The organism is Streptacidiphilus sp. MAP12-20, assembly GCF_041262525.1.
GTDB lineage: Bacteria > Actinomycetota > Actinomycetes > Streptomycetales > Streptomycetaceae > Streptacidiphilus.
The window spans coordinates 57,672-170,966 of the sequence record NZ_JBGCCK010000001.1; the positions used below are offsets into that span (position 1 = coordinate 57,672).

Below are 113,295 nucleotides of genomic sequence, written 5' to 3' on the forward strand. Positions count from 1 at the left end.
CCGGCAGTCTGAGCGTGATCCCGCTCGCCGAAGCGCTCGGCTGCGCCGCCGACGCGGCCTCGGCACACCAGGGCATGCCAGCGACGAGCCCCGCCGCGACGACGACCCCGGTTGCCCTGGCACCCCTCGCAGCGCCTGCCCGTAGACCCGACAAAGCGCTCATATGACGCAATTAGGACACCAAAGATCGCACTCGGCAAGCGTGATTACGCCGTTCAGGGCTGCTGCGGCGCGGGTTGGCCCGCCCGAGGGAATGACGGTCCATCAGGATTCGGCGGCGCGCACTCCGGCCGATGTATTTCCCGGTCTGCGAGCTCTCCGGCCTCGTCCTGACCGCCCGGCGCCTGCGCCGCCGATCCGGGCCTCGGGCCTCGGAACCGTCAGGACTGGGTGTCCGCGCCGGTCATGGAGGTGACGGCGTCCGCGACCGTGCTGCGGTAGAGGCCCAGCTTCGGCTTCAGCACGAGGGCCCCCGAGCCGAGCTGGAAGTTCCGGGTCTCGGCGTTCGGCATGTGGTCGCCGTCGGCCAGGACGTTCAGCTCGTCGATTCCGGAGACGGTGCCCGTGGTCGCACCGCTGGGGTCGAGGTCGATGACCGCGTAGGCCGTCTGCCCGGCGTGGACCGGGTAGGCGGGGGCTCCGCCGAGGCCGCTGGGGATCATCGGCTTGACGATCCGACCGCCAGAGGCGTGCGCGTTGTCCAGGTAGACCTGCGGGAAGTAGCTCAGGCCGCAGGCGTGGGCGCCGATGTTCCGCACGACGATCACCCGCTGGCTGGGCGCACCGTCCCGACGGGTCACGTGCAGCGAGACCTGCCGGCCCGAGCACGGGTGGGTGTAGGCGTAGCTGTCGCTGTCCGCGCTGCCGCCGGAACCAGATGTACCGGCGCTGGTGCCGGACCCCACCGAGGAGCCCTTCCCCGTCGACGGCGCGGAGACGGGCGCCGCACCGCCCGAGGCCGGATCGGTCGAAGAAGTGCCGGCGACGGAGCTCGACTGCGACGGCGTCGCGCCGGCCGACGCGGTGGTCGAGCCCGGCTGGCAGGCGGTGAGGGCGAGCGAGCCGAGCAGGATGGCGGCGGACGAGAGCGTGGTCTTCATGACCGGCCGGTTGAGCAGCATGGTGGTGATCCTTCGGTGTGATCGACTGGGATGCCACAACCGTGCGTCCTGATTCGTCCCGGATGCCACAGTCCTGCCACAAAGAGGGACGTTGGAACGGTTCCTACCCCCCTGAGCTGCGATGATGGCCTCTCCTGGAACGCCGCTCCGGGACGAGGGGGAGGGGTGGAATGCCGACCGGCATCGAAGATTTCGCAGCCCAGCTGCGCGAGCTCAAGGAGCGTTCGGGCCGGAGCTACGGCATGCTCGCCACGCGGCTGCACGTCAGCACCTCGACGCTGCACCGTTACTGCAACGGCGTGGCGGTCCCCGGCGACTACGCCCCGGTGGAGCGCTTCGCCCGCGCCTGCGGCGCGACGCCGGAGGAACTGCTGACGCTCCATCGCCGCTGGCTCCTGGCCGACGCCGAACGCCGCCGCGAGCCCAGCCGCGCCGCGCAGGCGGCCGAGACTGCTGCGGCCGCCGACGCCGAGCCCGTGCAGCCTCCACAGCCCGAGCCCACCGAGGTCACCGCCGCCGTCAGCGCCGAACCGCAGCCACAGCCGCGTCCTCGCCCGCGCCGGACGAAGATCGTGCTGGCGGCGGGCGCCGCGATCGCCGTCCTGCTCCCGCTCGCCATCCACACGGCGCACAACGGCTCCCACGACACGCCTGTCTCGGCATCCCGCCCCGGCAGTTCCACGGCCTCCGCCGCAGCCTCCGCGCCGGCGTCGCCCTCCGCGTCGGCCCCCGCGTCCTCCTCCGCCGCCCCGGCCTCCTCTTCCCCCTCGGCGTCGGCTCAGCAGAACGCTGAAAGCGCGCCGCCGCCGTTCCAGGTCAGCGTGCTGTCGGACAACTGGGACAGCCAGTGCGGGCAGTGGTTCCTGCTCAACCAGCCGCCAGGAAAGGTCCCCCCGCCGCCGTCCCTCCAGCAGACCAACGCCTGGGCTGCCGCCCTGGGCGGAATCCCGGCCGGAGATCTGCGCCTGCAGCTGACGGCGCAAGGCGTGCCCGGTCAACCGGTCGTGCTCCACACCCTGTACGTACGGATCGTCAGCAGCAGCCCGGCCCCGAAGCGGATCGGCTACACACCCGCGTCCGGCTGCGGCGCCGGGCTCGACCCCGCCTCCTTCGCGATCAATCTCGACGCCGCCGTGCCGCGCGCGAAGGCCGTGGCCGGCCTCGTGGGCGACGGCCTGACCGCGACGATCGCCAACTTCCCCTTCCAGATCTCCGCCACCGACACCCAGGTCCTCGACGTCGACGCCCACACCACGGACCAGGACGTCAGCTGGTACCTCGACCTCGTCTGGAGCTCCGGCAACCGCCAGGGCACCCTCCGCATCGACGACCACGGCAAGCCCTTCCGCACCGCCGGCCTGAAGGGCGCGCCCGCCTACTTCTATGACGGCACCACCTGGTCGCCCACCTCACCTCCGACCTAGCGAGGACCTAGGCTTGCGGCCGACTGATCGAGCGGGGGGTGGTGCGGGTGCTGGTCGCCCAGTGGATACCGCGCAACGGGCAACACGTCGGACCCATTTCGACCGGGCCCGCCGTGGCCCTGCTCTGGGTCGGCGGCGTGGTCCTCCTCGCCGCCGTCGCGGCGGCCCTGCAGTCGCGGGGGCAGCGGAGGCAACGGAGTTCAGGAGCCTTTCCCGGCTGGCTGGCAGGGCTCGGCCTGAGCCTGTGCGCCTTGGGCGGGTTCGCGCTGCTGGTCCGTCACTCCGAGGACCAACAGGTCAGCGACGGGCTGCACACCGCCGCTCAGCAGGTCATCAGCACCGCAGTGGACTCAGCCAGGAACTGCGCCACCGCCGCGCCGGAACCGGTCGTCACCTACCCGAGTGGACTGGTACCCGGCGGCGCGACCACCTTCACTCCTCCGCCGTGCAGCACCTCGCCGCGCAGCGCGTCGATCGACTCGACCGTGCTGACCTACCTGGGCGGGTACCGGGCCCAGCAGTCCGCCGCCTTCGACACGAACGGGCACGTGACCGTCACCGACCCCACCACCGGCAAGCAGGTCTGCGCCACCGTCCCGGACAGTGCCGACAGCGCGGGTACGGTCGTCGACGGCGCGTGTGCCGGGTAGTGGAAGCGTCAGATCTGGAGCAGGATCTTGCCGATGTGCGTGCTGGACTCCATCAGCCGGTGCGCCTCGGCCGCCTCCGCGAGCGGGAAGACGCGGTCGATCACCGGCTTGACGACGCCCGACTCGATCAGCGGCCAGACGTGCTCGCGTACCGAGGCGACGACAGCGGCCTTCTCCTCCAGCGGGCGCGCCCGCAGCGAGGTCGCCGCCACCGCCGCGCGCTTGGACATCAGCTTGGCGATGTTCAGATCCGCCTGCACCCCGCCCTGCATACCGATGATGACGAGGCGTCCGTTCAGTGCCAGTGCATCGAGGTTGCGGTCCAGGTACTTCGCGCCGATCACGTCCAGGATCACGTCGGCGCCGCCGAGACCGGCGAGCTCGGCGACGAAGTCCTGTTCGCGGTAGTTGATCAGCACGTCCGCGCCCAGCTCCGCGCAGGCGGCCAGCTTCGCCTGTGAACCCGCCGTCACCGCGACCCGCGCGCCGATCGCCTTGCCCAGCTGGATCGCCATCGTGCCGATGCCCGACGAGCCGCCGTGGACGAGCAGCGTCTCGCCCGGACGCAGGTGGCAGACCTGGAAGACGTTGGACCAGACCGTCGAGGTGACCTCTGGCAGGCCCGCCGCCGTCACCAGGTCGACGCCCTTCGGGGCGGGGAGCAACTGGCCCACCGGGACGGCGACCTTCTCGGCGTAGCCGCCGCCGGCGAGCAGCGCGCAGACCTCGTCGCCCACCGACCAGCCGACCACGCCCTCGCCGAGGGCGGCGATGCGGCCGGAGCACTCCAGGCCCGGGTAGAGGGACGCGCCCGGCGGCGGGGCGTAGAAGCCCTGACGCTGCAGCACATCGGCCCTGTTGACCGCCGAGGCCACGACGTCGACGAGTACCTCGCCGGGACCGGGGACGGGATCGGGGACGTCCGCCAGGACCAGCGCTTCGGGGCCGCCCGGCTCTGTGATGGTGATCGCTCGCATGCGGCTGACGCTACTCGCTGTCCGAGCGCGCAGCGCGCAGCGCGCCTGTCCGGGCCTGCGCGTGATCGGCGGGCGGGGACAGGCGGGTGTGCGGGTCGGTCAGGGGGCGAGGTCGACCGCGGCGAAGATCACGCCGATGTTGGTGCCCTCACCCGTCGAGGGGTAGAGGGGTAGTTGATGGTCAGTCCGCTCGTGCCGTTGGTGAGCATTGCCGTCCAGCAGGAAGCGGTGGTTGTCGTAGCCCAGCGTGTTCTGGTAGTTCGGCGTGCGCGCCCACTGGAAGTTGCTGTCGTGCGGGTCGTTGTTGGCGAGCACCGAGTTCTGCACGTCGTCGACCGGGCTCTGCACGTCGCCGAGCTCGAACGCCGCGCCCTTGTTCGGCACGATGTCGACGTGGTCCTTCCAGCCGCGGTCGCCGTCGTAGGTGATCTGCCCGAGCCGCAGGCCCACCGTTCCGGTGTCCGGCGTCTTCAGGCCGGTCAGCGAGACGGCGACGGTCGTGTGCTGCGCTGCATGAAGACCTCTCAGACCTCTCTGTGGAATCCACCGGAGCATTGAGGCCATCCGATCATGACGGTGTGTAGCCAGCTCATCACGGTGCGCCATACGAGAGCCCCTGACGAGGGGAACCGGCGTACGCTTGCAGGATTGCGCAAGCATGCAACCGCTCGACTGCCTTCCGGCGTCCACGCCGGTGACATCGCGTCCGCCACCATGGCGGGAGAACGAGGGAACAGGGCATGACCGACGACACGGGCGGTACCGCTGCCGGGGAACCGGCGGACAAGCCGCGCGGACCGCGATCGCGCGGCCGACGGATCGCCAAGATCCTCGCCCTGACGCTGTCGGTCCTCGTGTTGATCACTGCCGGTCTGGGCACCTGGCTGTACAACCACTTCAGCGCCAACCTGCACACGATCCACGTGAACAACAAGAACCTGGGTCAGGAGAAGCCGGACGCCTTCGGGCGGACCCCGATCGACATCCTGGTCATCGGCACCGACGCGCGGAACACCGCCCAGGACTGCAACCTCGGCGGCGACTGCGGCAGCGGCGGCTACGGGAACGCCGACGTCGAGATGCTTGTGCACGTCTCGGCCGACCGCTCGAACGCCACGGTGATGAGCATCCCCCGCGACACCATGGTCGACGTCCCGGCGTGCACGGACCCGAACAACAAGGCCAACACCACCAGCGGCTACCACGGCATGATCAACAGCGCGCTCGCCTACGGCCCGCAGTGCCAGATGGAGACCATCCACCAGCTGACCGGCATCCCGATCAGCCACTTCATGATGACCACCTTCTCCGGCGTGGTCAGCATGTCCGACGCGGTGGGCGGCGTCGACGTCTGCGTCGACAACAACGTCTACGACACCTACTCGCACCTCAAGCTGGCCAAGGGCACCCACAACCTCAAGGGCGTCGCGGCGCTGGCGTTCGTCCGCTCCCGGCACGGCTTCGGCGACGGCGGCGACCTCGGCCGCACCTACGCCCAACACATCTACCTCAGCTCGATGATGCGGACGATGAAGAGCGCCGGCACACTCACAGACCCGGGAAAGCTCTTCGGCCTCGCCGACTCGGCGACCAAGGCGCTCACGGTCGACAGCGGCCTGGGCAGCGCGGGCAGCCTGCTCGGCCTGGCGAGCGACGTGGCCAAGGTGCCGACCAGCAGGATCACCTTCACCACGATGCAGACGAACACCGACCCTGCCAACCAGGACCGGCTGGTCCCGGCGGCGGGCTCGCAGGCGCTCTTCGCGGCGATCGCCAACGACCGGGCCCTGACGGCTCCCGGCGGCGGGGTGGCCACGCCTTCGGCGTCCGCCTCCGCCTCCGCCTCGGCCCCCGCTTCGACCCCCGCCTCCCCGTCCGCGGGCGCGAGCACGGGCGCGAGCACGAGCGCGGCGTCCGTGTCGGCCGCCCAGATCGATGTGCGGGTGGAGAACGCCAGCGGCACCACGGGCAGGGCCACCGAGCTCGCCGACGCGCTGACGGCCAAGGGCTTCGGCTCCGGCACCACCGCGGTGACCTCGCCCAGCACCATCGCCACGACCGAGCTGCGCTACGGCGCGGGCGAGAAGGCCCAGGCGGAGACCGTGGCCGCGGCCCTGGGCCTGCCCGCGACACACCTGAGCGAATCCGGCGCGAGCAGCGGGGTGACCCTGGTCATCGGCTCCGACTGGACCTCCGGCACCACCTTCCCCGGCGGCGGCAGCAAGCCCGCCCCGGTCGACACCCAGCAGGCACTGGCCGACGCGCACTCCCGCACCGCCGCCGACACCAGCGGCTGCGCGCCGGTCAGCCAGTACCAGACGGTCGAGATCAACGGCGTCCCGATGACCCCGTCCGAGGCCTACGCGAAGGCGACCGACGTGCCGGACTCCGCGCCGTGACGGACCCGGCCCGGTGCCCCCTACCCTGGTGAGGCGAGCGAGGCGAGGAGGGGGACAGATGGGCTCAGGCGCCGGGTTCGGAGCGGCGGCGGGCAGGGCTGCCGAGGACGGCGCGCCCGGGGCGGAGCTACTGGAGCAGACCGCGGCCGCGTTCGGGCTGCTCGCCTCACCGACCCGGCTGCAGATCGTCTGGATCCTGGCCGCCGGCGAGTGCGACGTCACCGGCCTCGCCGAGCAGGTCGGCGGCTCGCTCCCTGCGGTCAGCCAGCACCTGGCCAAGCTGCGGCTGGCCGGCCTGGTCCGCTCACGCCGCGAGGGCCGACGTCAGGTCTATCTCGTGGACGACCCCTATCTGGCGGCCGTGGTCCGGCTGATCGTCGGCCGCTTCGCCGAGACCGCGGAGGGCACCGGCGCGCCGTCGGCCTCGGCGCTGTCGGCTGTGGAGGCGCTGACCGCGGTCGAGGGGCTGACCGCGGTGGAGGGGCTGTCCGCGGTGGAGGGGCCGGCCCGTGGCCGGCTCGTCTGAGGCCAGGGCGATGTGCAACGCTGCACCGCCCGAGCGCGGCGCCCTGCGCCTGCGCGCCCTCGGCCTGCTGAGCCGCGCGGTCCCCGCGCTCGCTCTCTACGTCGTGGTCCGGGCGCTGGGCCTGCTGGTCCTCGCGGTCTGGGCCGGCGCGGAGGGCCGCAGCCCGCACCAACTGCTCTCGGCGCGCTGGGACTCGCTCTGGTACACCGACATCGCCGCCCACGGCTACCACTGGCCCGGCTACCAGGCCACGTCCCACACCCGCGGCGCGGGCGACCACTCGCACCTGGCCTTCTTCCCGCTGCTGCCCTGGCTGGAGCGCGGCCTGCACACCCTCACTGGCCTCAGCTACGCGGACGCGGGCCTGCTGGTCAGCGCGGTCGCCTCGCTCGTCGCGGCACTGGGGATCTACGCGGTCGCCGAGCGCGTCTTCGCGCGACAGTCGGGAGCAGACGGCACCGGCCGCCGGGCCGCGACGCTGCTGGTCCTGCTCTGGGCCGCGCTGCCGATCGGCGTGCTGCAGTCGATGGCCTACACCGAGTCGCTCTTCACCGCGCTCGCCGCCTGGTCCCTCTACGCGGTGCTGCGCGGCAACTGGCTGACCGCGGGCCTGCTCGCCGCACTGGCCGGGATCACCCGGCCGAGCGCCGCCGCGATCATCGCGGCGGTCTGGGTCGGCGGGGCAGTCGCGCTGCGGCGTCGTGAGGGAAGCCCGTGGCGAGTGATCGCGGGCGCGCTGCTCGCCCCGGCGGGGCTTCTCGGGTACGCGGCGTGGGTCGGCGGGCTCTCCGCCTATCTGGACGTGCAGGGCCATTGGGGCAACGGCTTCGACTTCGGCGCGGCCTACGGACGCTTCCTCTGGCACCAGCTGACGACGAGCCCCTTCGCGGGCGTCGGCCTGCTGGCCTTCGTCGGGCTGGTGCTCTGGGCCCTGTGGGCGGGCGTCCGGCAGCGGCAGCCGCTGCCGGTCCTGGCCTACTCGGCGGTGATCGTCGTGGTCGCGCTGGGCGCGCAGGCCTACTTCAACTCGAAGCCGCGGCTGCTGATGCCTGGTTTCCCGCTGCTGCTGCCGCTCGCCGCGTGGCTGGCCTGCCTCCGGCCGCGCCGCGCGGCGGTCGCACTCACGGTGCTGACCTGCGCCTCGGCCGCGTACGGCGCAGTCTGGCTGCTCGGCTCGGGCCCGCCGTAGCGCTGAGATCAGCTGTGGTTCAGGCCTCCGCGACCGCGTCGCTGCGGTGGACGTCGCTGCGGTGGATGGCGATGACCCGGTCCTCCGGCCTGAGCACCGCGACCTCCGGATCGCTGTAGGTGAGCCTGCGGCGGCCCCTGACCACGGCGATGACCAGGTCCCCGCAGTCCTGCGGCGAGCGGCCCACCTCGGCCCGGGTCACCGGGCGGTCGATGACGTCGAGACCGTGGCCCACCGTCAGCAGGTCGTCGAGGACCGCGCCCGTGTTCGGGCTCAGCGTCGAGACGCCCAGCAGCCGGCCGACCGAGCTCGCGCTGGTGACGACCACAGTGGCCCCGCTCTGCTGGAGCAGTGGCGCGTTCTCGTCCTCCCGGACGGCCGCGACCACGACCGCGCCCTTGTTCAGCTGGCGCACCGTCAGCGTGACCAGCACCGCCGTGTCGTCCCGTTGTGGTGCGACGACGACCTGGGCCGCGCGCTCCACCCCGGCGCGCCGCAGGACCTCGCTGCGCGTCGCGTCGCCGACCACGCCGGCGACGCCGTCCGCGTTCGCGGCCTCGATCGCGCGGCGCTGTGGGTCGACGACGACGATGGACGTCTTCGGCGTGCCCTTCAGCAGCAGGGTCTCCACCGCGTGGCGGCCCTTGGTGCCGTAGCCGACGACGACGATGTGCCCGTCCAAGTCCTGCCTCCAGCGGTTGATGCGCCACAGCTGGCGGGTGCGGGTGGTGAGCACTTCGAGCGTGGTGCCGACCAGGATGATCAGGAAGACCACGCGCAGCGGCGTGATCACCAGGATGTTGGTGAGCCGGGCGCCGTCGCTGACCGGGGTGATGTCGCCGTAGCCGGTGGTGGAGAGGGTGACCGTGGCGTAGTAGAAGGCGCCCAGCAGGTCCAGGTGCGCGTTCGCGTTGTCGTGGTAGCCGTCGCGGCCGAACCAGACCAGCAGCGCGGTGACCACCAGCACCAACAGCGCCAGCACCAGCCGCCGCCGCACCTGCCGCAGCGGCGGGCCGCCCGCATCGGGGGCGGGGAGCAGCACCTGCCGCAGCTCGGCGGCGTCCTCGCGAGCGGAACCCTCCCCGTGCCCGGCGCGGCTGCGCGGGCTCAGCCGCACGGCACGTCCAGCACCTCGACCAGACCGCCCGCGTCGACACCGCCCGGCGGTACCACGGCCAGTCCCTCGGCGAGCGCGAGTCCGCGCAGCATGGCCGGTCCGTCGAAGCGGAGCGGGAGCGCACCGCGCTCCGGCAGGGTGACCGGCAGCAGCCGGGTGTGACCGGGGTAGCCGGAGAGGTCGGCGGCGGCCGGGACCCGATAGGACTCCGCCTGCGGGCTGCCGGCCAGGCCCCGGAGCAGCGGCTCGGCGAGCGTCGCCGCACCGACGGCGGCGGCGAGCGGATTGCCCGGCAGGCCGACGAGGTGACGCGTCGGGCCCGCGCCGCCCTCGCGGGGCAGCGCGGCGAGCAGCATCGGGTGCCCGGGGCGCACCCGCACGCCGTCCACCAACAGCGTCGCGCCGATCTCGGCGAGCGCCGCGTGCAGGAAGTCGACCGGTCCTGCGGCGGTCGCGCCGGTGCTGACGACGACGTCGGCGCGGGTGCGGCGCAGCGCGGCGACGAGTGCCGCGCGGTCGTCGCCGATCCGGCGCACGGCCTGCACGCGGGCGCCGTAGGCGGCGAGCCAGGCGGGCAGCATCGGGCCCAGCGCGTCCCTGATCCGGCCGTCCCGTGGAGGGCCCTCGGTCAGCAGCTCGTCGCCCAGCACCAGCAGCTCGACGGTCGGCCGCCGATGCACCGTCAGCTCGTCGAGCCCGACGGCGGCGGCCAGGCCGAGCACCGCCGGAGTGACCAGCGTGCCGGCCGCCAGCAGCGGCTCACCGGCCCGGCACTCCTGCCCGCGCGGGCGGATGTCCCGCCCCGGCAGCGGCGACTGCGCGCCTTTGCGGCAGCTGAGCTCGTTCGCGCCGCCGCGCTCGCGGACCTCGCCGTCCTCGTGACGCAGCACGGCGGTGGCACCGCCGGGCACGGATGCGCCGGTCGCGATGCGCACGGCCTCACCGTCCTCCAGCGCGGGCGCGGCGGGACGGCCGGCCAGTCCCTCGCCGTCGGCGGGGGCCCGCAGTCGCCACGGGCCGGGCCCGGCGACGGCCCAACCGTCCATCGCGGAGGTGTCGAAGGGGGGCAGATGGGTGGCGGCGGCGAGCGCCTCTGCGAGGACCGCGCCGAGGGCCTCGGTCAGCGCGCAGCTCTCCGCACCGAGCGGCCGGGCTCCGGCGCGGGCGGCGAGAGCGCGGGCCTGTAGCCAGCTCACCGCATGCGCGCGGGGCGCGGGAGCGGGCGACTGGGCGACGGGGTCGCGTTCAAGATCGCCAAATGCTTCACGTGAAACACTTTGCGATCTTGGTCGGGAGGGGTGGGTCAAGCTGATCGCATCGTCCAGGGCCCGATCGAAGGAGTCCACGGAGTCGAAGGAGCCATCCCTGTCCGACTCCCTGCCCGACTCCCTGTCCGACTCGCTGTCCGACTCCCTGGCACGCTCGCGCCCTGCCTGAGCGGCCTCCGCCGCCTCGTAGTCGAAAGGCCGCTCGGGCTCGGGCTCAACTGCGGGCCCGGCAGCCTGTGGCCGCAGGTAGGGATAGGCCGCGAGCAGGTCCGTCTCGGCGCCGGCGCCACGGCCGGTCGCGGTGCTGCTGCCGGTGTCGGCGAGGCCGCTCACTCGGCGAGCTCCTCGGAGCGTTCCGCGGCCCAGCGCAGCGCGAGCTGCGAGGCCTTGCGGTTCGCCTCGGCCACCGCCTCGGCCCCGCCTCCCGCGCCGGCCGCCGCGTAGCCGACCAGGAACGCGGTCAGCGGGGCGGCCGGGCGGGCGACGCCGTGGGCGACCTCGCGGGTCATGTCGAGCAGTCCGGGCACATCGACGTCGAGGTCGATGCCCAGCTCGGTCTTCGCAGCGGCGATCCAGTCTTCCAGCACGGGTCCATCGTCGCCGATCCGCGCGCCTACGACGCGCAACGGGCGATTTCGGGTGCGTGTCCGACCGCTCACCGCCCCGACGACGGGTCGTGCGGGGTGGCGTGCGGGGCAGCGTGCGGGGGCAGCGCGGAGGCGGCGGCACGGGCGCGGGCGAGGCGGACGTCCTCCCAGGTGTCGACGTCGACGGAGACGCCGCGCGGGTCGGTCAGATGCCGGGTCGCCAGCATGCTGGTCACCGCCCGCAGCCGCGCGCCCTCCGGCGGACCGATCCTGTCCAGCGCGGCGCGCAGCGGCAGAGTGCGGTAGGCGGCGGTGAGCAGCTGGTCCCGGCCCTCGACGTCGACGAGGGTGGCCGCGTCGATGTTGGGCTCGGCCAGCGTCTCGAGCAGGTGGTGCACGCTGGTGGCGTCGAGAAAGGGGAGGTCGGCGGCGAGCAGCAGCGTGACGTCCGCCGTCACCAGGCGCAGACCGGCCGCGAGCGCGGCGACCGGCCCCCCGCCCGGCGGCTCCTCCCGCGTCCAGACGACCTCGCGGGCGGTCGGCCGCTCAGGGCCGACGACGACGGTGGTCCGCGCGTCCGCGCAGGCCGCGAGGACGCGGTCGAGCAGGGTCGCGCCACCGACGAGCAGCCCCGGCTTGTCGGCGCCGTCCAACCGCCGGGCTGCTCCCCCGGCGAGGATCACGGCGTCATAGGCGGCGTCATAGGCAATGTCCATAGGAGCACCATGCAACCACCTCGCCGGGCGCGGAGCGCTGCCGATCCCCGAATCGGAGCACAGGAGAGCGCCGCCCGCCGGAAGCCACGGGCCCGCTCCTGCCCGCTGCACCTGCGACGCCATCGGCTGTGCGCCTAGGCAGCGTGTCCGGCCGATGCGCTGGGTGTCTCCTCGCCGGAGGCGAGCGCACCCTCCTAGAGCTGGTGCTCCGCCAGCAGGTCGCCGAGCTCCTGCTCGAAGGCCGCGGCCGGGCCGAGCAGGAGTTCCAGGTGCTTCGCCCAGGCGTGGTAGCGGTGCAGGGGGTAGTCGAGGTCCGCGCCGATGCCGCCGTGCAGGTGCTGGGCCGTGGCGGCGATCGCGCGGACGCCCTCCGCGGACCAGATCTTCGCCGTCGCCAGGTCCGCGTCCAGCGGCAGCCGGTCGGCGAGCTCGACCCCGGCGACGATCCGCCAGGCCGCCTGCCAGAGCGTCACCTCCATCGACCTGAGGTCGATGTACCGGTCGGCCGACTGCATCGCGACGGCCTGGAAGGTCGCGATCGGGTGCCCGAACTGCTCGCGCTTGGTCGCGTAGTCCGAGGTCAGCCGCAGCGCCGCCTCGCCCAGCCCGAGGCAGAGCGCAGCCACCCCGACGATCAGCCTGCCCCGCACCGCGCGCCAGTTGGCTCCGTCCGCTGCCGCGTCCCCGACCTGCCAGGAAGCCTCGACCACCGCGCCGTCGAAGACCAGCTCGCCCGCGAGCTCGCCGTTGGTCGACACCTGCCGGTTCAGCGTCACGCCCGCACCACGCGGATCGACCAGGAGCAGCAGCGTCCCCTCCGGGCCGCGCGCCGGCACCAGGACGAGGTCCATGACCGGGGCCCAGGAGACGCCGGTCTGCGCGCCGCGCAGCGACCAGCCGCCGGGGACCGGCTCCGCGGTCACCGCCTCGTCGGCCGGCTCGTGCCCGGTCCGGCCCTGGGCGGCGACGCCCACCAGCAGCCGACCTGCCGCGATCTCCGGCAGCAGCCGCTGCCGCAGTTCCTCCGCACCGAACGACGCGATCGCGAGCGCCGCCGCACCCGTCTCCAGCAAGGGGACTCGTGCCAGCACCCGCGCGGACTCGCGCAGCACCAGGCACCAGGCGATCTCGTCGAGCCCACCGCCGCCGTACTGCTCCGGGAGCGCGATGCCGACCAGGTCGGACTTGGCGAGCCGCTGCCATAGGTCCCGGTCGACATCGGTCGACACGGGGTCGATGCCGATGGCCGGGCTCGGCACGCCGCCGTCCGGCGGCACGTCGGCGAAGACGGCCCGCGCCGCCTCTGCCGCGGCCTGCTGCTCCTCGGTGAAGGTGAAATCCACGGCGCACCCCTTTCCCGCCCTGCCCACTCCTGACGATACGTCAGATTAGAACAAGTTCTAGATACACGGAAGGGTCGCGCGCGAGCGCCCATCGTCAGTACCGTGCTCAGGAATCACCGGAGCGGCAAGGCGGGTACCAGTGGCAGACGAGCCGAGCAGCGAGTCCATACCGTCCCTGCCCGCGCCCAGACCGCCCGGGGACGATCAGCCAGGGGCCGAGGCGGGTGACGAACGCCGCTGGTCCGTCCCTTCGCTGCTGGTCCTCGGCGTCGCGGCGGTCGTCCTGATCAGCGCCGTGGTCTACCACCTGGGCACCGTCTTCCTCTCGGTCGCCCCGAGCAACCCCGTCTCGCAGCGCCACGCTGCCACGGTCAACGAGCACGTCCTCCCCGAGTTCGAGCAGAACTGGCAGTTGTTCGCACCCAACCCGCTCCAGGACGACATCGCCGTCGAGGCCCGGGTGCAGACCCTCGACGCGGACGGGCACCGCGTCGAGTCGCCCTGGATCAACCTCACCGCCCACGACATCGCCGCGATCCGCGACAACCCGGCGCCGAGCCACATCGACCAGAACCTGCTGCGCCGCGCCTGGGACTACTACACCGCCTGGCACAGCCAGCAGGACGAGTCCTCGACCGGCTTCGGCGGACCGCTCGCGGTCGAGTACCTCAAGCGCATCGCGCTGCAGCGGATCGGCCGCTCCTACGACGGCCGACGGATCATCCAGATCCAGTTCCGCTCGTCGACCACCCCGCTCACCGGTCCCAGCTGGACCGGCGCACCCGCGACCGCGACGCCGGGCTACCGCCAACTGCCGTGGTGGCCGGCCAACGACGAGGACTACCAGAACCTGGGGATGCCCTCATGACGCTCGCCGCGCTCGCCCAACGCACCTCGGACGCCACGTTCAACGGCTGGACCACCGTCACCGGTCGAACGCTCGGCGCGTACCAGGCGGCGATCGTCAGGATCGGCTTCGCACTGACCTTCGGCGGCTTCCTGCTCCGCGAGTGGCCGCACCGGCGCGTCCTCTACGGCGACCTGTCCCCGTGGAGCCAGGACCTGGCCCGGCAGATGCTCGGCTCCAACCACGCGTTCACCGTGCTGATCTGGTCGGACAACCGGTGGTGGTTCGAGTTCGTCTACGCGGCGGCGATCGTCGTCAGCGGCCTGCTGCTGGTGGGCTGGCGGACGCGGACGATGTCACTGCTCTTCATGGTGCTGGTGCTGTCGGTCCAGAACCGCAGCATCCTGGTCGGCGACGGCGGCGACAACGTCGTCCACCTGATGGCGATCTACCTCGCCTTCACCCGCTGCGGCCAGGTCTGGTCCCTGGACGCCCGCGCGGCGCGGCGCGGGACGCGGGAAGGGTGGGACCCGGTCGGCGTCGCGCTGTGGCTGGGACTGGGCGCGGTGCTGGCGTTCTGCGAGCTGTCGGGCTTCGCGAAGCTGGGGATGCTGGACCTCGGGTTCTACGACTGGGGCACGGTCTTCTGGCTGTTCTGGCTGTTCGCCGGCGTGAAGGCCTGGATGGCCCGACGCCGCCCGGGCGGCGAGGGCGAGCAACTGCTGGACGCGCTCGGCAACCTGCTGCACAACGCCGCCATGCTGGTGATCGCGGTCGAGGTCTGCTTCATCTACGCGACGGCGGGCTGGTACAAGATCCAGGGCTCCCTCTGGCAGGGCGGCACGGCTCTCTACTTCCCGCTGCACCTGGCCTACTTCGACCCCTGGCCGGGGCTGGCCTCACTGCTGGGCGGGAACAGCACAGCGGTCTTTCTGATCACCTACGGCACGGTGATGGTGCAGGTGTCCTTCCCGTTCCTGGTCTTCAACCGCCGGATCAAGAACGTGCTGCTGGTCCTGATGATCACCGAGCACGCCGCGATCGCGGTGGTGTTGGGGCTGCCGTTCTTCTCGCTGGCGATGATCGCCGCGGACGCGGTCTTCCTCCCCACCGGCTTCCTCGTCTGGGCTGGTCAGGGGGTGGCTAGGGGGGTGGCGCAGCATATGCCCCCGCCAGTCTTGCGCCAGTCGATCAAGCGCCCCCCTCGCGCAACCGAGCGCGATCCGGAGGCCGTGTCACCGGTCGGATAAGCGCGTTGATCAGGGCGCAATGTCACCCACCCGAAAGGGCGCGTCATGAACACGCGAATGATGAAGACGAAGTTCCCGGCCACCGGGCAACCGATCCGCGTCATCCTGATCGACGGCGAGCCGTGGTTCGCCATCGTCGACGTCTGCAAGATCCTCGGTCACAGCAACCCGACGAAGGCCGCGAGCGTGCTCGACAAGACCGAGATCCGCCGTGTGAACACCCAAACCATTTACCTAACCTCAAGTGAGGTAAGTGACGTTTCCGCTGGTGGGATTAGTTCCCGCCGCGGCACCCCCCTGCTCACCGTCATCCGCGAGAGCGGCCTCTACCGGCTGATCATGCGCTCCGACAAGCCCGCCGCCCGGCCCTTCCAGGACTGGGTCACCCGCGAGCTCCTCCCCTCCATCCGCCGGGGCGACGCCGACCTCGGCGCCCAGCGCGAGCGCATGGCCGAGACCTTCGCCGAGGCGATGGACTTCACCACGCCCTCCGTCTCGACGCTGCTGGTCGACGACCAGGGGTTCGAGATCCGCACGGACGGCTCCGTGCACTGCCTGCACGGTGCGATGGCGCCGATGCTCCCCGACCCGATCGTGGAGGCCGGGCCGCCGTTCGGCGTCTACTTCACCTGCCGGACCGTCGAGCACGTCGGCATCCGGGGAAGCATCGCCTACCGGCCCTGCCGACGGCTGCACTTCGTGGACATCGTCCGGCACCTCCTGCGCGCGCAGGACGCCGAGCCGCCGGTCGCGACGCCTGCGGCGCCGCAACTCGTGACGTTGGCCGGACCGCCGGCCTACGTCGCCGAGGTACTCCAGCTCATGGGCGTCCGCTCGGCGTCCTGATATCCACAGACCGTGGATAACCGCGTCCCTGCCAATGGAACAGCGCCATGCCGACGCTCGTGGCGAGGTTGAAGCTGGACACGTGAGGGCGCATGGGGATGGCCACAGTTCGGGTGGCCATCCCCTTCACATCATCCGATACCCCGTGCCGTTCTGTCCCGAAAGCCAGCACAGCGTCATCCGGAAAGGCGATGCCGTGGATGTCCTCGCCCTCCGGATCCAGCGCGAAGAGGGGCCCAACGGGCAGCTCCGCCAAGGTAGTCCGGGCCACCGTCGTGGCGAAGTGCAGGCCGGCCGCGCCACGGACGACGGTGGGGTGCCAGGGGTCGACGCTTCCGGTCGTCAGCACGCCCGCCGCGCCGAAGCCGGCGGCCAGGCGGACGACCGCGCCGATGTTGCCGAGGTTGCGCGGGTCCTCCAGCAGGACGAAAGGCGAGGTCCGCGCGTTGTCCACAGGCTGTGGACGAAGCGCCAGCGCCGCGACACCGGTCGGATGCGCACGCGGCACCAGCCGCCGTAGCAGCTCCGCCGGAACCACCACGGCCTCGACCGAGCCCAGATCCGGCGCCAGCTCCGCAACGAGCCGTCGCAGCTCGCCCGCGTCCGTCGTCACCAGCAGCGGCACCGTCGCACCGAAGCGCAGCGCGTGCTTCAGCGCGTGGAAGCCGTCCAGCAGTACCGCTCCGCCAGTAGCGACCAGCGCGGCCCATCGTTCCTCGACGTCGATCATCACCGACTCAGCCTAGAGCTGCCCTGCCCGCGATCAGCGCAGCGCAGGCGAGAACTCCGGCTCGCTCCAGCGCAGCGGCATCGCCCCGGGAAGCTGCACCGCCGACGTCAACTCGAAGGCGACCGACCGTTCCTGCCAGTCCGTCCGGGCCTCACCCGTGAGGAGGAGCAGGTCGCCCGTCTCCCAGTCCGGGAAGACGAGGCCCGCACGCGGGTTCAGTTCGAGGTTACCCAGCGTCATGAACGCCCCGTTGCCCGCGTACTCGCGCCAGCGCAGCGTCGACGGCGAGACCACCTCCACGAAGCCCGGGTACCCACCCCGGTGCGAGGCGTCCGCGCGCCCCTCCGCATCGGCGGTGGCGAGGAAGAAGGTGTCGGCGGTGGAGACGGCCAACTGCTGCGCCGTCGTCAGCTCCGCGCCCCAGCGCGCCGGTCCGGGCACAGCGGTCGGGGTGGACCGGACCGGGCGCCGCTTCTGGATGTACTTGGGGCAGTTGGAGAAGACCTGCTCGGCGTGGACGACGAGCCCGGCGTCGCGCGCCTCAACCAGGCCGTTGACGCGCATCCGCCGCCGGGTCGCCGGCTCCAGGGCGATCGTCCCGATCGGCACTGCGGACGGGGCGGACGCGCCCCCGAGGACGGCCGCGAGTGGATCCCCCGGACCCGGCAGCGCCGCGACCGAGATCGTCCCCTCGTCCGGGACGCCGATGAAGCCGGGTTCGCCCGTCAGCACCGTCGCCCACATCCGCCCGTCCGCGTCCGCCGCGCCGACGACCAGCAGCTGCCGCTCCGCGAGGAAGTTCGCGGCGACGGCCGGGACGACAGCGCGGATGCTGCGTTCCAGGTGCTCAGCCTTCGCCGTCTCCCCGGCGAGCGCCTGAGCGACGCGCTCGCCGGAGTGGTACCCGGCCACAGCGGTCATGGCAGCCATCCCCTTTCGCTCGTTGCCTGCGCGGCTAGAAGAAGCCGCACGTGGGGGCGTCCGCGTGCGGGGCGTGGCCGCCCTCGGCGGCGATGCCGCTGCGGGTGAAGACCTCCAGCCGGGTGCCGTCGGGGTCGACGAAGAAGATGCCGCCCGAGTCCTGGCCCTCGCCGTGCGGGACGACCCCGTCGTACTCGAAGGCGGCGCCCTGCTCCTTGAGCGCCCACTCGGCTTCGCGGACCTCGTCGACTGTGTCGACCTCGAAGGCGAGGTGGTGCAGCCCGGCCCGGTCGCGTTCGTGCCCGCCCACGGCCTGCTGCCAGATGGTGAGCAGCAGCTCGCCCTTCTTGCCGAGCCGCGCCGCGCGGCGCTCGGGCGCGGTGCCGGGCTTGCTCGCGCCGAGCTCCTCCAGCCCAAGGACGTCGCGATAGAAGGCGACCGAGCGGTCCAGGTCGGTGACGTTGATGCCGATGTGGCCGGTGCGCAGCGAAGCGGTCATGACGGGACTCCTCGTCTTGTTCCTTCTAACCTTTCAAGTGAACCGTAACGGTTATATGACTCACCCTGCAACCCCTCAGCAGCATCTGAACGGTTAGACTGGAAACGTGGAGACCTCTGCAGACCCCCGACCGCTGCGCGGCGAACCGATCTCTCTCGACCTGCTCAACACCCGCTGGCACGGCGACCTGCTGTTCCACCAGGAGGACGGCCTCTCCGTCTGGCTCGCCTCGAACGGCCTGGCCGACAGGGTCGACCCGACCGAGCAGGTCCTCGACGCCCTGCTCGAGACCCGCGCCGCGCTCCTCGCGCTGCGCACCGACCCGCAGGACACCGCCGCGCTGAACGCGGTCCTGGCGCACGGCTCGATCCGCCGCCGCCTCGGCGCCGACGGCGTCCCGCACGACGAGCCCGAGGTCGCCGACCCGGTCTGGCTGCCGGCCTGGCTCGCCGCCGACGACTACCTGCGCCTGCTGGCCCGCGGCCCGGAGCGGATCCGCGAGTGCGCGCACGAGCGCTGCCTTCTCACCTTCTTCGACACCTCGCAGAACGGGCGTCGCCGCTGGTGCTCCATGTCCGAGTGCGGCAACCGCGCCAAGGCGGCCCGGCACTACGAGCGGGAAACGCAGCACGCCCTGCCCGGCTGAGAAGCCGAACAGGGCGTGCTGGTGGACTGTCGAGGTACTACCTCCGGGCGGTACGCGCCCGGTTGAGGATCTGCGAGAACGCGATGACCGCCATGGTGCCGAGCAGCATGATCGAACCGATGACGTCGATCTGCGCCGGGTACGAGCGCTGCACGGAGCCCCAGATGAACATCGGGAAGGTCTCCAACTGACCTGCGGTGAACGCCGTGATGATGTAGTCGTCCACCGACAGCGCGAAGGCGAGCAGCGCCGCCGCCGCGATGCCCGGCGCCACCAGCGGCAGGGTCACCTTGCGGAAGGTCTGCAGCGGCGTCGCGTAGAGGTCCTGCGCCGCACGTTCCAGCATCGGGTCCATGCCGGCCAGGCGGGACTTCACCGTGACGACCACATAGCTCAGACAGAACATGATGTGGGCGATGGTGATGGTCCAGAAGCCCAGCGAGCCGGGGCCGATGGTGTTGAAGAACAGCGCGGTCAGCGTCGCACCCATGACCACCTCGGGCGCGGCCATCGGCAGGAACAGCAGCGAGTTGATGCCGGAACGCGCCTTGAAGCGGTGCCGCACCATCGCGAAGGCGATCATCGTCCCGAGGATCGTCGAGATGACGGTGGCGATCGCGCCGATTTGCAGCGACAGCGAGAGGCTGTTGCACATCTCGCTGTTGGCACAGGGGTGCGCCCAGGCGTCGAGCGAGAACTTGTTCCAGGTGTAGTTGTACTTGCCGGCGGGCGAGTTGAACGACATCCACAGGATGACCGCGTTCGGCGCCAGCATGAAGACGAAGACCAGGACGGTCACGGTGAGCAGAATGTGCTCGCGGACCCAGGCGAGTGCCTTGCTCATCAGATCAGGTCCTCCGTGCCGGCCTTGCGGATGTAGATCATCACCAGGATCAGCGTGGCCACCATCATCACCACGGACAGCGCGGACCCGTACGGGTAACCGTCGCTCTTGCGCAGGAAGAGGTTCTCGATGCTCTGCCCGACGACGTTGGTGTTCGGGTTGCCCAGCAGCTGGTTGTTGATGTAGTCGCCGACCGCGGGAATGAAGGTCAGCAGGGTACCGCCGATGACACCGGGCATGGACAGCGGCAGGGTGACCCGGCGCAGCGTCTGGTACGGGCTGCAGTACAGGTCGGCCCCGGCCTCGAGCAGCCTCGGGTCGATCTTCTCCAGCGACGTGTACAGCGGCAGGATCGTGAACGGCAGGAAGTTGTACGTCATGCCGAGGACGACCGCGGCCGGGCTGTAGAGCACCTGGTTGTTGACGGTCCAGCCCAGCGCGTCGGTCAGGCTCAGCACGTGCAGCTGCTGCAGCAGGTGCACCGCGCTGCCGTTGTTGGAGAGGATCGTCTCCCAGGCGATGGTGCGGATCAGGAAGCTGGTGAACGACGGCACGATGACCAGCGCCATCAGCAGCGACTTCCACTTGCCGCCCTTGAAGGCGATGAAGTAGGCCACCGGGTAGCCGAGCGCCAGGCAGAAGACCGTGGTGAGCACCGAGTAGAGCAGCGAGTGCCAGATCTGCGGCCCGTTGTCCGACAGGGACTTGGTGTAGTTACCCCAGGCCCAGGTGAGCTGGAAGCCCACGTCCGAGCTGCCGGTCTGCACCGAGGCGATCACCGAGGTGAAGATCGGCACCAGGAAGAAGACGATCAGCCAGAGCAGGCCGGGCAGCAGCAGCACCCAGGGGGTGAAGTTCCGGCGGCGCTTGCGCGGAGCCGCCCCGCCCTTGACGGGCGGCTTGGCGACGGGCGCCTCCGTCGTGGTGGTCGTCACGCGGCGGCCTCCTCATCGACCTCGGCGCCGGCGGCGATGTCCTGGGAGCCCTCGAGGCCGAAGCCCTGGGTCGGGTCCCAGTAGACGGCCACCTCGGCGCCCGGGCGCTGGATCTCCCTGCCGGTGTTCTGCTCGAAGACCGCGAGCTCCTCGCCGGTGGCGAGCTTGACCAGGTACTGGGTGGAGACGCCGATGAAGCTGGCGTCGACGACCGTGCCGCCGGTGATCACGTTGGAACCGGTCGGCGCGTCCGCCGCGCTCTTCGCGACCTGGACCTTCTCCGGGCGCACGCCCAGGATGATCTCGCCGGAGGTGCTGCGACAGCGCTTGGCGTCGAGCTTGAGCTGCTGGCCATGGGCCGAGACGGTGACCACACCGTCCGTCTCGGAGACGACCGTGGCGGGGATCAGGTTGGACTGGCCCAGGAAGTTCGCGACGAAGGTGGTGGCCGGGTTCTCGTAGAGCTCGGCGGGGGAGCCGAGCTGCTCGATCCGGCCGTGGTTCATCACCGCGATGGTGTCGGCCATGGTCATGGCCTCCTCCTGGTCGTGCGTGACGTGCACGAAGGTGAGGCCGACCTCGGTCTGGATGCGCTTGAGCTCGATCTGCATCTGCCGACGGAGCTTCAGGTCCAGCGCGCCCAGCGGCTCGTCCAGCAACAGCACCTGCGGCTGGTTGATCAGCGCGCGGGCCAGCGCGATGCGCTGCTGCTGACCGCCGGACAGCTCGGTCGGCTTCCGCTTGGCGACGTGGCCCAGCTCGACCAGGTCGAGCATGGCCGTGACGGCCGGCTTGACGTCCTTGACGCCGCGACGGCGGAGGCCGAACGCGACGTTCTCGAAGATGTCCAGGTGCGGGAAGAGCGCGTAGTTCTGGAAGACGGTGTTGACCGGGCGCCGGTAGGGCTTGCGGTTGGTGACGTCGTCCTCGCCCAGGTAGATCCGGCCCGCGGTGGGGTCCTCCAGGCCGGAGACCATGCGCAGGGTCGTGGTCTTGCCGCAGCCGGACGCACCGAGCAGAGCGAAGAAAGAGCCCTGGGGGATCGTGAGATCCAGATTGTCCACAGCCGTGAACGCGCCGAAGCGCTTGGTCAGGCCCTCCAGGCGGAGATCTCCGCCGGTGCTGCCGCCGAGTACGTCGTTCGTGCTCATCAGGGGTCTTCCTTCGCTCTCTTCGAACCTCGAGTGCCTGGTGCCGGGGGTGGGCCGGCAGGGGCGGCTGCTACTGACCGGTGACCTGCTGGAAACGGCTGGTGTAGTCGTCGAGCTGGGCGATGCTCAGCGACATGAAGCCGTGCGCGTTGGCCTGCATCTGCGCGGTGGGGACGATCAGCACGTTCTTCGCGGCGGGCGGGTCGAGCGTCTTCAGCGCGTCGACGGCGCCCTCGACACCCGGGATGTAGTTGATGAAGTCGTCCAGCTGCGCGGAGACCTGCGGGTCCAGGTAGTAGTTGAGCAGCGTCTCGGCGTTCTTCTTGTGCCGGGCGTAGTTCGGGATGACGCAGTTGTCGTTCCAGGAGAGCAGGCCCTCCTTGGGGAGGTCCACGGTGACCAGGTTGGGCTTGGCCAGCTGCGCGACGTCGCCGGAGTAGGCCATGGTGACCGCGGTGTTGCCCTGCTGGAAGGGGCCGAGGTAGTCGTTGCCGGTGAAGTGGCTGACCTGGCCGCTGTCCTTGGCCTTGCGGACGTAGTCCAGCGCCTCGTTGAACTGGGCGTCGGTGAACTGGGTGGGGTTGTGGCCCAGCGCCAGCAGGGACAGCGCCATGGTGTCCTCCATCTCCGCGAAGAGGCTCACCTTGCCCTTGAGGTCGGGGCGGGTGAACACCTCTGCGATGGAGGTGATCGGGGTCTTCACCAGGTTGCTGTTGTAGGCGATGGTGGTGAAGCCGTAGGCCCAGGGGGTGGAGAACTTGCGGCCCGGGTCGACCGGGTCGTTCAGCGTCGACGGCAGCAGCTTGGAGTGGTTCGGGATGTTCGCCAGGTCGAGCGCCTGGATGTAGTTGTACGTCCGGTACTTGGGCACCATGTAGTCGCTGACGACCATAATGTCGTAGCCCGTGTCGACACCCTTGACCAGGCTCGGGTTGACCTTGGTGTACCAGTCGTTGTTGTCGTTGATGACCTCGACGTACTTGACCGTGAGCCCGCTCTGCTTCTGGAACGCGGCGATCGTCGGGTGGAGGCTCTGGTTCTTGGCGTCCACGTCGATGTAGGCGGGCCAGTTGGCGAAGTTGACGATCTTCTCGGTGGCTGAGTAGTCCTGGCCGGCCACGCCGACCTTGGGGCTGCCGGACGGGGTGGCGGTTGCCGCGCCCTTGACGCCGCAGGCGGAGAGCGCGCCGGCTCCGGCGATGGCCAGACCGCCCGCGGTGGCACCGCGCAGGAGCGAGCGCCGACTCATCGCGGCGGCGCGTGAGGCGGCACGGGTGCGGTTCATGAAACGCGAAAGGTCGAAGGAGCCGGAGTCCGTCATGGAGTGGCCTTTCTGCAGAAGCCTGGCGCTGGTCGGGAAACCTCTTCACGCCCAGCGACGTCAGTTCGTATGCCGCAGCGGCAGATGCCGACAGAGGCTAGGGCCAAAAACCTTCGGTTTCCATGCCCCCTAGCGGTTCTGGCACCGGAATCGTTATCTTCAGTCTCGATCCGCGACGTGATCCGCATCACCGCTTACACTGCGTGATGAACAACCCCAAAGACCACCGACACCGTGTAAAAGGCGCAACAGAACCCCTACACCTGTGCCAGTGGATGCAGCAGGGGCTGCCAGGGAGAATCCTCCCGGGCAGCCCCTGTCAGGCTTCCGTCTCGGCTATCCGCCTCAGCTATCCGCCTCAGCTGTTGTGGCGGCGGACCTCCATCACCCGAAATCGACCGGCGACAAAGGCGGCGTCGCAGTACGCCGCGTTCGCTGCGGGATTCGCACCCGTCCCGTGCAGATCGGAAAATGCCGCGGTCTGGTTCACGTAGACCTGACCGGTGAGATTCAGGGAAAGGGAAACTCCCGCGTCGACCGCGGCGCCGACGACCGCGCACTCCACCTCCGGCGAGGTCGTGTACGCCGCCGCCGTCATCGCACCGCGCTCGCGGACGGTCTCACGCAGCAGCTCCACACCGTGGGCCGCGGAGTCCACCGCGATCGCGAAGGCGACCGGCCCGAAGCACTCGCCCGGCAGCGCGTCCACGGCGGCGTCCAGGGTCACCAGCGCGGGCGTGCGGATGACCGCCTCGGGGAACTCGGTGCTGGCCACCGCGCGGGGCGCGAGCGCGAGCGCGCCGTACTCGCCCTTCTCAGCCCGCTCGATCCGCTGCAGCACGCCGGGGTTGACGATCGCGCCCAGCAGCTGGGCCGCGCGCGCGTCGTCGCCGAGCAGCTTGCCGAGCGCGTCGGCCAGGTCCGCGACGACCTCCGCGAAGGTCTTGCTGCCCTGGTCGGTGGCGATGCCGCCGCGCGGAATCAGCAGGTTCTGCGGCGTGGTGCACATCTGGCCGCTGTAGAGGGAGAGGCTGAACGCCAGGTTGGCCAGCGCGTTGGCGTAGTCGTCGGTCGACTCGATCAGGACGGTGTTGACGCCGGCCTTCTCGGTGTAGACGAGCGCCTGGCGCGCGTTCTCCTCCAGCCAGTCACCGAAGGCGGTGGAGCCGGTGTAGTCGATGAGCGCGACCTCGCGCCGGGTGGCGAGCGTCTTGGCGAGGCCCTCACCGGGCTGCTCCGGGGCGAGCTGCACGAGGTCGGCGTCGAAGCCCGCCTCGGTGACCACGTCACGGGCGATCTCGACGGTCAGCGCGAGCGGCAGCACGGCACGCGGGTGCGGCTTGACGACGACCGGGTTGCCGGCGGCGAGGGAGGCGAAGAGGCCCGGGTAGCCGTTCCAGGTCGGGAAGGTGTTGCAGCCGATCAGCAGGGCGACTCCGCGGGGGCGGACGATGAACTCCTTCTCCATCGTCAGCGGCTCGCGCTTGCCCTGCGGCTTGGTCCAGTTGGCCTTCGCGGGCAGCCGGGTCTGCTCGGCGTACGCGCAGGCGACGGCCTCGAGCCCACGGTCCTGCGCGTGCGGCCCACCGGCCTGGAAGGCCATCCCGAAGGCCTGCCCGGTGGTGTGCTGGACGGCGAAGCCGAACTCGACGGACCTGGCGTTGATCCGCGCCAGGATCTCCGCGCAGACCGCGGCGCGCAGCAGCGGACTCGCCTGCGCCCACGCGGGCTGCGCGGCGCTCGCCGCGGCGAGCAGCGCGTCCGCGGAGCGGTAGCCGTAGGCGATGTTCAGCGCCTCCCCGAACGGCGAGACCTCGCCTCCGGCCTCGGCGTCCGGCCCGACGAGGGTGTCGCCCTCGGCGGCGAGCCGCGTCGTGCCCTTCAACGCGGCGAAGGCGGCTGCGCCGACGGCGAGGGCGTCCTCGCCGTAGGCCTTGGGGAACTCGGGGTAGGGCGACCAGTAGTCCCGCGCGGCGAGTGCGCTGACCGCGCGCTCCAGGGTCTCCTGATGACGGTCGATCAGCGGATGGGCCGTGGTTGCGGTCATGGCGACGCACTCCTCATGGGGTCCTGGCGGCGACTCTGCCAAGCACCTACGGTAACCGAATGATCGGTCGGCTGGCCATGCCGAGCGGCTCAGATCACGACGAGGGGCCAGTTGCAACCACCTCCAGGGGCGCGAGGAACTGCGCGAGCAACCACCCACGCGGCCGGCAGGCCGAACGCGCAGGACCATCCGCACAGGGTGGTTGTTCGCGCAGTTCCTCGCGCCCCTCAGAGCTTCCCCAGGATCTTGTCCAACAGGTCCAGATCTTCCGGCGAAAGCCGGGTCAGCTCGGTCGGCGGTGCCGTCAAGATCTCCGTCGCCGTCGCCGCCGCCACACGGCCCGCCTCGGTGAGGGTCACCAGCTTGGCGCGGCGGTCGTCCGGGTCCTGTTCGCGGACCACCAGACCGCGCCGTTCCAGGTCGTCCACCACCACCGTCGTGTACGGCTTGTCCATGACCAGATGCTTGGCCAGCTCACTCATCCTGACCGGCCGCTCCACCAACGCCCGCAGCGCGCGCCCACGGCTGAAGCTCATACCCAGCGCGTCCGCGACGCGCTGCTTGCGGTCGTCCGCCTCCAGCACCAGCCGCCGCATGACCGCATACACCCGCTCCGCGCTCACGCCGCACTCATCTCCCGTCGCTCTCCCTGACCTTCCGTCTGGGCGAAGACCCTAGCCGCGGTACCTCGAGCCCACGCGCCCGTCGTCGCCACGCCCAGCACCACCACCGCGATCGCGCAGCCCAGCACGATCCACCACCCGATGTGGCTCGCCTGCGCGAACCCGATCCGGAAGCTCCCCACCACGGCCGAGGTCACCACCGAGCCGATCACCGCCACCCCCAGCGCCTGGCCGACCTGCCTGCTGGTCGACGCGACCGCCGCGGCCACGCCGGCCTGCGCACGTGGCATCCCGGAGACCGCGGTGTTGGTCACCGGCGCGTTGATCATCCCGAAGCCCATCCCGAAGAGCAGATACGCCAGCAGCAGCACCCACAGCGGGGTGTCCGCCCGCAGCCGCACCAGCAGCAGCGCGCTCGCGCCCATCGCCAGCCCCGCCGCGACGAGCGGCAGGCGGGGGCCGCGCGTGCCCACCAGGCGGCCGCTGAGCGGCGAGAAGACGACAGTCGCCGCCGCCATCGGCAGCGTGCAGAGGCCCGCTCGCAGCGCGCTGAAGTCGCGGACGCTCTGGAGGAAGAGGGTGTTCAGGAAGAGGAACCCGCCCAGTGCGGCGAAGCCGCAGACCGCTATCACCGTCGCGCCCGCGAACGGCACGCTGCGGAAGAAGCGCAGCTCGATCAGCGGCTCCTGCCTCCGCGACTCCACGACGAGCAGCACCACCAGGGCGGTCGCCGCCAGCGCGAAGCAGAGCAGCGACTGCGCCGAGCCCCAGCCCGCCTTGGGCGCCTCGATGATCCCGTAGGTCAGCGAGCCCAGCAGGACGATGACCGCGAGCTGCCCCGCCGGGTCGACCCGGCGGGGCCGCGGGGACCTGGACTCGGGGATGTAGAGCCCGGCCAGGACCAGCGCCGCCAGGCCGACCGGGATGTTGATCCAGAAGATCGAGGGCCACCCGACCGAGCCGACCAGCAGTCCGCCGACCACCGGACCGAGCGCCATGCTGACGCCGACCGTGCCGCCCCAGACGCCGATCGCCCGGGCGCGCTCCTTCGGGTCGGTGAAGGTGTTCGTGATGATCGACATCGCCACCGGGTTGAGCATCGAGCCGCCCACCGCCTGCAGCATGCGGGCGACGATCAGCCAGCCCAGGCTCGGCGCCAGGCTGCAGACCAGCGAGCCGACGATGAAGAGCGCCAAGCCGGTCTGGAAGACCCTGCGGCGCCCGAGCCGGTCGCCGGTCGAGCCGCCCAGCATCAGCAGGCTGGCCAGCACGACGGTGTAGGCGTCCACGACCCACTGGAGGCCCGAGACGCCGGAGTTCAGGTCGCGGCCGATGGACGGCAGCGCGACGTTCACGATCGTGTTGTCCAGGCCCACGATGAACAGGCTCATGCAACAGATGGCCAGGACCAGGAACCGTCGTCGCGGAGTGAGCTCCATACTGCGCCGCCTCACTCCCGCAGCACGGGAGAATTGATTATGTCGTCACAATAGTTATAGCACCACAACTAATGCGCGCCAAAGCCCTACACTGGCCGGGTGACCGTCACCCTCGCTCCCCTGCGGGCCGAGCACGCCGACGCGGTGCTCGCCATCTACCAGCACGGCATCGACACTGGGAACGCCACCTTCGAGACCCACGCCCCCTCCTGGGCGGACTTCGACCGCAGCCGCCTCGCCGCACACCGCCTGGTCGCCGTCACGGACGCGGGGGAGGTCCTCGGCTGGGCCGCCACCAGCGCGGTCTCCTCCCGGCCGGTCTACGTGGGCGTGCTGGAGCACGGCGTCTACGTCCACCCCGACGCGCGCGGCCAGGGCGTCGGCCGGCTGCTGCTGCGCGGGCTGATCGAGTCGACCGAGACCGCGGGCGTGTGGACGCTCCAGGCGGGGATCTTCCCCGAGAACGCCGCCAGCCTGGCCCTGCACGCGGCCTTCGGCTTCCGCGTCGTCGGCACCCGCGAGCGCATCGGCCGCACGCAGGACGGGCGCTGGCGGGACGTGACCATGCTGGAGCGACGCAGCGAGTACGTAATGTGATACTCGACCACATGGTCGAGACCTCCCGCCCCGCGCGCCGTGACAGCTACACGGTGGACACACTGCTCGCCGTCACCGTGCGGGTCTTCAACGAGCGCGGCTACGACGGCACCTCGATGGAGGACCTGTCGCGCGCGGCCGGGATCTCCAAGTCCTCGATCTACCACCACGTCAAGGGCAAGGAGGAGCTGCTCCGCCTCGCCGTAGGCCGGGCCCTGGACGGCCTCTTCGGCACCCTGGACGAACCGGAGGCCCGCGAGGGCACGGCGCTGGCCCGGCTCGAGCACGTGGTCCGCCGGACCACGGCCGTCCTGCTGGCGGAGCTGCCCTACGTGACGCTGCTGCTGCGGGTGCGCGGCAACACCGCGACCGAGCAGTGGGCGCTCCAGCGCCGACGCGAGTTCGATCACCGGGTCGCCGAGCTGCTCGCCGAGGCGGTCGCGGAGGGCCAGCTGCGCGCGGACGTCGAGCCGAGGCTGGCGACCCGACTGCTCTTCGGCATGATCAACTCGCTGGTGGAGTGGTACCGCCAGGACGCCGACGGCAAGTCCGCGGCGCTCGTCGTCGACGCCGTCGCCGAGCTCGCCTTCCACGGCCTGCGCGCGCCCTGAGCTGCGGGGGTCACCCCTGCCCAAGATCGCTAAGTGTTTCACGTGAAGCATTTTGCGATCTTGAAGCTCAGTCCGGCAGGCTGCTCAGTCCGGCAGGACGGGTATCCGATCCGTCTCCTCGAAGACCAGCAGCGTCTGCGTCCCGAGCACGCCGGGGATCGACTGGATCCGGTTCAGCACCAGGTCGCGCAGCGCCCGGTTGTCCACCGTGTGCACCAGCATGAGCACGTCGAACTCGCCGCCCACCAGCGCGATGTGCTCCACCCCCGGCAGCTCCAGCAGCGCGCCGCGCACCGACCGCCAGGAGTTCTGCACCACCTTCAGCGTGATGTACGCCGCGGCGCCCTGGCCTGCGCGTTCGTGGTCGACGCGGGCGGTGAAGCCGCGGATCACCCCGTCGTCCACCAGTCGCGAGATCCGCGCGTACGCATTGGCGCGGGAGACGTGCACGCGCTCCGCGACCGAGCGAATCGAGGCGCGTCCATCCTGCTGCAGAAGGCGCAGGATGGCCTTGTCGATCCGGTCCAGCGAGCGCTGCTCCGCCGCCCCGGCCATCTGTTCAGCGGTCATGGCCCCCTGCCCTCCCATTGTGGACGACCTGCTTCCAGCGAAGCGCCGCCGCAGCCGTTTGTCCACCACTGCGCCGCAAGAGTAGTCAGTTCGATCAATCAACCGAACAATCGGTAGGGAGAGGCACCCCTCTCTGCGGCACTCGCTGCCCACATCCCCTATGCGCCTCATCACCCCCACCCACCCTCCCGGAGGTGCCGAGATGACCCTTCTCGACCAACCCGCGGGCGCTCCGATGGGCTCCGTCTGGCCACCCGACGCCCACGGCCCGCGTCGCGACCCAGCCCCGCTGCTGCCCGACCCCGAGCCGCTGCGCGTGCTCGGCACGCAGGCCGCCGACAAGCTCGACGCCGAACTGCTGCGCGAGCTGTACCGCCGCCTGGTCCTCGGCCGGCGCTACAACCAGCAGGCGACCACCCTCACCAAGCAGGGGCGCCTCGCCGTCTACCCGGCCTCGACCGGGCAGGAGGCCTGCCAGATCGCCGCCGCCATGGCGCTGCGTGAGACCGACTGGCTCTTCCCCAGCTACCGCGACACCCTCGCCGTCGTCTCGCGCGGCGTCCGGCCGGTCGAGGCGCTGACGCTGCTGCGTGGCAACGCGCACCACGGCTGGGACCCGAAGGCCCACCGCGTCGCCCCGCTCTCCACGCCGCTGGCCACCCAGGCCCCGCACGCGGTCGGCCTCGCCCACGCGGCCCGGCTGCGCGGGGACGACGTGGTGGCGCTCGCCCTGGTCGGCGACGGCGGCACCAGCGAAGGCGACTTCCACGAGGCGCTGAACTTCGCGGGAGTGCTGAACGCGCCGGTCGTCTTCCTCGTCCAGAACAACGGCTACGCGATCTCCGTCCCGCTGGCGAAGCAGTCCGCCGCGCCGACGCTCGCGCACAAGGCCGTCGGCTACGGCATCAGCGGCCGCCTGGTCGACGGGAACGACGCGGCGGCGATGCACAGCGTGCTGACCGAGGCCGTCGAGCACGCCCGCTCCGGCCGCGGCCCGGTCCTGGTCGAAGCGGTCACCTACCGCCTCGAGGCGCACACCAACGCCGACGACGCGACCCGCTACCGCACCCCCGAGGAGGTCGCCGCCTGGCAGGCGCGCGACCCGCTGGCGATGCTGGAGACGCATCTGCGCGAGGCCGGCCTGATCGACGACGCGGAGGTCGCGGCCGCGGCCGAGGCGGCGGAAGAGCTGGCCGGGGAGATGCGCGCCGAGTTCCACGCGGAACCGGAGCTCGACCCGCTCTCCCTCTTCACCCACGTCTACGCCGAACCCACCCCCCAACTCCGCGAGCAGGCAGCCCTGCTGGCAGCCGAGCTCGCCGCGGAGGCCGACGCACGATGAGCGGCGAGCTGAGGTGCAGCGCAGGGTGGGGGCCTGCGCAGCGAGGAACGAGCGAAGTAGGCACCGGCCCGAAGCGGAGCCGAAGCGAAGCGCGAAAGGAACAGCGGTGAGTACGGCAACACTGGCCCAGGCCCTGAACACCGCCCTCGGCGACGCGCTGCGGGAGGACCCGGACGTCCACGTCCTGGGCGAGGACGTGGGCACCCTCGGCGGCGTCTTCCGGATCACCGACGGCCTGGCCGCGGAGTTCGGCTCGCAACGCTGCCTGGACACTCCGCTGGCCGAGGCCGGAATCCTCGGCACGGCCGTCGGCATGGCGATGTACGGCCTGCGGCCGGTCGTGGAGATGCAGTTCGACGCGTTCGCGTACCCGGCGTTCGAGCAGCTCGTCTCGCACGTCGCGAAGATGCGCAACCGCACGGCGGGCAAGCTGCCGCTCCCGATCACCATCCGCGTCCCCTACGGCGGCGGCATCGGCGGCGTGGAGCACCACAGCGACTCCAGCGAGGCGTACTACGCGCACACGCCGGGCCTGCACGTGGTCACCCCGGCGACGGTGGCGGACGGCTACGGCCTGCTGCGCGCGGCGATCGCCTCTGACGACCCGGTCGTCTTCCTGGAGCCCAAGCGGCTCTACTGGTCCAAGGACGAGTTCACCCCGGCACCGGTCGAGCCGATCGGCCGCGCGGTCGTCCGCCGTACCGGGTCCTCCGCCACGCTCCTCACCTACGGCCCCTCGCTCCCCGTCTGCCTCGAAGCGGCGGAGGCGGCGAAGGCCGAGGGCTGGGATCTGACGGTCGTGGACCTGCGCTCGCTCGTCCCCTTCGACGACGAGACGGTCTGCGCGGCGGTCCGGGCAACAGGTCGCGCGGTGGTCGTGCACGAAGCCTCCGGCTTCGGCGGCGTCGGCGCGGAGATCGCGGCGCGGGTGACGGAACGCTGCTTCCACCACCTGGCGGCCCCGGTGCTGCGGGTGACCGGCTTCGACATCCCCTACCCGCCGCCGATGCTGGAACGCCACCACCTCCCCGGTGTCGACCGGATCCTCGACGCCGTGGCCCTACTCCAGTGGGAGCAGTGACGCCCATGGCCTCGGTACGCACCTTCACGCTCCCCGACCTCGGCGAGGGCCTGACCTCCGCCGAGATCGTCCGCTGGCTGGTGGCGGTCGGCGATGTCATCGCCGTCGACCAGCCGGTGGCGGAGGTCGAGACGGCCAAGGCGGTCGTCGAAGTCCCCTGCCCCTACGCGGGCGTGGTCACCACTCTGGCCGGCCCCGACGGCACGGAGGTCCCGGTGGGCGCCCCGCTGATCACGGTCGCGGTCAGCGAGCCCGCCTCCGGTTCCGGCTCGGAATCAGGCGGCGGCTCCGGCAACGTCCTCGTCGGCTACGGCACCACCCACTCCACCGGCCCCCGCCGCAGGCGCGTGGCCCACCCGTCCAGCACCACCGCCGGGCCGCAGGCCCTGGCGGGCGGGGGCACGACCGGGCCTGGAGCGGGCCCCGCCGGACGCCAAGCCCAAGCGGGCAGTTCGGGCGCAGGCGGCAATACTGCTCTCGTGGCTCCCGGCTCGTCGCTGGGGCCGCAGGCCGCCGGAGTGCCCAGCATGGGCGGCACCACCGGGCCGCAGGCCCCGGTGGGCTCGGGCGTGACCACGACCAGCCCAGACCAGCACCCCCACAGCTCCGCCGGGCCGGAGGCCCGGGGAGCCGTGGCCGTGATTTCGCCGCTGGTGCGGCGGTTCGCGCGGGAGACCGGGGTGGATCTGGCCGGGGTCGTCGGGACCGGGCGTGACGGGCTGATCATGCGGGCGGATGTCGAGCGCGCGGCGCAGGTCGCGCCGTCGGTCGCGCCGATCAGCCAACCCACGGCCGCCGAGGGCGAGTTCATCCCCCTGCGCGGCGGAGCAAGGATCGCCGCCGAGCGGTTCGCTCGCAGTCGGACCGAGATCCCCGACGCCACCTGCTGGGTCGACGCCGATGCCACCCGTCTGCTGGAGGCCAAGGCCGCCGCCGGGGTCGGCGTGCTGCCGCTCTTCGCGCGCATCTGCGTCGCCGCGCTCGCGCGCTTCCCCGCGCTCAACGCGAGCGTCGAGCTCGGAGAGGACGGGCGTCCGACCGGTGTCCGTCGGCACCGCTCCGTGCATCTCGGCTTCGCCGCGCAGACCGAGCGCGGGCTCGTCGTGCCGGTCGTCCGCGACGCGGACAAGCGGACGACCGAGGGCCTCGCCCAGGAGATCGCCCGGCTGACGGAGGCCGCCCGCGCCGGGACGCTCACCCCTGCCGAACTGACCGGGGGCACCTTCACCCTCAACAACTACGGCGTGTTCGGCGTCGACGGCTCGACGCCGATCATCAACCACCCCGAGGCGGCCATGCTCGGTGTGGGCCGGATCGCCCGCAAACCCTGGGTCGTGGACGAGGAACTGACGATCCGCAGTGTCGTCCAGCTGTCCTTCACCTTCGACCACCGCGTCTGCGACGGCGCCACCGCCGGGGGCTTCCTCCGCTTCGTCGCGGACGCGGTCGAATCCCCGGCAGGGCTGCTCCGCTACCTCTGAGGGATCAAGCGCGGCGCACGAAGCGGAAGAGGTCGCCGTCCTCGCCGTCGCGGGTGAAGCCCGCGCGGTCGAGGACGGCCTGGGAGGGGATGTTCGCCGGCTCGGTGTGGGCGACGACCGTCTCCACGCCAGGCTGCGCCAGCGCGTACCCGGTGACCAGGCCGGCGGCCTCGGTGGCGAAGCCCTGGCCGCGCGCGGAGTCCGCGAGGTCGTAGCCGATCTCGCAGACGCCGCCCAGCGGCGCGCCGTGGAAACCGCAGCCGCCGACGGCACGCCCGTCGGCCCGGCGGATGATCGCCCACGCGCCCCAGGCCTCCTGGTAGACGCCCGCCTCGTAGGCCTTGAGCAGTGCGCCGCAGGCGTCGAGCGTGCCTTGGTACGGGCCGCCGGGGGCCCACTCGAAGCCGCCGTTCCCGCCCGCCCTGAGCTCGGCCGCGGCAGCCGGAGTGATCGGGCGCAGCTCGATGCGGTCGGTGCGGAGCAGGTCTGCGGTGCCGTAGGTCATGGGAGCCCTTCTTCGGTGCCTGGCTGAGGTCGTGGATCACCAGGTCGTGGATCACCAGTCCGAACTCATCATTACTGATCGATCAGCCGTGGGACACCCTGTTTTGGTCGATCAGTTCCGCCCGTCCGTGCTCGGCGAAGAGCGCCGCGAGTGCCGCCGCGTCCGCCGCCTCGAAGGGACGGTACGCCAACTCCCCGGCCACGTCCCGGCCGTAGGGACGCCATAGCACCAGGTCCGCGCCGACCGCGTCCCACCGCTCGGCGCGCAGCCCGGTCTTGGCGGTCTTGTGCGTCGCGGTCACCGGCATCCGCGTGACGAAGCGGACGAAGCGCGGCGGCATCTTGGTGCCCAGATCGGGCTGCCGGGCGAGGAAGTCCCCCAACGAGTCCGCCAGTTCGCCCACGTTCGCCGCAACCGCCACGTCCGCCGCGACCCCCGCCCGCAGTTCCACCGCCGCCATCACCTGGTCACCGGCCACCGGGTCAGGGACCGCGTAGACGGCGACCGCCGCGGCCGGCTCCCAGCGGGCGAGGATGTTCTCGATGTCCGCGACCGCGAGGTTCTCGCTGTCGACGCGCAGCCAGTCCGCGCTGCGGCCGGCGAAGCGGAACCACCCCTCCGCGTCGCGGTGGAAGAGGTCCCCGGTCCAGTACCAGCCGTCGCGCAGCCGGGCCGCGCCCGCCGCGTCGTTGCGCCAGTAGCCCTCGAAGCCCACCCGCGCGGTCCGGTTGACCAGCTCGCCGATCGCCTCCTCCCCGTTGAGCAGCCGGCCCGCCGCGTCGAAGCGTGAACGCGGGCACTCCTTGCCGGTCTCGGGGTCGACGACCGCCAGGTCGTCGTGCGGGCCCGAGCCCTTCCGGCCGACCGCTCCGGGTGGTGCCGCCGGGTCCTGCTTGAGGTTGCAGCCGCCCTCGGAGGAGCCGTAACCCTCGACCAGGCGGCAGCCGAAGCGCTGCTCGAAGCGGGCCGCGTCCACCGCACCCGCCTCGGTGCCGAAGCCGAGCCGCACCGGGTTGTCCGCGTCGTCCGGGCGTGGCTCGGCGGCCAGCACATACGAGATCGCCCGGCCCACATAGGTGAAGTAGCCCACGTCGAACTCCCGCACGTCGTCGAGGAAGCGGGTCGCGGAGAAGCGCCTGCGCAGCGCGATCGTGCCGCCCGCGAGCAGCAGCGGGGCCCAGAGGCCCATCAGCGCGTTGCCGTGGAAGAGCGGCATGCAGCCGTAGCCGGTGTCGGCGGCGGTGAGCCGGAACTGCTCGCGCAGCTTGTCCCCCGCCCGTGCCAGCCGGCCCTGGCTGCACAGCACCGCCTTGGGCGCGCCGGTCGAGCCGGAGGTGAAGGTCAGCAGCAGGCGGGTGTCCGGGCCGGGGAGCACGCCCGGCGGATCCGCGTCGGCGTAGGGGGCCAGCGCTGCCGCGTACTCGGCAGTGTCGACGACGAGTACCGGCAGTCCGGGCGCCAGTCCGTCCAGCAGCGGCAGCAGCCGCGCCTCGGTGACCAGCAGGGCGCAGTCGGTGTGCCGGATGTCCCGCAGCAGGTCGGGCCCGCGCCGGGTCGGGTTGACGCCGACGACGGTGGCCCCGGCCAGGACCGCGCCCTCCAGCCAGGCCACGTACTCCGGAGTGTTCTCCAGCAGCAGCCCGACGTGCGGATGCGCGGCATCGGCCAGCCGCTCCCTGAGCAGCGCGGCCCGCGCGCAGGCCATCCGCAGGGTCGCGTCCCGCGTGTGGCGGAAGCCCTCGCCGACCAGGGCCAAGCGCTCACTGCCGCGCTGGGCGAGGACGGCGTCGACGAGTGCGTTCATGCGGCGACCCCCAGAGTTTCTGACGTTCCGTCAGTTCTCTGTGTTGATACCGCGTGCTCCCTGCGACTTCAAGGGTGCGTCAGAGGACGAACGCCTCGCCGCCCTCGCTGACCAGCCCACGGCCCGCCGCCTCCCAGGCGAACATCCCACCGTCGACGTTCAGCGCCTCCCGGCCCTGCGCGACCAGGTACTGCACGACCTGCGCGGAGCGCCCGCCCACCCGGCAGACCACGTAGAGCGGCTCGGCCTCGGGCAGCTCCCCGATCCGGGCGACGAACTCGCTCATCGGGATGTGGACCGCGTCGGAGGCGTGCCCGGCGTCCCACTCGTCCTGTTCGCGGACGTCCAGCAGGACGCCGTCGGCGGGGACGGAGGCGACGTCGACGGTGGGGACGGACGAGTGGAACATGCGGACACTCCCGGGTTCGGCTGCTGGCCCGTCCATTGTCCCCCAGCCGCCACGCCGATCGCCTACCCCTCCTGTTCCTCTCGCTGTTCCTCCCGCTCCGGCTGCCGCGGCAGCTCGCGCAGGCGGATCACCGGCGAGACCAACAGCCCGGCGACGGCGAGGGCCGACGCGGCCGCGGCCACGCGCAGCGCCGGCTCCGCGCCGATCGCGCCCGACAGCAGCCCGGCGAAGAGTCCGCCCAGCGCGCCGCCGCCGAAGAGCAGCGTGCGGAACACCGCGGTCATCCGGCCCATCATCGACTGCGGAGTGCCGGCCTGGCGCAGGCTGACGATGATCACCCCGGCGACGCCCAGGCCCAGATAGGTGGTGAAGAACGAGAGCACGAACATCGCGATCCGCACCGGCTGCGGACCGGCCGCCAGCACGATCAGCGTCGGCCCGAGCAGCAGTCCCGACTGCGCCACCAGGTAGACGCGACCCAGCGGGAAGCGGGCGATCACCCGCCGGGAGAGCGTCGCGCCGATCAGCCCGCCGACCGAGGCGGTCGCGAAGACGCCGCCGAGCACGGTCGAGGAGAGATGCAGGTCCCGGGTGCCGTGGATCAGGAACATCGTCCAGACCGTGATCATCGAGAAGTTGCAGCAGCAGCCCACCAGCGCCAGCGCCCGCAGCACCGGGCTGCCGAAGACCCAGCGCAGACCGTCGCGCAGCTCGGTCGGCGCGTGCCGGGGCGCTGCCGACCGGTCCGGACGCGGCTCGGGTGTGCGGATCAGCAGCAGCGAGAACAGCGACACCGCGTAGGAGGCGGCGTCGACCAGCAGCGCCACCGGCGCGGTCAGCGCCGAGACGAGCAGCCCGGCGAGCCCGGGGCCGGCCACGTCGGCGGCGGAGGAGCTGATTCCCATCTTGGCGCCGGCCTCGACGTAGTGATCGGGGCTGCGGACCAGGACCGGCACGTACGACATCCAGCTCACGTCGAACACGACGGAGGCGACGCCGACCGCGCAGGCGATGACGAGCAGACCGGCCATGTCGAGCCGGTGCGCCCAGGCGAGCAGCGGCACCAGCCCGATCAGCACCAGCCGCACCGCATTGGCGCCGAGCATCACCGGCCTCCGGCGGCGCCGGTCGGTCCAGACGCCGATCAGCAGAGCGAGTCCGAGGTACGGCACAAGTTGCAGGAAGCGGAGCACACCCACCTGGGCGTCGCTCGCTCCGAAGGCACGGATCGCGGTGAGCGGCAGGGCGAGATTGGTGACCTGCGTCCCCAGCAGCGAGACGGTCTCGCCGAGCCAGAAGCGCAGGAAGTCGCCGTTGCGCCAGAGACTCTCGGCCCGCGCCGCGCCGTCGGCCGACGCGGCGTCGACCGCGGAAGGCGCGGAGGGCGCGGAAGCCGCGGAAGGCGTCCCCGCCATCAGCGCTCACCCCCGGCCGCCTGCTCGCCGGCGGCCGCGAGCTCGCCGACGGAGGCCACGACGGCGTCGACCTCGTCCTCGGTGTTGTAGTAGTGCGGCGACAGCCGCAGGCACCACTCGACGTCCTTGTCGCCGAAGTCGAACTGGGCGAACTCGCGGTAGCTCAGGGCCGAGTTGACTCCGCGCGCGTCCAGCGCGGCCTTGAAGGGACGCGCCGACCAGCCCTCGATCGCGAAGGTGACCAGCGCGGCGGGGTTCCGGCCGCCGTCGAGCAGGCGGGTCCCGGGCAGCCCGCCCAGCCCCGCGCGCAGCCGCGCGGCCAACGCCATGGCCCGACGCCCGGCCGGTGCGACGCCGACGCGCAAGGCGTAGCGCACCGCCTCCGCGCAGCCGAGCACGGTCGCGTAAGGGAACTCCCACTCCTCGAAGCGCGCGGCGGTGTCGACCGCCCGGTACTGGTCGGGTCCGGTCCAGCGAGCCCCGCGCATGTCGATGAACTGCGGCTCGTAGCCGGCCCTGAGCGCCCGCTCGGAGACGAAGAGAAAGCCCGAGCCTCGCGGGCCGCGCAGGAACTTGCGGCAGGTCGCGGTCAGCAGGTCGCAGCCGATCTCCGCCACGTCGACCGGAAGCTGGCCGACGGACTGGCAGGCGTCGACCAGATACAGCAGGTCCAGCTCGCGGGAGTGCCGCCCGATCTCCGCGACCGGCTGCACCAGGCCGGAGTTGGTGGGCACGTGCGTCGCAGCGACCAACCGGGGGCGCCGGGACCGCATCAGCGCGGCCATCGCGGCCACGTCGACGCCGCTGCCGTCCGGGAGGTCGGGGGCGTGCACGATCTCCACCCCGAGGCGGCGGCGCAGCGCGAGGAAGGCGATCTGGTTGGAGATGAAGTCGTTGCGCGTGGTCAGCACCACGTCGCCGGGCGCGAAGTCGATCGCGGAGAGGGCTTTGGCGTAGGCGTGGGTGGCGCTGGCAGCGAAGGCGATGGTGTCGGGGGAGGAGCCGATGAGCTCACCGAGCGAGGTGTAGAAGCCGCGCACCTCCGCCTCGCGGACGGCGGCGGCCTCGTAGCCGCCGATGTGGGCCTCCAGTTCGAGGTGGCCGAGCATCGCGCGCAGGACCGGACGGGCCGTCAGTCCGCAACCCGCGTTGTTGAAGTGGATCACCGAGTCGCAGCCCGGGGTGTCGGCCCGGAGCGCCGCCAGGTCAAGGAGCGGTTCTGCCTCAGTCAGAGAAGCGCTATCCTGTATCTTCATGTCCGACAGTAGCAGTACTGCCGCCCTGGTGACGATCCTCCGCGAGGAGCTCGCCCGGCTCGTCCCCGGCGACCGGCTTCCCAGCAGCCGCGAACTGATCACCCGTCACGGCGTCAGTCCGGTCACCGTCTCGCGCGCGATCGCCCAGCTGGCCGCCGAGGGCGCGGTGGTCACTCGGCCGGGCAGCGGCACCTACGTGGCCCCGCGCCGCAGCCGTCCCGGAGCGGACGCACCGGACACCTCCTGGCAGGCCGTCGCCCTGCCTGGGCGCGATGCCGCGCTCGACCTCGGCGAGCCTCCTGCCCGGCCGCTGCCCGAGGGGATCGTCGACCTGGCCGGCGGCTATCTGCACCCGGACCTGCAACCCGCCCGCCTGCTCGGCGCGGCGCTGGCCCGCGCCGCCAGGCGCCCGGACGCCTGGGACCGCGCCCCGGCCGCCGGCCTCTCCCCGCTGCGGGCCGTCTTCGCCCGCCAGGCCGGCGCCTCGGTCGAGCCGGACGACGTGCTGGTCACCGGCGGCGGCCAGGGCGCACTGTCGATGCTCTTCCGCGCGCTGACGACACCGGGCAGCCCGGTCCTGTTCGAGTCCCCGACCTACCCGGGCGCGTTGGCCGCGGCGCGGGCGGCGGGGCTGCGGCCGGTCCCGGTGCCGATGGACGGGGACGGCCTGCGCCCCGAGCTGCTGGCGGATGCCTTCGCCATGACCGGCGCACGCGTCCTCTACTGCCAGCCGACCTTCCACAACCCGACCGGCGTCGTGCTCGCCCCCGAGCGCCGCCGCCAGATCGTGGACGTGGCGCGCGCGGCGGGCGCGTTCCTGATCGAGGACGACTTCGCCCGCCACCTCGGCCACGGCTTCGGCCCCGTGCCCCGCCCGCTGGTCGCCGACGACCGCGACGGCACGGTCGTCCACGTCACCTCGCTGACCAAGCCCGCCTCCCCCAGCCTTCGCATCGGCGCGGTGATCGCGCGCGGCCCGGTGACGCGGCGGCTGCGCGGCATGCGACGCGTGGACGACTTCTTCGTCTCCCGGCCCCTGCAGGAGGCTGCGCTGGAACTCCTCAGCGGCCCCGGCTGGGACCGCCACGTCCGCGCGCTGACGACGACTCTGCGCGACCGCGCGGCGGTCCTCACCGACGCGCTGGCCCGTGACTGCGCGGACTGGCTCGTCGAGCAGCAGGTCTCGGGCGGCCTGCACCTTTGGCTCCGCCTGCCGGATCGCCTGGATCCCACGGCCACGGTGGACGCGGCGCGTGAACGGGGCGTGGCGATCGACCCCGGCCACCGCTACTTCCCGGCGGAGCCGGACGGGCCCTACGTTCGGGTGGGCTTCGCGGCGGCTGCGTCAGCGGAAGAGTTGCGAGAGGGAGCCAAGCGCCTGGGGGAGGTCGGAGGCTTGAGCTGACGGCGGCGGGGAAGTTGCAGCACGCCAGGGGCGCGGGGCTCTGCCGATTTGCGGCTCCGCCGGATGGGCGCGACAGATCACGACGGAGGGCCGGTTGCAACCACCCAGGGGCGCGGGGAACTGCGCGAGAAACCCCCCTGTACGGATGGCCCTGACCGTTCGGCCCGCCAGCTCCGTGGGAGGGGGCACCTCCCGGCCGAAGGCTGGGGGATTGTCGCGCAGTTCCTCGCGCCCCTGATGGTGCAACTAGCCCTTCAGAGCAACGCTTCCAGCTCTGACTGACGCTCCGCCACGGACGTGAGCAGCTGTTCCGCCAGAACTTCCAGCAGCGCGTCCGGGTCGTCAGGCAGCAGCATCAGCAGCTGGCCCATCGGGCCGCCCTCGAGCTCCGCGCGCGTCGCGCCCAAGCTGCGGAGCCGGCTCTCCAGCCACTCCAGGCGCTGGCGCAGCCAGACCACCCGCTCCGGGGTACCGGCCTCCGGCCGGAACGTGTCGCCGTCGGCCCACTCCTGCGCCAGCGCCTCCAGCGCCAGCACGTCGCCGCGTGCGTACGCCTCGTTGACCCGGGCGATGAACTCGCCGCGGCGGCGGACCTCCTCCGGCTCCTGCGCCAGATCCGGATGCGCCCGGCGCGCCAGCTCGCGAAAGAGACGCTGGGCCTCGCGGTCCGGGCGGATCCGGTCCGGGGCCTGCGGCATCGGGACGGCCTCCTCGGCCGCCGCCGCGTCGCCCTCGAAGAAGGCGGCCAGATCCGGCATCGGCTCCAGCACGCTGCGCGCCTCGTACGCGCGCCGCAGGTCCTCCGCGCTGCCGCTGCGGGCGGCCCGGGCTTCGGCGATCAGGGCGTCGAGCTCGTCCAGCCGGACATACATCGGGCCGAGCCGCTGATGGTGGACGAGGGCGAAGTTGTCCAGCTCGATCCGGAGGGTCTCGACCGCGACCTCGGCGTCGACCCACTCGGCCTCGGCGCGCACGACACGCGCCTCCAGCTCGGGCTCCTCGGGATCCGTCCAGCGGACCGGGGCGGTCGGTTCGTCAAGCTCACCGGGCCCGCGACCACGGTCGGTAGTCATCAGGAACCTCACTAGTCGTTGTTTGGCGCGCGTGCCCGCCCGGTCACCCTACTGTCCCTGTCCCGGGCACGAAGGGCGCACACTAGGGCGTGCGCGCCCGCACGCGCTACGGGACACGGCAAATGTTCTCCAATATCGGGTTAGCCCTGCAGGATTCGTGCTTGCCTGGGGTACTCGACTGTAGGGAGTCATGGAGTCGCTGAGAGAGGGTGAGATGACGGAGGAGACCTTCGCAGCGTCCGAGGCAGGCAGCGAGCCAGGCAAGCGAGGCCCGGCGAACGCGACGCCGCCGCAGGCGGCGGGCGGGTCGGCGGGTCTGCCCGGGGTCGTCGCCCTGGCACGTCTCGCCGCGCTGATGGTCGACTCCGACGGTCGGCTCACCCACTGGAACCTCGGCGCCGAGGAGCTCTTCGGCCACCGCCGCAACGACGTGCTCGACCGCACCACCACCGGGCTGCTGCCGCTCGCCGGCAAGCCCGCGGGCGACGCCCTCGACCACCTCGACGACCTGGTCACCTTCGCGCCCTGCTGGGCCGGCGAACTGGCGGTCACCGACCGTGACGGGCGGCTGGTGGAGATCCACTGCTGGGCCTGGCGCACGGTCGAGCCCAGCGGCCGCGGCATGCTCGTGCTGGCCGCCGACGCCCGCCAGCTGCGCGGTGCCGGGCTGCGGATCGCGATCGGCGACCAGCTGCTCCCCTTCGCCGCCGCCGGTCCGGGTGGGCCCGCCGGGGCGACGGCGCTGCGTGCACAACCGGTGTTCACCCCGTGCGGAAGCCGTGCCGAGCGGGCAGGCGCGCTGCGGCGGCTTGCGCCCATGCTCCCCCGCGCTGCCGACGAACGCCGGCGCACGCTCCTGGCGCAACTGGTCGAGGCGGGCATCCCCGCGCTGCGGCTGGACGGCCTGACCCTGCCGCTCATGCCGGCCCCCGACCAACTGCAGCCCGCCGCCCCTCCGGAGCAGCCGCCGCGCGGCACCGACCTGCGTCTGGTCCGCAGCGGCGAGGACCGCCTCGCGCGCGGTCACGCGAGTGCCCCGGACAGCAGGGAAGGCGACCCCGCCCACGCGGGCGAGGCGGCCGAAGCCCCCGTCCGACCCCGGCCCGGCTCCGTGCCGCCGCAGACCCGGGCCCGGCCCGCGAGCGGAGGCGCGGACGGCAGCGGAAGCGAGCTCCTCGAACCCTCTGCATCTGCCGCGCCTGCTCCGGCCGAGCCCGCCGCGCGCCGGGTGCCCGTCGACGACGGGCCGTTCACCGGGCCGCCGTCCAGGCCGAGCGTCAGCCTGGGCGGGGCCGCCGCCGGCGGCGACGCGGTCGCCGCCGCCTCCGACGACACCGACGCCGAGCAGGTCAACCCGCAGCTGCGCCTGCTCAGCGACATCGGCGCCCGGATCGGCACCACGCTCGACCTCGACCAGACCGTGCGCGAGGTCTGCGACGTCGTCGTCCCCGGCATCGCCGATTTCGCCTGCGTGGAGCTCCGCGACCGGCTCATCACCGACACCGAGCTGCCGCGCGAACGCCCCGACGACGCCACCGCGCTGCGCCGCGTCGCCGTCTCCTTCGGCGCGACGACGCTGCCGTGGAAGCACCTGGTCGGCGAGGGCAGCCTGGTCACCCTCTCCGGCGAGACGCCCTCCGGCTACGCGCTGCAGAACGGCAAGCCGGTGCTGGTCCCGCGTCTGGACGCGGCGACCGCGCAGGCCTGCGCGCTGGGACGCGGCGGCCTCGGGCTGACCGCGCTCTTCGAGGGCCGCTCGATGCTGACCCTGCCGCTGGCCGCGCGCGGCACCGTCCTCGGCGTGCTGACTCTGCTGCGCGACGCGCACCGCCCCGCCTTCGACGAGGCCGACGCCTCCTACCTGCGCGAGCTCGCCGCCCGCGCCGCGCTCTCCATCGACAACGCCAGGCTGCACCGGATGGAGGCGCGCACCGCGCTCACCCTGCAGCGCAGCATGCTGCCGACGAGGCCCCCGCGCATCCCCGGCGTCCAGATCGCGCACCGCTACCTGCCGGGCGACCGCCGCGCAGAGGTCGGCGGCGACTGGTTCGACGCGGTCCAGCTGCCGGGCAGCCGGGTGGCGCTGGTGGTCGGCGACGTGATGGGCCACGGTCTGCACTCGGCCGTCGCCATGGGCAGGTTCCGCACCGCGATGCAGACGCTGGCCGCGCTGGACCTGCCGCCGGGTCAGATCCTGCGCCATCTGGACAACCTCTCCCAGCGCCTGGGCGACGACCACCTGGCCACCTGCCTCTACGCCGTCTACGACCCGATCGCCCGCACCTGCACGCTGGCCAGCGCCGGCCACGTGCCGCCGGTGCTGGTCCACCCGGACGGACGCGGCGAGCTGCTGGAGATCCCGTCCGGTGCACCGATCGGCGTCGGCGGCGTGCCGTTCGCCTCGCGCGAGATCAAGGTCACCGACGGCTCGATGCTGGTGCTCTGCACCGACGGCCTGGTGGAGATGCGCGGCGGGGACATAGGGGACGGCCTGGCGGCTCTCTGCGGCGACATCGTGGACCCGCGCCGCAGCCCCGACGAGGTCTGCGACACCGTGCTGGAGCGCCTCCACACGGAGGACCGCAACGACGACCTGGCCCTGCTGATCGCCCGGTTCGACGGCATCGCGCCGCAGGACGTGATCTCCTGGTCCCTGCACCTGGACGCCAGCGAGGTGCGCCGGGCCCGCAGCCTGGTGCAGGACCAGCTCTCGCGCTGGGGCCTGGACGACCTGTCCGAGGTGACCCAACTGTTGGTCAGCGAGCTGGTGACGAACGCGCTGCGGGTCGCCAAGGGCAGCGTCGAGCTGCAGCTGATGCGGGTCGGTAAATTGCTGGTCGAAGTCAGCGACGACGACCACAACCTGCCCTCGCTGGAGCCGTCCGAGCCGCTGGACGAGGAAGGCAGGGGGCTGGGCCTGGTCAGCCAGCTGTCGGCGCGCTGGGGGACCAGCCGCAAGGCGGTCGGCAAGGTCGTCTGGTTCGAGCTGCCGCTGCCGGTCCCACAGCGGGGCTGAGCGGACGGGGCTGAGCGGACGGGGCTGAGCGGACGGGCCTGAGCAGCTCGGCTCGCGCGGAGCCCAGAGTGGTTGTATAGTGCAACTATGACCCAGACGACTTCCGCGCGCGTCCGCACGGAGAGCATCGACAGCATTCAGCGCGAGCTCACCGCTTTCTCGCGCCGCGCCCGTGCCCTCGCCTCGCAGATCCACCCCGGCATGACCCTGGTCAGCTACGCCATCCTGGACCACCTGCGCGAGTGCGGCGGCTGCCGCGGCACCGACCTGGCCACGCACTTCCTGCTGGACAAGTCCACGGTCAGCCGCCAGGTGGCGACCCTGGAGAAGCTCGGCCTGGTCGAGCGCAGCCCCGACCCCGAGGACCAGCGCGGCCAGATCATCCACCCCTCGGACCGCGGCGCGGAACTGCTGCGCGCGGCCGGCGAACAGCGCCGCCAGGCCTTCCTGTCCCGCCTGGCCCACTGGTCCGACGAGGACATCGACCTCTTCGCCGTCCTGCTCGAGCGCTACAACGCTGAGCCGCGCTGAGCTCCCCCGACCGCACTGCCCTGACCTGCGGTGCTTGACAGCCCCTGACGGACCCCACATCGTAGACGCAACAGTCGCGATGTATCGCGTTTAGTTGGGGGATACATTCACATGAATTACGCCCGGCGGCTTGCCGCCATCCCTGCCGGACGACGTGCCAAATGGGTCATCCTCGCCGTGTGGATCGTGGCGCTCCTCGCGCTCGGACCACTCGCAGGAAAGCTCTCCAGCGCCCTGGACAACCAAACCTCCAGCTGGCTGCCGGGCAATGCCGAGTCCACCAAAGTCCTGAACCTGCAAGGGCAGTTCGCCTCGACGCAGGCGGCCCCGGCGATCGTCGTCTACTCCCGCGAAAGCGGAATCACCCAGGCCGACATCGCCAAGGCCACCGCGGACGCCGCCGCCTTCGCCAAGGTCGACCACGTCGTCGGCCCGATCGCGCCGCCGCATACGTCCGCGGACGGTAAGGCACTGGCCACCTCTGTCATGATCGACATGTCGAACGGCGGCTGGAACAACCTCGGCCCCGCCGTCGACTCGATCCGCGCGACCGCCACCGCGGGCGACCCCGGCCTCACCGCCCACGTCGGCGGGCCCGGCGGCTACGGAGCCGACCAGAGCAAGGCCTTCGCCGGCATCGACGGCACGCTGCTCTACTCCACGCTCGGCGTCGTCATCATCCTGCTGCTGCTCACCTACCGCAGCCCCTCCCTCTGGTTGCTCCCGCTGCTCTCCTCGGGCCTCGCCCTGACGGCCGCCCAGGCGGTCATCTAGCTGCTGGCCAAGCACGCCGGACTGACCGTCAACGGGCAGAGCCAGGGCATCCTCACGGTGCTGGTCATCGGCGCGGGCACGGACTACGCCCTGCTGCTCGTCGCCCGCTATCGCGAGGAGCTCCGCCGCCACGAGGACCGTCACGAGGCCATGGCCGAGGCCCTGCACCGCGCCGGCCCGGCGATCCTGGCGAGCGCGGCCACGGTGGCCGTCTCCATGCTCTGCCTGATGGTCGCCGAGATGAACTCCACCAGCGGCCTCGGCCCGGTCTGCGCGATCGGCGTCGCCGTCGCCCTGCTGGCCATGCTGACGCTGCTGCCCGCACTGCTGGTGATCTGCGGCCGCTGGGTCTTCTGGCCGGTCAAGCCGACCTTCGGCACGGCAGAGCCGACCGAGACGGGCCTCTGGTCCCGCGTCGGCGGCGCGATCGGGCGGCGCCCGCGGATCGTCTGGATCGGCACGACGCTGGCGCTCGGCGCGCTGGCGCTGGGCATGTTCGGCCTCAAGGCCAACGGGCTCTCCACCGACGGCTCCTTCACCAACAAGCCGGACTCGGTCACCGCCCAGGTCGTCATCTCCGACCACTTCCCGGCCGGTACCGGCTCGCCGCTGCGGATCATCTCCGCGGCCGCCGGGGCGGACCAGGTCGTCGCGGCGCTGAACACACTGGACGGCCACGGCCTCACCGGAGTCACCCCGCCGGTGATCCGCGGCGGCTACGCCTACACGACAGCGACGCTGACCAGCGCGCCGGACAGCAAGGCCGCGGAGAACACGGTCGACGCGGCGCGGACCGCGGTGCACGCGGTTCCGGGCGCGCAGGCGTACGTCGGCGGCGACACGGCCGTCCGCCTGGACGTCCAACGGGCGGCGAACCACGACAACATGGTGATCATCCCGCTGGTGCTGATCGTGGTGCTGATCATCCTCGGCCTGCTGCTGCGGGCGATGGTGGCGCCGATCGTGCTGATCCTGACCGTCGTGCTCTCCTTCGCGGCGGCGCTGGGCGTCTCGACGCTGGCCTTCCAGCACCTGTTCCACTTCCAGGGCGAGGACAACGCGTTCCCGCTGTTCGTCTTCGTCTTCCTGGTGGCGCTGGGGATCGACTACAACATCTTCCTGATGACCCGGGTCCGCGAAGAGTCGATCAAGCACGGCACCCGCGCGGGCGCGCTCGCCGGTCTGGCGGCGACGGGCGGCGTGATCACCTCGGCCGGCCTGATCCTGGCGAGCACGTTCGGCGTCCTCGGCACGCTGCCGATCGTGGGCTTCGCGGAGATCGGCTTCGCGGTCTGCGTGGGTGTCCTGCTGGACACGTTCATCGTCCGCAGTGTGCTTGTCACCGCGTTGGCGATGGACCTGGACCACCGCCTGTGGTGGCCCTCCGCGCTCGGCCTCGGCCGCGGCCGGACGCTGACGGCGGCGGGGAGTGTCCCGAGCACGGCACAGGAGTCAGTCGACCGCTGACGGGCAGTTGCACTACCTCAGGGGCGCGCGGCTCTGCTCGATGAACTGCGTGCGCCGACAAGCCACCCTGTGTGGTGAGTCGCGGAACGCGCAGGGCCATCCGCACAGGGTGGTCCTCGCGCAGTTCCCCGCGCCCCTGAGGTAATTGCAACTTATCGTTGTGCAATGGCCGACAAGCTGCCCAAGAAGGCGTACGAACACGAGCTCTTCCGGCTCCAGTCCGAGCTCGTCACCCTCCAGGAATGGGTCAAGGCCACCGGCGCCCGACTCGTCGTCATCTTCGAGGGCCGCGACGCCGCCGGCAAAGGCGGAGCCATCAAGCGGGTGACCGAGTGCCTCAATCCCCGTGTCGCCCGGGTCGCCGCGCTGCCCTCGCCCACCGAGCGTCAGCGTGGGCAGTGGTACTTCCAGCGCTACATCGAGCACCTGCCCGCCGCAGGCGAGATCGTGCTGTTCGACCGCAGTTGGTACAACCGGGCCGGGGTCGAGCGGGTGATGGGCTTCTGCACCCAGGACGAGTACCACCGGTTCCTGCACCAGTGCCCCATCTTCGAGCGGATGCTCGTCGAGGACGGGATCATCCTGCTCAAGTACTGGTTCTCCGTCAGCGACCACGAACAGGAGCGCCGTTTCCGCGCCCGCCGGGACGACCCCATGCGGCGCTGGAAGCTCTCCCCGATGGATCTGGAGTCCATCACCCGTTGGGAGGACTACTCCCGGGCCAAGGACGAGATGTTCGTCCACACCGACATCCCCGAGGCCCGCTGGAACGTCGTCGAGAGCGAGAACAAGAAGCGCGCCCGGCTGAACATGATCGCGCACCTGCTCTCCGCCGTCCCCTACGTGGAGCAGCCCGCGCACCCGATCAAGTTCCCCAAGCGCCCGGCGCCCACCGGCTACATCCGGCCGCCGCGTGACGAACAGCACTACGTGCCCGACCACGCGGCGACCGTCCAGGAGACGGACCGTCACCCGAAGTAGCCGCGCACCTCCCCGTAGACCGGCGAACGCCCCTCAGACGTCGCTGAGGGGCGTTCGCGGTGTGGTTACCGTCAACCGGTCAGCGGCCGGTGAGCAACGACTGCGCCGCCCCGGTTCCCGTGGGCGCGACCACGATCCGGCCGTGGTAGCCCGCGCTCGCCGCGAGGGTCGCGGCCGAGGCCGGCACCCGGTAGTCCAGCGAGTCCGCGAGGACCACCCAGGTCGGCGTCGCCGTGAGGGTCCTCGCCGTGGTCACCGACTGTCCGGTCGCGCCGCTCCCGCCGACCCGCACGACGCGCAGGCCGAGGGCCTGCACCTGTGCGGCCACGTGGGCGGAGAGCACGGAGGTGTTGCCCTCCAGGTAGACCGTCCAGCCCCGGTGCATGACGCGGCGCAGCTCGGCTGCGGCGGCCGGATCCAGCGAGTTGCCGGAGGTCATCAGCAGCGGAGCCTGCTTCTCGCCGGCGAGCTCGACCCCCAGGGCGGCGTCGGTCGCGTCGTACTTGTTCACCAGCACCGCGTTGTAGGCGGTGAGCAGTCCGGGCGTGTACTTGCCCACGGTGTTGAACTGCCACCGTGAGGCGGCCGCGTCATTGCTGACGCCGCCGGTGCCGTAGATGTGGTCGACGTACTGCGAGCGCAGCGGCCGCCAGGACGGATCCGTGCCGTTGGCCAGCTCGGTGGTGGTGCCCGCGGCGATGTTGAGGAGCTTGATGACGTAGCCGCCGTGGCTTCCGTCGTAGGAGCCGTAGACGAGCTGCGTCCCGTCCGGGGACAGGCTCGGCTGAGAGGCTCCGGCCGCGTCGTTGGTCAGCAGGTGCGCGCCGGAGCCATCCGGGTTCGCGGCACCGATCTGCGTCGTGCCGCCCTGTGACGTCAAGAAATACGGTCGCGGATCGTAGCGCCGGGCCCCGCTCGCGGGCCAGAGACAATTCCGTACACACCGCGAACCGCTTCGGGTGACCTCAGTCACGCAGGCAGAGGCGACGGGGAGACAAGCTACGACGCTCGGGAATGACAAAGCCCCCGCAGTGACCAACGTCACTGCGGGGGCCTTTTGTGCGCGAGGGGGGAGTTGAACCCCCACGCCCTTTCGGGCACTGGAACCTGAATCCAGCGCGTCTGCCTATTCCGCCACCCGCGCATCTGGGTGATGTCATCGACTCTACCGAAAATCTCCCGGAGCTTTCAAACCGGTTGTTCCCGGCCCGTTCAGCCCCGCTTTCCTTGCGGTGTCGCCTTCCGACGAGAAGAACAGTAGCACGTCGGAGGGGGTCCACTCACATCTCGCCGAGGCGCGCGCGGAGCGCAACCGGGCCCGGCCGAACGAGTGAGACGCGGATGCCGGATCGCCGCGCCGGGTACCAGTCCACTGGCATCCTGCTGCGGGCCGGACGACCGAGGAACCACACGTCGGTCCCGGGCGTAGATACGATCAGTAAGGCAGACAAGCAGCCGCCGCCCCCGCGCCCGCGCCGGGTGGGACGACGACACCCGACGGAAGGGGGTGCCCCGTGGGAGCCCTGAAGAAGTTCGAGCAGCGGCTGGAGGGCTTTGTCAACGGCGCCTTCGCCAAGGTGTTCAAGTCCGAGGTGCAACCGGTCGAGATCGCCGGCGCGCTGCAGCGCGAGTGCGACAACAACGCCAGCATCTGGAACCGCGACCGCACCGTGGTCCCCAACGACTTCATCGTGGAGCTGAGCCCGCACGACCACGAGCGGCTCAGCCCGTACTCCGGGCAGCTCGGCAGCGAGCTGGCCGGCATGGTGCGCGAATACGCGCAGGCCCAGCGGTACTCGTTCATGGGCCCGCTCAAGGTTCAGCTGGAGCGGGCCGAGGATCTGGACACCGGGCTCTACCGGGTCCGCAGCCGGATCGAGGCCGGTCCCGAGCAGCAGGCGCAGCAGCAGGCCCAGGCCCAGCAGGGGTACCGACCGCAGCCGCCCGCCGCCCCCGCAGCGCCGCCCTACGGCGGCCAGCAGGCGCAGGCCTGGCAGCCGCAGCCCGGCCAGGCGCCACCGCCTCCGGCCACCGCGCCCGCCTTCCCCGCCGTGAACCCGCTCGGCGGCCCCGGCAACGTGGGCCCCGACGGCGGCAACGTCCACCCGTTCCCCGGCGCGCCGGCCCAGCCCCCCGCCGCGGGCGGCGCAGGCGGCGCGGGCCCCGCCACCCGGCGCTGGCTGGAGATGAACGGCGAGCGCCACCAGCTCGACCGGCCGGTCGTCGTGCTGGGCCGCAGCACCGAGGCCGACGTCCGGGTCGACGACCCCGGAGTCTCCCGGCGCCACGCGGAAATCCGGACCGGAAACCCCTCGATGGTGCTCGACCTCGGCTCCACCAACGGCATCGTGGTCGACGGACAGCACACCGGTCGCGCTACGCTCCGCGACGGCTCACGGATCGTCCTGGGCAGTACCACCATCGTCTACCGGCAAGCCGAAGGGTGACGCGGGGCACATGTCAGAGCTGACCCTCACGGTCATGCGGCTCGGTTTCCTGGCCGTTCTGTGGCTGTTCGTCATCGTCGCGGTGCAGGTGATCCGCTCCGACCTGTTCGGCACCAAGGTGACCCAGCGCGCCGCCGCCCCCCGGCGCGGCAGCAGCGGGAACGGCGCGAACCCGAACACCGCACGCCAGGCCACCGCGGCCGCCGCGACCGCGCCGACCCAGCGCCCGCAGGCCCAGCCGCAGGGCGGCCGGCAGCGCCGGGGCGCGCCCACGCATCTGGTGATCACCCAGGGCTCGCTGGCCGGCACCACGGTCGCGCTCCAGGGCCAGACCATCACGCTGGGCCGAGCCCACGACTCGACCATCGTGCTGGACGACGACTACGCCTCCTCGCGGCACGCGCGCATCTACCCGGACCAGTCCGCGGGCGCCTGGGTCGTCGAGGATCTCAACTCCACCAACGGCACCTACCTCGACAGCATGCGGCTGACCAGCCCCACGCCGCTGCAGCCGGGCTCCGCCGTCAGGATCGGCCGCACGGTCATCGAGCTGCGGAAGTGACGCGGCGATGATCCGACGCGCGCAGACTCCGCACGGCCCCCGGCCCGGGCCCGGCCGCTTCGGGCCCGACCTGATGCCCGCGCACGGGGCCGGTGGGTCGTACGATGCAGCAACGCACGCTGCACCGGGGCATCGCGCAGGGGACCGAGGGAAGGGGGCGGACGGCACATGAGCCTGGTGCTGCGATTCGCCGCCGGTTCGCACAAGGGCATGATCCGCGAGGGCAACGAGGACTCCGGCTACGCCGGTCCCCGGCTGCTCGCCGTCGCGGACGGCATGGGCGGACAGGCCGCGGGCGAAGTCGCCTCCTCCGAGGTGCTGTCCAGCATCGTCGATCTCGACGAGGACGTCCCCGGCACCGACCCGATGACGGCCCTGCACGACGCCGCCGAGCGCGCCAACGAGCGACTGCGCGTCCTGGTCGAGGCGGACCCGAGCCTGGAGGGCATGGGCACCACGCTCACCGCCCTGCTCTGGACCGGCCAGCGCGCCGCCCTGATCCACATCGGCGACTCCCGCGCCTACCTGCTCCGCGACGGTGTGCTGACGCAGATCACCACGGACCACACCTGGGTGCAGCGCCTGGTCGACGAGGGCCGGATCACCGAGGAGGAAGCCTCCACCCACCCGCAGCGCTCGCTGATCATGCGCGCGCTGATGGGCACCGGGGAGGTCGAGTCCGATCTGTCGATCCGCGAGGTCCGGGCCGGCGACCGCTACCTGATCTGTTCCGACGGCCTCTCCGGCGTGGTCAGCCACCAGACGCTGGAGGAGACGCTCGGCAGCTACTACTCGCCCGAGCAGACCATCGCCGAGCTGATCCAGCTGGCGCTGCGCGGCGGCGGCCCCGACAACATCACCTGCGTCGTGGCCGACGTCCTGGACGTCACCGACCAGGACACCATGGCGGCCCAGTTCACCGACGCGCCCGTCGTCGTCGGCGCGGTCGCCGACGGCCCGCCCACGCTCGGCCACCCCGTCGTCGCCAACACCCCCGCCTCCCGCGCCGCCTCGCTCGGCCGCAGGAAGCCGGTCCCGGCGGACGACGGCGAGCAGCCCGAGGGCGGCTACCAGGAGTACCAGGAGTTCGAGGGCGGCTTCGACGACGACTACGAGCCGGAGGGACGTCGCAGCCGGCGTCGCCCCAAGGAGCGCAAGCGTCGCGGCTGGGTACTGCCGACCACCCTGGGCGTGACGGTGCTGGCGCTGCTCGGCGGCGGTGCGTACTTCGGCTACCAGTGGACGCAGTCGCAGTACTTCGTCGGGGCCAACGGCGACCACGTCGCCATCTACAAGGGCGTCTCGCAGAACCTGGCCGGGCTCAAGCTCTCCGCGGTCTACCAGGACGAGCCGCAGGTGCCGCTCAAGTACCTGCCGCCGTATCTGCAGACGGGTGTCAAGGACACCATGCCGATGGGAAGCCTCAGCGAGGCCCAGGACAAGATCAACATCCTCAAGCACCAGTCCGACGTCTGCCGCACGGTCGCGGCACAGAAGGCGAAGCCCACGCCGGCACCCACGCCGACGCCGAAGCCCTCGCCGTCCGCCAGCGGCAAGACCGTCCCGCATCCGAGCGGCTCGCCGAGCCCAGGTGCGAGCGGGACCCCGTCCACCGCGCCCGCCGCCGCGCCCTCGCTGAGCGCCGCGGACCAGAGCCTGGCCCAGCAGTGCGTGAGCTCCTGACCGGGGCGCCGACCCCGTCCGGGCGGCCCCCACGGTGAACGCAACGGGGAGCCCGACCGCCACGATCACCCCGCAAGGGGCGCCCAACCGTCGCAACACCGAGCTCTCCCTGCTCGTCTTCGCCGTGCTCGTGCCGGTCCTCGCCTACGCGGAGACCGGCCTCGCCATGGACGACCGGCTGCCCGCCGGCATGCTCGGCTACGGCCTCGGCATGGGCGCCTTCGCCCTCCTCGCGCACGTCGCGGTCCGCCGCTGGGCCCCGCACGCCGACCCGCTGATGCTGCCGATCGCGGCCCTGCTCAACGGCCTCGGCCTGGTCTTCATCTGGCGCCTCGACAAGGCCGCCCAGCTGCACCCCAACTACCCGGCCGCGCAGAACCAGCTGCTCTGGTCAGGACTCGGCATCGCGCTCTTCATCGCCGTGATGGCCCTGGTCAAGGACCACCGGCTGCTCCAGCGCTACACCTACCTCTCCGGCTTCGCCGCACTGGTGCTGCTGGCCCTGCCCGCCTTCTTCCCCACCCGCGCCGCCGACCACGGCGCGAAGATCTGGCTGCACCTGGGCGGCTTCTCGATCCAGCCGGGCGAGTTCGTGAAGATCCTGCTGCCGGTCTTCTTCTCCGGCTTCCTGATGGTCAAGCGGGACGCCCTGGCGCTGGCCAGCCGCCGCTTCCTCGGCCTGTACCTGCCGCGCGGCCGCGACCTCGGACCGATCGTGGTGGTCTGGGCGCTGAGCCTGCTGATCCTGGTGTTCGAGACGGACCTGGGCACCTCGATCCTCTTCTTCGGCATCTTCGTGGTGATGCTCTACGTCGCCACCGAGCGCACCAGTTGGATCCTCTTCGGGCTGCTGATGGCCGGTCTCGGCTTCTGGGCGGTGGCCGCCGGGGAGGGACACGTCAGGTCCCGGATCCAGGACTGGCTGCACCCGCTCGCCACCTCGGGCGGCAGCGGCGTCGGCCAGATCGGGCAGGCCCTGTTCTCCCTCGGCGCGGGCGGCACGATCGGCACCGGGCTGGGGGAGGGCCACTCCTGGCTGATCGGCTTCGCGGCCAAGAGCGACTTCATCCTCGGCACCATCGGCGAGGAGATCGGCCTGGCCGGGGTGATGGCCGTGCTGCTGCTCTACGCGCTGCTGGCCGAACGCGGCCTGCGTACGGCGCTGGCGGCACGCGACCCCTTCGGCAAGCTGCTGGCGGTCGGCCTGGCGGCGGCCTTCGCGCTGCAGGTGTTCATCGTCACAGGAGGAGTGACCGGTACCATCCCGTTGACCGGCATGACGCTGCCGTTCATCGCCCAGGGCGGCTCGTCCGTGATCACCAACTGGGCACTGGTCGCCATCCTGCTGAAGATCAGCGATGTCGCCCGCAGGCCGCCGCCGGGGACGGTCACGCAGCCGGTCGCACTGCCGGGGGCGCTGCAACCGAACGGGGCGGCGTAGGCGTCGTTGTATCGTGCCAGGAGCCCAACCAGGGGCTGATCTGCCCGCCGACCGTTGTCCGCCGACCGGAGTGAGCGCCACATGAACAAGCCGATCCGCAGGGTCTCCGTGTTCTGCCTGCTCCTGGTACTGGCGCTGATGATCCGCGCCAACTGGGTCCAGGGCGTCGACGCGAGCGCGCTGAACGCGAACACGCACAACCAGCGCACTGTCATCGAGGCCTACAGCTACCCGCGCGGCGACATCATCGTCGGCGGCCAGCCGGTCACCAAGAGCCTCCTGGTCAACGGCAACAAGTACAAGTACCGCCGGGCCTACGTGAACGGCCCGATGTACGCGCCGGTCACCGGCTTCTCCTCGCAGGCCTACGGCAGCAACCTGCTGGAGAACGTCGAGCAGCAGGTCCTGGCGGGGACCGACTCGCGGCTCTTCTTCCGCAACACGCTGGACATGCTGACCGGCAAGCAGAAGCAGGGCGGCAACGTCGTCACCACGATCGACCCCAAGGTCCAGCAGGCCGGCTGGGACGGGCTGCAGGGCAAGAAGGGCGCGGCCGTCGCACTCGACCCGACCACCGGCGCGATCCTCGGCCTGGTGAGCTTCCCCTCCTACGACCCGACCAGCATCGCGGGCGTGACGGGCGACTTCCAGAAGAACTGGACGACGCTGAACGCCGACACCAACCAGCCGATGCTCAACCGGGCGCTGCGCCAGACCTACCCGCCGGGCTCGACCTTCAAGCTGATCACCGCGGCGGCGGCGCTGGAGACCGGCCAGGTCACCGACATCAACGCGGCCACCTCGACCCCCGAGACCTACCAGCTGCCGAACACCACGACGCAGCTGACCAACGAGGCCGGGGACGTCGGCTGCCTGAACGCCTCGATCAACGACGCGCTGCGGATCTCCTGCAACACCGTGTTCGGCAAGCTCGGTGCGGAGATCGGCACCAACCGGATGGTCGAGGAGGCGCAGAAGTTCGGCTTCAACAACTCCGGCCTGACCATCCCCGTCGGCGTCGCCGGCAGCAACTACGACACGAAGATGGACCTGGCGCAGACCGCGCTCTCCTCCATCGGCCAGTTCGACACCCGGGCCACGCCGCTGCAGATGGCCATGGTCGCGGCGGCGATCAGCAACGACGGCTCGCTGATGAAGCCCTACCTGGTCGCCCAGGAGCGCTCGGCCAACAACTCGGTGATCTCGCAGGCGCAGCCCCAGCAGCTGTCACAGGCGACCACCCCCGATGTGGCGTCGAAGCTGCAGACCATGATGGTCAACGTGGTCCAGAACGGCACCGGCACCACCGCGCAGATCCCGGGCGTCCAGGTCGGCGGCAAGACCGGCACCGCGCAGCACGGCGTGAACAACAAGGACAACCCGTACGCGTGGTTCGTCTCCTGGGCCAAGGGTCCGAACGGCAAGCAGATCGCCGTGGCGGTCGTGGTCGAGGACAGCGGGACCGTCCGAAGCGACATCTCCGGCATGCACCTGGCGGCGCCGATCGCCAAGGCGATGATGCAGGCGTACCTCGGAAAATGACGTCCGAACGTCGTTCGCGAGCGTGGCGTGACCGATGCCACGTTCGCCGCGTTCGTCCAGCGCAGGCGTATTCCAGTCTTGTATCAGGTAGGTCAGCGAATCCGCTTTGACTCCCCGGCCCGGTAGCGTATCCGCCAGCAGCGGTCTGTCCGACTGCCCCACCGACTGCCGGGCAGACTGAAGAGGGAGAGGGCTCGAACCATGGAAGAACCGCGTCGCCTCGGCGGCCGGTACGAGCTGGGCGGCGTCCTCGGGCGCGGCGGCATGGCCGAGGTCTACATCGGCCACGACACCCGGCTCGGGCGCGCCGTCGCTGTGAAGACGCTGCGGGCCGACATGGCCCGCGACCCGTCGTTCCAGGCGCGTTTCCGCCGCGAGGCCCAGTCTGCGGCGTCGCTGAACCACCCCTCGATCGTGGCGGTCTACGACACGGGCGAGGACTACATCGACGGCATCTCCATCCCGTACATCGTGATGGAGTACGTCGACGGCTCCACGCTGCGCGAGCTGCTGCACAGCGGCCGCAGGCTGCTGCCGGAGCGCGCGATGGAGATGACCATCGGCATCCTCCAGGCGCTGGAGTACTCGCACCGCAACGGCATCGTCCACCGCGACATCAAGCCCGCGAACGTCATGCTGACGCGCACGGGCCAGGTCAAGGTGATGGACTTCGGCATCGCGCGCGCCATGGGCGACGCGGGCATGACCATGACGCAGACCGCCGCGGTGATCGGTACGGCCCAGTACCTCTCCCCCGAGCAGGCCAAGGGCGAGCAGGTCGACGCCCGCACCGACCTGTACTCGACGGGCTGCCTGCTGTACGAGCTGCTGACGCTGCGCCCGCCGTTCATCGGCGACTCGCCGGTCGCGGTGGCGTACCAGCACGTGCGGGAGGAGGCCCAGCCGCCGTCGGCCTACGACCCCGAGGTGCGTCCGGAGTACGACGCGATCGTCATGAAGGCGCTCGCCAAGGACCGGGACTACCGCTACCAGTCGGCCGACGAGATGCGCGCGGACATCGAGCGCGCCCTCGACGGCCTCCCGGTCGCGGCGGCAGCCGCACCGACGGTCGCCTTCGGCATGGGCGGCTACGGCCAGCAGGCTCCGCAGCAGGACCAGTACGGCCGCACCATGGCCATGCCCCAGCAGGGCGGCACCCCCGCCCAGGCCGGCGCGACCAGCATCCTCCCCGGCGTCGGCCAGGGCTACGACGCGGGCGGCGACGGCTACGACCCGTCCGGCGGCGGCTACGACGACGGCGGTTACGGCGGCCGCGGCGACCGCCGCCGCGCGGCGAACGGCGGCGGCAAGAACCGGAACACCTCGGTGATCGTGCTGGTCGTCGCGGCGATCCTGGTTCTGCTGGGCTCGTTCTTCGTGGCGAAGTCCATGTTCAACGGCAAGGCGGACCACGCGCAGACCGTGCCGTCGTTCGCGGGTCAGTCCTGGGCCGACGCGCAGGCGGCGGTCACGAACATGGGCAACAGCATCAAGCTGGTCAAGGGAACGCCGCTGCAGTGCGACACCAACACCGCCCAGAAGGATCAGGTCTGCAAGCAGACCCCGGTCGCGGGCACCACGATCCAGCCTGGCGGCACGATCACGGTCCAGCTGAGCAGCGGCCCGCTGACGAACGGCGTGCCGGACATCAGGGGCATGAACACCACTGATGCCGCGAACGCGCTGTCCGCCAAGGGCTTCCAGCTGGGGCAGCAGACGCAGCAGGCGTCCGACACGGTGCAGTCGGGGAACATCATCAGCTACTCCCCGTCCGGGTCGCAGCCGAAGGGCACCTCGATCGACGTCGTGGTGTCGAGCGGCCAGCAGATGGTGACGGTGCCGACTCTCACCGGGATGTCCTACACCGACGCCCGGAACCTGGCCCAGCAGAACCACCTGAATCTGAGTGTCACTCAGCAGGTGGTGACCCCAGGGCAGCAGGACAACTGGGTGCTGACCCAGGACCAGCCCGCGGGCACCCAGGTCAAGGCCGGGACGGTCATCAACATCACCATGACCCCGTCCAACAACACGGCGCAGACCTCCCAGGGTCAGACCGGCGCCACCGGCACTCCGGCCGGCACAGGTACCCCGGGACCGGGCAACGCCAACGGGAACCCGAACCCGGGCGGCGGCTGACCGAACCCGCTCGCCGACTGACGAATCGCACCCAGGGACCAGCGTCCCTGGGTGCTTTTCGTCGTCCCGGAGGGGATCATGACGACCATGGCCACCCGGATGAACGAGACCCAATGGCGCGCCTTCCTCGGCGCCGGCACCCGCACCGGCAAGCTCGCCACCGTCCGCAAGGACGGGCGGCCGCACGTCGCGCCGGTCTGGTTCGTGCTGGACGGCGACGACCTGCTCTTCAACACCGGCAAGGACACGCTCAAGGGCCGCAACCTCGCCAGGGACGGGCGGGTCGCGATCTGCGTGGACGACGACCGCCCGCCGTTCTCCTTCGTCATCGTCGAAGGGACCGCCACCCTCAGCGAGGACCTGCCGGAGGTCCGCCACTGGGCGACCAGGATCGGCGCCAGGTACATGGGGGAGGACCGGGCCGAGGCCTTCGGCGAGCGCAACGGCGTGCCGGGGGAGCTGCTGGTGCGAGTGCGCGTCGAGAAGGTCGTCGCACAGGCCGACATCGCAGAGTGACAGGGCGCAGAGTGACAGGGCGCGGACTGACAGGGCGCGGACTGACAGGCCGCGAACTGACAGGACGGACGACCCGCCCCTTGTCGGCGGCACACCGGGTCAGCAGACTGGCGCGGTGAGCGTCATCAGTTCCACCGCAGCGGAGTTCATCCGCGCCCGCACCCGTCTCGTCGCCAACCCCTTCGTCCCCGAGGTCCTGCTCCACTCCGCCGACCGAGTCTTCGACCTGTGGTCGGAGACGGATCGCGCCTCCGGCGCGGCCGACGCCCCACCGCCGTTCTGGGCCCAGGCCTGGGCGGGCGGGCTGGCGCTCGCGCGCTACGTCCTCGACCACCCGGAGACCGTCGCCGGCCGCAGCGTCCTCGACCTGGCCTCCGGCTCGGGCCTGGTCGCCATCGCGGCGGCGAAGGCAGGCGCGGCGAGCGTCGCGGTCAGCGAGATCGACCCGCTCGCCCTGGACGCCCTCGCCCTCAACGCGTCGGCCAACGCGGTCACCCTCGGCCCGAGCCTCGGCGACGTGCTGGACGACGATCCCCCGGCTGTGGACGTCGTCCTCGTCGGCGACGCCTTCTACGAACGCACGATGGCCACCCGCGTCCTCGCCTTCCTCCGCCGCGCGCAGGCCGCCGGCGCGACAGCCCTCGTCGGCGACCCCGGCCGCGCCTACCTCCCCCGCACAGAGTTCGACCCGCTGGCAACGTATGCCGTCCCGGTCCAGCGCGAGCTGGAGGACGCCGAGACGAAGCAGACGACGGTGTGGAGACTGGCCTGTGGACAACCCACCCGCGGCGAGTCTGTCCCATCCGAGCGAATCGGATGACCAGTCAGCCGCCGAGTGCCGCAGGCTGCTTGCCCGCGCTCTTCGGCAGGTCCTCAACCAGCGTGCCCCACACGGCCATTCGATACGTCGAGGTGAATTCGGGCGTGCACGTCGTCAGCGTGATGTAGCGGCCCGGCTTCGTGAAGCCGCTCTGCGGCGGGACGGGGGCGATGACGCTGACGTTGCTCGGGGAGGTCTGCGGCAGGGAGCTGGTGACCTGGTAGGTGTACCAGTCGTAGGCCGTCTCCACGACGATCTTGTCTCCCGGCACCAGTCGGGGGATGTAGCGGAACGGCTCACCGTGCGTGTTGCGGTGGCCGGCCAGCGCGAAGTTGCCGGTGCTCGCCCAGGGGAAGGCCGTCTCCTGCCCGCCGGAGTAGTGGCCGACCATGCCGTTGTCGAGGACGGACTCCTTGTCCACGCCCTCCGCGATCGGAGTCTTCACGTCCAGCTTCGGGATGTAGATGATCGCGAACTTCGATCCCACCGGCACCGAGGCCGGATACGCCGGATGGGTCGGCGTCCCGCCCCCGCCGCCCCACTGCTGCTCCAGCGTCGACGCCTGTGAGTTAGCGTAGTCGTTGGCGCGGACGTTGGTCCACCACAGCTGGTAGGCGACGAAGAGGATCATCACCACGCCCAGCGTGATCAGCAGTTCGCCGAAGGCCCGGACCGCCAGGATGCCGGGGCCGTCCTTGCGCCGCTTCGCGGCCCTGCGCCGGGCCGCGCGGCCGCCTGAACGCGTCGGCGGCGAGACGGGCTCAGCGGGCCGGACCGCGCGCAGTTGCAGGGTCTGATCGTCCTGCCAGAAATCCTGCGCCTCGGACTCCGGGCGCAGCGCGGTCACGCGACGGCCGCCCGGCCGATCACCGGGGCCAGCCCCGCCGAGCGGGCCACGGCGTCCGGGTCGCCGCAGTTGCCGAGCCAGTTGGCGAGCATCCGGTGGCCGCCCTCGGTGAGCACCGACTCGGGGTGGAACTGGACGCCCTCGACCGGCAGTTCGCGATGACGCAGGCCCATGATGACGCCGCTCTCGGTCCACGCCGTGATGTGCAGCTCGTCCGGCACGGTGTCCCGCTCGACCGCGAGCGAGTGGTAGCGCGTGGCGGTCAGCGGCGAGTGCAGGCCGGCGAAGACGCCGCCGTCCTCGTGGCTGACCGGCGAGGTCTTGCCGTGCAGCAGCTCGGGCGCGCGCCCGACCACCGCGCCGTACGCGACGGCGATGGACTGCAGGCCGAGGCAGACGCCGAAGACCGGCAGGCCGATGTCGGCGCAGTGGTGCACCATCTCGACGCAGACCCCGGCCTCCTCCGGCGTGCCGGGGCCGGGGGAGAGCAGCACGCCGTCGTAGGCCTCACGCGTCACCGAGGCGACGTCCACCTCGTCGTTGCGCAGCACCTCGCACTCCGCGCCCAGCTGGTAGAGGTACTGGACCAGGTTGAAGACGAAGCTGTCGTAGTTGTCGACGACGAGGATGCGAGCGGCGGGCCGGGCGGTCATCAGGCAGCAACTCCGTGGTTCAGGCTTGGATCTGGGCCCGCGACCGGCAGTCGGTGCGCACCGTTGAGCGTGGACGACGAGGGCCCGGGGGAGGGCGCGGTGGTGGAGCTGGTGCCGCCGCCGGTGCCGTTGACCGTCACGTCGCCGAAGGGGAGCAGCGGCTCCACGCTCGGGAAGACGAACTGGAAGAGCACGAAGACCGCAGCGAGGAAGAGCAGCAGGCACTGCAGGGCGCGCACGGGTGCGCTGCCGGGCAGCTTGCGCCACAGAAAGCCGTACATCGAGCGAGCCTCCTCCGCTCCTCCTGTCCGCACCAGATTAACGGGCGGCGCCCTGCGTCAGGGTCTCATCAGCCCAACCCCGCCGGCGTCCCCGCCGAGACGGGCGTCGTCGAGACGAGATGGCCCCACTCGATCAGCCGGTGACTGTGCCCCCAGGCCGGATCGCAGGTGGTCAGCGTCAGGTACGAGCCGGGCGTGCGGTAGCCGGACTCCGGCGGGAGCGGGGCCAGCACGCCGACGTCCGTCGGCAGCGTGCGCAGCGGCGTCCGGTCCAGGACGTAGACGTACCAGTAGTGCCCGTCGTCGAGGTAGATCCGGTCCCCCGGCCGCAGCAGCGGGAAGTCGTTGAAGGGGTTGCCCCAGGTGCGCCGGTGACCGGCCAGCGCGAAGTTGCCGGGCTGGCCGGGCTCCGCCGTGCCGGTGTAGTGGCCGATGCCCCGCTGCAGGTCCGTCGTCCCGGTGCCCTCGACGACGGGCTTCTTCCAGTCCTTGCCGAACCGCGGGATGTAGAGGACGGCGAAGGCCTCGCCCGGCGGGTAGGCGACCAGCGAGGGGGACGGCGAGGGCGCTGCCGACGGCGCGGCGGAAGGGGAGGCACCGGAAGGCGCGGAAGGACCCGACAGCTGCGGCTGGTCCCACTGCTGCTGGAGCCGGGCCAGCTCCCCCGCCATCGCGTTGTCGGCGGAGATGTTGGTCCAGAACAGCACGTAGACGGTGAGCAGCACGATCAGCGCGCCCACGGTGATGCACAGCTCGACGAGCGTGCGGCCGATCACCCGTCCCACCCCGGGCCCTCCCCCACCAGCGAGTCGTGACTACTGCGCCTTGGCGTACTGGAGGTCCACTGTGCCGGAGTAGCCGGGAAGAGTCATCGCCTTGGACTGGTCGAGTTTCCAGCCGAGCCCGTAGGCCGCGACGTACTGCAGATAGTTCTGGATGTAGCTGTCGCCGTTCAGCGAGGTGATCAGCGATGTCGGCGTTCCGACCGCCTTGACCACGTATGGAGGGGAGTAGACCCGCCCCTGCAGGATCAGCTGGTTGCCGACGCAGCGCACCGCGCTGGTGGAGATCAGCCGCTGGTCCTGCACCTGGATCCCGCGCGCGCCGCCGCGCCACAGCGCGTTGACGACGGCCTGCAGGTCCTGCTGGTGGATGACCAGGTCGTCGGGCTGGGGCTGCGGGACGCCGGGGATCCTGGCGGTGGCGTTCGGCGGGGCGTCGTTGAGGGTGACCGTGACGCCCGCTCCGGCCAGCGGATCGAGGCCGGCCGCCTGCTCCAGTGCCGTGAGCCGGGCGGCGTCGGCCGGGTTGTTGGAGTGCTGCCGGGCGAGCTGGTCGATCTGCGCGCGCAGGGCGGCCACGTTCGCGTCGGCCGTGGCGTTCTGCTGGCTGCGCTGCTGTATCAGGTCGGAGAGACGGAGGAGGGTGTCGTCGTTCCGCAGATTCGTGCCCTGGGAGGTGTGGGCGCTGGTGTAGAAGAGGAAGCCGGCCAGGGCGAAGATCAGGCAAGTCAGGGCGCGACCGACATATCGACCGGGGCGGCGAACCTCGGACGGTCCCTCGTTCGGAGAAATTTCCGCAGTCGGCGGAACTTCTTCGGAATCTGCCACGTACCCTTATCTCCTTCCGACTCCGGGAGCCACTACGCTAACGGACGCTGGCGTAGTGTGCGGTGCCCGGTATCTCGCTCGGGCGCCTGCCGAAGTTGCCGCACCTGCTGTTGGCCCACAGTCCCCGGGAGCCCTTCTCGTGCCGAAGTCACGCATCCGCAAGAAGTCGGACTACACCCCGCCGACCACGACCACCGCGACGCCGGTGAAGCTCAAGTCCGGGCGGGGCTTCATCGCGCCCATCATGCTCGGGCTCTTCCTCGCCGGTCTGGTGTGGATCGTCGTCTACTACGTGACCAGTGCCCAGTGGCCGATCAGCGCGATCGGCAACTGGAACATCGTCATCGGCTTCGGTTTCATCGCCGCCGGCTTCGGTGTATCCACGCAGTGGAAGTGACTTGTCCACAGGCTTGTCCACAGTGGGGAAAACCCTGACTATCTGTGGATAACTTGAACCGGACGATCGCCCGCCAGTTCCTCGGACAGCAGATAATCCGCAGGTGAACACGCGTAGCGAAGCTCACACGGAAGGGGCCCGCACAGCTGTGCGGGCCCCTTCCGTGTACTTGTGGAAAACCTCACCCTGTGAGCGGCCGGACGATCACAGCGTGATCTGCGCCGCCGCGTACAGGCTGACCCCGGCGACCAGTGCCGCGACCAGCACCACCGCGAGCCCCTGCACCGCGTTCCTGCGGGCCGCCGGGGCGTAGGCGTAGCCGGCCGCGATCAGCGTGCCGACCACCAGGCCGCCGATGTGCGCCTGCCAGGCGATGAAGCCGAGGGAGAAGGTCGCCACCAGGTTGACGACCAGCACGGCCATGATCGGCCCGAGCTGGTAGCCGCGGTGGCGGTGGACCACGATCACGGCGCCGAGCAGGCCGAAGATCGCCCCGGAGGCGCCCAACACCATCGCCTTCGAGTCGGTCGCCAGCACCAGCGCAGAGCCGCCCAGGCCGGAGAGCAGGTAGAGGGCCAGGAAGCGAACCCGCCCGAGCACCTTCTCCAGATACGGGCCCAGCACCCAGAGCGACCACATGTTCATCGCGATGTGCAGCAGCTGCTGGTGCAGGAAGACCGAGGTGATCATCCGGTACCACTGGTGGCTCACCGCGACCGCGTCACCCTGCATGATCCAGCGGGCGACGAAGGCGTCACCGCCGGTGAAGGCCAGCAGCCAGACCACCAGATTGGCGGCGATCAGCAGCTTGGTCACCAACGCGCCATCGCGCACCAGCTGACCGCCGTACTCGGTACGCGGCGCGCTCACCCGCGCGGCGGCGCGGCCCTCGTGCACGCAGTCGAGGCACTGGAAGCCGACGGCGGCCTCCACCCGGCATTCGGGGCAGACCGGCTTCTCGCAGCGCGAGCAGCGGACGCCCGTCTCGCGGCCCGGGTGCCGATAGCAGTCCGGCAGCATGATCGCTGGATCCCCCTCTGAGGCGACACGGATGGAGTGACACCGGCAATGAAAGCCGACAGGGCCCAGTCTCCCTCAGCGGAGCCCGGACCCTGCAAGGTCGGGACGGATCAACGGCGGGTGATCTCCACCGACTCGATCACGACGTCCTCCACCGGACGGTCGTTGCGGCCGGTGGCGACGGTCGCGATGGCGTCGACGACCTTCCTGGAGGCCTCGTCGGCGACCTCGCCGAAGATGGTGTGCTTGCGGTTCAGCCAGGTGGTCGGGGCCACCGTGACGAAGAACTGCGAGCCGTTGGTGCCCGGACCGGCATTCGCCATGGCCAGCAGGTAGGGGCGGTCGAAGACCAGCTCGGGGTGGATCTCGTCGCCGAACTCGTAGCCGGGGCCGCCCACGCCGACGCCCAGCGGGTCGCCGCCCTGGATCATGAAGCCCGCGAGGACCCGGTGGAAGATCGTGCCGTCGTACAGCTTGTCGGTCGTCTTCGCGCCGGTGCCCGGGTGGGTCCACTCGCGGGTGCCGTCCGCCAGCTCCACGAAGTTCGCCACGGTCTTGGGGGCGTGGAACGGGAAGAGCTTGAGCTCGATGTCCCCGTGGTTGGTGTGGAGAGTGGCGAACAGTTCCTGGGCCACGATGCGCCTTCCTGGAGTCCTTCGCGCGCCTCGGCGCACGGATGCTGACACCCGGAATCCTCCCACGCCCTGTGCAACGCCTCCCAAAGGAGCAGGATGCGAAGAGAAGGATCCGTTTTCAGCGCGCCTGAGAGGAAAACAGGCGGCATGATCTTTCATTGGGTGGATACGTGACAAACAGGACGCCCGAGGAGGAGGTTTCCGGTGACCCGGATCGACACAGCTCGCGAGGCAGCCAGTCGCACCCGTGAGCAGCTCACGCCTTACGCCGTGAGCGCCAAGGACGCCGCAGCGCACTACGGCGAGGAGGCCTGGCAGAAATGGGCCCCCGCCATCGGCTCGGCGGTGGAGCACGCCCGCCTGGCGGCGCAGAGCCGTGTCCAGGGCCAGGTGGTCCCGCTGTGGGACCAGGCACGCGGCAACGTCCCGCCGGCCGTGGACGAGGCGGTCGTCAAGGCCGGTCGGCAGGCGAAGGTCGCCGCGCGGCAGGCCAGGCAGCAGGCCCTGTTGGCGGCAGCCGTCGCGGCCGAGCAGGCGCGCCAGGCGCGCATCGTCGCGCAGGAACGAGCCCTGCCCGCCGCCCAGCTGGCGGCCCAGCAGCTGCACGACCGCTCGGCTGCCGCCCTGCCGGTGCTGCGCGGTGAGATCTCGTTGGCCGAGATCGAGGCGCTGACCGCCGCCCACGCGCGGGCCGCGTCCCGCAAGGGCCGCTGGGCGCGCCGCAGTCTCACTCTCCTGGCCGTAGGCGCGCTGGCCACCGGCAGCCTGGTGGCCTGGAAGTGGTACCAGCGGCAGAGCAACCCGGACTGGCTGGTCGAGCCGCCGACGACACCGATCCCGCTGCGGGAGACCGCGCCGGGCTCCGGCGGAAGCAGCGCCAGCGCGGCCGTCAACGGCTCCCTCCCGCTCGACCCGGAGGTCGAGGCCAAGGAGGCGAAGGAAGCCGAGGCCAAGGCGAAGGAGAAGAAGCCGGAGAAGTGAGCGTGCGCGCCCCACTCGAAGGGCCCAGCACGAAGGGCCCCACCCGCACGGGTGGGGCCCTTCGTCAGTTCCACGCTGCGTGGAGCCTAGGGGAGTCGAACCCCTGACATCCGCCATGCAAAGACGGCGCTCTACCAACTGAGCTAAGGCCCCGCGAACTGCCGCCGACAAGCGTACCCGCTCGGCGCGGCAGCACGGACCACCTTTTACGCACCAAGATCGCTAAATGTCACACGTGAAACACTTGGCGATCTTGCACAGTGCGATCTTGTGTGCCGCCGCACGGTCAGCGCGAGCCGGCCGGGATCGGGTCGGTGGCCTCGGTCCACAGGTCCTGCTCGGCGCGGTCGGCCTGCACCTGGCGGTAGACGAAGTACCCGCCCAGAACAGCCAGAACAACCAGCAGAAGCTTCTTCACCGCGAGACCTCGACTTCCTCGATGACGTCCTTGCCGCGATGCTACACCCCAGCCGGGGACGCCCAAGCCGCGTCTCCACAACGGCCAGCAAATGAGCGAGCCCCGACCATCTCCGTTTCACCGGAGCCGATCGGGGCTCTGCACGCTGTGGGCCTAACAGGACTTGAACCTGTGGCCTCTTCCTTATCAGGGAAGCGCTCTAACCGTCTGAGCTATAGGCCCGCGCTGCGTTGCGTTGAAAGATTAGCGCACCTGCAGCGGTCTGCCCAAATCCGTTCTCTGAGGTCAGCTGATCAGGGCCTCGGCAGACCCGGTTCAGTCCTCTTCGGCCAGCGTCAGCTCGACGCCTCCGGTCATCCCGGCGGCCGTGTTGTAGATGAACGACCCCAGTGTGCACAGCGCCGTCAGCAGCACCACGTCGATCACCGCGATCAGGCCGGTGAACATGAAGACGTTGCCGAAGGAGAGGTACGACTGGAGGTCGAAGCCGCTGGAGGCGTCCGCACCCGTGGTGGCCTGCTTGAGCGTGCCGCCCAGCGAGCTGAAGACACCGGCCGCGTCCAGGACCATCCACAGCAGCGAGACGCCGACGATGGTCACCACGCCCAGGGCGATGGAGAGCAGGAAGCTGACCTTCATCACCGTCCACGGGTCGGTCCGCACCACGCGCAGCCGCGCGCGCCGGGTCCGGCCGGACGGCGGGGCCGCCGGGCCCGGACGGGCGGCAGGCCGGTTGCCCGCGCCGCCCGGGGCGCGGTCGCCCGCACCGGCGCCCGAACCGCCGGGACCGCCCGCGCCGGGGACCGGCGTGCCGCGCGGCGGCGTGGGCTGGCCCTTGGCGTAGGTCGTGGGCGTCGAGTAGCCGCCGCCCGCCGTCGTGGGCGCGCCCGCGGCCGGGTTGCCGGCCTCGGCGGCGGCCCGGGCCTGCGCCTGCTCGCCGTTGGGGCCGCCCTGACGGCGGCGAGGGGCCTGCGGGCCGCCGTCAGGCCCGACGGCGGGCATCACCGACGTCGAGCCCGCGTCACGCCCGGCACCGCCGGCGCCGCCGGATGTCGCACCGGCGGTGTTCTGCGCCCGCCCCGCGGCACCAGCCGCACCCGTGGGTCCACTCACCCTGGTCCTCCCGCATTCCCCTCCAGGGCCGGGGAGGCCCTGGTGTGTCGTCACGCCCTCACGCTGCACGCGTGATGGTTCAAAGCGCAAGCAGTCAACCTGAAGAGAATCCTGGCACGGGCCCCGGTCGACTGCACCGGGGCCCGTCCACAGTCATCGTCGACTCACTCCGCAACTCACTCCGCGTCGGAGCCGGAGTCGGCGGGCGAGCCCTCGTCCGCCACAGTCGCGTCCGGCACGGTCTCGCCCGTCGGGGTCGCCTCCGCAGCAGCCTCGACCGGTCCGTCCTCGCCGTCCTCCACCTCGTCCTCGGCCACGCCCTCCGCGTTACGGGCGATGCCGACGACCGCGTCCCTCTTGCCCAGGTTGATCAGTTGGACGCCCATCGTGTCACGTCCGGTTTCACGGACCCCGGCAACCCGCGTGCGGATCACTCCGCCGCCGAGGGTGATGGCCAGGATCTCGTCGGCCTCCTCGACGACCAGCGCGCCCACCAGCGAGCCGCGGTCCTCGACGATCTTCGCTGCCTTGATGCCCAGCCCACCGCGGCCCTGGACGCGGTACTCGTCCACGCTGGTCCGCTTGGCGTAACCGCCGTCAGTGGCCGTGAAGACGAAGGTACCGGGCCGGATCACGCTCATGGAGAGCAGTTCGTCGCTCTCACGGAAACTCATGCCCTTCACACCTGAGGTGGCACGGCCCATCGGGCGCAGCGCCTCGTCGGTGGCGGTGAAGCGGATCGCCTGAGCCTTCTTGGAGATCAGCAGCAGGTCGTCCTCGGCGGAGACCAGCTCGGCGCCGATCAACTCGTCGTCCGAGCCCTCCTCGTCCTGACGCAGGTTGATCGCGATCAGGCCGCCGGAGCGGGGCGAGTCGTAGTCCTTGAGCGCCGTCTTCTTCACCAGCCCGGAGCGCGTCGCCAGGATCAGGTAGGGCGCCGCCTCGTAGGTGCGCACCGCCATGACCTGCGCGATCCGCTCGTCCGGCTGGAAGGCCAGCAGGTTGGCCACGTGCTGGCCGCGGGCGTCGCGCCCGGCGTCCGGCAGCTCGTAGCCCTTGGCCCGGTAGACCCGGCCCTTGTTGGTGAAGAAGAGGATCCAGTTGTGCGTGGTGGTCACGAAGAAGTGGTCGACGATGTCGTCCTGCTTCAGCTGCGCGCCGCGCACGCCCTTGCCGCCGCGCTTCTGCGAGCGGTAGAGGTCCGAGCGGGTGCGCTTGACGTAGCCGCCACGGGTGATCGTGACGACGATGTCCTCTTCGGCGATGAGGTCCTCGACGGACATGTCGCCCTCGTAGGGGATCAGCGTCGAACGCCGGTCGTCGCCGTACTTGTCGACGATCGCGGTCAGCTCCTCGGAGACGATCTCCCGTTGCTTCGCCGGCGAGTCCAGGATCGCGTTGTACTCACGGATCTTGGCCATCAGCTCGTCGTACTCGGCCGTGATCTTCTGGCGCTCCAGGGCGGCCAGGCGACGCAGCTGCATCTCCAGGATCGCGTTGGCCTGGATCTCGTCGATCGCCAGCAGCGACATCAGCGCGTGGCGGGCCACGTCGACCGTGTCCGAGCGGCGGATGGTCGCGATGACCTCGTCGATCGCGTCCAGCGCCTTGAGCAGGCCGCGCAGGATGTGCGCGCGCTCCTCGGCCTTGCGCAGCCGGAACCGGGTGCGGCGGACGATGACGTCGACCTGGTGGTTGACCCAGTGCCGGATGAAGGCGTCGATCGAGAGCGTGCGCGGCACTCCGTCGACCAGGGCCAGCATGTTGGCGCCGAAGTTGGTCTGCAGGTCCGTGTGCTTGTAGAGGTTGTTCAGCACGACCTTGGCGACCGCGTCGCGCTTGAGCACGACGACCAGGCGGGTGCCGGTACGGGACGAGGACTCGTCGCGGACGTCCGCGATGCCGCCGATGCGGGCGTCCTTGACCAGGTCGGCGATCTTCAGCGCCAGGTTGTCCGGGTTGACCTGGAACGGCAGCTCGCTGATGACCAGGCACTGACGGCCGTGGATCTCCTCGACCTCGACCACCGCGCGCATCGCGATCGAGCCACGCCCGGTGCGGTAGGCGTCCTCGATGCCGCGACGGCCGACGATCAGCGCGCCGGTCGGGAAGTCCGGGCCCTTGATCCGCTCGATCAGGGCTTCCAGAAGCTCCTCGTTGGAGGCCTCCGGGTTCTCCAGATACCAGAGCGCACCGGAGGCGACCTCGCGCAGGTTGTGCGGCGGGATGTTGGTCGCCATCCCGACCGCGATGCCGGTCGAGCCGTTGACCAGCAGATTGGGGATGCGGGCCGGCAGGACCTGCGGCTCCTGGGAGCGGCCGTCGTAGTTCGGCGAGAAGTTGACGGTCTCCTCGTCGATGTCCCGCATCATCTCCATGGCGAGCGGCATCATCCGGCACTCGGTGTACCGCATCGCGGCGGCCGGGTCGTTGCCCGGGGAACCGAAGTTGCCGTTGCCGTCCACCAGCGGCATCCGCAGCGACCACGGCTGCGCGAGGCGGACCAGCGCGTCGTAGATCGAGCTGTCACCGTGCGGGTGGTAGTTGCCCATCACGTCGCCGACGACGCGGGCGCACTTGTAGTAGCCCTTCTCTGGGCGGTAGCCCCCGTCGTACATCGCGTAGAGCACGCGCCGGTGCACCGGCTTGAGGCCGTCGCGGACCTCGGGCAGGGCACGCGACACGATCACGCTCATCGCGTAGTCGAGGTACGAGCGCTGCATCTCCGTCTCGAGCTCGACCGGCTCGATCCTGGTGTCCAGCAGACCGGCCAGGCCGGTCTCGTCGGGGGTCTCCTCCGGCTGCGCGCCTTCGGGGCGGTTGTCATCGACCACGGGTGGTCATGTTCCTTTCGCTGCGGTTTCGCTGCGCTGCGGCTGCCGGAGCCTCAGACGTCGAGGAAGCGGACGTCCTTGGCGTTGCGCTGGATGAAGGAGCGGCGGGCCTCGACGTCCTCGCCCATGAGGATCGAGAACAGGTCGTCGGCGCGGGCGGCGTCCTCCAGGGTGACCTGGGAGAGCAGGCGGACCTCGCGGTCCATGGTGGTGACCCGCAGCTCCTCGGCGTTCATCTCGCCCAGACCCTTGAAGCGCTGGATGGCGTCGTCCTTGGGCAGCTTGCGGCCGCCCTGGCGGCCGGCCTCCAGGGAGGTCTCCTTCTCGCGCTCGGTGTAGACGTACTCGACGTCGTCCCGGCCCCACTTGATCTTGTACAGCGGCGGGCGGGCGAGGAAGACGTGGCCGCCCTCGATCAGCGGGCGCATGTAGCGGAAGAGCAGGGTCAGCAGCAGCGTGGAGATGTGCTGGCCGTCGACGTCGGCGTCCGCCATCAGGATGATCTTGTGATAGCGGAGCTTCTGCAGGTCGAAGTCCTCGTGCACGCCGGTGCCGAAGGCCGAGATCAGCGCCTGGACCTCAGTGTTCTGCAGCACCTTGTCGATCCGGGCCTTCTCGACGTTGAGGATCTTTCCTCGGATCGGCAGGATCGCCTGCACCCGCGGGTCCCGGCCCTGCTTGGCCGAGCCGCCGGCGGAGTCACCCTCGACGATGAAGATCTCGCACTCGGTCGGGTCCTTGGACTGGCAGTCCGAGAGCTTGCCGGGCAGCGACGCCGACTCCAGCAGACCCTTGCGGCGGGTCAGGTCACGCACCTTGCGGGCCGCGACGCGGGCCGTGGCGGCGGTGATCGCCTTGCGGATGATGTCCGCGCCCTCATTCGGGTTGCGGTCCAGCCAGTCGTTGAAGTGCTCGTGGACGACCTTCTGCACGAAGGTCTTCGCCTCGGTGTTGCCGAGCTTGGTCTTGGTCTGGCCCTCGAACTGCGGCTCGCCGAGCTTGACCGAGATGATCGCGGTCAGACCCTCGCGAATGTCCTCGCCGGTGAGGTTGTCGTCCTTCTCGCGGAGCAGCTTCTTGTCCCGCGCGTAGCGGTTGACCAGACCGGTCAGCGCAGCGCGGAAGCCCTCCTCGTGGGTGCCGCCCTCGTGCGTGTGGATGGTGTTGGCGAAGGAGTAGACGCCCTCGTTGTACGAGGTGTTCCACTGCATGGCGATCTCGACGGAGATCTTCTTGTCCTTGTCCTCCGCCTCGAAGTCGATGACGGTGGGGTGGATCACCTCGCCCTTGCGGGAGTTGAGGTACTTCACGAAGTCGGAGATGCCGCCCTCGTAGTGATACCGCACCGAGTTCGGCTTGCCGTCGTCGTCGGTGTGGTCCGGACGCTCGTCGGTCAGCGAGATGGTCAGGCCCTTGTTGAGGAAGGCCATCTCCTGGAAGCGCCGGGAGAGCGTGTCGAAGGAGTACTCGGTGGTCTCGAAGATGTCCGGGTCGGCCCAGAAGGTGACCGTGGTGCCCGTCTCCGGGGTCTCCTCGTGCTTGGCCAGCGGAGCGACCGGCACGCCGATCTTGTACTCCTGCGACCAGCGGTAGCCGTCGGTCCTGACCTCGACCGCGAGGCGGTGCGAGAGCGCGTTCACGACGGAGACACCGACGCCGTGCAGACCACCGGAGACCGCGTAACCGCCGCCGCCGAACTTGCCGCCGGCGTGCAGCACGGTCAGCACGACCTCGACGGCCGGCTTGCCGGTGGTCTTCTCCACACCCACCGGGATGCCACGGCCGTTGTCGATCACGCGGACGGCGCCGTCGGGCATGATCGTGACGTCGATGGTGTCGGCATGGCCGGCCAGCGCCTCGTCGACGGAGTTGTCGACGATCTCGTACACCAGGTGGTGCAGGCCGCGCTCACCGGTGGAGCCGATGTACATGCCCGGGCGCTTACGGACGGCTTCGAGCCCCTCCAGCACCTGGATGGCACTGGCGTCGTACGACTTCTTGCCGTCGCCGCTCTCGCCGTTCTCTTCGGGAGACTGGTTGGGGTTGCCGGACTCGGCCACGAAACGCCCTCTCTGGCACAACGCGGGCCGCGCCCCGGCCCTGCGGACAGGCTGGAGGCGGCCACGGCGTTCGACTCAATACCGCAAGCGGCAGTGTTTGACTTCCAGTCTACCGGTACGACTGACATAGATGGGGCTTTGCCGCCCTCTGAACGGCCCGTGCCGGACGTCAACCACGCCCGGACATGTCCCCACACCCGGTCGGGGGGCCTACGCCGCCCTGGAGCCCGTTTCTCGGCTCCGTCGCCTACGGCGCGTCACACCCACTCCCGTGCCCGTCAGCCCCAGGTGTCCCCGGGGCCCTTGCTGCCGGGCGCCCGCAGCCTGCCCTTGTAGCGGGCGGGACCCCCGGAGGGGCCCTGAACCTTGATGAAGCGGACCGTGCCGTCACCGAGACCGGTGTTCAGGGTACGCAGCAACTGCGGTGCCATCAGGCGGAGTTGAGTGGCCCAAGCGGTGGAGGAGCAGCGCACGGTGAGCACCCGCTCGTCCTCGTCGAAGTGCTCGGGCTCGCAGTGCGCGGCGATGTCCTTCCCCACGATCTCGGGCCACCGCCCCATCACCCCGCCCACGGCCGCGGGCGCCTCCCAGCCCCGCTCGGCGATCAGCCGCGTGATCGCCGAGCCGAGCGGCTGCGGGTCACGGCCGTCGGCACGCGCCCCGGAGCGGAGCCCGGTCCGGCGAGCCTGCTTCTTCTGGGTCACGGCGTCGCCACGCTTGCGAGCTTGTTCCTTGGCAGCGCGAAGGGCGACCCGGGCCAGATCGACTCCACTGACCTCGGGAGTCTCCTCCGCCATGCTGCGCCTCGCCTTCCCCAGCCTGTGGACAAGCAACCAAGAGTACGCGGGTCAGCTGAGGCAGGCGGGGATCATGCAGCATCCAGGGGCGCGAGGAACTGCGCGAGGAACCACCGGCGTGCGGATGGCCCTGCCCGTTCGGCCTGCCAGCTGCGTGGGAGGGGGCACCTCCCGGCCGAAGGCTGGGGGATTGTCGCGCAGTTCCCCGCGCCCCTGAGCAGGTTGCAACTAAAGCTTGGTGACTTCGCCATCCATCACGGCGAACCTTGCGCCGTGCAGCGCGTCGGGAACGTCCTCCGGGACCGCCGCCGTCACCAGGACCTGCTCGCCCGTGACCACCCGGTGAGCCAGCGCCTCACGCCGCCGCGCATCCAGCTCCGCGAAAACATCGTCAAGAATCAGCACCGGCTCGCCGCCGTCCTCGCGCAGCAGGTCGTACGAGGCCAGGCGCAGCGCCAGCGCGTACGACCAGCACTCGCCATGGGAGGCATAACCCTTGGCAGGAAGCTCACCGAGCCGCAGGCCAAGCTCGTCACGGTGGGGACCCACCAGCGTCAGACCGCGCTCCAGCTCCTGTTTGCGCGCAGCCCCCAACGCCGCCAGCAAAGCAGCATGCAGGGCCTCACGGCCACCGCCAAGCGGCACGCCCTCGCCCATCGAGGAGCGGTACTCCAGCAGCGTCGGACCGCCGCCCGGCGCCAGCTCCTCGTACGCCCGCGCCACCAGCGGCTGCAGGGACGCGACCAGGTCCAGCCGCTGCGCCAGCAGCTCCGCGCCGGTCCGCGCCAGATGGTCGTCCCAGACGTCCAGCGTCGACAGCTCCACCCGCCCCGAGGAGCGCCGAGCCATCGCCGCTGTCTTCAGCAGCGCGTTGCGTTGCTTCAGCACCCGCTCGTAGTCCTGCCGCACGCCGGCCAGCCGCGGGGCGCGCAGCGTCAGCAGCTCGTCCAGGAAGCGGCGGCGCTCGCCGGGGTCGCCCTTGACCAGCGCCAGGTCCTCCGGCGCGAACAACACGGTCCGCAGCAGGCCCAGTACGTCGCGCGGCCGGACGTTGTCGCTGCGGTTGATCCGGGCCCGGTTCGCCTTGCCCGGGTTCAGCTCCAGCTCGATCAGCGTCTGCCGCTCGTCGCGGACCACCATCCCGCGCACGATGGCCCGCTGCGCGCCCGCGCGCACCAGCGGGGCGTCGCCCGCGACGCGGTGGCTGCCGAGGGTCGCCAGATAGCCGACGGCCTCGACCAGGTTGGTCTTCCCCTGGCCGTTGGGACCGGTGAACGCGGTGACGCCCGGGTCGAGCGGAACCTCGACCCGGGCGTAACTGCGGAAGTCGGCCAGCGAGAGATGCGCGACGTGCACAGCTTCCTTCGCAGGTTGTGGATAACTCCGGTGGAACAGCTACCAGTTGGCTACTTCGACTCGACCGCTACTTGCTCTCGACCGCGTGGCCGCCGAACTCGTTGCGCAGCGCGGCGATCATCTTCATCTGCGGGGAGTCGTCCTGGCGCGAGGCGAAGCGCGCGAAGAGCGAGGCGGTGATCGCGGGGAGCGGGACGGCGTGGTCGATCGCGGCCTCGACGGTCCACCGGCCCTCGCCCGAGTCCGCGGCGTAGCCCTTGAGCTTGCCCAGGTGCTCGTCCTTGTCGAGGGCGTCCACGGCCAGGTCGAGCAGCCAGGAGCGGATGACCGTGCCCTCCTTCCAGGAGCGGAAGATCTCGCGGACGTCGGTGACGCTGTCCACGGCCTCCAGCAGCTCCCAGCCCTCGGCGTAGGCCTGCATCATGGCGTACTCGATACCGTTGTGGACCATCTTCGCGAAGTGGCCGGCACCGACCTTGCCCGCGTGGACCGAGCCGTACTCGCCCTCGGGCTTGAGCGCGTCGAAGATCGGCTTCACCTTCGCGACGTCCTCGTCGGAGCCGCCGTACATCAGGGCGTAGCCGTTCTGCAGGCCCCAGACACCGCCTGAGACACCGCAGTCGACGAAGCCGATGCCCTTGGCCGCGAGGTCGGCAGCGTGCTTCTCGTCGTCGGTCCAGCGCGAGTTGCCACCGTCGACGACGACGTCGCCCGGCTCCAGCAGCTCGGCCAGCTCGTCCACGGTCGACTGGGTCGGGCCGCCGGCGGGGACCATCACCCACACGACGCGGGGCGCGGCGAGGGAACCCACCAGCTCCTTGAGGCTCGCGACGTCGGACAGGGCGGGGTCGCGGTCGTACCCGACGACGGTGTGGCCGGCGCGGCGGATGCGCTCGCGCATGTTGCCGCCCATCTTGCCGAGACCGATGAGTCCGAGCTGCATGACTAGTCCTTCGTTCCGTGGTGACTGTCCGCGGCCCCGTTGCCGCACCAGATTGAGCCTATCCCCGACGGCCAGTTGCACTACCTGGGGGCGCGGGGCTCTGGAGGTGCAACCGGGCGTCAGCCGGACAGGCGCACCGGCATGATCAGGTACTTGTACGCCTCGTCCGCCTCGGTCTCCTGCGAAGCCTTGCCGCTCAGCAGCGCCGGCTTCGTCGCCGTCGTGAAGCTCAGCTGGGCCACCGGGGAGTCGATGGCCGACAGGCCGTCCAGCAGGTAGGCCGGGTTGAAGGCGATCGAGATGTCGTCACCCTCCAGGTCCGCGTCCAGGCGCTCGGACGCCTGGGCGTCGTCGCCGGAGCCGGCCTCCAGGGTCAGCACGCCCTGCTCGAAGCTGAGCCGCACCGGGGTGTTCCGCTCGGCGACCAGGGAGACACGCTTGACGGCGTCCACAAAGCTCTGGGTGCCCACTGTGCCGACCGCGGAGAACTCCGTCGGGAACAGGGAGCGGAACTTCGGGAACTCGCCCTCCAGCAGGCGCGTGGTCGTTCGGCGGCCGGCGCCCTCGAAACCGATCAGGCCCTCGCCCTTTCCGCTGCCCGCGAGCGCGATGGAGACGTTGTCGCCCGCGCTCAGCGACTTCGCGGTGTCCAGCAGGGTCTTCGCGGGCACCAGGGCCACGGCCGACAGGCCGGGCTGCTCAGGCTTCCACAGCAGCTCCCGGACGGCGAAGCGGTAGCGGTCGGTGGCGGCCAGGGTGACCCGGTCGTCCTCGATCTCGACGCGGACACCCGTCAGCACCGGGAGCGTGTCGTCGCGACCGGCCGCCACGGCGACCTGGGCGACGGCGGCCGCGAAGGCGTCGCCCGGGACCATGCCGGAGACGGTCGGCATCACCGGCAGGGCCGGGTACTCGTCCACAGGCAGGGTGGGCAGTGTGAATCGCGAGCTGCCGCAGACGACGAGCACGCGCACGCCGTCGGTGGAGATCTCCACCGGCCTGTTGGGAAGCGAGCGTGAGATGTCGGCGAGCAGGCGACCGGAGACCAGGACCGTGCCCGCCTCCTCCACGTCCGCCTCGGCCTCGACGCGCGCGGAGACCTCGTAGTCGAAGCCGGACAGGCTCAGCTTGCCGGTGTCCTCCTGGCTCTCCGCCGTCAGCAGCAGCCCGGCGAGGACCGGCACCGGGGGCCTGGCCGGGAGGCTGCGCGCGGCCCAGGCCACGGCCTCCGCGAGGACGTCACGCTCGACCCGGAACTTCACCGGTAACCGCCTCCTGATGTGGGTAGGACGCTTCTGCGTCCTAGTTGCCGAGGAACAGTCTGACGCATACCACGGACAGCTGAGGCAGATGGGCCGAAGTGGCATCGAACGCATGTCGGGTCAGGCGTTCTCCACAGATTTGGCCCCCACCTCCTTTTGGATCAAGACCGAGCTATCTCTAGTGGGTAGTAGTAGTAGGCCTTGTGGAAACCGTGGATAACCCCATTCCGCGCTGGTCGGAGCCCCTTTTTTGTCCACATTGGCTGGGGACGGCGACGGTGGAAGAACTACACGTCCTGTGGATTCAGCACCCCCTGTGCACAGGGCAGTTGGGTTGTCCCCAGGTTGTCCACCACTTCGTCCCCAGGTTTTCCCCTGGTTACCCACAGCCCCTGTGGCAACATCACGGAGCTCATTTCCCTCGTCCCGGTGAAATGCCTCTTGATGTTGCCATTCTGTGGACGTCCGTGTGGAGAAGTCGGTCAATGCTGGGGATAACCACCCCGAACCTGGGGACAGCGCGTGGATAACTCGGGCGCCCGGTTGACAGGCCCTCAGTTCTCCACAGGCTGTGGACGACTGATTCCCACAAGTCCACAGGGGGTTGAGCTGGGACGATCCTTCCAGAGCGGGCTGGCCTGTGGACCGATTCTGGATAACTCGCTTCTCCCCAGGGTGTGGACGGAGCAAAGGTCCTCCTGACTGTGGAAACACAGGAGGGGCGCCCGATGGGCGCCCCTCCTGAACCGCTGTGCTCGGTCCGGCGTCAGCTCTTGATGCGGTTGGTGAGCTCGGTCACCTGGTTGTAGATGGCCCGCCGCTCGGCCATCATCGTGCGGATCTTGCGGTCGGCGTGCATGACCGTGGTGTGGTCGCGGCCGCCGAAGGCAGCCCCGATCTTCGGCAGCGAGAGGTCGGTCAGCTCCCGGCACAGGTACATGGCGATCTGCCGCGCCGTCACCAGCACCCGGCTGCGCGAGGAGCCGCACAGGTCGTCCACGCTGAGGCCGAAGTAGGCGGCCGTCTGCTGCATGATGACGCCGGCGGTGATCTCGGGCCCGTCGTCCTCGCCGCCGGGGACGAGGTCCTTCAGCACGATCTCGGCCAACTGCAGGTCGACCGGCGCCCGGTTGAGGCTGGCGAAGGCGGTGACCCGGATCAGCGCGCCCTCCAACTCGCGGATGTTCCGCGAGATCCGCGAGGCGATGAACTCCAGCACCTCGGCGGGGGCGTTGAGTTGCTCCTGGATCGCCTTCTTGCGCAGGATCGCGATGCGGGTCTCCAGCTCGGGCGGCTGGACGTCGGTGGTGAGGCCCCACTCGAAGCGGTTGCGGAGCCGGTCCTCCAGGGTGACCAGCTGCTTGGGCGGCCGGTCGGAGGAGATCACGATCTGCTTGTTGGCGTTGTGCAGGGTGTTGAAGGTGTGGAAGAACTCCTCCTGCGTCGACTCCTTGTTCTGCAGGAACTGGATGTCGTCGACGAGCAGGATGTCCATGTCGCGGTAGCGCTGCCGGAAGCCGTCGCCCTTGTCGTCGCGGATCGAGTTGATGAACTCGTTCGTGAACTCCTCCGAGCTCACGTAGCGGACGCGGGTGCCCGGGTAGAGGCTGCGGGCGTAGTGGCCGATGGCGTGCAGCAGGTGCGTCTTGCCGAGGCCGGACTCCCCGTAGATGAAGAGCGGGTTGTACGCCTTGGCGGGGCTCTCGGCGACGGCGACCGCGGCCGCGTGGGCGAAGCGGTTGCTGGAGCCGATGACGAAGGTGTCGAAGAGGTACTTGGGGTTCAGCCGGGCGGCCGGCTCGTCCTTGCCGGGCAGCGCGGGAGAGCTGCCGCTGGAGCCGGTCCCCGGCCGCGGCATCGGCGGAGACGGCGGGGCGGGCACGGCGACGACGCCCTGCTCGCGTTCGGGCTCGCTCGAGTACGCGGGCTGGTGCGGCTGCTGGTGTGACTGCTGGTGCGGCTGGTGCTGCTGGGCGGGCGGCGCGGAGGCATCGGGGAGTGCCGGCAGCTGACGCTGCGGCGGCTCGATCTGCTGGGCCGGCGGCTGGGGCGGCAGTTGGACCGGCAACTGCGGTACGGCCCACTCGTCCTGGTACGCCGACGGCTGCTCCTGAGGAGCCTGATACGGAGCCTGCTCCTGCTCTTGGTACTGGGGCTGGTACTGGGGCTGAGGCTGGGGCTGGGGCAGCTCGGAGTAGTGCCGCTCGGCGGGGTAGTGAGGCTGCTGCTCCTGGTACGGCTGGCTCGGTGGCAGCGCGTGCTGCGGGTAGCCGTACGCCTGCTGCGGCTGGTAGGCGGCGGAGGGCAGCGGCGTGGGCGGCGTGAGCGGCGTGAGCGGCGCGGGCGTGGGCTCAGGGGCGAGCAGGCCGGCGTTGGCGTCGACGACGACCGCGATCAGGATCGAGCGCTGGAACTCCTGCCCCAGCAGCTCGGTGATCTTCTGCACCAGCCGGCCTTCGAGCACGCCCTTGCCGTACTCGTTCGGCGTGGCCAGCAGCGCGGTGTTGTGCATCATCCCCATGGGATGCGTCAGCTGGAGCCAGTGCTTGTCCTTGGCCCCGACCTCCGGATCGCTCGCCAGTCGCTCGACGACTCGCGCCCAAGCGGAAGCGAGATCGTTGGTTGTGTCAGCCACTGGTGCACGCCTTCGTTGGGGCAGGAGATCCATGGGAAGTCTGTCAACGGTAGGCGGCGGGCATGCCCTGGTTCAAGTTGTTGTCCACAGGGTGTGGGCGACGTGTCGCGGCTGGTCCGTGCCCGGACGGTCGTGGTCGCTCACCGGTGAGCAGCGGGCCGGTCGGGGCCGGTTTGACCCGTAGGCTCCGTTCCGCGTACCGTAACGAGGTCGAGTTGTCGATGGCCGCTGCCGCATGCCCGCGGAGTCTCCGCAGCCGAGGCGCGCAGCTACGGGCGTCGTGGATCACCGTACAGAACGGGTTATGGGGATCGCGCGGACGCACGGTGACGGCCAACCGATGTTTCGCCGCCCCTTCGATTGACCCTGGAGTTACCCCGTGAGCAAGCGCACCTTCCAGCCGAACAACCGCCGCCGCGCGAAGACCCATGGCTTCCGCCTGCGGATGCGCACGCGTGCCGGTCGTGCGATCCTCGCGGCGCGCCGCGAAAAGGGCCGCAGCCGTCTGTCCGCCTGATAACCGCCAGATCACCAAGGTCGTCATGTCGTGCTGCCCTCCGAGTATCGGCTGAGGCGGCGCGAGGATTTCGCGACCGCGGTACGGCGGGGCCGCAGAGCCGGCCGCCCGCTGCTCGTCGTGCACCTCTTCCTGCCCGGTTCCGCCGGTCCGGAGGCGGGCACGACGACGGAGCCTGCAAACCCGCACGGCGCCGGGGGGAACTTTCTCCCGGCGCGTGCGGGTTTTGTTGTCAGCAAGGCCGTCGGTGTGGCCATGGTCCGAAATCGCGTCAAGCGTCGGCTACGTCACCTCATGGCCGAGCGAATCGGCGACCTGCCCGCAGGTAGCCTGATAGTGGTACGCGCACTTCCTTCGGCCGCCGAGGCGGAGTACGCGGACCTGGCACGCGATCTGGACTCCGCGCTGCGCAAACTGAGCGCCTCATCGCCGACAGGAGCAGGGCAGTGACCTACCTGCTGTGGGTGATGGTCGGGCTGGCCGGGCTGTTCGCCGGCAAGTACCTGCTGCTGGGGCTGATCAAGCTCTACCAGCTGACCATCAGCCCCATGCTGGGCCCGGTGTGTCGCTACCACCCGTCCTGTTCCCGCTATGGCTTCGAGGCAATCAAGGTCCACGGCGCGATCAAGGGCACCGCTCTGACCGCTTGGCGCATCCTCCGGTGCAATCCCTGGAGTGCCGGCGGCTTCGACTACGTCCCGGAACGAAAGCACCCGGTCTGGTACCGGCGGCTTCGAAAGCCGGTCCCTCCGACCACTGCCCAAGGAGTCTGACCCGTGGGGTTCCTCGACTCAATCCTCAAACCTCTGTACTACGGCGTCTCCTGGATCGTGGTGCAGTTCCACGCCGTGTTCGGGGCGATCTTCGGTAAGGACTCGGGCGCGGCCTGGGGCCTGTCCATCGTCATGCTGACGGTCCTTGTGCGAGCGGCGATGATCCCGCTGTTCGTCAAGCAGATCAAGTCCATGCGGACCATGCAGGCGCTCCAGCCGAAGATGAAGGTCATCCAGGAGCGCTACAAGAACGACCGCCAGAAGCAGTCCGAAGAGATGATGAAGCTCTACAAGGAGGCGGGTACCAACCCGGCTGCGAGCTGTCTTCCTCTTCTGGTGCAGTCGCCCTTCTTCATGTCGCTCTACGGCGTGCTGAAGAACGTCTCGCAGGACAAGGCAGTCGGTGTGATCACCGGCACGCTGCTGGTCAGTGCGAACCACGCGCAGATCTTCGGTGCGGCGATCTCCCAGACCTTCGTCGGTTCGAGCCTGACCAGCGTGAAGGTCGTCACCGCGATCTTCATTCTGACGATGTGCTTCACGCAGTTCCTCACCACGCGCCAGCTCATGACGAAGAACGTCGACCTCACGGTCAAGACGCCGTACATGCAGCAGCAGAAGATGATGATGTACGTCCTCCCCGTCATCTACATCTTCTTCGGCATCAACATGCCGGTCGGTGTCCTGATCTACATGGTCACCTCCAACGCGTGGACCCTGGGCCAGCAGCTGGTCATCATCCGCCGTAACCCGACCCCCGGCTCCATCGCCTTCACGGAGCGCCAGGCGCGCCTCAAGGCGCAGGGCAAGCTGAACCCGGACGGCTCCGAGATCAAGACCTCGATCAGCTCCCTGGTGAAGGGCGGCTCCGCCGCTCCTGAGGACGTCGTTCCCGAGCCGGCTCCGGTGCGGGTGCAGCCGAAGCGGCAGACCAAGGCGAAGCGGTCCGGCGGCGGAGGCGGTGGCGGTGGCGGTCAGCAGAGCGGTGGCGGCGGTGGCGGTAGCGGTACCAAGACCGCTCCGGCGCGTGGCCGGGCTACCGGCGGCAGCACTGGTGGCGGCAACCGCAACCAGGGCAGCTCTGGGCAGTCGCCCAAGAAGAAGTCCTGATCCTCATCTCCCACCCCCTACTGATCATCGAAGGAGTCGATTCGTGACGGACGGCACCGTGGCCCCCGCCGAGGGCGCCGCGTCCAAGAGCGAGCTGCTGGCCAACCTGGAGCAGGAGGGGGAAATCGCCGCCGACTACCTGGAGGCCCTCCTCGACATCGCCGACCTCGACGGCGACATCGACATGGACGTCGAGGGCGACCGCGCCTCCGTCTCGATCGTCGGTGAGGGACCGGGTGCTGCGCGTTCGCTGCAGCGTCTGGTCGGCCAGGACGGCGAGGTGCTGGAGGCCCTGCAGGAGCTGACCCGTCTGGCGGTGCACCGGGAGACCGGGGAGCGCAGCCGGTTGATGCTGGACATTGCGGGGTTCCGTGCGGGCAAGCGCGCTGAGCTGACCGCGCTGGGCGAGCAGGCGGCCAAGGAGGTCAAGGAGAGCGGCGAGCCGGTGCGACTGCGGCCGATGACTCCGTTCGAGCGGAAGGTCGTCCACGACGCCGTGGCCGCGGCCGGTCTGCGCAGCGAGTCGGAGGGCGAGGAGCCCCAGCGTCGCGTGGTCGTGCTGCCGGCCTGACCGGTCTGCCCGAGAGTGGTAGCGGGATTCGTCCGGCCCCGTTCGCAGTTCTGCTGCGGGCGGGGCCGTTGTGAGTAAGAGGAGTGGTGCGGCGTGGTGGAGGCCCAGCCCGAGGAGTTCGACATGGACCTCGGGGAGACCCCGGCGGTTGCTGCGGAGATCTTCGGCGACCGACTGGAGCAGGCCGTGCGCTACGCGGAGCTGCTCGCGGACGCGGGCGTCCGGCGCGGGCTGATCGGTCCGCGCGAGGTGCCCCGGCTCTGGGAGCGGCACATCCTCAACTGCGCTGTGCTGGGTGAGGCGCTGCCGGACAAGCGGTCGCTGTCGCTCTGCGACGTGGGCTCGGGTGCGGGACTGCCGGGCATCCCGGTCGCGCTGGCGCGCCCCGATGTGGAGATCACGTTGCTGGAGCCGCTGCTGCGGCGGACGACCTTCCTGGAGGAGGTGGTCCGGGAGCTGCGTCTCGACAACGTCACCGTGCTGCGCGGGCGCGCCGAGGAGATGGTCGGCAAGATCCAGGTCGACGTGGTGACCGCGCGCGCGGTGGCGCCGCTGGACCGGCTGGCCGGCTGGGGGCTTCCGCTGTTGCGTCCGTACGGCCAGATGCTGGCGCTGAAGGGGGAGTCGGCGGAGCAGGAGGTGGCCGAGCACAAGGCCGCGCTGCAGAAGCTGGGCGCGGAGTCGTGGTCGGTGGAGGTGATCGGGGCGGCCGTCGTCTCGACGCCGACGCACGTGGTGCGGGTGCAGGTGGGCGAGAGCCCTGGCGGGGTGCGGGCGGCGGCGCGGCGCGCCAAGGCTGCGCGGGCTTCTCGTGCTGGGACCCGGCGCCGCCGGTAGTGGTTCGACGGCGCGCCTGCTGACCAAGATCGCTAAGTATTTCACGTGAAACACCTGGAGATCTTGGTCTGGCCCTTCGGTCGAGCCGACCAAGATCACTAAATGTTTCACGTGAAACACTTAGCGATCTTGGTCGACGTTTGACCCGGTCAGAAGCACCGGAGTGTCGAACCGTCAGATTTGACTTAAAACGGGCATGGTGTTGCTCGTGAAACGTCGCTCCCTGCTCTCCGGCATCCTCAGCCGAAGCCGCGAGGCCGCCCAGCGCACCCGTCCCGCCCGTCCTTCGAGTGAAGTTCTGGTACCCAGGGGGCTGGAACGTCCCCAACTTCCCCCCGTGCCCCGCGAGCTGCGCGATGATTCTGACGACAGCCCGGAGTGTGAGGGGGGCGGACCCATGTCCGAACAGCATCCTGCCGTCGTCGTAGAGCCGGTCGTTGGGGAACCGCTGCCGGGGCCCCGGACGCAATCTCCGTTTGTCGACCCTGGTCGCAGTGTCCATCCAGCACCGTCGCATGAAACACTGACGGACATGCAGGACTCCGACACTCCGCCGCTCGCGGACGACACCCCTATCGCGCGCGCCGCGCAGGCCGCTGTCACCGCGATGTCGCGGGTCGGCGAGCCGCTGCCGCGCCCCGCACAGACGCGGGTGATGGTGGTCGCCAACCAGAAGGGCGGGGTGGGCAAGACCACCACCACAGTCAACCTGGCCGCCTCGCTGGCACTGCATGGCGCCCGCGTCCTGGTCATCGACCTTGACCCGCAGGGCAACGCCTCCACCGCGCTGGGCATCGACCACCACGCCGAGGTGCCGTCCATCTACGACGTCCTGGTCGAGGGGAAGCCCCTGGCCGACGTCGTCCAGCCGGTCGTGGACGTCGAGGGGCTGTTCTGCTGCCCGGCCACGATCGACCTGGCCGGCGCGGAGATCGAGCTGGTCTCGCTGGTGGCCCGCGAGAGCCGGCTGCAGCGTGCCATCGCCGCCTACGAGCAGCCCCTCGACTACATCCTGATCGACTGCCCGCCCTCGCTGGGGCTGCTGACGGTCAACGCGATGGTGGCCGGACGCGAGGTGCTGATCCCGATCCAGTGCGAGTACTACGCGCTGGAGGGCCTCGGCCAGTTGCTGCGCAATGTGGACCTGGTCCGGGCTCACCTCAACCCGGATCTGCACGTGTCCACCATCCTGCTCACCATGTACGATGCGCGCACCCGGCTGGCCTCCCAGGTCGCGGACGAGGTGCGCAGCCACTTCACCTCCGAGGTGCTGCGGACCAGCATCCCGCGGTCGGTGCGTGTCTCCGAGGCGCCCAGCTACGGGCAGACGGTGCTCACCTACGACCCGGGTTCCACCGGCGCGCTCTCCTATCTGGAAGCCGCCAAGGAGATCGCGCTTCGCGGCGCGGAGATGGATGCCGCGGCGGCCGAGGTGGCCTACGCAGCCGGGGTGCCCGGGGTCTATGCCCAGCAGCCCCGGACGATCGACCAGCACAGCACGATGGAGGGGAACCGGTGAGCGAGCGTCGTAGGGGTCTTGGCCGTGGCTTGGGAGCGCTGATCCCGGCTGCTGCTTCACCGGTCGGTGCCTCGGCCGTCCCCGGGACCGCTTCTCCGTCGGCCATGCCGGTGCTCGGCTCCGAGCGCGGCGTCGCCGCCGTGAAGGTAGCCGGGCTGAATGGCGCCGGTGGCGCGTCGTCGATTCCGGTCGGCACGCTGGAGCGCGAGCCCGAGCCGGTGGAGACCGCGACGCCGGAGGAGGACCCGCACGCGCTCCGACCGGTCGAGGGCGCCTGGTTCGCCGAGCTGCCGCTGGACTCGATCACGCCCAACCCGCGTCAGCCGCGTGAGGTCTTCGACCCCGAGGCGCTGAACGAGCTCGTCATCTCCATTCAGCAGGTGGGGCTGCTCCAGCCGATCGTGGTGCGTCAGGTCGGTCCGGAGCGCTACGAGCTGATCATGGGCGAGCGCCGCTGGCGCGCGAGCCGTGAGGCCGGCCTCGACGCGATCCCGGCCATCGTCCGTGAGACGGACGACGAGAAACTGCTCCTCGACGCGCTGCTGGAGAACCTGCACCGCGCCGAGCTCAACCCCTTGGAAGAGGCGGCCGCCTACGAGCAGCTGATGTACGACTTCTCCTGCTCGCAGGGGGAGCTCGCCGACCGCATCGGCCGCTCCCGACCGCACGTGAACAACACGCTGCGGCTGCTCAAGCTCTCGCCGTTCATCCAGCGCCGGGTCGCTGCCGGGGAGTTCGCCGGGGGCCACGCCCGCGTACTGCTGGCGGTGGAGAACGACGAGCTGCGCGAGAAGCTGGCGGCGCGGATCTCCCCGGAGGGTCTGTCGGTGCGCGGGCTGGAGGAGATCGTCGCGGTCATCGGCTTCGACGAGAACCCTGCCTCGCGCAAGCCCCCGGCGGCGCCCCGCGCGGGACGCCGTGTCTCGCCCGCCTTCGCCAGCCTGGCGAACCGTCTCTCGGACCGCTTCGACACCCGGGTGAAGGTCGAGCTCGGCAAGAACCGCGGCAAGATCGTGGTGGAGTTCGCCTCGGTCGAGGACCTCGACCGGATCCTCGGTTCCTTCGCCCCGGGTGAGGGCGCGATGCTCCGGCAGGGGCTGGAGGGTGACGGCGGCCACGCCGAGGAGATCGAGGAAGAGCAGGACTGAGCGACCAAGATCGCCAAATGTTTCACGTGAAACATTTGGCGATCTTGTACAGCACGATCTTGAAGCCTGAGCCCCCGCGTTTCAGTCGAAGCGCGGGGGCTTCTGCCTGTGTCCGCCCGTGGCTAGGCTGCATTTCGAGGAGGCAGCCATGGAGCGGCAGCACCGGAGCAGTGCCCGTGTCGAACAGGTCGCGCTGATCGCCTTGGGGCTGGGCGTCGGTGGGGCAGCGGGATTCCTTGGTGGGCTGGTCCGTGATCGCGCTGCCGTGTCGGGGCCGCTGCGCCTATCGTGGACGCATGGGACGCAGGCTGGTACCGCTCACTCTCGACTCGCTCGCCGATCTCCCACTGCCCTGTCGGTCCTGTGTCTTCTGGGAGCTGGATCCGGTCAGTGGTGAGGCTGCCGTCAAGAACGGGCAGTCGGAGCTGGAGAAGGAGTCCTGGATCTCCGCCGTACTGCTGGAGTGGGGCTCCTGTGGGCGGATCGCCTACGTCGACGAAGCGCCGGCCGGCTTCGTGCTCTACGCACCGCCTGCCTATGTGCCGCGCTCGCTGGCCTTCCCCACGAGCCCGATCTCGCCGGATGCGGTGCAGCTGATGACGGCTCGGGTGCTGCCGGGATATCAGGGGCAGGGCATCGGGCGGACTTTGGTGCAGACGGTGGCCAAGGACCTGGTCCGGCGGGGGTTCAAGGCGATCGAGGCCTTCGGCGATGCCCGCTGGGAGGAGCCCAGCTGTGTGCTGCCGGCGGATCATCTGTTGTCGGTCGGCTTCAAGACGGTGCGACCGCACCCCCGCTATCCGCGACTGCGGCTGGAGGTGCGGTCGGCGATCTCCTGGAAGGGCGAGATGGAGGTCGCTCTGGAGCGGTTGCTCGGCGCGGTCCAGAAGGAGCCCTCGCTCCGGCCGCTGTGAGCGGTTTGCACGACCAAGATCGCGCTCTACAAGATCGCTAAGTGTTTCACGTGAAACATCTGGCGATCTTGGTCCCCTTTCCATGATCGCAAAATGCTTCACGTGAAACACTTAGCGATCTTGGTAGCGCCAGGGGCATGTCTCGAGAGCGCTGTCGCCTTCAGGCGAAGGCCGCGGGCAGGTGAAGCACCCCGGTGGGGGCGTCGTCCTCCGGTGGGAGATAGACGCGCTGGACTGCGACGGCGATCGCCTCGACGGCCTGGGCGCGCACCTCGGCCGAGCGCAGGCGCGCCGCGTCGGCCGCGTTGGTGAGGTAACCGAGCTCCAGACGCACGCAGGGCATCTTCGTGGAGCGCAGCAAGGTCCAGGTGCGGGCGTGGCTGCGCAGATCGCCGAGGCCGCAGCGGGCGACCAGCTCGCGCTGGGCCAGGCCGGCGAACTGCTTGCCGGTGTGCGACCAGCGGCCGCGGCTCTCGTCGCCGTAGTAGTAGCTGGCGACGCCGCCGATCCCGGGATTGGCGTGGCCCTCCAGGTGGAGCGAGATCATCAGGTCCGCGCCGGTCTGGTTGGCGAAGCGGGCGCGCTCGGTCTCGTCAGGGGCGGCGTCGGCGGTCCGGGTGAGGTAGGTGCGCACGCCCAACGCCGTCAGGCGGCCCTCCAGGCGGCTGGTGATGTCCCAGACGATCGCGGCCTCGGAGGCCTCGTGAGCCTGGATGCCGGCGTCCGTACCGCCGTGCCCGGGGTCGATCACGATGACCTTGCCGGTCAGGGCCGGGCCGGAGTGGCGCAGCATCTCTGTCTCCCGCATCACGTGCGGCGCGCCGCCGACGACGGTCCGGGAGAGCCGCTCCAGCACCACGTACGTGGTCGGCCCGAGCGTGCCGTCCGGGTGCAGGCCCATGTTGCGCTGGAACTCGCTGACGGCCTGTGCGGTGGCAGGGCCGTAGATTCCGTCGACGCGGCCGGGCGTGAAGCCCATGTCGAGCAGCCGCTGCTGGAGATGGGCGACGTCGTCGCCGACCATCATCCCGCTGGGGGTGTAGCTGAGTACCCGATCGCCCAGCCGCCAGCGGGCCTCGTTGAGATGGCGGTACGTCTCCGGGCCGACGATGCCGTCGGTGGTGAGCCCACGCTGCTGCTGGAAGTGGCGGACCGCTGCGTCCACGGCGGTGTCGAAGAGGGCCTCGGCCGAGGGGATGCGCCGTCCCTGGCGGGCGGGCGGTGTCTCCGGCAGCAGGCCGAGCAGGCTGAGCTTGAACCGGATCTCGGCGACGGCGGGACCGCTGTCCCCGAGCTTCCAGTGATACGCGTGGGAGGGGCGCTGCTGGGACATAGGCAAGATCGTACGCCGCAGCCCCCATGTTTCACGTGAAACATGGGGGCTGCGGTCGTGAAGATCCTTAGCCGATCATCAGCCAAGCTGTGCTAGCCCAAGCTGTGCTAGCCCAAGCTGTACTATCCCAAGCTGTGCTAGCCCAAGAAGTCGGCCAGGTCGCGGAGCAGCGCGCTCTTCGGCTTGGCGCCGACGATGGTCTTCACGACCTCGCCGTTCTGGTAGACGTTCATGGTCGGGATCGAGAGCACGCCGTACTTGGCCGGGGTGGCCGGGTTCTGGTCGATGTCGATCTTGGCGATGGTGAGCTGGTCCGCGTACTCGGTCGCGAGCTCCTCCAGGATCGGGGCGACCTGGCGGCACGGGCCGCACCAGGTGGCCCAGAAGTCGACCAGAACAGGCTTGTCGCTCTTGAGGACCTCGGACTCGAAGGTTGCGTCGGTGACAGTGATGGTGGCGCCGGCCACGGGGGTCTCCTCGGGATTGCAGGTGCAGGTCGTGTGGTGGAGCAGGGCGCCCGCCGGGCGGCAGGCGTGCGGCTGTCAGTCAGTCGGCCACTTGGTCAATCGCTCAGACCGTGGCGGGCTGGTGCTCGGCCTCGGCGTGGGCCAGCGCGGCCAGGTAGCGCTCGGCGTCCAGCGCCGCGGCGCAACCGGTGCCCGCGGCGGTGATCGCCTGGCGGTAGGTGTGGTCGACGACGTCGCCCGCGCCGAAGACGCCGGACACGTTGGTCCGGGTGGACGGGGCGTCCACGCGCAGGTAGCCCTCGTCGTCCAGCTCCAACTGGCCCTTGAAGAGCTCCGTGCGCGGGTCGTGGCCGACCGCGATGAACAGGCCGGTGACGGCCAGCTCGCGCGGCTCGCCGGTCTCGGTGTCCCGCAGCGTCAGCGAGCTGAGCTTGCCCGCCTCGCTGTGCAGATCGGCGACCTCGCTGTTCCAGGCGAAGGAGATCTTCGGGTCGTTGAAGGCCCGCTCCTGCATGGTCTTGCTGGCGCGCAGCTCGCCACGGCGGTGGACGACCGTGACGGACCTGGCGAAGCGCGACAGGAAGGTCGCCTCCTCCATGGCCGTGTCGCCGCCGCCGACGACGGCGATGTCCTGGTCGCGGAAGAAGAACCCGTCACACGTCGCGCACCAGGAGACGCCGCGGCCGGACAGCTCGTCCTCGTGCTCGAGACCGAGCTTGCGGTGCTGCGAGCCCGTGGTGACAATCACAGCCTTGGCGCGGTGGACCGTGCCCTCGGAGTCGGTGACGGTCTTGATGTCACCGCTGAGGTCGACCGCGACGACGTCGTCCGGGATGAGCTCGGCACCGAAGCGCTCGGCCTGGCTGCGCATGTTGTCCATGAGCTCCGGGCCCATGATGCCGTCACGGAAGCCGGGGAAGTTCTCGACCTCGGTGGTGTTCATGAGGGCGCCACCGGAGGACACGGAGCCCTCGAAGACCAGGGGCTTCAGCGAGGCACGCGCGGTGTACAGAGCGGCCGTGTAGCCGGCCGGGCCTGAGCCGATGATGATCACGTTGCGGACGTCGCTCACTGAATCTCCTGAATGCATCGCACCGGGCTGAACACTTCAACCTTTGGGCTGCCGGGGTTTTCGGGCGGGAGGTGCCATCCCCGTCAACGGTTCCCAAGTGTCTCGCATTCCCGGCGCTTCACGCGCGCGGCACCAACTGGTGGAAGAGGAGGAGCGGCGAAGCGCAGGAGTTCTGGACCAGATAGACGTCCCAGTGGTGCGGATCGGACGCGACCGGGTAGAGCAGGGCGAAGACCTGGACGCCGAGATAGTGACCGAACCCCTGGACCTGCGGGGGCGTCGACTGCTTCGTCGCGGCGAGGACACAGGCGGGCGCGGTCGGTCCATGAATCGCAGCCTCCTTGCCGGCCGACTGGGGGGTGGTCGGCGAGCTGTGGTCGGCGGGCGACGGCGGGGCGGTGGGGGTGGCTCCGGGGACGGTTGCCGCGGCGCCGTGGGAGCTGAGCTGCAACCGCGCCTGGTCCCGCACCAACGTCTGGATCTGGGCGTTCAGGCCGTCCGTGGTGAACTCGTAAACGGTGTTCGCATCGCCGGTGAGACGTGGAGCGGCCGCTGAGCCCGCGCCGCTGTTGGCACTGGTGCTCGCGCCGCCGTCGATGTCGCCGCCGCTGGATACGGCGAGTCCGATGCCCCCGGCAGCGACGAAGATCGCAAGGGTGGTGAGGGCCCGGCGCAGCCGCAGCCGCCCGCGCGAGCGCCCGGCCGGACGGTTGTCCGCCGGTCGACGGGTGGGCCGTGGCATGCCGGATTCGTCCGCGGCGTCACCGGTCGAGTCACCGGTCGCCTCGCTGTCGGGTGCCTCGTTGTCTCGCGCCTCGCTGTCTCGCGCCTCGGCCAACGCCGCGTCGATGCGTGCGGCCACGTCGTCGGGCATGGGGCCCGGGTCCGGCTCGGCGCCGAGCAGGTCGCGGAGCTCGATCAGGGCGTCGTGGGTCTCACGGCAGTCCGGGCAGTCACGCAGGTGCGCGGCGAGCTCGGCGCTCTGCTCGTCCGAGAGCAGCCCCTCAAGGTGCTCGGAGATGAGCTCGACCTCGGGGTGGGCGGGGTGCACGGTGGACTCGCTCATGCCTTCAGCTCACCTCCTGCTGCCCGGGTAGCGGTCGCTCCTGTCGATGGGACGTGTCTCTGGGCGGGTGGGTTCCCTTCGTCCGCTTCGCTCGGCTGTTGACCAGGATCACGCTCACCAAGATCGCTAAATGTTTCACGTGAAACACTTAGCGATCTTGGTCCGCTGTCGCCCTTCGCCGCGTCGCCCCCGGCCGTCCGCAGATGGCTCAGATGCGGCAGCAGCTTCGCTCTCGCTCGCGCGCAGCGGCTCTTCACCGTCCCCGTCGGAACGCCGAGCAGCGCAGCGGCCTCCGCGACCGGGTAGCCCTGCATGTCGACCAGGACCAGCGCCGCCCGCTGCTCGTGCGGCAGGGTGGCCAGTGCGGCCGCGAGCTCGCGGCGGAGCTCCCCGCGTTCGGCGAAGACATCGGCGCCCTCGTCGTGACCGGCCGCGCTCTCCAGCGTTCTGTCGTCCTCGACCAGGCGAACCCTTCTGGTCGACGCGCGTCGGGCGCGGTCCAGGCAGGCGTTGACGACGATCCGGTGCAGCCAGGTGGTCACCGCCGAGCGGCCCTGGAAGGTGTGCGCGGAGCGGAAGGCCGAGATCATCGCGTCCTGGAGCGCGTCCGCGGCCTCCTCGCGGTCGCCGAGCGTGCGCAGGGCGATGGCCCAGAGCCGGTCCCGGTGCCGCCGCACGAGCTCACCGAAGGCGTCGGGATCGCCTCCCAGATGGCGACGCAGCAGCTCCGCGTCCTCGACCGGCTCGGTCACCCTGCCCTCCACCCCCTCGGCGCCATCGTGTCGTGCGCACGAAAGTCGGGGTCAAGCCTGCCATCCCGGGGGCGTCCGCGTCAGCCCGCTGTGACGATCAGCCCAATACCTGAACTTCGGAGATGCCGCCGCGGAAGTTGCCCGGCTGGGTCGAGTCCGGGGGCAGGGCCGTGACGTGGACCAGGATGTAGCGGGTGCGCACGGGCTTGGTCAGGACGCCGCTGTCCAGTGTGGTGCCGGAGACCGCGCCGCTGTTGCTGATTCGCTGGAGGAAGCCGCTCAGGTCGGTGGGGGCGGCCGTGGCGCCGGCCGGGGCGGCGAGGATCTCCATGGTCTGGCCGGTCGTGGGGATGGTCACCTTGACCTCGGAGACGTCGCGAACGCTGCCCAGATCGATCAGGATGCCGCTGCCGTCCTTGCGGTTCGCCAGGTTGCCGAAGTTGGGATAGCCCTTGTAGCTGGAGGTGATCCACGCGGTGTCGGGCTTGCCGTCCACGGCCAGGCCCGCCTTGTCGCCCGCTATCGTCTGCGGGTCGAGTGGCGAGAACTCCGTCGCTGAGGAGATCGCGAGCGGCTTCAGCGCCCGCTGGCTCGCGCCGCTCTCACCCGGCAGATGACCCGTGGTGCCGCCCTGGCTGATCTGGGTGTTGGAGTTGGCGTTGGGCTGCGACATGAGAGCCTCGGCGGTGCCCCAGCTGCCCAGCGCGATCGCGCCCAGGACGACGAGGGAGACGGCCCACTTGAGCGCCTTGCCGGAGCGGCCGGGCAGGGCGGGCGGCAGCGGCTGGGTGAGGCTTGCGCCGGCCCCCTGGCGACCAGCGCGACCAGGACCACTGGAGCCGCGGCCGTTCGAGCCCCCGGAGCGTCCGGGACCTCCCGGACCTCCGGCGCCTGCGGGCCCCGCCGGACCCGTCGCGGCGGCGGCCTGACCGGCCGGACGCTGGGTCGGGTAGCTGGGCAGCACCAGCGGCTCGGGGGCCGGCTGGCGGACCTTCGGCAGGGCCGTGACGGCCTTGGCGAGGTCCTGCGGCGTGGTGATCGGCTCCAGCTTGCCGCCCGGCACGGCGCAGAGCGTGCGCGCGGTGAGATCGGACAGACCCCGATGCACGCCGGCCCTGACCCGCTCGGCGGGCACGGTGCCGAGGTTGCGCGGGAGGCCCTGCAGACCGTAGCGGTCCTCCGGGTACGGCCAGCGGTGCGTGAGTGCGGCGAAGAGCAGCGCGCCGATCGCCTTGGTGTCCTGGAGCGCCGCGTCAGCGCTGTCCTCGGGGTCGAGGCCGCGCAGCGCCGCGTTCACGGCGATGCCGTCGATCCGGTACTGGCCGCTGTCCGTGCGCAGCACGGAGGCGGGGGTGAGCCGCAGATGGGCCAGGCCGCGCCGGTGGGCGGCGGCCAGCGCGTCGGTGAGCTGGCGCACCAGCTGGTAGGCGTCGTACGCCTCCAGCGGCTCCTGCAGCAGCAGCTTGTCCAGGCCGGTGGCGTCGGGGAGCCACTCGCGGACGATGTAGACGATCCCGCCGTCCTCGACCGCGTCCAGCACCTGAACGAAGCGCGGGTCGCCGAGCAGGGCCGCCTGGCGGGCGGCGGCGAGCGTCGCCTTGGCGCGCGGGTGACCGGCGGCGAGCAGATGAATGCCGACGGCCCGGCGCAGCTTCTCGTCCATGGCACGCCAGGAGCTGAAGGCGCCCGCGTGGGTGATGCACTCCTCCAGCCGGTAACGGGAGGCGATCCGGTCCCCGCTGTGGCGCTCGGGCGCGGAGGGCAGAGCGACCGTGTCGGGCTCCTCGGCGACCGAGGTCGGAGCAGGCGCGGCGTCGGACTTGTCGTTGGTCGTGTCGCCGGCCTTGCCGCTGAGCTCGTCGTTGCGCGCGTCGTCGCGCTCGTCGTCGGGTTCCCCAGCCGGTTCCGTTGCCGGTTCCGTTGCGGTGGCGGCAGCCGAACCCGCGACGGGTGCCTCGCGAGGCTCCCTGACCGACTCCGCTGCGGCCGGCACCTCTGCCGGGGTGCCGCCCGGCTCGTCAGCACGTGAACCGGACGCGGCAGTTGGCTCGGCGTCAGGAGGCGTGTCTGCGGCGGCCAGTTCGGCCGCCAGCGCGGCGGCGGACAGCGGCGCGGTCGATTCCGCCGCCTTCTCCGCCGGCTTCTCGTCCGCCCGAGGGCCGCCCGTGGTCGTCCCCACGGCCGTCTCGCTGCGCTCTGCCACCGTTGTCCTGCCTCCCCAAACCGCACTGCCATCGATCATGTTCCGAGCCCACGATCAATTGTGCCAACTCGCTCCCACAGGTACGACCGTCGGAGGGGCACCTTGGTTGCTCACGAGAGCCGATTTGCGTGCGGTAGGTCCTCAGCGTCCGATTTTCGCGCGAACCATGGCGAGAAGCGAGTTGAGTTCCTCGATGCGCATCCGCTGCGCGACGACGACGAAGAGGGCCAGCTGCACCAGTCCACCGACCGCGACGGCCGCGAGCCCGCCGAGGCGGCCGTGCCCGAGCACGTGCATGACCCCGAAACAGAGCCCGGCACCGACGAGGGCCGGCACCACGCTGGCGCCGACGAGCTTGGCGTAGGTCTGCTTGATCCGCTGCCCGTCGAGGTCACCGATCCGGCGGCGCAGCCGCGGCACGGCCACCATCAGGCCCACCACGTAGGCGAGGCCGTAGACGAAGGCCATCCCGGTGACCGCCCACTTCGCCGGGAGCGCGACGTAGCAGATGACCGAGAGCAGCGCCTGGCTGACGGCGACCCAGACGGTGTTGTAGAAGGGCGTCCGGGTGTCCTCGTACGCGTAGAACCCGCGCAGCAGCACGTACTGGGCGGAGTACGGGATCAGCCCGAGGGCGAAGGCCGAGACCATGTAGCCGATCGACACCTCCCCGTAGATCAGGGCACCGATCGCGGGGCCCAGGGCCAGGAAGGCGAAGGCCGCCGGGACGATCGCCACGGCCGAGGTGCGCAGCCCGTACGAGATGTCGTCCCTGACCGCTGTGCCGTCTTCGTCGGCAGCGGCCCGCGAGATGCGCGGCAGCACGGCGCTCATGATCGAGACAGTGATGACGGCCTGCGGCAGCTGCCAGATCAGCAGCGCGTTCTGGTAGGCGGCCAGGCCCTTGCCGTTGTCGCCCGAGGCCACACCGGAGGCGGTGGCGAGCTGTGTCACGACCAGGAAGCCGACCTGGTTGGCCAGGACGAAGAGGAAGGTCCACTTGGCGAGCTTGGCAGCGTGGCCGAGCCCGTGGCCGCGCCAGTCGAAACGGGGACGGAAGCGCAGGCCGGCGCGCTTCAGGTAGGGCAGCATCGCCAGGGACTGCACCACCAGGCCGAGCAGGGTGCCGATGCCGAGCAACCGGATCCCCGCGGAGGGGATCACCACGTGCCCGGGCTCGCCCATGTGGGTGCCGTTCCAGGGGCCGTAGACCCAGAGGAACATCGAGAACGTGAAGATGATGACGATGTTGTTGAGGACCGGCGTCCACATCATCGGGCCGAACTTGCCCCGCGCGTTCAGGATCTGGCCCATGACGACGTGCAGACCCATGAAGAAGATCGTCGGCAGGCAGTACCGCGCCAGGGCGACGGTGGTGCTCGCCGAGGCCGGGGTCGCCATCGCCGTGTCGGACACCATCCGCACCAGCAGCGGGGCGGCCAGCACGGTCACCAGCACAACGAGGCCGAGCCCGACGATGACCAGGGTCAGCAGTCTGTTGGCGTAGGCCTCGCCGTCGTCGTCGTCGTTCTTCATGCTGCGGACGAGCTGCGGCACGAAGACGGCATTGAGCGCGCCGCCGCCGACCAGGATGTAGAGCATGGTCGGCAGCGTGTTGGCGACGCTGTAGTCGTCGCCCAGGGTCGCGTAGCCGATCGCGAGGCCGATGACCATCGTGCGGACGAAGCCGGTGCCGCGCGAGACGAGCGTGCCCGCCGCCATGATCGCGCTGGAGTTGAGGATGCTCGCGACCTTGCCCTTGGCCGCGGCGGATCCGGTGTCCGGCTGCGCCGTCCCGTCCGGGCGCTGCGGCAGGTCCGCAGGGACGAGCAGCGGGATGGTGCTGGTGGCCTCCGCGACCGAGTCGCCGCCCGCCTCGCCGTAGAGGCTCGGGCCGCTGTCGCGGAAGAGGAAGTCGTAGGACTCGTCCTGATTGCGCTGCTGCTGCGTCTGGGCCTGCTCGCGGGCCTGCTGGCGCCGGCCCGCGCCGCTGATCAGCTCGTCGACGCCGACGTACTGCTCCTCGGCGCCGCCTACGCCGCTGCCGCCCTGCTCGGCCCATGGGCTGTGGCCGGACTGCTGCGGCGGGAGGGGCTGGGACTGCGACTGCTGGGGGTGCGGCTGCTGCTGGGGGTCGTTGTAGGCCTGGCTGAAGCCCTGCGGCTGGTACGGCTGCTGCTGGTACGGGGCGTACTGCGGTTGCTGTGCCTCGAAGGACGCTGCCTCGAAGGACGCTGTCTCGAACGACGCCGCCTCGAACGACTGGGCCGCCGGTGCATCGAGGGGCTGCTGGTCGTAGGGCTGCTGCTGCCCGTACGGGTCCGTCGCATAGGGATCGTGGGCATAGGTCTGGTCGAGGTACGGATCAGGCGCGTGCCCGTCGGTGCCCTGCGGGGTCCTGCCGTCGCGCGGCGCGCTCATGCGTCTCTCTCCGGGTCGTCGCGTACCAGTAGCCAGATACCAGGTGCCTACCCTCTCACCTCTGGGACGCCGGACGGCGTCTCACGGCTCCTGGTTTTCGGAGTTCGCGGCCTCCAGCGCCGCATTCTTCTTCCGCTTCCAGTACAGCCGCAGCCCGGCCAGCACCACCAGCAACCCGCCGCCGGCGATGACGGTGATCACTCCGGTGGAGACCGAGGTCGCGTTGACCTTGAACGGAATCTGGCTGATCTGATGGCCGTCCTGGGTGCTGTAGAGCGTCGCCGTCATCGGGACAGTGCCGTTGGCCGTGGTGGTGACCTTGAACTTGTAGGTCTTCTTGGTTCGGCCGCCCGTGACGCTGACGTCGTAGTCGGACGTGTTGACCTGCAGCCGCTTCGGAGCGGAGCTGGTCAGCGAGAGCCTCATCTTGCCCACGGTCTGCTCCAGGTCGTTCTCGACCGTGACCGCGACCTGCGCCGAGGAGTTGTTGCCGGGCACCACGACGTCGGTCGCCTTCGGCAGGATCTTGACCGCCACGCCCAGGGTGCTGACATAGCCGCCCATCGACTGGCGGTAGTCGCTGCCTGCGGACGCGTTCTCACGCCAGGCGGTCGAGACCGAGCGGACCATCGCGGCGCTGAACGGCTCGCGCAGGCGGTCGGGGCGGGTCAGGATCTGCTCCAGCCAGGCGAGCCGTTCGCCGGAGCGGAGGAGGCCGTCGAACGCGTCCGCGCTGATCTCTGTGGATCTGAGCTGCGCCGGGTAGCTCTGCGGTACCGAGGTGTTCGCTCCGGGGGTGGCGCCCGCCTGGACGACGCTTTTCAGATCGGTCGGCGACACCCACTTGCCGGACTGCGCATCGGTCAGGGCCGTCGCCAGGGTCTGCGCGGTCGCCGTTGACATCTGTCGCGGCGGCTGGACCAGGACGAAGCGCTGCTGGTCCGGGCGCTCCTGGGTGATGGCCAGGGTCTCGGCCAGGAACTGCTGCGTCGCGGCGGTCTGTGCGCTCTTCGAGGAGAGATCGCCGGCGAAGATCTTGGCCAGCGCTCCGTCCGCCACCACCGCGGTCATCCCGTTGCCGATGGAGCGGGCGGCGTTCGGCGTGTAGTTGAGGTTCTGGCTGTCCGGCAGCGAAGTGCCGTTGACGATGATCTGGTTGGCGCCGCTGGTCTTCGCCAGACGCTCGATCGAGGTGTCCACGGCGCCCTGGTAGGGCCAGGCCACGTTGTGCGCGGCGTCGACCTGGAGCCGGTCCAGGCCGAGGGCACTGGTGGTGAGCGGAAGGAGGGCGCTCAGCGTCGGCCCGCCGCCGGCGTTGTGCGCGAGCGAGGCGAGGTCGGGGTCGGCGTAGGGCAGCGAGATCACGTCCGCCTTGCTCGGCTGCGTGAGCGTGTTCTGCAGGCTGCTGAGCCAGGCGGAGGCGGCGTCCGAGCCGGTGCCCTTCTTGAGACAGTTGCAGGTGTTGTTGGCGCCCTGCGCGTCCGCGGCGGGGCCGGCGACCTGGTAGTTCTTGGTCATCGCGTAGACGGTGTCGATCAGGTCGGGATCGATCACCCAGCTCAGGTGCAGTCCCGGGTTCGCCTGGCCGATGCCGGTGAGCTGGTTGAGGCGACCCTCCTGGGCGAGCGAGGCCGCCAGATTGTCGTCGGTCAGGACGGGCTCCTCGACGCCCGAGGGGTCGAGGTAGGTCTGCGCCTGGATCTTGGGGGCGTCCGTGAGCGGCCAGAGCGTGGCGACCTTGGTCGGCTTGTCGGTCGAACTGGCGGGGTGGATCGGCAGGAAGGTCCGGGTGATGCCGAGGGTCCTGCCTGCGGTGGCGCCGACCGTGCTCTGGGCGTCGACGCCGAGGACGTAGACGCCGTCCGGGCCCGTGCCGAGGCGGAGCTTGCCGACCGGCGCCGTGATGGTGAAGGGCGCGCTGGCCCCGGGGACCAGGGCTCCGATCTTCGCCTGCAGCGAGGGGTCGTCGATCTCGAGGCCGTCCAGGTCCGACGGCTTGCCGTTCGGGATCGTCGTCTCGATCTCGGAGCGGCTCCTGACGGCCCGGCCGGTCGTGGTCAGGCCCACGTGGAGCCCGTCGATCGTGGAGGTGCCGCGGTTGGTCACGGTGCCGGTCAGGGTGACCTGGCCGGTGGGGGCGGGCGCGGCCGGCAGGACGGTGTCGAGGGTGACGTCGATCGGGACGTTCGAGTCCCTGGTCGTGAGCCCGGTACCACGCGGGGCCGTGCCGGCGGCGGCCGGCGCCGAGCCAGGCACCTCGGTCACCTTGATCTGCGGGGCCGCCTCCGCGGCCGGAGCCAGGGTCGGGCCGGCCAGCAGGACCAGACCCGAGGCGAGTGTGAGCCGCCCCCAGCCCTGCAGCCTGCCGCCGCGTCGCACCCGGGTACGAAGGGTTCCGCCGTCTGTCGGCAGTCCGCTCGCCCGCCACCTCCCCGTCGCCGCCTCGCCCACGCGCCCTCGCCGTTCTTGTCGCTGTCCCCAGGGATGCTCGCCGCGCGTTGCGCGCCCTGGAATGGTAACGACGCCGGGTGGTCCCGTGTGCCGCTGGGCAGGCCCGGATGGGGGCAGCACATGGAAGTCCCAGGAACGCGCCGGTCCGGGACGGCGCCGGCTGTGCGGCTGCTGGGCCATAGCTGTCCCGCTGCCGTCCCGCCGCTGTGGCCCCCGCTGTGGCCCACGCTGTAGACCCCGCTGTGGGCGCTGGTGTGGCGCCGCACCTGTGGCCCGCCAGGTCATAACTGTGCAGCGCTGGTACCGCCGGGCCCCGTACCCTTGTCTGTCGTGTCCCAAGCTATGCCCTCCGGCTTCCCCGTGCCCGAATCCGCCCCCGCCGCTGACCCTGCCGTGCTGCCTGCCGCAGCCCCGGTTGCGGGCGGCGACGCGCTGAGCGAGACGCAGGCCGAGCAGTTGCGCGAGATCCTCCGTGCCTACCCGGTCGCCGTCGAGCTCGGCGAGCGGTTCCAGCGGGCCGGCTTCAAGCTGGCACTGGTCGGCGGCTCGGTGCGGGACGCGCTGCTGGGCCGGCTCGGCAACGACCTGGACTTCACCACGGACGCCAGGCCCAACGAGATCCTCAAGCTGGTCAAGGGCTGGGGCGAGGCGGTCTGGGACGTCGGCATCGCCTTCGGCACCGTCGGGGTCCGCAAGCACGACCTGCAGATCGAGATCACCACCTACCGCTCCGAGCTCTACGACAGGAACTCGCGCAAGCCCGAGGTCACCTTCGGCGACACCATCGAGGAGGACCTGGTCCGCCGCGATTTCACGGTCAACGCGATGGCCGTGGCGCTGCCGGAGGCCGTCTTCGTCGACCCGCACCACGGCCTGGCCGACCTGGCCGAGGGAGTGCTGCGCACCCCGGGCACGCCCGAGGCGTCCTTCTCCGACGACCCGCTGCGGATGCTGCGCGCCGCGCGCTTCGCCGCCCAGCTCGACTTCGCGGTGGCCCCCGAGGTGGTCACCGCGATGACGGAGATGGCGGACCGGATCGACATCGTCTCCGCCGAACGGATCCAGGGCGAACTGAACAAGCTGCTGCTCTCGAAGCACCCGCGCGAGGGCCTGAGCCTGCTGGTCGACACGGGCCTCGCCGCCCACGTCCTGCCCGAGCTGCCCGCGCTCAAGCTGGAGCTCGACGAGCACCACCGGCACAAGGACGTCTACGAGCACTCGCTGACGGTGCTGGAGCAGGCGATCGACCTGGAGTCGACCGGCGAGGGCGACGGCAAGCCCGACCTGACGCTGCGCCTGGCCGCGCTGCTCCACGACATCGGGAAGCCGCGCACCCGGCGCTTCGAGCAGGGCGGCGGCGTCTCGTTCCACCACCACGAGCTGGTCGGCGCGAAGATGACCAAGAAGCGGCTGCGGGACCTCAAGTACTCCAACGAGCTGATCGCCGACGTCTCCCGGCTGGTCGAGCTGCACCTGCGCTTCCACGGCTATGGCAGCGGCGAGTGGACCGACTCGGCGGTGCGCCGCTACGTCCGCGACGCCGGCCCGCTGTTGGACCGGCTGCACAAGCTGACGCGTTCGGACTGCACCACGCGCAACAAGAAGAAGGCCGCGGCGCTCTCCAAGACCTACGACGGCCTGGAGGAACGGATCGCGCAGCTCAAGGAGCAGGAGGAGCTGGACGCGATCCGCCCGGACCTCAACGGCGACCAGATCATGGCGCTGCTCGGCATCCGGCCGGGCCGTGAGGTGGGTGAGGCGTACAAGTTCATGATGGAGCTGCGCCTGGAGCAGGGCCCGCTCGGCGAGGAGGCCGCGCAGGCGGCGCTCAAGGAGTGGTGGGCGCAGCGTCAGGCGTAGCGCGGGCCGCGCGCCACGGGCGGGTGGCACCGTAGGCGAGGGCGGTGGCGGCGTAGAGCGCCGCCGCCGTCAGCACGACGGGCACCGAGCGGCCGGAGACCGGCAGCACGAGCGCGCACAGCGCGGCGGCAGCCACCAGCGCGCCGTTGAAGAGCACGTCGTAGAGCGCGAAGACGCGGCCGCGGTACGCGTCGTCGACGCCGCTCTGGACCGCGGTGTCGGTGCTGATCTTCGCGCCCTGGGTCAGCAGGCCGAGGAAGTAGGCGGCCGCCATGGTCGGCCAGGGCGTGAAGAAGAGTCCGAGCGCCGCGGTCAGCACGGCGCCCAGCGCGCAGCAGGTCGTCAGCCAGCCCGGCACGGTGAGTCTGCGACCGGCCCAGGGGGTGAGCGCGGCCGCGCTGAAGTAGCCGCCCGCGGAGGCGGCGAGGGCGGTGCCCAGCCAGCGGATCCCGCCGGCCTGGTCGCTGGGGGCCACGAAGGAGTTCCGGCAGAGCATCAGCAGCACGACCAGCAGCAGTCCGTAGCAGAACCGGCAGACCGCCACCGCCCCGAGCGCGCGGGCGGCGGGGCGGCAGTCGTGCAGCAGGTGCCGGAGGCCGTCGAGCAGTCCGCGTGCGGTGTCGACGACGGCGCTGCGGACGGAGGTTCCGGCGGCCTCGTCCAGATGAGCCCGGTCCGGCCCGAGCGAGTCCTTGCCCAGGGTGGACGCGGCGAGCGCGGCGCAGGCGTAGCCGAGCCCGGCCAGGCAGACCAGCAGCGCGTTGCTCCACGCTCCGGCGGGCAGTGCGAGCCGGACCAGGAAGGCGCCGCCGCCGCCGAGGGTCGCGGCGAGGGTGCCCGCGGTGGGCGCGAGCGAGTTGGCGGCGATCAGCAGGTTCTCGCTGACGACGTGCGGCAGCGCGGCCGAGAGCCCGGACAACACGAAGCGGTTGACCCCGGTCACGGCCAACGCGGCGACGAAGAAGGCCCCGGTCGGCGCGTGCGCGGCGACGAGCGCGGCGGTTCCGAGGCAGAAGACCAGGCGCAGCAGGTTTCCGTTGACCAGCACCTGGCGTCGCCGCCAGCGGTCGAGCAGCACGCCGGCGAAGGGGCCGACGACGGAGAACGGCAGCAGCAGCACCGCGAAGGCGGAGGCGATGGCGGTGGGTGTCGGCTGCCGTTCGGGCGAGAAGACGACGTAGGCGGCGAGGGCGGCCTGGAAGATCCCGTCGGAGAGCTGCGAGAGCAGGCGGGTGGCGAGCAGTCGACGGAAGCCGCGCAGTTCGAGGAGCTCGAGAAGAGAAGGGGACGTCGCCACCGGCCAAGCGTGGCACGCGTGGAGTGCGGTTGCACGCGTACGCAACCAAGATCGCTAAGTGTTTCACGTGAAACATATAGCGATCTTGAAGCGGCCAGTGGCACATGCAAGGGGCGCGAGGAACTGCGCGAGCAACCACCCTGTGCGGTGGCCCTGCTCGCTGAGCGACTCGCCACACTGGGTGGCTTGTCGCGCAGTTCCTCGCGCCCCATGCGAAGACGCGCGTCAGCGCATCAGCGCTCGACCTCGCCGCGGATGAACTTCTCGACGTTCTCCTTGGCCTCGTCGTCGAAGTACTGAACCGGCGGGGACTTCATGAAGTAGGAGGACGCCGACAGGATCGGGCCGCCGATGCCGCGGTCCTTGGCGATCTTCGCCGCGCGGACCGCGTCGATGATGACGCCGGCCGAGTTCGGGGAGTCCCAGACCTCGAGCTTGTACTCCAGGTTCAGCGGAACGTCACCGAAGGCGCGACCCTCGAGGCGGACGTAGGCCCACTTGCGGTCGTCGAGCCAGGCCACGTAGTCGGACGGGCCGATGTGGACGTTCTTGGCGCCCATGTCGCGGTCGCGGATCTGCGAGGTGACGGCCTGCGTCTTGGAGATCTTCTTGGACTCCAGGCGCTCGCGCTCGAGCATGTTCTTGAAGTCCATGTTGCCGCCGACGTTCAGCTGCATGGTGCGCTCGAGGATGACACCGCGGTCCTCGAACAGCTTCGCCATCACGCGGTGCGTGATGGTCGCGCCGACCTGGGACTTGATGTCGTCACCGACGATCGGCACGCCGGCCTCGGTGAACTTGTCCGCCCACTCCTTGGTGCCGGCGATGAAGACCGGGAGGGCGTTGACGAAGGCGACCTTGGCGTCGATGGCGCACTGGGCGTAGAACTTCGCCGCAGCCTCGGAACCGACGGGCAGGTAGCAGACCAGAACGTCGACCTGGCGGTCCTTGAGGATCTGGACGACGTCGACCGGCTCCTCGGCGGACTCCTGGATGGTCTCCAGGTAGTACTTGCCGAGACCGTCGAGCGTGTGGCCACGCTGCACCTGGACGCCCGTGGAGGGCACGTCGCAGATCTTGATGGTGTTGTTCTCGGACGCACCGATGGCATCGGCGAGGTCGAGGCCGACCTTCTTGGCGTCCACGTCGAACGCGGCGACGAACTCGACGTCGCTGACATGGTACTCACCGAACTGCACGTGCATGAGGCCGGGCACGCGGCCGTTCGGGTCGGCGTCCTTGTAGTACTCGACACCCTGCACCAGCGAGGCGGCGCAGTTGCCGACACCCACGATGGCTACGCGAACCGAACTCATTCCGGTTGCTCCTTGTTGCTCGTGAGACTCGTGCTGCGGCACGAATCTCTGCCTTCTTCAATGCGGTACGTCTGAAAAGCAGTGCGTCCGGAGAACCGGAGAAGCGCTGCGTCGATGCTGATTGCCGGCAGTCCCCCTGCCGCCCGCGTGCTACTGCTCCGCGTGATGCTGCTCGGCCTCGCTGCCCGGCGGACCGGTGGCGGGGCCGCGGCCGTTGCGGTTGGCGCGCTCGGTCTCGATCAGCTCGTTGAGCCACCGGACTTCGCGTTCGACCGACTCCAGGCCGTGGCGCTGCAGTTCGAGGGTGTAGGCGTCCAAGCGCTCGCGGGTGCGGGCCAATGAGGCGCGCATCCGCTCGAGCCGCTCCTCCAGCCGGTTCCGGCGACCCTCGAGCACGCGCATGCGCACGGCTCTGTCGGTCTGGCCGAAGAAGGCGAAGTGGACGCCGAAGTGCTCGTCCTCCCAGGCGTCCGGCCCGGAGTCGGCCAGCAGCTCCTCGAAGCGCTGCTTGCCTTCACCGGTGAGCCGGTAGACGATCTTCGATCGCTTGCCGTTGAGGGCGGTGGCGGGGATGTACTCGGCGTCGGGGTTGTCCTCGACCAGGTAGCCCTGGGCGACGAGGCCCTTGAGGCAGGGGTAGAGCGTGCCGTAGGAGAAGGCACGGAACGAGCCGAGCAGCACGTTGAGCCGCTTGCGCAGCTCGTAACCGTGCATGGGCGAGTCGTGCAGCAGGCCGAGGACGGCGAACTCCAGGATTCCCGAGCGTCTGCTCATCTTCCTCTCCCGCCTCCCTCCGCGTCGCTTGCGCTGTCCGACACCTGCAGTATGCCACTTCGATGTATCGAGTCGATACATCGAGACGATATGGCGTGGCCGGGATGACGGCAAGGGGGTGCCCGGTGGTGACGCTCACAGTTGTTGCTTGTGCATAAGGGGAAGCTGAGTGCGGCGGGGCGGGTGTGCCGTGTGGGGTGGCGTGTGGGTAGCGCTTGGGTGGGGACGAGGCGGGAGTTTGGCTGGGCTTTCGCAAGGATCTTCCGGCGTTATGTCCCAATTGGTAGTTGACGCCCGGTTAGGTACCTTCCCAGGCTGCGTACTCTGTCGCCTATGCAGAAAGCCGCCGGGACGTACGGGAACCAAAGGGGATGCTGGGGCGTCCCCGTCCTCGGCGCACTCTGGTCTCTTCGGCCTGCGCCTTGGGGGATCAGGACCATCGCCGCCTTCAGGCCGCACAGCCTGTAGACCGAGGAACAGCTGGAAGCAGCATGAGCGAACACCGGCGCAAACAGCAGCCGCAACCGCAGAGCGGTCGCCGCCCGGACGGGCCCACCTCCGTCGGGCGTGGACCGGTCAGCGGTCACCCGAGCGCGGGCATGTCCCCGCGCCGCACCGCCCGCCCGCAGGGCGGCCCCGGCGCGCCCGGCGCGACGACCGCCCAGCCTCGGCTGACGCGCGCCGAAATGCGCCGCGCCGCCCAGGGCAAGGGCGGCGGTCGTGGCGCGGGTGGTCGCGGCGGCGGAGGCGCTGGTCGCGGTCCCGGCCGGGGCGGGCAGCCGCCGCAGGGGCCGAAGCCGAAGCGTTTCATCGACTACCCGCGCTGGGGCAAGAGCGGAGTACGGCGCTGGCTGCCCTCGTGGAAGCTGGTGACGAGCTGCTTCCTGCTCATGTTCGGCGGTCTGACGGCCGTGATCGGCTATGCCTACGCCCAGGTGACGGTCCCGGACCCGAACGCCGCCTCGACGCTGCAGAGCAACATCTTCTACTGGGATGACGGCAAAACCGTCATGGCCACCAGCGGCCAGGTCAACCGGCAGATCGTGCCGATCTCCGAGATCCCGGTCCCGGTCCAGCACGACTTCATGGCCGCCGAGGACGAGACCTTCGAGACCAACGCCGGCATCGACCCGATGAGCATCCTGCGCGCCGTCCGCAACATGGCGACCGGTGGCAGCGTGCAGTCCGGGTCGACGATCACGCAGCAGTACGTCAAGAACGTCTACCTGAACAGCGCGCAGACGGCCTCCCGCAAGCTGAGCGAGATATTGATCTCGATCAGGATCGCGAACGGTGGCCTCTCCAAGAACCAGGTGCTGACCGGATACCTGAACACCAACTATTACGGGCGCGGCGCTTACGGCATTGAGGCTGCAGCCGAGGCCTACTACGGGGTCCCCGTCGCGAAGCTGAGCGTCAGCCAGGGCGCTTTCATCGCGGCCACGGTCAACGAGCCGAGCACGTTCCAGAACGTCGACACCCTCGTCACCAGCAATAAGGCGGTCTACGACCACATCGTCGGCCGCTGGACGTACGTGCTCAACCGGATGGTCATCAACAAGTGGATGACCCAGGCCGACCATGACGCGCTCATCGCCAAAGGCTTCCCCACACCTATCAAGTGGGCCCAGCACTCGAACCTCACGGGGCAGGTCGGCTACCTGGTCGACATGGCGACCAACTACGCCACGCAGCACTCCGGCGGACAACTGACCGACGCGATGCTCGCCCGCGGCGGTTACAAGATCTACACGACCTTCAACAAGGCCAAGGTCTACGCCCTCTCCGACGCGGTCGCCAAGATGGAGAAGGCGCACCTCGACCCGAAGAAGCACTCAGCCGACGCGAACGTGCAGGCGGGCGCCGCCTCGGTGGACCCGAGCAGCGGCGCGATTGTGGCGATCTACGGCGGGCCCGGCACCGACAAGGGTCACTACGTCGACAACGCCAACACCCACGGTGTCCCGGTCGGGTCGACCTTCAAGCCGATCGTGCTCGCTTCTGCCATGCAGAACGGGGCGATGCAGACCGGGAGCACGCAGACCACGCCGATCACCCCGGACAGCAAGTACAACGCCGACCCCTGCCTGAAGATCCACGACCAGTCCGGCAACTTCCTGCAGGACAAGTCGGGCACGTCGGCCTGCCCCGAACCGGACGGCCTCCTCCACCAGGCCAATGACGACACCGTCAAGTACGGCTACCGGACGCTCCGCTTCGCCATGGCGAAGTCGATCAACACGCCGTATGTGCAGCTCGGTGAGGACGTCGGCTACTCGCAGGTCAAGCAGACGGCGACGAACCTCGGCCTGGACCCGACGACCCTGGAGAGTCCGTCGGCCGGCTTCTTCATCGGCACCTCGACGCCGAACGCCGTCCGCATGGCAGATGTCTACGCGACCTTCGCCAACCAGGGCATGGAGCACGACCCGTTCTCGGTCTACAAGGTCGAGCTCGGTGACGTGGTTCAGACCTGGCTGCACGCGGTGCAGCCGAGGCAGGCGGTGAGCCAGGACATCGCCAACAGCGTCACCGACGTGCTGCAGGGCGTCGTCCAGAACGGTACGGGCACGAACGCCAAGGCCCTGGGCCGTCCGGCGGCCGGCAAGACCGGTACCACCGACGACTACAAGTCCGCCTGGTTCATCGGCTACACCCCGCAGCTGTCCACCTCGGTGGTGCTGTTCAAGGAAGACCCGAACCACCAAGGCCTGTTGTCCATGAAGGGCGTCGGCGGCTACGCAAAGGTCTTCGGTGCTGTCATGCCTACCGAGGTCTGGGTCGACTACATGACCACCGCGCTCAACGGCCAGCCGACCAAGGACTTCCCGCCGGCGCCGACGCTGCCCAAGGGCGGCAACGAGTCCGGTGCACCCTCGGCCTCGCCGAGCGCGTCCGCCAGCAGCTCGGCCTCGTCCTCGCCGTCCTCCAGTTCGACGGCGTCCAACTCGCCGTCGAGCAGCCCGACACCGTCGAGCTCCGGGAGCAGCACCTGCTCGCCCCTCCAGATCGCGCTGGGCACCTGCACTGGCCCGAGTTCGTCGCCGACGCCGACGGCGTCGAGTTCCAAGCACCACGGCGGCGGTGGGTCGTCCAGTCCCCCGGCTTCGCCGGGAGGGGCGCTGGTGCCGCCAGGCGGCTGAGCGGCTCGGCCAGGTGAGTGACGCGCGGCCCCGACCCTGACGGGTGGGGGCCGCGCGGCGTACCCGAGGAAGCCGGTGGAGTCCGGCCGCAACGCGTTGTCCACAACCCCCGGAAAGGATCGTGCGGCAGGATGAGCGGTATGACGTCGAGTGACCAGCAAGCCGACGAGGCCGGCGACGCCGGAGAGCACGTGCAGCCGGTGTGGGCGGTGCCGGGGGGCGGCGCTGCTCCGCAGCCGACGCTGCCGGTGCCGCCGCCGGAGGACACCGTCGTCGTGCCCGCCGACGAGGACCCGGTCGCGGCCGCGGCCAGCGAGCTGATCGGCGGTGCGCCGGGGCGTCGGGCGCTGCTCGGGGTGGGCTGGTGGAACGCGGCGCGGGTGCTGGCGCTGGTCGCCGTCTTCGTCTTCGCGCTGGGCATGGTGCAGAAGGTGCCCTGCTACTCCAGCGGCTGGTTCTTCGGGGCGTCGGCTCAGTACGACCACGCCTGCTACAGCGACATCCCGCACCTGTTCTCGCTGCGCGGCTTCAACCTGCCCGGCAACATCCCCTACGTCGACAAGATCCCCGGCTCGACCGACCCGAACATGCAGTACCTGGAGTACCCGGTGCTGACCGGTATCTTCATCTGGGCCGCGGCCAAGCTCACCCCCGGCGCGGGCGCCGAGGTCCACCGCGAGCAGGTCTTCTGGCTGGTCAACTCCGGCATGCTGATGATCTGCGCGGTCGTGACCGTGGTCGCACTCTCGCGCACGCACCGCCGTCGTCCCTGGGACGCGCTGCTCTTCGCCCTCGCGCCGGTGCTCGCGCTGGACTCCACGATCAACTGGGACCTGCTCGCCGTCGCCCTGGCCGCCGTGGGCATGGCGTTCTGGGCGCGCCGCTACCCGGTCTGGGCCGGTGTGCTGATCGGGCTGGCGACCGCGGCCAAGCTCTACCCGGTCTTCCTGCTCGGCCCGCTGCTGGTGCTCTGTCTGCGCGCCGGGCGGATGCGTGACTTCGGCAAGGCCTTCGCCGGGGCCGCGGTGGCCTGGCTGATCGTCGACATCCCGTTCATGCTCGCCAACTTCAGCGGCTGGGCCACCTTCTACACCTTCAGCGAGGCTCGCGGCATCGACTTCGGCTCGTTCTGGCTGATCCTCTCCCAGAACGGCTGGCTGGACGGGGTGGACACGACCACCGTGAACACGCTCATCACCGTGCTGCTGGGGCTCTGCTGCCTCGGTATCGGCTGGCTGGCGCTGGCCGCCCGCCGTCGGCCGCGCTTCGCGCAGCTCGCCTTCCTGGTGATCGCCGCGTTCACGCTCACCAACAAGGTCTACTCGCCGCAGTACGTGCTCTGGCTGCTGCCGCTGGCGGTGCTGGCCCGGCCGCGCTGGCGGGACTTCCTGGTCTGGCAGGCCTGCGAGGTGCTCTACTTCCTCGGCGTCTGGTACTACCTCGCCTACACCTCGACCAACAACCAGAAGGGCCTGCCGCCGGACTGGTACCACGCCGCCATCGCGGTCCACATCCTGGGGACGCTCTATCTGGTCGTGGTGGTCGTGCGGGACATCCTCTCGCCCGCGACGGACCCGGTGCGGCGGGACGGCAGTGACGACCCGTCGGGCGGCGTGCTGGACGGCGCGGCGGACGTCTTCACGCTCACCCGCGAGAAGGTCCTGGCCGCGCCCACGGAGCCACCCACCGCGCCCGCCGGGCCGACCAGCTACGCGATGGGGACCGTCGCCGGGCAGTGAGCGGCGCAAAACGGACCAAGTTCGCGCTGGGCAAGGTCACGCTGTGCAAGATCGCGCTGTGCAAGATCACTGAATGTTTCACGTGAAGCATTTAGCGATCTTGGTCCGTTCTGTGTTCCGGCGCTCCCGCGTCAGTGCCGGTCGACGATGCGGTCGAACAGCGTCGTCGTGTGCCGCAGCGTCGCCTTGAGCTCCTCGCCCGCCGCCGGCGGGGCGACCTCGCCGGGGACCCAGAGCAGCGAGATCTGCATGTGCGGCGGCTCGGCGAAGCCCAGCTTCGCGCCGTTCCAGCTGAACGGCGACGTGTTCCGGCCCAGCGTGGCGAGGCCGGCCCGGGCCAGGTTCTTGGCGCGCGGGGTCAACCCGCTCATGTTCTTCGGGGCCTCCAGGCCCACGCCGTGGGCCGTGCCGCCCGCGACGACGAGCAGGTGGCCGTCGCCGGACGCGCGGTGCTGGCGGTAGCCGAAGCGCTCGCCCTTGGCCAGGCGGTGCACCTCCATGACCGTGCCGCGGCAGTCGATCGCCTCGTGGTCGCCCAGCCACAGCTGCGTGCCGATCCGGGCGCGGAAGCGCACCTCCGGGTACCAGCCCTGGAGCTGCTCCATCTCGGCGGAGCTCAGGTGGCTGACGAACATGGTGCGCAGCGGCAGCCCGGCGGTGCGCAGCTGGTCGACCCAGCGGGCGGTCTCGGCCAGCGGGTCGACGCCCTCGGGGCGGTCCATCGGCAGGTGCACCGCGAAGCCTTCGAGCCGCACGTCGTCGATGGCCATCCGCAGCTTGCCGAGGTCCTCGGGGGCCACGCCGTGGCGGCGCATGCTGGTCATGCACTCCACGATCACCCGGCCGCCGACCAGGGCGCGGACGCCCTCGACGTTGCCCACCGTGCGGATCACCCGGTGCGGCAGCGGCACCGGGTCCTCGCCGATCCGATACGGCGTCAGGACGATGACGTCGCGGCCGAAGAAGTCCTTCAGCTCGGCCGCCTCGTACGCGGTGCCGACGGCCAGCATGTCGGCGCCGAGGCGGGTGGCCTCCTCGGCCAGCCGGGTGTTGCGGAAGCCGTAGCCGTTGCCCTTGGCGACCGGGACCAGGCCGGGGAAGGCCCCCAGCACCTTGCGCTGGTGGTCACGCCAGCGGGGGGTGTCCACGTAGAGACTGAGCGCCATGGGGAGGGGCCTTCCGGGACGGGTTGGTTGCGAGCAGTGTTGGTTGACGTAGTGTCAGCGACGCTGCATGTACATGTCGAGGGCCTTGTGCAGCAGCTTGTTGAGCGGGAAGTCCCACTCGCCCAGGTACTCCGCCGCCTGGCCGCCGGTGCCGACCTTGAACCGGATCAGGCCGAAGAGGTGGTCGGACTCGTCCAGGGTGTCGCTGATGCCGCGCAGGTCGTAGACGGTCGCTCCGAGCGCGTAGGCGTCGCGCAGCATCCGCCACTGGATCGCGTTGTTCGGCTGCACCTCGCGCTTGTGCACCGTGGAGGCGCCGTAGGAGTACCAGACGTGCTGCCCGACCGTGATCATCGTGGTGCCCGCCAGCGGGTCGCCCTCGTGGTAGGCCAGGTAGAGGCGCATCCGGTTCGGGTCCTCGGACGTCAGCGCCTTCCACTGGCGCTGGAAGTAGGAGAGCGGGCGCGGGATGAACTGGTCGCGCTCGGCGGTCTCCAGGTAGAGCTGGTGGAAGGCCGGCAGGTCGTCGTAGCCGCCCTGGACGATCTCGACGCCGGCCTTCTCGGCCTTCTTGATGTTGCGGCGCCACAGCTGGTTGAAGCCCTTGAGCACGTCGTCCAGGGAGCGGTTGGCCAGCGGCACCTGGTAGACGTAGCGCGGCTGCACGTCGCCGAAGCCGGCGCCGCCGTCCTCGCCCTGCTGCCAGCCCATCCGGCGCAGCCGGTCCGCGGTGTCGATCGCGCGCGGCTCGTACCAGTCCGCCTCGACGTCGCGCAGGCGCTTGGCCTCGCCGCCGGCGATGGCGTTCTTGATGGTCTCCGCCTGCCAGCGGCGGATGATCACAGGGGGGCCCATCTTCACGGTGAAGGCGCCCTGCGACTTCAGGTGGTCCAGCATCGGGCGCAGCCAACCCTCGAGGTTCGGGTCGAACCAGTCGATGACCGGACCCTCGGGAAGGTAGGCGAGATAGCGCTTGACCTTGGGCAGCTGCCTGTACAGCACCAGCCCGGCGCCGACGATCCGACCGCTGTCGTCGAACCAGCCGATGCTCTCGTTCCGCCACTCCGCCTTGACGTCGGCCCAGGAGGGCACCTGCATGTGGCTCGCGGAAGGCAGGCTACGGACGAAGGCCAGGTGCTCCTCGCGGCTGATGGTCCTCAGGCGCAGGCTCATGTGGGGGTGCTCCTCGGGCGTGGATCGCGTCAACAGCGCAGCCTACTGCCCTGGAGGAGCACCCCATAGAGGTGACGGGCGGGGCGCGTGTGGTCGGCTCGTCAAAGCGCGGCCGCGCGCCGCCCCCCTGGGATCAGGATCAGCCTGGAAGCACGCCGCCGAAGAGCCCGCCGTGCGCGAGCCCGATGCCCAGCCCCACGGCGGCCGCCACGCCCGCCACCACGATGACGAAGCGCTCGGCCGTCGTCGCCGACTTGTACTGCGCAAAGGCCGCTGTCACCAGCCCGGCCAGCCCCGACCAGGAGGCGAGCAGGTGCAGGCCGCGGAAAGCGCAGGTGGCGATGGCGATCGCGCCGAGTACGGCGGTGACCGCGGTCAGCGTGTTCTCCAGGGGGTGCGCCTTGCCGTCGCTGTTCAGCAGGGCTGCCAGCGGATTCTGGCGGACGACCTGCTGCCGGCCGGTTGACTGAACCATGGGTGACTGAGCCATGGGACCCGCCTCCTTAGGGAGGTCAGACGATTACGCACAGTAGTGCGCTCCATACCCGATGTGTACAGATTGCGGCGATACGGGGGCGGATTACAAGCCCCCGATCGGGTGCCTGTAGGCTGGACCGTCTGCACCGGTGTGGTTCCGTCGGGCATTGTCTGTTGAGCACTGTCTTCTCAGACATTGTCAGTGGCGGCCGCTACCGTTGCCGACGTGTATTGAAGACCCTCCTGCCACGGAAAGACCGTGGCCGCATGAGTCCAGAGGAGGTGGGTTCCACAATGCGTCACTACGAAGTCATGGTGATCCTCGACCCTTCGGTCGAAGAGCGCGCTGTCTCCCCGCTGATCGAGAACTTCGCCAATGTCGTCCGCACCGGCGGCGGCGCTGTCGAGAAGATCGACACCTGGGGACGCCGTCGCCTGGCGTACGAGATCAAGAAGCAGTCCGAGGGCATCTACTCCGTGCTCGACATCAAGGCTGAGCCTGCTGTCGTCAAGGAGCTGGACCGTCAGCTCAACCTGAGCGAGCAGGTGCTGCGCACCAAGGTCCTGCGCCCGGACACCCACTGAGCATCGCTTTCTAGAGGCGGCACGTCCTTGCGCCTCGCCGAAGCAGTCGCAGTTTCCGTCACACCCGCACCCCCGCAACGTCTTCTCCGAGAGGTCTGACATGGCAGGCGAGACCGTCATCACCCTGGTCGGCAACCTTGTCGACGACCCCGAGCTGCGGTTCACCCCGTCTGGCGCGGCCGTCGCGAAGTTCCGCATCGCGTCGACTCCCCGCACCTTCGACCGTCAGACCAACGAGTGGAAGGACGGCGAAAGCCTCTTCCTCACGTGCAACGTCTGGCGGCAGCCCGCGGAGAACGTCGCTGAGTCGCTGCAGCGCGGCATGCGCGTCATCGTGCAGGGCCGCCTGCGTCAGCGCACGTACGAGACCAAAGAAGGCGAGAAGCGGACCGTCTTCGAGGTCGAGGTCGACGAGGTCGGTCCGAGCCTGCGCTCGGCCACCGCGAAGGTCACCCGGGCCCAGCGCTCGGGCGGTCCCGGCGGTGGTGGCTTCGGCGGCGGGCAGCAGGGCGGCGGGTTCAACGGCGGTGGCGGAGGCGGCCAGCAGGGCGGCAGCTGGGGCGGCAACGCCCCGCAGTCCGGCCCGGCCGACGACCCCTGGGCGTCCAGCGCCCCGGCGGGCGGCGGTCAGCAGGGCGGCGGCGGCTGGGGTGCCCCGGCCGGCGGCGGCGGCTTCTCGGACGAGCCTCCTTTCTAGACCGCGCAGCTCAGCGGTAGGCGTCACGCGCCTGTCGGCAGTCCGCCTCGGCCTTGCGCCGCGGCATTCTGTCGGTCAACGTGCGGCGCTCACACAAGACTTGATCACGAACACTGGAGTACACGATGGCGAAGCCGCCCGTGCGCAAGCCTAAGAAGAAGGTTTGCGTCTTCTGCAAGGACAAGATCACCTACGTCGACTACAAGGACACGAACCTGCTTCGCAAGTTCATCTCCGACCGTGGGAAGATCCGCGCCCGCCGGGTCACCGGCAACTGCACCCAGCACCAGCGCGACGTCGCCACGGCTGTGAAGAACAGCCGTGAGGTCGCTCTGCTGCCCTACACCTCGACCGCTCGCTGAATAGGAGGGTGACCGAACCATGAAGATCATCCTCACGAACGAGGTCTCCGGCCTCGGTACCGCTGGCGACATCGTCGAGGTCAAGGACGGGTACGCCCGTAACTACCTGGTCCCGCGTGGCTTCGCCATCCGCTGGACCAAGGGCGGTCAGAAGGACGTGGACGCGATCCGTCGCGCCCGCAAGATCCACGAGATCCAGACCCTGGAGCAGGCCAACGAGGTCAAGGCCAAGCTTGAGGGGCTCACCGTCAAGCTGGCCGTCCGTGCCGGCGAGGCCGGTCGCCTCTTCGGCTCGGTGACCCCGAGCGACGTCGTCGAGGCCATCAAGGCCGTCGACGGCCCGCTGGTGGACAAGCGCCGCGTCGAGATCGGCTCGCCGATCAAGACCACCGGTGCCCACCAGGTCACCGTCAAGCTGCACCCCGACGTTGCCGCTGCCATCAGCGTCAACGTCGTCGCAGCCTAAGACGCCGAAGGCGTCTCTTCAGGGGCGCGAGGAACTGCGCGAGCAACCAGCCCATGCGGATGGCCCTGCTCGTTCAGCGACAGACCACCAAGGGTGGCTTGTCGCGCAGTTCCTCGCGCCCCTTCATGCGCGCTTACGCGCGCACCGCGCCGATCACCAACCAGGCCCCGGTCCGCGCCCGCAGCGCCATCGACACCATCCGCACCACCATCGCGAAGCCGATCGCCAGCCAGAGCGCCACCAGCCCGTGCGGACCGAACGCCAGCGCCACCGGCGCGTAGAGCGCGAGCGTCGCCAGCATCGCCCGGGCCAGGTACGGGCCGTCGCCCGCGCCCATCAGCACGCCGTCCAGCACGAACA

The 113,295-nt window shown here is 70.5% G+C and carries 101 protein-coding genes, 3 tRNA genes and 2 pseudogenes (2 of these 106 running past the window's edge); 45 read left to right on the forward strand and 61 right to left on the reverse strand.

Annotation, left to right across the window (positions count from 1 at the left end; all coding sequences use genetic code 11):
* Nucleotides 1-76 carry the beginning of a hypothetical protein gene (locus ABIA32_RS00240; protein ID WP_370091557.1) on the reverse strand. It extends 575 nt beyond the left edge of the window, so 76 of the gene's 651 nt are visible here — the first part of the coding sequence; the start codon lies at nt 74-76; the stop codon falls past the left edge of the window.
* Nucleotides 77-380: 304 nt separating this feature from the next.
* Nucleotides 381-1,121 (reverse strand): DUF4232 domain-containing protein, encoded by a 741-nt coding sequence (locus ABIA32_RS00245; RefSeq protein ID WP_370091558.1) that lies wholly within the window; start codon nt 1,119-1,121, stop codon nt 381-383.
* 170 nt (nt 1,122-1,291) lie between these two features.
* Here ABIA32_RS00245 and ABIA32_RS00250 point away from each other — a divergent pair, with 170 nt between their 5' ends.
* Nucleotides 1,292-2,545, forward strand: coding sequence for a helix-turn-helix domain-containing protein (locus tag ABIA32_RS00250; RefSeq protein ID WP_370091559.1), 1,254 nt, complete (start codon nt 1,292-1,294; stop codon nt 2,543-2,545).
* Nucleotides 2,546-2,592: 47 nt separating this feature from the next.
* Nucleotides 2,593-3,195, forward strand: a complete 603-nt coding sequence (locus tag ABIA32_RS00255) for a hypothetical protein (protein WP_370091560.1) — start codon at nt 2,593-2,595, stop codon at nt 3,193-3,195.
* Nucleotides 3,196-3,203: 8 nt separating this feature from the next.
* Here ABIA32_RS00255 and ABIA32_RS00260 read toward each other — a convergent pair whose 3' ends face one another.
* Together ABIA32_RS00260 and ABIA32_RS00265 are read right to left on the reverse strand one after the other, a co-directional pair.
* Nucleotides 3,204-4,172: an NAD(P)H-quinone oxidoreductase gene (locus tag ABIA32_RS00260; RefSeq protein ID WP_370091561.1), complete on the reverse strand. Its 969-nt coding sequence runs from the start codon at nt 4,170-4,172 to the stop codon at nt 3,204-3,206.
* A 99-nt stretch (nt 4,173-4,271) separates the two neighbouring features.
* Nucleotides 4,272-4,727, reverse strand: a complete 456-nt coding sequence (locus ABIA32_RS00265) for a hypothetical protein (RefSeq protein WP_370091562.1) — start codon at nt 4,725-4,727, stop codon at nt 4,272-4,274.
* Between the two features lie 185 nt (nt 4,728-4,912).
* On the opposite strand from ABIA32_RS00265, the gene ABIA32_RS00270 reads away from it, so the two are divergent.
* The 3 genes from ABIA32_RS00270 to ABIA32_RS00280 are packed head-to-tail and all read left to right on the forward strand — an operon-like array spanning nt 4,913 to nt 8,286.
* Complete coding sequence (locus tag ABIA32_RS00270) at nt 4,913-6,571, forward strand: LCP family protein (protein WP_370091563.1); 1,659 nt, start codon at nt 4,913-4,915, stop codon at nt 6,569-6,571.
* Between the two features lie 58 nt (nt 6,572-6,629).
* A complete protein-coding gene (locus tag ABIA32_RS00275; RefSeq protein ID WP_370091564.1) occupies nt 6,630-7,097 on the forward strand; it encodes an ArsR/SmtB family transcription factor in 468 nt (155 codons plus the stop codon).
* On the forward strand, nt 7,081-8,286 hold the full coding sequence (locus ABIA32_RS00280) for a hypothetical protein (protein WP_370091565.1): 1,206 nt from the start codon (nt 7,081-7,083) through the stop codon (nt 8,284-8,286). Before ABIA32_RS00275 ends, ABIA32_RS00280 begins: the two co-directional genes overlap by 17 nt.
* A gap of 19 nt (nt 8,287-8,305) precedes the next feature.
* On the opposite strand, the gene ABIA32_RS00285 is transcribed toward ABIA32_RS00280, so the two are convergent.
* The 5 genes and pseudogenes from ABIA32_RS00285 to ABIA32_RS00305 all read right to left on the reverse strand — a co-directional run bounded on the left by ABIA32_RS00285 (nt 8,306) and on the right by ABIA32_RS00305 (nt 13,317).
* Entirely contained in the window at nt 8,306-9,337 is a 1,032-nt protein-coding gene (locus ABIA32_RS00285) for a TrkA family potassium uptake protein (RefSeq protein ID WP_370091969.1), read from the reverse strand.
* Nucleotides 9,338-9,393: 56 nt separating this feature from the next.
* Nucleotides 9,394-11,004, reverse strand: a complete 1,611-nt coding sequence (locus ABIA32_RS00290; RefSeq protein ID WP_370091566.1) for a molybdopterin molybdotransferase MoeA — start codon at nt 11,002-11,004, stop codon at nt 9,394-9,396.
* Nucleotides 11,001-11,270: pseudogene (locus tag ABIA32_RS00295) on the reverse strand (DUF6457 domain-containing protein); the annotation flags it as partial. The pseudogene ABIA32_RS00295 and the gene ABIA32_RS00290, both read right to left, overlap by 4 nt.
* 56 nt (nt 11,271-11,326) lie before the next feature.
* On the reverse strand, nt 11,327-11,974 hold the full coding sequence (locus ABIA32_RS00300; RefSeq protein ID WP_370091567.1) for a molybdenum cofactor guanylyltransferase: 648 nt from the start codon (nt 11,972-11,974) through the stop codon (nt 11,327-11,329).
* Nucleotides 11,975-12,168: 194 nt separating this feature from the next.
* Nucleotides 12,169-13,317: an acyl-CoA dehydrogenase family protein gene (locus ABIA32_RS00305; RefSeq protein WP_370091568.1), complete on the reverse strand. Its 1,149-nt coding sequence runs from the start codon at nt 13,315-13,317 to the stop codon at nt 12,169-12,171.
* A 139-nt stretch (nt 13,318-13,456) separates the two neighbouring features.
* On the opposite strand from ABIA32_RS00305, the gene ABIA32_RS00310 reads away from it, so the two are divergent.
* Genes ABIA32_RS00310 through ABIA32_RS00320 form a run of 3 tightly spaced genes read left to right on the forward strand, consistent with a single transcriptional unit; the run spans nt 13,457 to nt 16,260 of the window.
* A complete protein-coding gene (locus tag ABIA32_RS00310) occupies nt 13,457-14,185 on the forward strand; it encodes a DUF5819 family protein (RefSeq protein ID WP_370091569.1) in 729 nt (242 codons plus the stop codon).
* Nucleotides 14,182-15,414 (forward strand): HTTM domain-containing protein, encoded by a 1,233-nt coding sequence (locus ABIA32_RS00315; protein WP_370091570.1) that lies wholly within the window; start codon nt 14,182-14,184, stop codon nt 15,412-15,414. Before ABIA32_RS00310 ends, ABIA32_RS00315 begins: the two co-directional genes overlap by 4 nt.
* A 45-nt stretch (nt 15,415-15,459) precedes the next feature.
* Nucleotides 15,460-16,260: a BRO family protein gene (locus tag ABIA32_RS00320; RefSeq protein WP_370091572.1), complete on the forward strand. Its 801-nt coding sequence runs from the start codon at nt 15,460-15,462 to the stop codon at nt 16,258-16,260.
* Here the strand turns inward: ABIA32_RS00320 and ABIA32_RS00325 are convergent.
* The 3 genes from ABIA32_RS00325 to ABIA32_RS00335 are packed head-to-tail and all read right to left on the reverse strand — an operon-like array spanning nt 16,235 to nt 18,410.
* Nucleotides 16,235-16,990, reverse strand: a complete 756-nt coding sequence (locus ABIA32_RS00325) for a TrmH family RNA methyltransferase (protein ID WP_370091970.1) — start codon at nt 16,988-16,990, stop codon at nt 16,235-16,237. The genes ABIA32_RS00320 and ABIA32_RS00325 overlap by 26 nt on opposite strands.
* Before the next feature lie 33 nt (nt 16,991-17,023).
* Nucleotides 17,024-17,911, reverse strand: coding sequence for a pyridoxamine 5'-phosphate oxidase family protein (locus ABIA32_RS00330; protein WP_370091573.1), 888 nt, complete (start codon nt 17,909-17,911; stop codon nt 17,024-17,026).
* 34 nt (nt 17,912-17,945) lie between these two features.
* Nucleotides 17,946-18,410, reverse strand: coding sequence for a VOC family protein (locus ABIA32_RS00335; protein ID WP_370091574.1), 465 nt, complete (start codon nt 18,408-18,410; stop codon nt 17,946-17,948).
* Between the two features lie 106 nt (nt 18,411-18,516).
* Between ABIA32_RS00335 and ABIA32_RS00340 the strand changes: the two genes are divergently transcribed.
* Nucleotides 18,517-19,056 (forward strand): CGNR zinc finger domain-containing protein, encoded by a 540-nt coding sequence (locus tag ABIA32_RS00340; protein ID WP_370091576.1) that lies wholly within the window; start codon nt 18,517-18,519, stop codon nt 19,054-19,056.
* A gap of 37 nt (nt 19,057-19,093) precedes the next feature.
* Here the strand turns inward: ABIA32_RS00340 and ABIA32_RS00345 are convergent, their stop codons facing one another.
* From ABIA32_RS00345 to ABIA32_RS00375, 7 genes are all read right to left on the reverse strand, one after another.
* Nucleotides 19,094-19,900 (reverse strand): ABC transporter permease, encoded by an 807-nt coding sequence (locus ABIA32_RS00345; RefSeq protein WP_370091578.1) that lies wholly within the window; start codon nt 19,898-19,900, stop codon nt 19,094-19,096.
* Nucleotides 19,900-20,835, reverse strand: a complete 936-nt coding sequence (locus tag ABIA32_RS00350) for an ABC transporter permease (RefSeq protein ID WP_370091579.1) — start codon at nt 20,833-20,835, stop codon at nt 19,900-19,902. Before ABIA32_RS00350 ends, ABIA32_RS00345 begins: the two co-directional genes overlap by 1 nt.
* Nucleotides 20,832-21,986, reverse strand: coding sequence for an ABC transporter ATP-binding protein (locus ABIA32_RS00355; protein ID WP_370091580.1), 1,155 nt, complete (start codon nt 21,984-21,986; stop codon nt 20,832-20,834). The genes ABIA32_RS00350 and ABIA32_RS00355 overlap by 4 nt, the downstream gene beginning before the upstream one ends.
* Before the next feature lie 70 nt (nt 21,987-22,056).
* The gene (locus ABIA32_RS00360) at nt 22,057-23,307 is read right to left on the reverse strand and encodes a spermidine/putrescine ABC transporter substrate-binding protein (RefSeq protein ID WP_370091581.1); all 1,251 of its coding nucleotides are present in this window, start codon (nt 23,305-23,307) and stop codon (nt 22,057-22,059) included.
* Between the two features lie 358 nt (nt 23,308-23,665).
* The gene (paaN, locus tag ABIA32_RS00365; protein WP_370091582.1) at nt 23,666-25,354 is read right to left on the reverse strand and encodes a phenylacetic acid degradation protein PaaN; all 1,689 of its coding nucleotides are present in this window, start codon (nt 25,352-25,354) and stop codon (nt 23,666-23,668) included.
* 227 nt (nt 25,355-25,581) lie between these two features.
* Nucleotides 25,582-25,977: a MarR family winged helix-turn-helix transcriptional regulator gene (locus tag ABIA32_RS00370; RefSeq protein WP_370091583.1), complete on the reverse strand. Its 396-nt coding sequence runs from the start codon at nt 25,975-25,977 to the stop codon at nt 25,582-25,584.
* Nucleotides 25,974-27,368 carry an MFS transporter gene (locus ABIA32_RS00375; RefSeq protein WP_370091584.1) on the reverse strand — a complete coding sequence of 465 codons (1,395 nt, stop codon included), beginning with the start codon at nt 27,366-27,368 and terminating at the stop codon, nt 25,974-25,976. Before ABIA32_RS00375 ends, ABIA32_RS00370 begins: the two co-directional genes overlap by 4 nt.
* A 147-nt stretch (nt 27,369-27,515) precedes the next feature.
* Between ABIA32_RS00375 and ABIA32_RS00380 the strand changes: the two genes are divergently transcribed.
* Nucleotides 27,516-28,013: an N-acetyltransferase family protein gene (locus tag ABIA32_RS00380; protein WP_370091585.1), complete on the forward strand. Its 498-nt coding sequence runs from the start codon at nt 27,516-27,518 to the stop codon at nt 28,011-28,013.
* An 11-nt stretch (nt 28,014-28,024) separates the two neighbouring features.
* A complete protein-coding gene (locus tag ABIA32_RS00385) occupies nt 28,025-28,624 on the forward strand; it encodes a TetR/AcrR family transcriptional regulator (protein WP_370091586.1) in 600 nt (199 codons plus the stop codon).
* Nucleotides 28,625-28,708: 84 nt separating this feature from the next.
* On the opposite strand, the gene ABIA32_RS00390 is transcribed toward ABIA32_RS00385, so the two are convergent.
* Nucleotides 28,709-29,194: an Lrp/AsnC family transcriptional regulator gene (locus tag ABIA32_RS00390; RefSeq protein WP_370091587.1), complete on the reverse strand. Its 486-nt coding sequence runs from the start codon at nt 29,192-29,194 to the stop codon at nt 28,709-28,711.
* Nucleotides 29,195-29,396: 202 nt separating this feature from the next.
* Here ABIA32_RS00390 and pdhA point away from each other — a divergent pair, with 202 nt between their 5' ends.
* The 3 genes from pdhA (at nt 29,397) to ABIA32_RS00405 (ending at nt 33,098) form a co-directional block, all read left to right on the forward strand.
* Complete coding sequence (gene pdhA, locus ABIA32_RS00395; protein ID WP_370091588.1) at nt 29,397-30,536, forward strand: pyruvate dehydrogenase (acetyl-transferring) E1 component subunit alpha; 1,140 nt, start codon at nt 29,397-29,399, stop codon at nt 30,534-30,536.
* Nucleotides 30,537-30,642: 106 nt separating this feature from the next.
* The gene (locus tag ABIA32_RS00400) at nt 30,643-31,617 is read left to right on the forward strand and encodes an alpha-ketoacid dehydrogenase subunit beta (protein WP_370091589.1); all 975 of its coding nucleotides are present in this window, start codon (nt 30,643-30,645) and stop codon (nt 31,615-31,617) included.
* 5 nt (nt 31,618-31,622) lie between these two features.
* A complete protein-coding gene (locus tag ABIA32_RS00405) occupies nt 31,623-33,098 on the forward strand; it encodes a dihydrolipoamide acetyltransferase family protein (RefSeq protein WP_370091590.1) in 1,476 nt (491 codons plus the stop codon).
* Nucleotides 33,099-33,102: 4 nt separating this feature from the next.
* Here the strand turns inward: ABIA32_RS00405 and ABIA32_RS00410 are convergent, their stop codons facing one another.
* From ABIA32_RS00410 to ABIA32_RS00430, 5 genes are all read right to left on the reverse strand, one after another.
* Nucleotides 33,103-33,603: a GNAT family N-acetyltransferase gene (locus tag ABIA32_RS00410; RefSeq protein ID WP_370091591.1), complete on the reverse strand. Its 501-nt coding sequence runs from the start codon at nt 33,601-33,603 to the stop codon at nt 33,103-33,105.
* A gap of 82 nt (nt 33,604-33,685) precedes the next feature.
* Nucleotides 33,686-35,407, reverse strand: coding sequence for an AMP-binding protein (locus ABIA32_RS00415; protein ID WP_370091592.1), 1,722 nt, complete (start codon nt 35,405-35,407; stop codon nt 33,686-33,688).
* Between the two features lie 79 nt (nt 35,408-35,486).
* A complete protein-coding gene (locus ABIA32_RS00420) occupies nt 35,487-35,816 on the reverse strand; it encodes a rhodanese-like domain-containing protein (RefSeq protein WP_370091593.1) in 330 nt (109 codons plus the stop codon).
* A gap of 62 nt (nt 35,817-35,878) precedes the next feature.
* Entirely contained in the window at nt 35,879-37,231 is a 1,353-nt protein-coding gene (locus tag ABIA32_RS00425; RefSeq protein ID WP_370091594.1) for an MFS transporter, read from the reverse strand.
* Nucleotides 37,231-38,487: an aminotransferase class V-fold PLP-dependent enzyme gene (locus tag ABIA32_RS00430; RefSeq protein ID WP_370091596.1), complete on the reverse strand. Its 1,257-nt coding sequence runs from the start codon at nt 38,485-38,487 to the stop codon at nt 37,231-37,233. The genes ABIA32_RS00425 and ABIA32_RS00430 overlap by 1 nt, the downstream gene beginning before the upstream one ends.
* On the opposite strand from ABIA32_RS00430, the gene ABIA32_RS00435 reads away from it, so the two are divergent.
* Entirely contained in the window at nt 38,486-39,892 is a 1,407-nt protein-coding gene (locus ABIA32_RS00435; RefSeq protein WP_370091597.1) for a PLP-dependent aminotransferase family protein, read from the forward strand. The two genes, ABIA32_RS00430 and ABIA32_RS00435, sit on opposite strands and share 2 nt — an antisense overlap.
* A 254-nt stretch (nt 39,893-40,146) precedes the next feature.
* Here the strand turns inward: ABIA32_RS00435 and ABIA32_RS00440 are convergent, their stop codons facing one another.
* Complete coding sequence (locus ABIA32_RS00440) at nt 40,147-40,965, reverse strand: hypothetical protein (RefSeq protein WP_370091598.1); 819 nt, start codon at nt 40,963-40,965, stop codon at nt 40,147-40,149.
* A gap of 190 nt (nt 40,966-41,155) precedes the next feature.
* Here ABIA32_RS00440 and ABIA32_RS00445 point away from each other — a divergent pair, with 190 nt between their 5' ends.
* The 4 genes and pseudogenes from ABIA32_RS00445 (at nt 41,156) to ppk2 (ending at nt 47,734) form a co-directional block, all read left to right on the forward strand.
* Nucleotides 41,156-43,981, forward strand: a complete 2,826-nt coding sequence (locus ABIA32_RS00445) for a SpoIIE family protein phosphatase (protein ID WP_370091600.1) — start codon at nt 41,156-41,158, stop codon at nt 43,979-43,981.
* Between the two features lie 87 nt (nt 43,982-44,068).
* Complete coding sequence (locus ABIA32_RS00450; RefSeq protein WP_370091601.1) at nt 44,069-44,512, forward strand: MarR family winged helix-turn-helix transcriptional regulator; 444 nt, start codon at nt 44,069-44,071, stop codon at nt 44,510-44,512.
* Nucleotides 44,513-44,623: 111 nt separating this feature from the next.
* Nucleotides 44,624-46,753: pseudogene (locus ABIA32_RS00455) on the forward strand (MMPL family transporter).
* 165 nt (nt 46,754-46,918) lie between these two features.
* Nucleotides 46,919-47,734: a polyphosphate kinase 2 gene (ppk2, locus tag ABIA32_RS00460; protein WP_370091603.1), complete on the forward strand. Its 816-nt coding sequence runs from the start codon at nt 46,919-46,921 to the stop codon at nt 47,732-47,734.
* Between the two features lie 79 nt (nt 47,735-47,813).
* On the opposite strand, the gene ABIA32_RS00465 is transcribed toward ppk2, so the two are convergent.
* Both ABIA32_RS00465 and ABIA32_RS00470 read right to left on the reverse strand, forming a co-directional pair.
* Nucleotides 47,814-48,614, reverse strand: coding sequence for a TolB family protein (locus ABIA32_RS00465; RefSeq protein WP_370091604.1), 801 nt, complete (start codon nt 48,612-48,614; stop codon nt 47,814-47,816).
* 180 nt (nt 48,615-48,794) lie between these two features.
* Nucleotides 48,795-48,878: transfer RNA gene (locus ABIA32_RS00470), tRNA-Leu, on the reverse strand.
* A gap of 370 nt (nt 48,879-49,248) precedes the next feature.
* Here ABIA32_RS00470 and ABIA32_RS00475 point away from each other — a divergent pair.
* The 8 genes from ABIA32_RS00475 (at nt 49,249) to ABIA32_RS00510 (ending at nt 58,884) form a co-directional block, all read left to right on the forward strand.
* Nucleotides 49,249-50,181 carry an FhaA domain-containing protein gene (locus ABIA32_RS00475; RefSeq protein ID WP_370091605.1) on the forward strand — a complete coding sequence of 311 codons (933 nt, stop codon included), beginning with the start codon at nt 49,249-49,251 and terminating at the stop codon, nt 50,179-50,181.
* 10 nt (nt 50,182-50,191) lie between these two features.
* Entirely contained in the window at nt 50,192-50,743 is a 552-nt protein-coding gene (locus tag ABIA32_RS00480) for an FHA domain-containing protein (RefSeq protein ID WP_370091606.1), read from the forward strand.
* Nucleotides 50,744-50,911: 168 nt separating this feature from the next.
* Complete coding sequence (locus ABIA32_RS00485; protein WP_370091607.1) at nt 50,912-52,426, forward strand: PP2C family serine/threonine-protein phosphatase; 1,515 nt, start codon at nt 50,912-50,914, stop codon at nt 52,424-52,426.
* A 34-nt stretch (nt 52,427-52,460) separates the two neighbouring features.
* Nucleotides 52,461-53,867, forward strand: coding sequence for an FtsW/RodA/SpoVE family cell cycle protein (locus ABIA32_RS00490; protein WP_370091608.1), 1,407 nt, complete (start codon nt 52,461-52,463; stop codon nt 53,865-53,867).
* A gap of 81 nt (nt 53,868-53,948) precedes the next feature.
* Nucleotides 53,949-55,409, forward strand: coding sequence for a peptidoglycan D,D-transpeptidase FtsI family protein (locus ABIA32_RS00495; RefSeq protein WP_370091609.1), 1,461 nt, complete (start codon nt 53,949-53,951; stop codon nt 55,407-55,409).
* 201 nt (nt 55,410-55,610) lie between these two features.
* Nucleotides 55,611-57,548, forward strand: a complete 1,938-nt coding sequence (gene pknB / locus ABIA32_RS00500) for a Stk1 family PASTA domain-containing Ser/Thr kinase (protein WP_370091610.1) — start codon at nt 55,611-55,613, stop codon at nt 57,546-57,548.
* A gap of 87 nt (nt 57,549-57,635) precedes the next feature.
* On the forward strand, nt 57,636-58,064 hold the full coding sequence (locus tag ABIA32_RS00505; RefSeq protein ID WP_370091971.1) for a PPOX class F420-dependent oxidoreductase: 429 nt from the start codon (nt 57,636-57,638) through the stop codon (nt 58,062-58,064).
* 115 nt (nt 58,065-58,179) lie between these two features.
* Nucleotides 58,180-58,884 carry a methyltransferase gene (locus tag ABIA32_RS00510; protein ID WP_370091611.1) on the forward strand — a complete coding sequence of 235 codons (705 nt, stop codon included), beginning with the start codon at nt 58,180-58,182 and terminating at the stop codon, nt 58,882-58,884.
* Between the two features lie 4 nt (nt 58,885-58,888).
* Here the strand turns inward: ABIA32_RS00510 and ABIA32_RS00515 are convergent, their stop codons facing one another.
* The 5 genes from ABIA32_RS00515 to ABIA32_RS00535 all read right to left on the reverse strand — a co-directional run bounded on the left by ABIA32_RS00515 (nt 58,889) and on the right by ABIA32_RS00535 (nt 62,239).
* Nucleotides 58,889-59,731: a class E sortase gene (locus ABIA32_RS00515; protein ID WP_370091612.1), complete on the reverse strand. Its 843-nt coding sequence runs from the start codon at nt 59,729-59,731 to the stop codon at nt 58,889-58,891.
* The gene (locus ABIA32_RS00520) at nt 59,728-60,384 is read right to left on the reverse strand and encodes an aminodeoxychorismate/anthranilate synthase component II (RefSeq protein WP_370091613.1); all 657 of its coding nucleotides are present in this window, start codon (nt 60,382-60,384) and stop codon (nt 59,728-59,730) included. Before ABIA32_RS00520 ends, ABIA32_RS00515 begins: the two co-directional genes overlap by 4 nt.
* The gene (locus ABIA32_RS00525) at nt 60,384-60,665 is read right to left on the reverse strand and encodes a hypothetical protein (RefSeq protein ID WP_370091989.1); all 282 of its coding nucleotides are present in this window, start codon (nt 60,663-60,665) and stop codon (nt 60,384-60,386) included. The genes ABIA32_RS00520 and ABIA32_RS00525 overlap by 1 nt, the downstream gene beginning before the upstream one ends.
* Nucleotides 60,666-60,733: 68 nt before the next feature.
* The gene (locus ABIA32_RS00530) at nt 60,734-61,450 is read right to left on the reverse strand and encodes a class E sortase (protein WP_370091614.1); all 717 of its coding nucleotides are present in this window, start codon (nt 61,448-61,450) and stop codon (nt 60,734-60,736) included.
* Between the two features lie 30 nt (nt 61,451-61,480).
* The gene (locus ABIA32_RS00535; RefSeq protein WP_370091972.1) at nt 61,481-62,239 is read right to left on the reverse strand and encodes a DUF881 domain-containing protein; all 759 of its coding nucleotides are present in this window, start codon (nt 62,237-62,239) and stop codon (nt 61,481-61,483) included.
* A 175-nt stretch (nt 62,240-62,414) separates the two neighbouring features.
* Between ABIA32_RS00535 and crgA the strand changes: the two genes are divergently transcribed.
* Entirely contained in the window at nt 62,415-62,672 is a 258-nt protein-coding gene (gene crgA / locus ABIA32_RS00540; RefSeq protein ID WP_370091615.1) for a cell division protein CrgA, read from the forward strand.
* A gap of 204 nt (nt 62,673-62,876) precedes the next feature.
* On the opposite strand, the gene ABIA32_RS00545 is transcribed toward crgA, so the two are convergent.
* Nucleotides 62,877-63,692, reverse strand: a complete 816-nt coding sequence (locus tag ABIA32_RS00545; RefSeq protein WP_370091616.1) for a rhomboid family intramembrane serine protease — start codon at nt 63,690-63,692, stop codon at nt 62,877-62,879.
* A 110-nt stretch (nt 63,693-63,802) separates the two neighbouring features.
* A complete protein-coding gene (locus ABIA32_RS00550) occupies nt 63,803-64,327 on the reverse strand; it encodes a peptidylprolyl isomerase (protein WP_370091618.1) in 525 nt (174 codons plus the stop codon).
* A 204-nt stretch (nt 64,328-64,531) separates the two neighbouring features.
* On the opposite strand from ABIA32_RS00550, the gene ABIA32_RS00555 reads away from it, so the two are divergent.
* Complete coding sequence (locus ABIA32_RS00555; protein WP_370091619.1) at nt 64,532-65,308, forward strand: DUF5324 family protein; 777 nt, start codon at nt 64,532-64,534, stop codon at nt 65,306-65,308.
* Between the two features lie 80 nt (nt 65,309-65,388).
* On the opposite strand, the gene ABIA32_RS00560 is transcribed toward ABIA32_RS00555, so the two are convergent.
* The 11 genes from ABIA32_RS00560 to dnaA all read right to left on the reverse strand — a co-directional run bounded on the left by ABIA32_RS00560 (nt 65,389) and on the right by dnaA (nt 78,726).
* A tRNA-Ala gene (locus ABIA32_RS00560) sits at nt 65,389-65,461 on the reverse strand.
* A 133-nt stretch (nt 65,462-65,594) separates the two neighbouring features.
* On the reverse strand, nt 65,595-65,726 hold the full coding sequence (locus ABIA32_RS00565; protein ID WP_232248059.1) for a DLW-39 family protein: 132 nt from the start codon (nt 65,724-65,726) through the stop codon (nt 65,595-65,597).
* Between the two features lie 148 nt (nt 65,727-65,874).
* A tRNA-Ile gene (locus tag ABIA32_RS00570) sits at nt 65,875-65,948 on the reverse strand.
* 93 nt (nt 65,949-66,041) lie between these two features.
* Entirely contained in the window at nt 66,042-66,839 is a 798-nt protein-coding gene (locus ABIA32_RS00575) for a DUF3566 domain-containing protein (protein WP_370091621.1), read from the reverse strand.
* Nucleotides 66,840-67,015: 176 nt separating this feature from the next.
* On the reverse strand, nt 67,016-69,673 hold the full coding sequence (gene gyrA, locus ABIA32_RS00580) for a DNA gyrase subunit A (RefSeq protein WP_370091622.1): 2,658 nt from the start codon (nt 69,671-69,673) through the stop codon (nt 67,016-67,018).
* A gap of 53 nt (nt 69,674-69,726) precedes the next feature.
* A complete protein-coding gene (gene gyrB / locus ABIA32_RS00585; RefSeq protein ID WP_370091623.1) occupies nt 69,727-71,733 on the reverse strand; it encodes a DNA topoisomerase (ATP-hydrolyzing) subunit B in 2,007 nt (668 codons plus the stop codon).
* A gap of 278 nt (nt 71,734-72,011) precedes the next feature.
* The gene (locus ABIA32_RS00590; protein WP_370091624.1) at nt 72,012-72,530 is read right to left on the reverse strand and encodes a DUF721 domain-containing protein; all 519 of its coding nucleotides are present in this window, start codon (nt 72,528-72,530) and stop codon (nt 72,012-72,014) included.
* A gap of 228 nt (nt 72,531-72,758) precedes the next feature.
* Nucleotides 72,759-73,886 carry a DNA replication/repair protein RecF gene (gene recF, locus ABIA32_RS00595; protein ID WP_370091625.1) on the reverse strand — a complete coding sequence of 376 codons (1,128 nt, stop codon included), beginning with the start codon at nt 73,884-73,886 and terminating at the stop codon, nt 72,759-72,761.
* A 67-nt stretch (nt 73,887-73,953) separates the two neighbouring features.
* Nucleotides 73,954-74,829, reverse strand: coding sequence for a phosphogluconate dehydrogenase (NAD(+)-dependent, decarboxylating) (gnd, locus tag ABIA32_RS00600; protein ID WP_370091626.1), 876 nt, complete (start codon nt 74,827-74,829; stop codon nt 73,954-73,956).
* A gap of 119 nt (nt 74,830-74,948) precedes the next feature.
* The gene (gene dnaN / locus ABIA32_RS00605; protein ID WP_370091627.1) at nt 74,949-76,091 is read right to left on the reverse strand and encodes a DNA polymerase III subunit beta; all 1,143 of its coding nucleotides are present in this window, start codon (nt 76,089-76,091) and stop codon (nt 74,949-74,951) included.
* Between the two features lie 766 nt (nt 76,092-76,857).
* On the reverse strand, nt 76,858-78,726 hold the full coding sequence (gene dnaA / locus ABIA32_RS00610) for a chromosomal replication initiator protein DnaA (RefSeq protein ID WP_370091628.1): 1,869 nt from the start codon (nt 78,724-78,726) through the stop codon (nt 76,858-76,860).
* A gap of 379 nt (nt 78,727-79,105) precedes the next feature.
* Here dnaA and rpmH point away from each other — a divergent pair, with 379 nt between their 5' ends.
* From rpmH to ABIA32_RS00655, 9 genes are all read left to right on the forward strand, one after another.
* Nucleotides 79,106-79,243 carry a 50S ribosomal protein L34 gene (rpmH, locus tag ABIA32_RS00615; RefSeq protein ID WP_370091629.1) on the forward strand — a complete coding sequence of 46 codons (138 nt, stop codon included), beginning with the start codon at nt 79,106-79,108 and terminating at the stop codon, nt 79,241-79,243.
* Nucleotides 79,244-79,273: 30 nt separating this feature from the next.
* Nucleotides 79,274-79,693 (forward strand): ribonuclease P protein component, encoded by a 420-nt coding sequence (gene rnpA / locus ABIA32_RS00620; RefSeq protein WP_370091631.1) that lies wholly within the window; start codon nt 79,274-79,276, stop codon nt 79,691-79,693.
* Nucleotides 79,694-79,710: 17 nt separating this feature from the next.
* Nucleotides 79,711-80,016 (forward strand): membrane protein insertion efficiency factor YidD, encoded by a 306-nt coding sequence (gene yidD, locus ABIA32_RS00625; protein WP_370091973.1) that lies wholly within the window; start codon nt 79,711-79,713, stop codon nt 80,014-80,016.
* Nucleotides 80,017-80,019: 3 nt separating this feature from the next.
* Nucleotides 80,020-81,126: a membrane protein insertase YidC gene (gene yidC, locus ABIA32_RS00630; RefSeq protein ID WP_370091633.1), complete on the forward strand. Its 1,107-nt coding sequence runs from the start codon at nt 80,020-80,022 to the stop codon at nt 81,124-81,126.
* Nucleotides 81,127-81,169: 43 nt separating this feature from the next.
* Nucleotides 81,170-81,697, forward strand: coding sequence for a protein jag (locus ABIA32_RS00635; RefSeq protein WP_370091634.1), 528 nt, complete (start codon nt 81,170-81,172; stop codon nt 81,695-81,697).
* 123 nt (nt 81,698-81,820) lie between these two features.
* Nucleotides 81,821-82,534 carry a 16S rRNA (guanine(527)-N(7))-methyltransferase RsmG gene (gene rsmG / locus ABIA32_RS00640; protein ID WP_370091974.1) on the forward strand — a complete coding sequence of 238 codons (714 nt, stop codon included), beginning with the start codon at nt 81,821-81,823 and terminating at the stop codon, nt 82,532-82,534.
* A 397-nt stretch (nt 82,535-82,931) separates the two neighbouring features.
* Nucleotides 82,932-84,053 (forward strand): ParA family protein, encoded by a 1,122-nt coding sequence (locus tag ABIA32_RS00645; protein ID WP_370091635.1) that lies wholly within the window; start codon nt 82,932-82,934, stop codon nt 84,051-84,053.
* Nucleotides 84,050-85,201, forward strand: a complete 1,152-nt coding sequence (locus ABIA32_RS00650) for a ParB/RepB/Spo0J family partition protein (protein WP_370091636.1) — start codon at nt 84,050-84,052, stop codon at nt 85,199-85,201. The genes ABIA32_RS00645 and ABIA32_RS00650 overlap by 4 nt, the downstream gene beginning before the upstream one ends.
* A gap of 296 nt (nt 85,202-85,497) precedes the next feature.
* Entirely contained in the window at nt 85,498-86,115 is a 618-nt protein-coding gene (locus ABIA32_RS00655; protein ID WP_370091637.1) for a GNAT family N-acetyltransferase, read from the forward strand.
* A gap of 160 nt (nt 86,116-86,275) precedes the next feature.
* On the opposite strand, the gene ABIA32_RS00660 is transcribed toward ABIA32_RS00655, so the two are convergent.
* From ABIA32_RS00660 to ABIA32_RS00695, 8 genes are all read right to left on the reverse strand, one after another.
* Nucleotides 86,276-87,448 (reverse strand): N-acetylmuramoyl-L-alanine amidase, encoded by a 1,173-nt coding sequence (locus ABIA32_RS00660; RefSeq protein WP_370091638.1) that lies wholly within the window; start codon nt 87,446-87,448, stop codon nt 86,276-86,278.
* A gap of 137 nt (nt 87,449-87,585) precedes the next feature.
* Nucleotides 87,586-87,915 carry a thioredoxin gene (trxA, locus tag ABIA32_RS00665; protein WP_370091639.1) on the reverse strand — a complete coding sequence of 110 codons (330 nt, stop codon included), beginning with the start codon at nt 87,913-87,915 and terminating at the stop codon, nt 87,586-87,588.
* Between the two features lie 103 nt (nt 87,916-88,018).
* Nucleotides 88,019-88,987 carry a thioredoxin-disulfide reductase gene (gene trxB, locus ABIA32_RS00670; protein WP_370091640.1) on the reverse strand — a complete coding sequence of 323 codons (969 nt, stop codon included), beginning with the start codon at nt 88,985-88,987 and terminating at the stop codon, nt 88,019-88,021.
* 118 nt (nt 88,988-89,105) lie between these two features.
* Nucleotides 89,106-90,053, reverse strand: a complete 948-nt coding sequence (locus ABIA32_RS00675) for an anti-sigma factor (protein WP_370091642.1) — start codon at nt 90,051-90,053, stop codon at nt 89,106-89,108.
* Nucleotides 90,050-90,817 carry an RNA polymerase sigma factor SigM gene (gene sigM, locus ABIA32_RS00680; RefSeq protein ID WP_370091643.1) on the reverse strand — a complete coding sequence of 256 codons (768 nt, stop codon included), beginning with the start codon at nt 90,815-90,817 and terminating at the stop codon, nt 90,050-90,052. Before sigM ends, ABIA32_RS00675 begins: the two co-directional genes overlap by 4 nt.
* Nucleotides 90,818-90,902: 85 nt before the next feature.
* Nucleotides 90,903-93,008, reverse strand: coding sequence for a serine/threonine protein kinase (locus ABIA32_RS00685; protein WP_370091645.1), 2,106 nt, complete (start codon nt 93,006-93,008; stop codon nt 90,903-90,905).
* Nucleotides 93,009-93,149: 141 nt separating this feature from the next.
* Nucleotides 93,150-95,429: a murein biosynthesis integral membrane protein MurJ gene (murJ, locus tag ABIA32_RS00690; protein WP_370091647.1), complete on the reverse strand. Its 2,280-nt coding sequence runs from the start codon at nt 95,427-95,429 to the stop codon at nt 93,150-93,152.
* An 81-nt stretch (nt 95,430-95,510) separates the two neighbouring features.
* Nucleotides 95,511-97,808, reverse strand: coding sequence for a DUF6049 family protein (locus ABIA32_RS00695; protein ID WP_370091648.1), 2,298 nt, complete (start codon nt 97,806-97,808; stop codon nt 95,511-95,513).
* 414 nt (nt 97,809-98,222) lie between these two features.
* On the opposite strand from ABIA32_RS00695, the gene ABIA32_RS00700 reads away from it, so the two are divergent.
* Nucleotides 98,223-99,740 carry a CCA tRNA nucleotidyltransferase gene (locus ABIA32_RS00700; protein ID WP_370091975.1) on the forward strand — a complete coding sequence of 506 codons (1,518 nt, stop codon included), beginning with the start codon at nt 98,223-98,225 and terminating at the stop codon, nt 99,738-99,740.
* On the opposite strand, the gene ABIA32_RS00705 is transcribed toward ABIA32_RS00700, so the two are convergent.
* The 3 genes from ABIA32_RS00705 to ABIA32_RS00715 all read right to left on the reverse strand — a co-directional run bounded on the left by ABIA32_RS00705 (nt 99,709) and on the right by ABIA32_RS00715 (nt 103,127).
* On the reverse strand, nt 99,709-101,037 hold the full coding sequence (locus ABIA32_RS00705; RefSeq protein ID WP_370091649.1) for an MFS transporter: 1,329 nt from the start codon (nt 101,035-101,037) through the stop codon (nt 99,709-99,711). The two genes, ABIA32_RS00700 and ABIA32_RS00705, sit on opposite strands and share 32 nt — an antisense overlap.
* A gap of 233 nt (nt 101,038-101,270) precedes the next feature.
* The gene (locus tag ABIA32_RS00710) at nt 101,271-102,353 is read right to left on the reverse strand and encodes an inositol-3-phosphate synthase (RefSeq protein ID WP_370091650.1); all 1,083 of its coding nucleotides are present in this window, start codon (nt 102,351-102,353) and stop codon (nt 101,271-101,273) included.
* Nucleotides 102,354-102,503: 150 nt separating this feature from the next.
* Nucleotides 102,504-103,127: a PadR family transcriptional regulator gene (locus tag ABIA32_RS00715; protein WP_370091652.1), complete on the reverse strand. Its 624-nt coding sequence runs from the start codon at nt 103,125-103,127 to the stop codon at nt 102,504-102,506.
* Between the two features lie 491 nt (nt 103,128-103,618).
* Here ABIA32_RS00715 and ABIA32_RS00720 point away from each other — a divergent pair, with 491 nt between their 5' ends.
* Nucleotides 103,619-106,270 carry a transglycosylase domain-containing protein gene (locus tag ABIA32_RS00720; RefSeq protein ID WP_370091653.1) on the forward strand — a complete coding sequence of 884 codons (2,652 nt, stop codon included), beginning with the start codon at nt 103,619-103,621 and terminating at the stop codon, nt 106,268-106,270.
* Nucleotides 106,271-106,401: 131 nt separating this feature from the next.
* Nucleotides 106,402-108,009, forward strand: coding sequence for a glycosyltransferase family 87 protein (locus ABIA32_RS00725; RefSeq protein ID WP_370091654.1), 1,608 nt, complete (start codon nt 106,402-106,404; stop codon nt 108,007-108,009).
* 131 nt (nt 108,010-108,140) lie between these two features.
* Here ABIA32_RS00725 and ABIA32_RS00730 read toward each other — a convergent pair whose 3' ends face one another.
* The 3 genes from ABIA32_RS00730 to ABIA32_RS00740 form a co-directional block, all read right to left on the reverse strand.
* Nucleotides 108,141-109,175: an alanine racemase gene (locus tag ABIA32_RS00730; protein ID WP_370091655.1), complete on the reverse strand. Its 1,035-nt coding sequence runs from the start codon at nt 109,173-109,175 to the stop codon at nt 108,141-108,143.
* A gap of 54 nt (nt 109,176-109,229) precedes the next feature.
* The gene (locus ABIA32_RS00735; protein ID WP_370091656.1) at nt 109,230-110,348 is read right to left on the reverse strand and encodes a lipid II:glycine glycyltransferase FemX; all 1,119 of its coding nucleotides are present in this window, start codon (nt 110,346-110,348) and stop codon (nt 109,230-109,232) included.
* 139 nt (nt 110,349-110,487) lie between these two features.
* The gene (locus tag ABIA32_RS00740; protein WP_370091657.1) at nt 110,488-110,838 is read right to left on the reverse strand and encodes a hypothetical protein; all 351 of its coding nucleotides are present in this window, start codon (nt 110,836-110,838) and stop codon (nt 110,488-110,490) included.
* Between the two features lie 281 nt (nt 110,839-111,119).
* On the opposite strand from ABIA32_RS00740, the gene rpsF reads away from it, so the two are divergent.
* The 4 genes from rpsF to rplI all read left to right on the forward strand — a co-directional run bounded on the left by rpsF (nt 111,120) and on the right by rplI (nt 112,935).
* Nucleotides 111,120-111,410, forward strand: coding sequence for a 30S ribosomal protein S6 (gene rpsF / locus ABIA32_RS00745; protein WP_370091659.1), 291 nt, complete (start codon nt 111,120-111,122; stop codon nt 111,408-111,410).
* Nucleotides 111,411-111,510: 100 nt separating this feature from the next.
* On the forward strand, nt 111,511-112,107 hold the full coding sequence (locus ABIA32_RS00750) for a single-stranded DNA-binding protein (protein ID WP_370091660.1): 597 nt from the start codon (nt 111,511-111,513) through the stop codon (nt 112,105-112,107).
* A gap of 125 nt (nt 112,108-112,232) precedes the next feature.
* Nucleotides 112,233-112,469, forward strand: a complete 237-nt coding sequence (gene rpsR, locus ABIA32_RS00755; protein ID WP_030254746.1) for a 30S ribosomal protein S18 — start codon at nt 112,233-112,235, stop codon at nt 112,467-112,469.
* 19 nt (nt 112,470-112,488) lie between these two features.
* Entirely contained in the window at nt 112,489-112,935 is a 447-nt protein-coding gene (gene rplI / locus ABIA32_RS00760) for a 50S ribosomal protein L9 (RefSeq protein ID WP_370091662.1), read from the forward strand.
* Between the two features lie 133 nt (nt 112,936-113,068).
* On the opposite strand, the gene ABIA32_RS00765 is transcribed toward rplI, so the two are convergent.
* On the reverse strand, nt 113,069-113,295 hold the 3' end of the coding sequence (locus tag ABIA32_RS00765) for an MATE family efflux transporter (protein ID WP_370091663.1). 1,081 nt of this gene lie beyond the right edge of the window; only the last 227 of its 1,308 coding nucleotides appear in the window; its start codon lies beyond the right edge, outside the window — the gene reads right to left on this strand; its stop codon occupies nt 113,069-113,071.

Bases quoted from the DNA above. Each gene is read 5' to 3' on its own strand.
- ABIA32_RS00245 (WP_370091558.1), bottom strand. From the start codon at position 1,121: ATGCTGCTCAACCGGCCGGTCATGAAGACCACGCTCTCGTCCGCCGCC.
- ABIA32_RS00250 (WP_370091559.1), top strand. From the start codon at position 1,292: ATGCCGACCGGCATCGAAGATTTCGCAGCCCAGCTGCGCGAGCTCAAG.
- ABIA32_RS00260 (WP_370091561.1), bottom strand. From the start codon at position 4,172: ATGCGAGCGATCACCATCACAGAGCCGGGCGGCCCCGAAGCGCTGGTC.
- ABIA32_RS00265 (WP_370091562.1), bottom strand. From the start codon at position 4,727: ATGCTCCGGTGGATTCCACAGAGAGGTCTGAGAGGTCTTCATGCAGCG.
- ABIA32_RS00270 (WP_370091563.1), top strand. From the start codon at position 4,913: ATGACCGACGACACGGGCGGTACCGCTGCCGGGGAACCGGCGGACAAG.
- ABIA32_RS00275 (WP_370091564.1), top strand. From the start codon at position 6,630: ATGGGCTCAGGCGCCGGGTTCGGAGCGGCGGCGGGCAGGGCTGCCGAG.
- ABIA32_RS00300 (WP_370091567.1), bottom strand. From the start codon at position 11,974: ATGGACATTGCCTATGACGCCGCCTATGACGCCGTGATCCTCGCCGGG.
- ABIA32_RS00315 (WP_370091570.1), top strand. From the start codon at position 14,182: ATGACGCTCGCCGCGCTCGCCCAACGCACCTCGGACGCCACGTTCAAC.
- ABIA32_RS00320 (WP_370091572.1), top strand. From the start codon at position 15,460: ATGAACACGCGAATGATGAAGACGAAGTTCCCGGCCACCGGGCAACCG.
- ABIA32_RS00325 (WP_370091970.1), bottom strand. From the start codon at position 16,990: ATGATCGACGTCGAGGAACGATGGGCCGCGCTGGTCGCTACTGGCGGA.
- ABIA32_RS00330 (WP_370091573.1), bottom strand. From the start codon at position 17,911: ATGACCGCTGTGGCCGGGTACCACTCCGGCGAGCGCGTCGCTCAGGCG.
- ABIA32_RS00335 (WP_370091574.1), bottom strand. From the start codon at position 18,410: ATGACCGCTTCGCTGCGCACCGGCCACATCGGCATCAACGTCACCGAC.
- ABIA32_RS00345 (WP_370091578.1), bottom strand. From the start codon at position 19,900: ATGAGCAAGGCACTCGCCTGGGTCCGCGAGCACATTCTGCTCACCGTG.
- ABIA32_RS00355 (WP_370091580.1), bottom strand. From the start codon at position 21,986: ATGAGCACGAACGACGTACTCGGCGGCAGCACCGGCGGAGATCTCCGC.
- ABIA32_RS00360 (WP_370091581.1), bottom strand. From the start codon at position 23,307: ATGACGGACTCCGGCTCCTTCGACCTTTCGCGTTTCATGAACCGCACC.
- paaN (WP_370091582.1), bottom strand. From the start codon at position 25,354: ATGACCGCAACCACGGCCCATCCGCTGATCGACCGTCATCAGGAGACC.
- ABIA32_RS00375 (WP_370091584.1), bottom strand. From the start codon at position 27,368: ATGAGCCTGTTCATCGTGGGCCTGGACAACACGATCGTGAACGTCGCG.
- ABIA32_RS00385 (WP_370091586.1), top strand. From the start codon at position 28,025: ATGGTCGAGACCTCCCGCCCCGCGCGCCGTGACAGCTACACGGTGGAC.
- ABIA32_RS00390 (WP_370091587.1), bottom strand. From the start codon at position 29,194: ATGACCGCTGAACAGATGGCCGGGGCGGCGGAGCAGCGCTCGCTGGAC.
- pdhA (WP_370091588.1), top strand. From the start codon at position 29,397: ATGACCCTTCTCGACCAACCCGCGGGCGCTCCGATGGGCTCCGTCTGG.
- ABIA32_RS00405 (WP_370091590.1), top strand. From the start codon at position 31,623: ATGGCCTCGGTACGCACCTTCACGCTCCCCGACCTCGGCGAGGGCCTG.
- ABIA32_RS00410 (WP_370091591.1), bottom strand. From the start codon at position 33,603: ATGACCTACGGCACCGCAGACCTGCTCCGCACCGACCGCATCGAGCTG.
- ABIA32_RS00415 (WP_370091592.1), bottom strand. From the start codon at position 35,407: ATGAACGCACTCGTCGACGCCGTCCTCGCCCAGCGCGGCAGTGAGCGC.
- ABIA32_RS00420 (WP_370091593.1), bottom strand. From the start codon at position 35,816: ATGTTCCACTCGTCCGTCCCCACCGTCGACGTCGCCTCCGTCCCCGCC.
- ABIA32_RS00425 (WP_370091594.1), bottom strand. From the start codon at position 37,231: ATGGCGGGGACGCCTTCCGCGGCTTCCGCGCCCTCCGCGCCTTCCGCG.
- ABIA32_RS00435 (WP_370091597.1), top strand. From the start codon at position 38,486: ATGTCCGACAGTAGCAGTACTGCCGCCCTGGTGACGATCCTCCGCGAG.
- ABIA32_RS00430 (WP_370091596.1), bottom strand. From the start codon at position 38,487: ATGAAGATACAGGATAGCGCTTCTCTGACTGAGGCAGAACCGCTCCTT.
- ABIA32_RS00440 (WP_370091598.1), bottom strand. From the start codon at position 40,965: ATGACTACCGACCGTGGTCGCGGGCCCGGTGAGCTTGACGAACCGACC.
- ABIA32_RS00445 (WP_370091600.1), top strand. From the start codon at position 41,156: ATGGAGTCGCTGAGAGAGGGTGAGATGACGGAGGAGACCTTCGCAGCG.
- ABIA32_RS00450 (WP_370091601.1), top strand. From the start codon at position 44,069: ATGACCCAGACGACTTCCGCGCGCGTCCGCACGGAGAGCATCGACAGC.
- ppk2 (WP_370091603.1), top strand. From the start codon at position 46,919: ATGGCCGACAAGCTGCCCAAGAAGGCGTACGAACACGAGCTCTTCCGG.
- ABIA32_RS00480 (WP_370091606.1), top strand. From the start codon at position 50,192: ATGTCAGAGCTGACCCTCACGGTCATGCGGCTCGGTTTCCTGGCCGTT.
- ABIA32_RS00485 (WP_370091607.1), top strand. From the start codon at position 50,912: ATGAGCCTGGTGCTGCGATTCGCCGCCGGTTCGCACAAGGGCATGATC.
- ABIA32_RS00495 (WP_370091609.1), top strand. From the start codon at position 53,949: ATGAACAAGCCGATCCGCAGGGTCTCCGTGTTCTGCCTGCTCCTGGTA.
- pknB (WP_370091610.1), top strand. From the start codon at position 55,611: ATGGAAGAACCGCGTCGCCTCGGCGGCCGGTACGAGCTGGGCGGCGTC.
- ABIA32_RS00505 (WP_370091971.1), top strand. From the start codon at position 57,636: ATGGCCACCCGGATGAACGAGACCCAATGGCGCGCCTTCCTCGGCGCC.
- ABIA32_RS00520 (WP_370091613.1), bottom strand. From the start codon at position 60,384: ATGACCGCCCGGCCCGCCGCTCGCATCCTCGTCGTCGACAACTACGAC.
- ABIA32_RS00525 (WP_370091989.1), bottom strand. From the start codon at position 60,665: ATGTACGGCTTTCTGTGGCGCAAGCTGCCCGGCAGCGCACCCGTGCGC.
- ABIA32_RS00545 (WP_370091616.1), bottom strand. From the start codon at position 63,692: ATGCTGCCGGACTGCTATCGGCACCCGGGCCGCGAGACGGGCGTCCGC.
- ABIA32_RS00590 (WP_370091624.1), bottom strand. From the start codon at position 72,530: ATGGCGGAGGAGACTCCCGAGGTCAGTGGAGTCGATCTGGCCCGGGTC.
- gnd (WP_370091626.1), bottom strand. From the start codon at position 74,829: ATGCAGCTCGGACTCATCGGTCTCGGCAAGATGGGCGGCAACATGCGC.
- yidD (WP_370091973.1), top strand. From the start codon at position 79,711: ATGGTCGGGCTGGCCGGGCTGTTCGCCGGCAAGTACCTGCTGCTGGGG.
- rsmG (WP_370091974.1), top strand. From the start codon at position 81,821: ATGGACCTCGGGGAGACCCCGGCGGTTGCTGCGGAGATCTTCGGCGAC.
- ABIA32_RS00645 (WP_370091635.1), top strand. From the start codon at position 82,932: ATGTCCGAACAGCATCCTGCCGTCGTCGTAGAGCCGGTCGTTGGGGAA.
- ABIA32_RS00655 (WP_370091637.1), top strand. From the start codon at position 85,498: ATGGGACGCAGGCTGGTACCGCTCACTCTCGACTCGCTCGCCGATCTC.
- ABIA32_RS00660 (WP_370091638.1), bottom strand. From the start codon at position 87,448: ATGTCCCAGCAGCGCCCCTCCCACGCGTATCACTGGAAGCTCGGGGAC.
- ABIA32_RS00675 (WP_370091642.1), bottom strand. From the start codon at position 90,053: ATGAGCGAGTCCACCGTGCACCCCGCCCACCCCGAGGTCGAGCTCATC.
- murJ (WP_370091647.1), bottom strand. From the start codon at position 95,429: ATGAGCGCGCCGCGCGACGGCAGGACCCCGCAGGGCACCGACGGGCAC.
- ABIA32_RS00700 (WP_370091975.1), top strand. From the start codon at position 98,223: ATGCCCTCCGGCTTCCCCGTGCCCGAATCCGCCCCCGCCGCTGACCCT.
- ABIA32_RS00710 (WP_370091650.1), bottom strand. From the start codon at position 102,353: ATGAGTTCGGTTCGCGTAGCCATCGTGGGTGTCGGCAACTGCGCCGCC.
- ABIA32_RS00715 (WP_370091652.1), bottom strand. From the start codon at position 103,127: ATGAGCAGACGCTCGGGAATCCTGGAGTTCGCCGTCCTCGGCCTGCTG.
- ABIA32_RS00720 (WP_370091653.1), top strand. From the start codon at position 103,619: ATGAGCGAACACCGGCGCAAACAGCAGCCGCAACCGCAGAGCGGTCGC.
- ABIA32_RS00725 (WP_370091654.1), top strand. From the start codon at position 106,402: ATGAGCGGTATGACGTCGAGTGACCAGCAAGCCGACGAGGCCGGCGAC.
- ABIA32_RS00730 (WP_370091655.1), bottom strand. From the start codon at position 109,175: ATGGCGCTCAGTCTCTACGTGGACACCCCCCGCTGGCGTGACCACCAG.
- ABIA32_RS00735 (WP_370091656.1), bottom strand. From the start codon at position 110,348: ATGAGCCTGCGCCTGAGGACCATCAGCCGCGAGGAGCACCTGGCCTTC.
- ABIA32_RS00740 (WP_370091657.1), bottom strand. From the start codon at position 110,838: ATGGCTCAGTCACCCATGGTTCAGTCAACCGGCCGGCAGCAGGTCGTC.
- rpsF (WP_370091659.1), top strand. From the start codon at position 111,120: ATGCGTCACTACGAAGTCATGGTGATCCTCGACCCTTCGGTCGAAGAG.
- ABIA32_RS00750 (WP_370091660.1), top strand. From the start codon at position 111,511: ATGGCAGGCGAGACCGTCATCACCCTGGTCGGCAACCTTGTCGACGAC.
- rpsR (WP_030254746.1), top strand. From the start codon at position 112,233: ATGGCGAAGCCGCCCGTGCGCAAGCCTAAGAAGAAGGTTTGCGTCTTC.
- rplI (WP_370091662.1), top strand. From the start codon at position 112,489: ATGAAGATCATCCTCACGAACGAGGTCTCCGGCCTCGGTACCGCTGGC.